This is a genomic window from Geodermatophilus saharensis, from assembly GCF_900188205.1.
Classification (GTDB): Bacteria; Actinomycetota; Actinomycetes; order Mycobacteriales; family Geodermatophilaceae; genus Geodermatophilus; species Geodermatophilus saharensis.
Window position 1 is genome coordinate 1 of sequence record NZ_FZOH01000011.1, and the last position, 111,547, is coordinate 111,547.

113 protein-coding genes, 1 tRNA gene, 1 other RNA gene, 1 pseudogene and 1 riboswitch (1 of these 117 cut by a window edge) are annotated in these 111,547 nt (G+C 76.1%); of the genes and pseudogenes, 60 read left to right on the forward strand and 56 right to left on the reverse strand.

Features of this window, described 5'->3' with window-relative positions; all coding sequences use genetic code 11:
* The 4 genes from CHC04_RS23740 to CHC04_RS21210 form a co-directional block, all read right to left on the reverse strand.
* Positions 1-274, reverse strand: a 274-nt coding sequence (locus CHC04_RS23740; RefSeq protein ID WP_176450133.1) for a transposase, incomplete at its 3' end; no start/stop codon positions are given.
* A 436-nt stretch (positions 275-710) separates the two neighbouring features.
* On the reverse strand, positions 711-4,325 hold the full coding sequence (cobN, locus tag CHC04_RS21200) for a cobaltochelatase subunit CobN (RefSeq protein WP_089405956.1): 3,615 nt from the start codon (positions 4,323-4,325) through the stop codon (positions 711-713).
* Positions 4,326-4,336: 11 nt separating this feature from the next.
* Positions 4,337-4,735 carry a YunG family protein gene (locus CHC04_RS21205; protein WP_217897497.1) on the reverse strand — a complete coding sequence of 133 codons (399 nt, stop codon included), beginning with the start codon at positions 4,733-4,735 and terminating at the stop codon, positions 4,337-4,339.
* A gap of 29 nt (positions 4,736-4,764) precedes the next feature.
* The gene (locus CHC04_RS21210; RefSeq protein WP_176450138.1) at positions 4,765-5,394 is read right to left on the reverse strand and encodes a TetR/AcrR family transcriptional regulator; all 630 of its coding nucleotides are present in this window, start codon (positions 5,392-5,394) and stop codon (positions 4,765-4,767) included.
* A gap of 61 nt (positions 5,395-5,455) precedes the next feature.
* Here CHC04_RS21210 and CHC04_RS21215 point away from each other — a divergent pair, with 61 nt between their 5' ends.
* Together CHC04_RS21215 and CHC04_RS21220 are read left to right on the forward strand one after the other, a co-directional pair.
* Positions 5,456-6,163 (forward strand): hemerythrin domain-containing protein, encoded by a 708-nt coding sequence (locus CHC04_RS21215; protein WP_089405959.1) that lies wholly within the window; start codon positions 5,456-5,458, stop codon positions 6,161-6,163.
* The gene (locus CHC04_RS21220) at positions 6,160-6,603 is read left to right on the forward strand and encodes a nitroreductase/quinone reductase family protein (RefSeq protein ID WP_176450139.1); all 444 of its coding nucleotides are present in this window, start codon (positions 6,160-6,162) and stop codon (positions 6,601-6,603) included. The genes CHC04_RS21215 and CHC04_RS21220 overlap by 4 nt, the downstream gene beginning before the upstream one ends.
* A 47-nt stretch (positions 6,604-6,650) precedes the next feature.
* Here the strand turns inward: CHC04_RS21220 and CHC04_RS21225 are convergent, their stop codons facing one another.
* Complete coding sequence (locus tag CHC04_RS21225; RefSeq protein WP_245817602.1) at positions 6,651-6,980, reverse strand: tetratricopeptide repeat protein; 330 nt, start codon at positions 6,978-6,980, stop codon at positions 6,651-6,653.
* 152 nt (positions 6,981-7,132) lie between these two features.
* Between CHC04_RS21225 and CHC04_RS21230 the strand changes: the two genes are divergently transcribed.
* Together CHC04_RS21230 and cobG are read left to right on the forward strand one after the other, a co-directional pair.
* On the forward strand, positions 7,133-7,861 hold the full coding sequence (locus tag CHC04_RS21230; protein ID WP_089405961.1) for a DUF4383 domain-containing protein: 729 nt from the start codon (positions 7,133-7,135) through the stop codon (positions 7,859-7,861).
* A gap of 43 nt (positions 7,862-7,904) precedes the next feature.
* Positions 7,905-9,077, forward strand: coding sequence for a precorrin-3B synthase (gene cobG, locus CHC04_RS21235; protein WP_089405962.1), 1,173 nt, complete (start codon positions 7,905-7,907; stop codon positions 9,075-9,077).
* A gap of 4 nt (positions 9,078-9,081) precedes the next feature.
* Here cobG and CHC04_RS21240 read toward each other — a convergent pair whose 3' ends face one another.
* A complete protein-coding gene (locus CHC04_RS21240) occupies positions 9,082-10,254 on the reverse strand; it encodes a glucose-1-phosphate adenylyltransferase family protein (protein WP_089405963.1) in 1,173 nt (390 codons plus the stop codon).
* A 44-nt stretch (positions 10,255-10,298) separates the two neighbouring features.
* Here CHC04_RS21240 and CHC04_RS21245 point away from each other — a divergent pair, with 44 nt between their 5' ends.
* From CHC04_RS21245 to CHC04_RS25390, 4 genes are all read left to right on the forward strand, one after another.
* Positions 10,299-10,919, forward strand: coding sequence for a precorrin-8X methylmutase (locus tag CHC04_RS21245; RefSeq protein WP_089405964.1), 621 nt, complete (start codon positions 10,299-10,301; stop codon positions 10,917-10,919).
* Positions 10,916-12,409: a precorrin-2 C(20)-methyltransferase gene (locus tag CHC04_RS21250; RefSeq protein WP_089405965.1), complete on the forward strand. Its 1,494-nt coding sequence runs from the start codon at positions 10,916-10,918 to the stop codon at positions 12,407-12,409. The genes CHC04_RS21245 and CHC04_RS21250 overlap by 4 nt, the downstream gene beginning before the upstream one ends.
* A 49-nt stretch (positions 12,410-12,458) precedes the next feature.
* Entirely contained in the window at positions 12,459-13,691 is a 1,233-nt protein-coding gene (locus tag CHC04_RS21255; RefSeq protein ID WP_089405966.1) for an MFS transporter, read from the forward strand.
* A 131-nt stretch (positions 13,692-13,822) separates the two neighbouring features.
* The gene (locus CHC04_RS25390) at positions 13,823-13,951 is read left to right on the forward strand and encodes a hypothetical protein (protein ID WP_281252263.1); all 129 of its coding nucleotides are present in this window, start codon (positions 13,823-13,825) and stop codon (positions 13,949-13,951) included.
* 25 nt (positions 13,952-13,976) lie between these two features.
* On the opposite strand, the gene CHC04_RS21260 is transcribed toward CHC04_RS25390, so the two are convergent.
* The 3 genes from CHC04_RS21260 to CHC04_RS21270 all read right to left on the reverse strand — a co-directional run bounded on the left by CHC04_RS21260 (position 13,977) and on the right by CHC04_RS21270 (position 17,568).
* Positions 13,977-14,186 (reverse strand): DUF4177 domain-containing protein, encoded by a 210-nt coding sequence (locus tag CHC04_RS21260; RefSeq protein ID WP_089405967.1) that lies wholly within the window; start codon positions 14,184-14,186, stop codon positions 13,977-13,979.
* An 89-nt stretch (positions 14,187-14,275) separates the two neighbouring features.
* Entirely contained in the window at positions 14,276-15,859 is a 1,584-nt protein-coding gene (locus tag CHC04_RS21265) for a YfjP family GTPase (protein ID WP_089405968.1), read from the reverse strand.
* On the reverse strand, positions 15,856-17,568 hold the full coding sequence (locus tag CHC04_RS21270; RefSeq protein ID WP_089405969.1) for a GTPase family protein: 1,713 nt from the start codon (positions 17,566-17,568) through the stop codon (positions 15,856-15,858). Before CHC04_RS21270 ends, CHC04_RS21265 begins: the two co-directional genes overlap by 4 nt.
* Positions 17,569-17,777: 209 nt before the next feature.
* Here CHC04_RS21270 and CHC04_RS21275 point away from each other — a divergent pair.
* A pseudogene (locus CHC04_RS21275) lies at positions 17,778-18,227 on the forward strand (EAL domain-containing protein); the annotation flags it as partial.
* 125 nt (positions 18,228-18,352) lie between these two features.
* Positions 18,353-18,526, forward strand: a complete 174-nt coding sequence (locus CHC04_RS21280) for a DUF1059 domain-containing protein (protein ID WP_089405970.1) — start codon at positions 18,353-18,355, stop codon at positions 18,524-18,526.
* 31 nt (positions 18,527-18,557) lie between these two features.
* Here CHC04_RS21280 and CHC04_RS21285 read toward each other — a convergent pair whose 3' ends face one another.
* Both CHC04_RS21285 and CHC04_RS21290 read right to left on the reverse strand, forming a co-directional pair.
* Complete coding sequence (locus CHC04_RS21285) at positions 18,558-19,040, reverse strand: FBP domain-containing protein (protein ID WP_245817633.1); 483 nt, start codon at positions 19,038-19,040, stop codon at positions 18,558-18,560.
* Between the two features lie 43 nt (positions 19,041-19,083).
* Positions 19,084-19,818 carry a cobalt-precorrin-6A reductase gene (locus CHC04_RS21290; RefSeq protein WP_089405972.1) on the reverse strand — a complete coding sequence of 245 codons (735 nt, stop codon included), beginning with the start codon at positions 19,816-19,818 and terminating at the stop codon, positions 19,084-19,086.
* Positions 19,819-19,925: 107 nt separating this feature from the next.
* On the opposite strand from CHC04_RS21290, the gene CHC04_RS21295 reads away from it, so the two are divergent.
* Entirely contained in the window at positions 19,926-21,008 is a 1,083-nt protein-coding gene (locus CHC04_RS21295) for a cobalt-precorrin-5B (C(1))-methyltransferase (protein WP_089405973.1), read from the forward strand.
* Here CHC04_RS21295 and cobM read toward each other — a convergent pair.
* From cobM to def, 3 genes are all read right to left on the reverse strand, one after another.
* Positions 20,999-21,745: a precorrin-4 C(11)-methyltransferase gene (cobM, locus tag CHC04_RS21300; RefSeq protein WP_089405974.1), complete on the reverse strand. Its 747-nt coding sequence runs from the start codon at positions 21,743-21,745 to the stop codon at positions 20,999-21,001. The genes CHC04_RS21295 and cobM overlap by 10 nt on opposite strands.
* Positions 21,746-21,839: 94 nt before the next feature.
* Complete coding sequence (gene cbiE, locus CHC04_RS21305; protein WP_089405975.1) at positions 21,840-23,069, reverse strand: precorrin-6y C5,15-methyltransferase (decarboxylating) subunit CbiE; 1,230 nt, start codon at positions 23,067-23,069, stop codon at positions 21,840-21,842.
* Complete coding sequence (gene def, locus CHC04_RS21310) at positions 23,066-23,623, reverse strand: peptide deformylase (RefSeq protein ID WP_089405976.1); 558 nt, start codon at positions 23,621-23,623, stop codon at positions 23,066-23,068. The genes cbiE and def overlap by 4 nt, the downstream gene beginning before the upstream one ends.
* 31 nt (positions 23,624-23,654) lie before the next feature.
* On the opposite strand from def, the gene CHC04_RS21315 reads away from it, so the two are divergent.
* The 5 genes from CHC04_RS21315 to CHC04_RS21335 all read left to right on the forward strand — a co-directional run bounded on the left by CHC04_RS21315 (position 23,655) and on the right by CHC04_RS21335 (position 29,496).
* Entirely contained in the window at positions 23,655-24,611 is a 957-nt protein-coding gene (locus CHC04_RS21315; RefSeq protein ID WP_089405977.1) for a cobalamin biosynthesis protein, read from the forward strand.
* A 262-nt stretch (positions 24,612-24,873) separates the two neighbouring features.
* Entirely contained in the window at positions 24,874-26,322 is a 1,449-nt protein-coding gene (locus CHC04_RS21320) for an aminotransferase-like domain-containing protein (protein ID WP_089406059.1), read from the forward strand.
* Between the two features lie 163 nt (positions 26,323-26,485).
* Positions 26,486-27,214, forward strand: a complete 729-nt coding sequence (locus CHC04_RS21325) for a PAS and ANTAR domain-containing protein (protein ID WP_089405978.1) — start codon at positions 26,486-26,488, stop codon at positions 27,212-27,214.
* A gap of 96 nt (positions 27,215-27,310) precedes the next feature.
* On the forward strand, positions 27,311-27,994 hold the full coding sequence (locus CHC04_RS21330; RefSeq protein WP_089405979.1) for a lysophospholipid acyltransferase family protein: 684 nt from the start codon (positions 27,311-27,313) through the stop codon (positions 27,992-27,994).
* Complete coding sequence (locus CHC04_RS21335; RefSeq protein ID WP_245817604.1) at positions 27,949-29,496, forward strand: cobyric acid synthase; 1,548 nt, start codon at positions 27,949-27,951, stop codon at positions 29,494-29,496. Before CHC04_RS21330 ends, CHC04_RS21335 begins: the two co-directional genes overlap by 46 nt.
* Here CHC04_RS21335 and CHC04_RS21340 read toward each other — a convergent pair.
* Positions 29,483-29,869: an acyl-CoA thioesterase gene (locus CHC04_RS21340; protein ID WP_089405980.1), complete on the reverse strand. Its 387-nt coding sequence runs from the start codon at positions 29,867-29,869 to the stop codon at positions 29,483-29,485. The genes CHC04_RS21335 and CHC04_RS21340 overlap by 14 nt on opposite strands.
* Before the next feature lie 34 nt (positions 29,870-29,903).
* Between CHC04_RS21340 and CHC04_RS21345 the strand changes: the two genes are divergently transcribed.
* The gene (locus tag CHC04_RS21345) at positions 29,904-30,509 is read left to right on the forward strand and encodes an MSMEG_1061 family FMN-dependent PPOX-type flavoprotein (protein WP_089406061.1); all 606 of its coding nucleotides are present in this window, start codon (positions 29,904-29,906) and stop codon (positions 30,507-30,509) included.
* Between the two features lie 39 nt (positions 30,510-30,548).
* Complete coding sequence (locus CHC04_RS21350) at positions 30,549-30,974, forward strand: VOC family protein (protein ID WP_089405981.1); 426 nt, start codon at positions 30,549-30,551, stop codon at positions 30,972-30,974.
* A 20-nt stretch (positions 30,975-30,994) separates the two neighbouring features.
* Here CHC04_RS21350 and CHC04_RS21355 read toward each other — a convergent pair whose 3' ends face one another.
* On the reverse strand, positions 30,995-31,192 hold the full coding sequence (locus CHC04_RS21355; RefSeq protein WP_089405982.1) for a hypothetical protein: 198 nt from the start codon (positions 31,190-31,192) through the stop codon (positions 30,995-30,997).
* Positions 31,193-31,353: 161 nt separating this feature from the next.
* Here CHC04_RS21355 and CHC04_RS21360 point away from each other — a divergent pair, with 161 nt between their 5' ends.
* Complete coding sequence (locus tag CHC04_RS21360) at positions 31,354-31,869, forward strand: type II toxin-antitoxin system PemK/MazF family toxin (RefSeq protein WP_089406062.1); 516 nt, start codon at positions 31,354-31,356, stop codon at positions 31,867-31,869.
* A 4-nt stretch (positions 31,870-31,873) separates the two neighbouring features.
* Here CHC04_RS21360 and CHC04_RS21365 read toward each other — a convergent pair whose 3' ends face one another.
* From CHC04_RS21365 to CHC04_RS21380, 4 genes are read right to left on the reverse strand one after another with little or no spacing between them, the layout of a single operon-like run.
* Positions 31,874-32,176, reverse strand: coding sequence for a hypothetical protein (locus CHC04_RS21365; RefSeq protein WP_141233880.1), 303 nt, complete (start codon positions 32,174-32,176; stop codon positions 31,874-31,876).
* Between the two features lie 31 nt (positions 32,177-32,207).
* Complete coding sequence (locus CHC04_RS21370; RefSeq protein ID WP_089405983.1) at positions 32,208-33,269, reverse strand: AbrB family transcriptional regulator; 1,062 nt, start codon at positions 33,267-33,269, stop codon at positions 32,208-32,210.
* 7 nt (positions 33,270-33,276) lie between these two features.
* Complete coding sequence (locus CHC04_RS21375; protein ID WP_089405984.1) at positions 33,277-33,570, reverse strand: transcriptional regulator; 294 nt, start codon at positions 33,568-33,570, stop codon at positions 33,277-33,279.
* Positions 33,567-34,013, reverse strand: coding sequence for a hypothetical protein (locus tag CHC04_RS21380; RefSeq protein ID WP_089405985.1), 447 nt, complete (start codon positions 34,011-34,013; stop codon positions 33,567-33,569). The genes CHC04_RS21375 and CHC04_RS21380 overlap by 4 nt, the downstream gene beginning before the upstream one ends.
* 104 nt (positions 34,014-34,117) lie before the next feature.
* Positions 34,118-34,200: riboswitch (cobalamin riboswitch) on the forward strand.
* Positions 34,201-34,258: 58 nt separating this feature from the next.
* Between CHC04_RS21380 and CHC04_RS21385 the strand changes: the two genes are divergently transcribed.
* The 13 genes from CHC04_RS21385 to CHC04_RS21445 all read left to right on the forward strand — a co-directional run bounded on the left by CHC04_RS21385 (position 34,259) and on the right by CHC04_RS21445 (position 45,814).
* A complete protein-coding gene (locus CHC04_RS21385; protein ID WP_089405986.1) occupies positions 34,259-36,316 on the forward strand; it encodes a putative cobaltochelatase in 2,058 nt (685 codons plus the stop codon).
* Positions 36,316-36,930, forward strand: coding sequence for a cob(I)yrinic acid a,c-diamide adenosyltransferase (gene cobO / locus CHC04_RS21390; RefSeq protein WP_089405987.1), 615 nt, complete (start codon positions 36,316-36,318; stop codon positions 36,928-36,930). The genes CHC04_RS21385 and cobO overlap by 1 nt, the downstream gene beginning before the upstream one ends.
* Before the next feature lie 52 nt (positions 36,931-36,982).
* Positions 36,983-38,365 carry a cobyrinic acid a,c-diamide synthase CobB gene (locus CHC04_RS21395; RefSeq protein WP_217897498.1) on the forward strand — a complete coding sequence of 461 codons (1,383 nt, stop codon included), beginning with the start codon at positions 36,983-36,985 and terminating at the stop codon, positions 38,363-38,365.
* Positions 38,352-39,047 (forward strand): energy-coupling factor ABC transporter permease, encoded by a 696-nt coding sequence (locus CHC04_RS21400; protein WP_089405988.1) that lies wholly within the window; start codon positions 38,352-38,354, stop codon positions 39,045-39,047. The genes CHC04_RS21395 and CHC04_RS21400 overlap by 14 nt, the downstream gene beginning before the upstream one ends.
* Positions 39,044-39,352 (forward strand): energy-coupling factor ABC transporter substrate-binding protein, encoded by a 309-nt coding sequence (locus CHC04_RS21405; RefSeq protein ID WP_089405989.1) that lies wholly within the window; start codon positions 39,044-39,046, stop codon positions 39,350-39,352. Before CHC04_RS21400 ends, CHC04_RS21405 begins: the two co-directional genes overlap by 4 nt.
* Positions 39,349-40,083: a cobalt ECF transporter T component CbiQ gene (cbiQ, locus tag CHC04_RS21410; protein WP_089405990.1), complete on the forward strand. Its 735-nt coding sequence runs from the start codon at positions 39,349-39,351 to the stop codon at positions 40,081-40,083. Before CHC04_RS21405 ends, cbiQ begins: the two co-directional genes overlap by 4 nt.
* Positions 40,084-40,156: 73 nt before the next feature.
* Positions 40,157-41,011, forward strand: coding sequence for an energy-coupling factor ABC transporter ATP-binding protein (locus CHC04_RS21415; RefSeq protein ID WP_089405991.1), 855 nt, complete (start codon positions 40,157-40,159; stop codon positions 41,009-41,011).
* Entirely contained in the window at positions 41,002-41,349 is a 348-nt protein-coding gene (locus tag CHC04_RS21420) for a cobalamin biosynthesis protein (protein WP_245817607.1), read from the forward strand. Before CHC04_RS21415 ends, CHC04_RS21420 begins: the two co-directional genes overlap by 10 nt.
* Positions 41,346-42,425: an Rv2231c family histidinol phosphate aminotransferase CobC gene (gene cobC, locus CHC04_RS21425; protein ID WP_089405992.1), complete on the forward strand. Its 1,080-nt coding sequence runs from the start codon at positions 41,346-41,348 to the stop codon at positions 42,423-42,425. The genes CHC04_RS21420 and cobC overlap by 4 nt, the downstream gene beginning before the upstream one ends.
* A gap of 47 nt (positions 42,426-42,472) precedes the next feature.
* A complete protein-coding gene (cobA, locus tag CHC04_RS21430; RefSeq protein ID WP_281252267.1) occupies positions 42,473-43,678 on the forward strand; it encodes a uroporphyrinogen-III C-methyltransferase in 1,206 nt (401 codons plus the stop codon).
* An 80-nt stretch (positions 43,679-43,758) separates the two neighbouring features.
* Positions 43,759-44,691, forward strand: coding sequence for an ABC transporter ATP-binding protein (locus tag CHC04_RS21435; protein WP_245817609.1), 933 nt, complete (start codon positions 43,759-43,761; stop codon positions 44,689-44,691).
* Positions 44,688-45,542 carry an ABC transporter permease gene (locus tag CHC04_RS21440; protein WP_089405994.1) on the forward strand — a complete coding sequence of 285 codons (855 nt, stop codon included), beginning with the start codon at positions 44,688-44,690 and terminating at the stop codon, positions 45,540-45,542. The genes CHC04_RS21435 and CHC04_RS21440 overlap by 4 nt, the downstream gene beginning before the upstream one ends.
* The gene (locus CHC04_RS21445) at positions 45,539-45,814 is read left to right on the forward strand and encodes a helix-turn-helix transcriptional regulator (protein ID WP_089406067.1); all 276 of its coding nucleotides are present in this window, start codon (positions 45,539-45,541) and stop codon (positions 45,812-45,814) included. The genes CHC04_RS21440 and CHC04_RS21445 overlap by 4 nt, the downstream gene beginning before the upstream one ends.
* 114 nt (positions 45,815-45,928) lie before the next feature.
* Here the strand turns inward: CHC04_RS21445 and ygiD are convergent, their stop codons facing one another.
* Both ygiD and soxR read right to left on the reverse strand, forming a co-directional pair.
* Complete coding sequence (gene ygiD / locus CHC04_RS21450; protein WP_217897499.1) at positions 45,929-46,780, reverse strand: 4,5-DOPA-extradiol-dioxygenase; 852 nt, start codon at positions 46,778-46,780, stop codon at positions 45,929-45,931.
* Positions 46,781-46,815: 35 nt separating this feature from the next.
* On the reverse strand, positions 46,816-47,322 hold the full coding sequence (gene soxR / locus CHC04_RS21455) for a redox-sensitive transcriptional activator SoxR (protein WP_089405995.1): 507 nt from the start codon (positions 47,320-47,322) through the stop codon (positions 46,816-46,818).
* Between the two features lie 47 nt (positions 47,323-47,369).
* Between soxR and CHC04_RS21460 the strand changes: the two genes are divergently transcribed.
* From CHC04_RS21460 to hflX, 3 genes are all read left to right on the forward strand, one after another.
* Positions 47,370-48,065, forward strand: coding sequence for an SDR family NAD(P)-dependent oxidoreductase (locus CHC04_RS21460; RefSeq protein WP_089405996.1), 696 nt, complete (start codon positions 47,370-47,372; stop codon positions 48,063-48,065).
* Complete coding sequence (locus CHC04_RS21465; protein ID WP_089405997.1) at positions 48,062-49,114, forward strand: S-adenosylmethionine:tRNA ribosyltransferase-isomerase; 1,053 nt, start codon at positions 48,062-48,064, stop codon at positions 49,112-49,114. Before CHC04_RS21460 ends, CHC04_RS21465 begins: the two co-directional genes overlap by 4 nt.
* 63 nt (positions 49,115-49,177) lie before the next feature.
* Positions 49,178-50,353 (forward strand): GTPase HflX, encoded by a 1,176-nt coding sequence (hflX, locus tag CHC04_RS21470; protein ID WP_089405998.1) that lies wholly within the window; start codon positions 49,178-49,180, stop codon positions 50,351-50,353.
* 7 nt (positions 50,354-50,360) lie between these two features.
* Here the strand turns inward: hflX and CHC04_RS21475 are convergent, their stop codons facing one another.
* Positions 50,361-51,065 (reverse strand): (2Fe-2S)-binding protein, encoded by a 705-nt coding sequence (locus CHC04_RS21475; protein ID WP_245817611.1) that lies wholly within the window; start codon positions 51,063-51,065, stop codon positions 50,361-50,363.
* 120 nt (positions 51,066-51,185) lie between these two features.
* On the opposite strand from CHC04_RS21475, the gene acs reads away from it, so the two are divergent.
* From acs to CHC04_RS21490, 3 genes are all read left to right on the forward strand, one after another.
* Positions 51,186-53,138, forward strand: a complete 1,953-nt coding sequence (gene acs, locus CHC04_RS21480; RefSeq protein ID WP_089406000.1) for an acetate--CoA ligase — start codon at positions 51,186-51,188, stop codon at positions 53,136-53,138.
* A 193-nt stretch (positions 53,139-53,331) separates the two neighbouring features.
* Positions 53,332-53,835 carry a phage holin family protein gene (locus CHC04_RS21485; protein WP_089406001.1) on the forward strand — a complete coding sequence of 168 codons (504 nt, stop codon included), beginning with the start codon at positions 53,332-53,334 and terminating at the stop codon, positions 53,833-53,835.
* Positions 53,836-53,987: 152 nt separating this feature from the next.
* Complete coding sequence (locus tag CHC04_RS21490; protein ID WP_281252268.1) at positions 53,988-54,785, forward strand: alpha/beta fold hydrolase; 798 nt, start codon at positions 53,988-53,990, stop codon at positions 54,783-54,785.
* An 88-nt stretch (positions 54,786-54,873) separates the two neighbouring features.
* Here the strand turns inward: CHC04_RS21490 and CHC04_RS21495 are convergent, their stop codons facing one another.
* The 5 genes from CHC04_RS21495 to nth all read right to left on the reverse strand — a co-directional run bounded on the left by CHC04_RS21495 (position 54,874) and on the right by nth (position 58,698).
* Complete coding sequence (locus tag CHC04_RS21495) at positions 54,874-56,055, reverse strand: MarP family serine protease (protein WP_089406002.1); 1,182 nt, start codon at positions 56,053-56,055, stop codon at positions 54,874-54,876.
* A gap of 3 nt (positions 56,056-56,058) precedes the next feature.
* On the reverse strand, positions 56,059-56,469 hold the full coding sequence (locus tag CHC04_RS21500) for a plastocyanin/azurin family copper-binding protein (RefSeq protein ID WP_245817613.1): 411 nt from the start codon (positions 56,467-56,469) through the stop codon (positions 56,059-56,061).
* Positions 56,470-56,537: 68 nt separating this feature from the next.
* Positions 56,538-57,323 (reverse strand): NUDIX hydrolase, encoded by a 786-nt coding sequence (locus tag CHC04_RS21505; RefSeq protein WP_245817615.1) that lies wholly within the window; start codon positions 57,321-57,323, stop codon positions 56,538-56,540.
* Positions 57,320-57,925: a TlpA family protein disulfide reductase gene (locus CHC04_RS21510; RefSeq protein ID WP_245817616.1), complete on the reverse strand. Its 606-nt coding sequence runs from the start codon at positions 57,923-57,925 to the stop codon at positions 57,320-57,322. The genes CHC04_RS21505 and CHC04_RS21510 overlap by 4 nt, the downstream gene beginning before the upstream one ends.
* The gene (gene nth, locus CHC04_RS21515) at positions 57,922-58,698 is read right to left on the reverse strand and encodes an endonuclease III (protein ID WP_245817618.1); all 777 of its coding nucleotides are present in this window, start codon (positions 58,696-58,698) and stop codon (positions 57,922-57,924) included. The genes CHC04_RS21510 and nth overlap by 4 nt, the downstream gene beginning before the upstream one ends.
* A 94-nt stretch (positions 58,699-58,792) precedes the next feature.
* On the opposite strand from nth, the gene CHC04_RS21520 reads away from it, so the two are divergent.
* Positions 58,793-59,032 (forward strand): hypothetical protein, encoded by a 240-nt coding sequence (locus tag CHC04_RS21520; RefSeq protein WP_089406004.1) that lies wholly within the window; start codon positions 58,793-58,795, stop codon positions 59,030-59,032.
* 197 nt (positions 59,033-59,229) lie between these two features.
* Positions 59,230-59,904, forward strand: a complete 675-nt coding sequence (locus tag CHC04_RS21525) for a Crp/Fnr family transcriptional regulator (protein WP_089406073.1) — start codon at positions 59,230-59,232, stop codon at positions 59,902-59,904.
* Between the two features lie 57 nt (positions 59,905-59,961).
* Here the strand turns inward: CHC04_RS21525 and CHC04_RS21530 are convergent, their stop codons facing one another.
* From CHC04_RS21530 to sp36, 3 genes are read right to left on the reverse strand one after another with little or no spacing between them, the layout of a single operon-like run.
* Positions 59,962-60,756 carry an NUDIX hydrolase gene (locus CHC04_RS21530; protein WP_089406005.1) on the reverse strand — a complete coding sequence of 265 codons (795 nt, stop codon included), beginning with the start codon at positions 60,754-60,756 and terminating at the stop codon, positions 59,962-59,964.
* Positions 60,753-61,247, reverse strand: a complete 495-nt coding sequence (locus tag CHC04_RS21535) for a RidA family protein (RefSeq protein WP_089406006.1) — start codon at positions 61,245-61,247, stop codon at positions 60,753-60,755. The genes CHC04_RS21530 and CHC04_RS21535 overlap by 4 nt, the downstream gene beginning before the upstream one ends.
* 10 nt (positions 61,248-61,257) lie before the next feature.
* On the reverse strand, positions 61,258-61,431 hold the full coding sequence (gene sp36, locus CHC04_RS21540) for a Sp36 family protein (RefSeq protein WP_089406007.1): 174 nt from the start codon (positions 61,429-61,431) through the stop codon (positions 61,258-61,260).
* Positions 61,432-61,537: 106 nt separating this feature from the next.
* Here sp36 and bagA point away from each other — a divergent pair, with 106 nt between their 5' ends.
* Genes bagA through CHC04_RS21555 form a run of 3 tightly spaced genes read left to right on the forward strand, consistent with a single transcriptional unit; the run spans position 61,538 to position 65,953 of the window.
* A complete protein-coding gene (gene bagA / locus CHC04_RS21545; RefSeq protein ID WP_217897500.1) occupies positions 61,538-62,527 on the forward strand; it encodes an ATPase BagA in 990 nt (329 codons plus the stop codon).
* On the forward strand, positions 62,524-63,768 hold the full coding sequence (gene bagB, locus CHC04_RS21550) for an ATPase BagB (RefSeq protein ID WP_089406009.1): 1,245 nt from the start codon (positions 62,524-62,526) through the stop codon (positions 63,766-63,768). Before bagA ends, bagB begins: the two co-directional genes overlap by 4 nt.
* A 40-nt stretch (positions 63,769-63,808) precedes the next feature.
* Positions 63,809-65,953, forward strand: coding sequence for a transglycosylase domain-containing protein (locus CHC04_RS21555; protein ID WP_089406010.1), 2,145 nt, complete (start codon positions 63,809-63,811; stop codon positions 65,951-65,953).
* An 18-nt stretch (positions 65,954-65,971) separates the two neighbouring features.
* On the opposite strand, the gene CHC04_RS21560 is transcribed toward CHC04_RS21555, so the two are convergent.
* On the reverse strand, positions 65,972-66,424 hold the full coding sequence (locus CHC04_RS21560) for a GatB/YqeY domain-containing protein (RefSeq protein WP_089406011.1): 453 nt from the start codon (positions 66,422-66,424) through the stop codon (positions 65,972-65,974).
* Between the two features lie 71 nt (positions 66,425-66,495).
* On the opposite strand from CHC04_RS21560, the gene CHC04_RS21565 reads away from it, so the two are divergent.
* From CHC04_RS21565 to CHC04_RS21590, 6 genes are all read left to right on the forward strand, one after another.
* Positions 66,496-67,407, forward strand: coding sequence for a metallophosphoesterase (locus CHC04_RS21565; RefSeq protein ID WP_089406012.1), 912 nt, complete (start codon positions 66,496-66,498; stop codon positions 67,405-67,407).
* Between the two features lie 50 nt (positions 67,408-67,457).
* Positions 67,458-67,531, forward strand: a tRNA-Pro gene (locus CHC04_RS21570).
* Positions 67,532-67,624: 93 nt separating this feature from the next.
* Positions 67,625-68,977, forward strand: coding sequence for a hemolysin family protein (locus tag CHC04_RS21575; protein ID WP_089406013.1), 1,353 nt, complete (start codon positions 67,625-67,627; stop codon positions 68,975-68,977).
* Positions 68,974-70,104, forward strand: a complete 1,131-nt coding sequence (locus CHC04_RS21580) for a hemolysin family protein (protein WP_089406014.1) — start codon at positions 68,974-68,976, stop codon at positions 70,102-70,104. The genes CHC04_RS21575 and CHC04_RS21580 overlap by 4 nt, the downstream gene beginning before the upstream one ends.
* A 70-nt stretch (positions 70,105-70,174) precedes the next feature.
* A complete protein-coding gene (locus tag CHC04_RS21585) occupies positions 70,175-71,029 on the forward strand; it encodes a phytanoyl-CoA dioxygenase family protein (protein WP_089406015.1) in 855 nt (284 codons plus the stop codon).
* 48 nt (positions 71,030-71,077) lie between these two features.
* Positions 71,078-72,871, forward strand: a complete 1,794-nt coding sequence (locus CHC04_RS21590; RefSeq protein WP_089406016.1) for a S9 family peptidase — start codon at positions 71,078-71,080, stop codon at positions 72,869-72,871.
* Here CHC04_RS21590 and CHC04_RS21595 read toward each other — a convergent pair.
* Genes CHC04_RS21595 through CHC04_RS21605 form a run of 3 tightly spaced genes read right to left on the reverse strand, consistent with a single transcriptional unit; the run spans position 72,804 to position 76,382 of the window.
* The gene (locus CHC04_RS21595) at positions 72,804-74,048 is read right to left on the reverse strand and encodes a glycosyltransferase 87 family protein (protein ID WP_089406017.1); all 1,245 of its coding nucleotides are present in this window, start codon (positions 74,046-74,048) and stop codon (positions 72,804-72,806) included. The genes CHC04_RS21590 and CHC04_RS21595 overlap by 68 nt on opposite strands.
* Before the next feature lie 13 nt (positions 74,049-74,061).
* Positions 74,062-75,117, reverse strand: a complete 1,056-nt coding sequence (locus CHC04_RS21600) for an aspartate-semialdehyde dehydrogenase (RefSeq protein ID WP_089406018.1) — start codon at positions 75,115-75,117, stop codon at positions 74,062-74,064.
* On the reverse strand, positions 75,114-76,382 hold the full coding sequence (locus CHC04_RS21605; RefSeq protein ID WP_089406019.1) for an aspartate kinase: 1,269 nt from the start codon (positions 76,380-76,382) through the stop codon (positions 75,114-75,116). The genes CHC04_RS21600 and CHC04_RS21605 overlap by 4 nt, the downstream gene beginning before the upstream one ends.
* A gap of 92 nt (positions 76,383-76,474) precedes the next feature.
* Here CHC04_RS21605 and CHC04_RS21610 point away from each other — a divergent pair, with 92 nt between their 5' ends.
* The 3 genes from CHC04_RS21610 (at position 76,475) to leuA (ending at position 80,835) form a co-directional block, all read left to right on the forward strand.
* A complete protein-coding gene (locus CHC04_RS21610) occupies positions 76,475-78,067 on the forward strand; it encodes a phospholipase D family protein (protein ID WP_245817620.1) in 1,593 nt (530 codons plus the stop codon).
* 201 nt (positions 78,068-78,268) lie between these two features.
* Positions 78,269-78,919 (forward strand): helix-turn-helix domain-containing protein, encoded by a 651-nt coding sequence (locus tag CHC04_RS21615; protein ID WP_176450140.1) that lies wholly within the window; start codon positions 78,269-78,271, stop codon positions 78,917-78,919.
* 179 nt (positions 78,920-79,098) lie between these two features.
* Positions 79,099-80,835: a 2-isopropylmalate synthase gene (leuA, locus tag CHC04_RS21620; RefSeq protein WP_176450141.1), complete on the forward strand. Its 1,737-nt coding sequence runs from the start codon at positions 79,099-79,101 to the stop codon at positions 80,833-80,835.
* Positions 80,836-80,860: 25 nt separating this feature from the next.
* Here leuA and mnhG read toward each other — a convergent pair whose 3' ends face one another.
* The 8 genes from mnhG to CHC04_RS21660 all read right to left on the reverse strand — a co-directional run bounded on the left by mnhG (position 80,861) and on the right by CHC04_RS21660 (position 89,212).
* A complete protein-coding gene (gene mnhG / locus CHC04_RS21625) occupies positions 80,861-81,274 on the reverse strand; it encodes a monovalent cation/H(+) antiporter subunit G (protein WP_089406021.1) in 414 nt (137 codons plus the stop codon).
* Positions 81,271-81,597: an MrpF/PhaF family protein gene (locus CHC04_RS21630; RefSeq protein ID WP_089406022.1), complete on the reverse strand. Its 327-nt coding sequence runs from the start codon at positions 81,595-81,597 to the stop codon at positions 81,271-81,273. Before CHC04_RS21630 ends, mnhG begins: the two co-directional genes overlap by 4 nt.
* On the reverse strand, positions 81,594-82,157 hold the full coding sequence (locus CHC04_RS21635; RefSeq protein WP_089406023.1) for a Na+/H+ antiporter subunit E: 564 nt from the start codon (positions 82,155-82,157) through the stop codon (positions 81,594-81,596). Before CHC04_RS21635 ends, CHC04_RS21630 begins: the two co-directional genes overlap by 4 nt.
* Positions 82,154-83,863, reverse strand: coding sequence for a Na+/H+ antiporter subunit D (locus CHC04_RS21640; RefSeq protein WP_089406024.1), 1,710 nt, complete (start codon positions 83,861-83,863; stop codon positions 82,154-82,156). The genes CHC04_RS21635 and CHC04_RS21640 overlap by 4 nt, the downstream gene beginning before the upstream one ends.
* Positions 83,860-84,351, reverse strand: coding sequence for a Na(+)/H(+) antiporter subunit C (locus tag CHC04_RS21645; protein WP_089406025.1), 492 nt, complete (start codon positions 84,349-84,351; stop codon positions 83,860-83,862). Before CHC04_RS21645 ends, CHC04_RS21640 begins: the two co-directional genes overlap by 4 nt.
* Positions 84,348-87,221, reverse strand: coding sequence for a Na+/H+ antiporter subunit A (locus CHC04_RS21650; RefSeq protein WP_089406026.1), 2,874 nt, complete (start codon positions 87,219-87,221; stop codon positions 84,348-84,350). Before CHC04_RS21650 ends, CHC04_RS21645 begins: the two co-directional genes overlap by 4 nt.
* Positions 87,222-87,380: 159 nt before the next feature.
* On the reverse strand, positions 87,381-88,040 hold the full coding sequence (locus CHC04_RS21655; RefSeq protein WP_089406027.1) for a response regulator: 660 nt from the start codon (positions 88,038-88,040) through the stop codon (positions 87,381-87,383).
* The gene (locus CHC04_RS21660) at positions 88,037-89,212 is read right to left on the reverse strand and encodes a sensor histidine kinase (protein WP_141233881.1); all 1,176 of its coding nucleotides are present in this window, start codon (positions 89,210-89,212) and stop codon (positions 88,037-88,039) included. The genes CHC04_RS21655 and CHC04_RS21660 overlap by 4 nt, the downstream gene beginning before the upstream one ends.
* 184 nt (positions 89,213-89,396) lie before the next feature.
* Here CHC04_RS21660 and CHC04_RS21665 point away from each other — a divergent pair, with 184 nt between their 5' ends.
* Entirely contained in the window at positions 89,397-90,098 is a 702-nt protein-coding gene (locus tag CHC04_RS21665; protein ID WP_089406029.1) for a hypothetical protein, read from the forward strand.
* An 89-nt stretch (positions 90,099-90,187) separates the two neighbouring features.
* Here the strand turns inward: CHC04_RS21665 and CHC04_RS21670 are convergent, their stop codons facing one another.
* On the reverse strand, positions 90,188-91,996 hold the full coding sequence (locus tag CHC04_RS21670; protein ID WP_217897501.1) for an ABC-F family ATP-binding cassette domain-containing protein: 1,809 nt from the start codon (positions 91,994-91,996) through the stop codon (positions 90,188-90,190).
* A gap of 154 nt (positions 91,997-92,150) precedes the next feature.
* Between CHC04_RS21670 and CHC04_RS21675 the strand changes: the two genes are divergently transcribed.
* The 5 genes from CHC04_RS21675 (at position 92,151) to CHC04_RS21695 (ending at position 97,000) form a co-directional block, all read left to right on the forward strand.
* Positions 92,151-92,912, forward strand: coding sequence for a hypothetical protein (locus CHC04_RS21675; RefSeq protein ID WP_141233882.1), 762 nt, complete (start codon positions 92,151-92,153; stop codon positions 92,910-92,912).
* A 60-nt stretch (positions 92,913-92,972) separates the two neighbouring features.
* Positions 92,973-94,511 carry a Mur ligase family protein gene (locus CHC04_RS21680; RefSeq protein WP_089406031.1) on the forward strand — a complete coding sequence of 513 codons (1,539 nt, stop codon included), beginning with the start codon at positions 92,973-92,975 and terminating at the stop codon, positions 94,509-94,511.
* 76 nt (positions 94,512-94,587) lie between these two features.
* Positions 94,588-95,607: a pirin family protein gene (locus CHC04_RS21685; RefSeq protein ID WP_089406032.1), complete on the forward strand. Its 1,020-nt coding sequence runs from the start codon at positions 94,588-94,590 to the stop codon at positions 95,605-95,607.
* Entirely contained in the window at positions 95,604-96,575 is a 972-nt protein-coding gene (locus CHC04_RS21690) for a pirin family protein (RefSeq protein WP_089406033.1), read from the forward strand. The genes CHC04_RS21685 and CHC04_RS21690 overlap by 4 nt, the downstream gene beginning before the upstream one ends.
* Positions 96,572-97,000 carry a PPOX class F420-dependent oxidoreductase gene (locus CHC04_RS21695; protein ID WP_245817622.1) on the forward strand — a complete coding sequence of 143 codons (429 nt, stop codon included), beginning with the start codon at positions 96,572-96,574 and terminating at the stop codon, positions 96,998-97,000. Before CHC04_RS21690 ends, CHC04_RS21695 begins: the two co-directional genes overlap by 4 nt.
* 121 nt (positions 97,001-97,121) lie before the next feature.
* Here the strand turns inward: CHC04_RS21695 and CHC04_RS21700 are convergent, their stop codons facing one another.
* Positions 97,122-97,868, reverse strand: coding sequence for a VOC family protein (locus CHC04_RS21700; RefSeq protein WP_089406034.1), 747 nt, complete (start codon positions 97,866-97,868; stop codon positions 97,122-97,124).
* A 99-nt stretch (positions 97,869-97,967) separates the two neighbouring features.
* Positions 97,968-100,043 carry a TPM domain-containing protein gene (locus CHC04_RS21705; RefSeq protein ID WP_141233885.1) on the reverse strand — a complete coding sequence of 692 codons (2,076 nt, stop codon included), beginning with the start codon at positions 100,041-100,043 and terminating at the stop codon, positions 97,968-97,970.
* A 123-nt stretch (positions 100,044-100,166) separates the two neighbouring features.
* Between CHC04_RS21705 and CHC04_RS21710 the strand changes: the two genes are divergently transcribed.
* A complete protein-coding gene (locus CHC04_RS21710; protein WP_089406036.1) occupies positions 100,167-100,523 on the forward strand; it encodes a Rieske (2Fe-2S) protein in 357 nt (118 codons plus the stop codon).
* Positions 100,524-100,586: 63 nt separating this feature from the next.
* Here CHC04_RS21710 and CHC04_RS21715 read toward each other — a convergent pair whose 3' ends face one another.
* The 10 genes from CHC04_RS21715 to ffs form a co-directional block, all read right to left on the reverse strand.
* A complete protein-coding gene (locus tag CHC04_RS21715) occupies positions 100,587-101,756 on the reverse strand; it encodes an ABC transporter ATP-binding protein (RefSeq protein ID WP_089406037.1) in 1,170 nt (389 codons plus the stop codon).
* Positions 101,753-102,823, reverse strand: coding sequence for an ABC transporter ATP-binding protein (locus tag CHC04_RS21720; RefSeq protein ID WP_217897502.1), 1,071 nt, complete (start codon positions 102,821-102,823; stop codon positions 101,753-101,755). The genes CHC04_RS21715 and CHC04_RS21720 overlap by 4 nt, the downstream gene beginning before the upstream one ends.
* 4 nt (positions 102,824-102,827) lie before the next feature.
* A complete protein-coding gene (locus CHC04_RS21725) occupies positions 102,828-103,769 on the reverse strand; it encodes an ABC transporter permease (RefSeq protein WP_089406038.1) in 942 nt (313 codons plus the stop codon).
* Positions 103,770-103,797: 28 nt separating this feature from the next.
* Positions 103,798-104,802: an ABC transporter permease gene (locus CHC04_RS21730; RefSeq protein ID WP_089406039.1), complete on the reverse strand. Its 1,005-nt coding sequence runs from the start codon at positions 104,800-104,802 to the stop codon at positions 103,798-103,800.
* Positions 104,803-104,902: 100 nt separating this feature from the next.
* A complete protein-coding gene (locus CHC04_RS21735) occupies positions 104,903-106,615 on the reverse strand; it encodes an ABC transporter substrate-binding protein (protein ID WP_089406040.1) in 1,713 nt (570 codons plus the stop codon).
* 234 nt (positions 106,616-106,849) lie between these two features.
* Positions 106,850-107,449 (reverse strand): recombination mediator RecR, encoded by a 600-nt coding sequence (recR, locus tag CHC04_RS21740; RefSeq protein WP_089406041.1) that lies wholly within the window; start codon positions 107,447-107,449, stop codon positions 106,850-106,852.
* A 34-nt stretch (positions 107,450-107,483) separates the two neighbouring features.
* Positions 107,484-107,825 carry a YbaB/EbfC family nucleoid-associated protein gene (locus CHC04_RS21745; RefSeq protein ID WP_089406042.1) on the reverse strand — a complete coding sequence of 114 codons (342 nt, stop codon included), beginning with the start codon at positions 107,823-107,825 and terminating at the stop codon, positions 107,484-107,486.
* An 80-nt stretch (positions 107,826-107,905) separates the two neighbouring features.
* On the reverse strand, positions 107,906-110,212 hold the full coding sequence (locus CHC04_RS21750) for a DNA polymerase III subunit gamma and tau (protein ID WP_089406043.1): 2,307 nt from the start codon (positions 110,210-110,212) through the stop codon (positions 107,906-107,908).
* Between the two features lie 80 nt (positions 110,213-110,292).
* On the reverse strand, positions 110,293-110,970 hold the full coding sequence (locus CHC04_RS21755; protein WP_089406044.1) for a YceI family protein: 678 nt from the start codon (positions 110,968-110,970) through the stop codon (positions 110,293-110,295).
* A gap of 71 nt (positions 110,971-111,041) precedes the next feature.
* An RNA gene (gene ffs / locus CHC04_RS21760) (signal recognition particle sRNA small type) lies at positions 111,042-111,137 on the reverse strand.
* Positions 111,138-111,323: 186 nt separating this feature from the next.
* On the opposite strand from ffs, the gene CHC04_RS21765 reads away from it, so the two are divergent.
* A protein-coding gene (locus CHC04_RS21765; RefSeq protein WP_089406045.1) for a DMT family transporter crosses the window boundary here: on the forward strand, positions 111,324-111,547 show its beginning. The gene runs 733 nt beyond the window's last position; only the first 224 of its 957 coding nucleotides appear in the window; the start codon lies at positions 111,324-111,326; its stop codon lies beyond the right edge, outside the window.

Consider the following 111,547-nt stretch of genomic DNA (forward strand, 5'->3'; position numbering starts at 1 on the left):
CCAGCCAGTCCAACTCACCCGCGGCATCGGCATCGGATTGGGCGCGGGCAAGCAACTTGGCCCAGGTGCCATCGGAGCTCCACCGGGTCAACCGCTCATAGGCGGTCTGCCACGGCCCGAACTGCTCGGGCACCTCCCGCCACGGTGAGCCGGTGCGGTACTTCCAGGCGATCGCCTCGATCACCTGCCGGTGATCACGCCACCGCCCTCCACGCCGACCGGCCGAGGACGGCAGCAACGGCTCCATCCACGCCCACGCCTCATCGGAGACCACCGCTCGATGCTGTCGCATCGCCCGGAGCCTGCCGATCCAAACCGCCAAGATCCGTCAGACACGCCCTAGCGGCGGCCGGTCAGCGAGCCGAGCAGGCGGCCCAGCCCGCCGGAGGCCGCGGTGGTCGGTGCGCCGCGGCCGAAGCGGCGGGTCGGGGTGCCGGTCGCCATGCGGGTACGGCCCATGCCCCGGCCGGTCGACATGCCTCGGCCGGTCGACATGCCCCGGCCGGCCATCCCGCGTCCGGTGGTGCGGCCCGCGGCGGCGCGGCCACCGGCGGCCCCGCGACGAGCCGTGGTCTCAGCAGTTCCCAGGAGTCGGTTCAGGATGCCCATGCGTCAGGGGATACCCCTTGATCCACCGCGTGAACCTGGACCTCGGCCCTCCTGCAGGCGCCCGCCGCGTGCGCGGGGGCGGGGGGCAGGAGGGCCCTTCCTCAGGCGGTCGCTCCCGACTGCGCGGGGGTCTCCCCGCCCTCGAGGTCGCCCTCGGTGTCGAGGTAGGCCTGCCGCAGCTCGGCGAGCAGCGCCGGGTCCGGCTCGGCCCACATGCCGCGGTCGACCGCCTCGAGCAGCCGCTCGGCGATGCCGTGCAGCGCCCAGGGATTGGACCGCTCCATGAACTCGCGGTTCTCCGGGTCGAGCACGTAGGTCTCGGTGAGCTTTTCGTACATCCAGTCGGCGACCACGCCGGTGGTGGCGTCGTAGCCGAACAGGTAGTCGACCGTGGCGGCCAGCTCGAAGGCGCCCTTGTAGCCGTGCCGGCGCATCGCCTGCAGCCACTTCGGGTTGACCACCCGCGCCCGGAACACCCGCGAGGTCTCCTCGGTCAGCGACCGGGTCCGCACCTGCTCAGGCCGGGTGGAGTCCCCGATGTAGGCGCGCGGCGCGGCGCCGGTCAGCGCGCGGACGGTCGCCACCATCCCGCCGTGGTACTGGAAGTAGTCGTCGGAGTCGGCGATGTCGTGCTCCCGGGTGTCGACGTTCTTCGCCGCCACCGCGATCCGCCGGTAGGCCGTCTCCATGTCCGGGCGGGCCTGCACGCCGTCGAGGTCGCGGCCGTAGGCGTAGCCGCCCCACACCGCGTACACCTCGGCGAGGTCGGCGTCGCCCCGCCAGTCCCGCGAGTCGATCAGCGACAGCAGCCCCGCCCCGTAGGCGCCGGGCTTGGAGCCGAACACCCGGGTGGTGGCCCGCCGCCGGTCGCCGTGGCCGGCGACGTCGGCCTCGACGTGGGCCTTCACGAAGTTGTGCTCGGGGGACTCCGTGTCCAGCCCCGCGACCAGCGTCACCGCGTCGTCGAGCATGGTCACCACGTGCGGGAACGCGTCCCGGAAGAAGCCGGAGATGCGCACCGTGACGTCGATGCGCGGCCGGCCGAGCTCCTCCAGCGGCACCGCCTCCAGCGAGGTCACCCGCCGGGAGGCGTCGTCCCACACCGGGCGGACGCCGAGGAGCGCGAGCACCTCGGCGACGTCGTCGCCGGAGGTCCGCATCGCCGAGGTCCCCCACACCGACAGACCCACCGACCGCGGCCACTCACCGGTGTCGGCGCGGTAGCGCTCCAGCAGCGAGTCGGCCATCGCCTGACCGGTCTCCCACGCCAGCCGCGACGGGACCGCCCGCGGGTCGACGGAGTAGAAGTTGCGCCCGGTCGGCAGCACGTTGACCAGCCCGCGCAGCGGCGAGCCCGACGGCCCGGCCGGCACGTAGCCGCCGTCGAGGGCGTGCAGGGTGGCGTCGAGCTCGTCGGTGGTGCGCTCCAGCCGGGGCACGACCTCGTCGACGGCGAACCGCAGCACCTCGGCGACCCGGGAGTCCTCGCGCCCGAGCACCTCCCGGACGACGTCGCCGACGGCCGCGGCCGTCCAGCCGCGCTCCTCCATCCCCGACACCAGCGCCTCCGCCTGCGCCTCGACCGCGTCGGTCGCGCGCAGCCCCGCCGACCCGTCCTCGGCCAGGCCCAGCGCCTCCCGCAGCCCGGGCAGCGCCACCGAGCCGCCCCAGATCTGCCGGGCCCGCAGCACCGCCAGCACCAGGTCCACGCGGTCCTGACCCGACGGCGGGACGCCGAGGACGTGCAGCCCGTCGCGGATCTGGGAGTCCTTGATCTCGCAGAGCCACCCGTCGACGTGCAGGATCATCTCGTCGAAGTGGTCGTCCTCCGGCCGCTCGGCCAGCCCCAGGTCGTGATCGAGCTTGGCCGCCTGCAGCAGCGTCCAGATCTGCGCCCGCACCGCCGGCAGCTTCGCCGGGTCCATCGCCGCGACGTTGGCGTGCTCGTCGAGCAGCTGCTCCAGCCGCGCGATGTCGCCGTAGGAGTCCGCGCGCGCCATCGGCGGCACCATGTGGTCGACCAGCGTGGCGTGCGCCCGCCGCTTGGCCTGCGAGCCCTCACCCGGGTCATTGACCAGGAACGGGTAGACCAGCGGCAGGTCGCCGATCGCGGCGTCGGGCCCGCAGGAGGCCGACAGCCCCACCGTCTTGCCCGGCAGCCACTCCAGGTTGCCGTGCTTGCCCACGTGCACCAGCGCGTGCGCGCCGAACACCGACCGCAGCCACCAGTAGGCGGCCAGGTAGTGGTGCGACGGCGGCAGGTCGGGGTCGTGGTAGATCGCGATCGGGTTCTCGCCGAAGCCGCGCGGCGGCTGCACCATCACGACGACGTTGCCGGCCCGCAGCGCGGCGAACACGATGTCGCCCCCGTCCACGAACAGCGACCCCGGCGGCTCGCCCCAGTGCGCCACCATCGCCTCGCGCAGGTCCGCGGGCAGGGTGTCGAAGAAGCGCCGGTAGTCGGCGGCCGGGATGCGCACCGGGTTGCCCGACAGCTGTTCCTCGGTCAGCCAGTCGGCGTCCTGCCCGCCGGCGGCGATGAGCGCGTGCACCAGCGCGTCGCCGTCGAGGTCGGCCACGCCGGGCAGCGCGCCGGGGCCGTCGAACGGGCCGACGTCGTAGCCCTGGCCGTGCATGGCGGCCAGCAGCCGCACCACCGACGCCGGGGTGTCCAGGCCGACGGCGTTGCCGATCCGCGCGTGCTTGGTCGGGTAGGCGCTGAGCATCACCACGATCCGGCGGTCCCGGGGCGCCACCGACCGCAGCCGCGCGTGCGCCACCGCCGTCCCCGCCACCCGGGCCGCCCGCTCGGGGTCGGCGACGTAGCGGGTCAGGCCGTCGGCGTCGGTCTCCTTGAAGGAGAACGGCACGCTGATCAGCCGGCCGTCGAACTCCGGGATCGCGACCTGGTTGCCCACGTCGAGCGGGGACAGGCCGTCGTCGTCGGCCAGCCAGTCCGCGCGCGAGCGGGTCAGGCACAGCCCCTGGACCACCGGCACGTCGAGCGCGGCGAGCCGGCCGACGTCCCAGGCGCCGTCGTCCTCGCCGGCCGAGGCGGTGGCCGGCCGCGAGCCGCCGGCGGCGAGCACCGTGACGACGAGCGCGTCGGCGGTGCGCAGCACGTCGAGCAGGTCGTCGGGGACGCTGCGCAGCGAGCTCACGAACACCGGCAGCGCCTGCCCGCCGGCGTCCTCGACGGCGCGGCAGAGGTCCTCGACGAACGCGGTGTTCCCCGCCAGGTGGTGCGCCCGGTAGTACAGGACGGCGACCCGGGGGCCGCTGCCGGTGGACTCCCGCTCCGGCACACCCCAGTCCGGCGCCACCGACGGCGGCTCGAAGCCCTCGCCGGTGAGCAGCACCGTGTCCGAGAGGAACCGGTGCAGCTGCACGAGGTTGTCCGGCCCGCCCTGCGCGAGGTAGCCGTGCGCCTCGGTGGCCACGCCCATCGGGACGGTGGACAGCTCCATCAGCTCGGCGTCGGGCACCTGCTCCCCGCCGAGGACGACGACCGGCGCGGGGCCGGCCAGCAGGGGGCTGAGCATCTCCTCGTACTGCCGGCGCACGCCGAGGATGCGGACGACGACGAGGTCGGCGCCCTCGGTCAGCGCCGCGATGCCCTCGGCGCCGAGCCGGACCGGGTTGCCCGGGCGCCAGTCGGCACCGCTGGCGCGGGCGGAGAGCAGGTCGGTGTCGCTCGTGGAGAGCAGGACGAACACGCGGCCAGACGCTACCCGGGCGCCCCCGGCCGGTCGCCGAGCGCGCGGAGCACCGCCGCGCGCAGTCGCAGGTACTGCTCGCGGTTGCGGCGGGGGAGCCCGGGCGGGCGGACCACGACCCGCGGCTCCTGCACCGCCTCGTACGGCGCGAACTGCCCGCGGGTGAGGTCGGCCTCGGAGCCGTCGGGCAGCCGGTTCCACCAGTGCACCCCCTGGCGCGACCCGTCGGGCAGCAGCACCTCGGCCAGCAGCAGGTCCCCGCCGAGGAGGTCGTGCAGGACCAGCGCCGTGGCGCCGCACTGGCCGCGGGCGGGGTTCGCCGGCGACCAGTCGGCGAGGTCGCTGTCGTCGCAGGTCTCGCGGCACCAGGCGGCGCGCACGGCGGCGGTGAGCTGCTCGGGGACGGGCACGTCCGGCACCCTGCCCGACGGGGGTGACCTCAGCGCAGCAGCAGCCGGTCGATCGCGTCGGCGAGCCAGTCGGCGTACTGCTCCACCGTCCAGCCGCGGCGGGTGAGGAGCGCGTCCGCGGTGGACTCGCTCAGCACCGCCCAGGCCACGTCCGCCGCGCGGTCGACGTCGAGGTCCTCGCGCAGCCACGGGCGGAACGACTCGACCATCGCGTGCACGTCCTGGTGCCGGCGGGCCTCGTACGCGGTCCACGCCGCCCCGAGCTCGGGATCGACCGCCGCGGCCGCGTCGAAGGCCCGGTGGATCGGCGCGAGCGCCGGGTAGGTGGACACGGCCAGCTCCCGCACGGCCTCCAGCTTCGCGGCCTTCGTCGGCGCGGTCATCATCCGGACCACCGGCTCCCGCCCGATCAGCGGCCGGCTCTCGTCGTCCCCGACGACCGCCCGGTCGACGCAGGCGAGCATCAGCGCCGCCTTGCCGCCCTGGCCGAACACCGTCTGCACCGAGACGCCGGCCGCGGCGGCCACGTCCTTCATGGTCGTCGCCGTGTAGCCCCGCTCGACGAAGCAGCGGGCCGCGGCGTCGAGGACGGCCGCCCGGGTGCGCCGCGCCTGCTCCGCGCGCAGCTCCGAGCGATAGACCCTCTTGCCCCCGGTCACCAGTTGACCTTAGCATCCCACTATTCGTTAGACCGTTACTACATCGAATAGGAGGGAATCCGTGACGACCCTCGACGCCCCCGTCGGGCAGCTGCTCCTCCCCGGCCAGGCCGCCGCCCCGGACGGACCGGTCGACCTGGCGCCCATGTACCTGATGCACCGCGGCTTCCGGCGCGACCTGCACCTCTTCGCCGCCGCGACCGCCGCGACCCCGGCGGGCGACCGGCGGCGGTGGCGGCGGCTCGCCCGCCGGTTCGCCCTCTTCGCCGGGATCCTGCACAAGCACCACCACGGGGAGGACGTCGGGCTGTGGCCGCTGCTGCACGAACGCGGCGCCGACCCCGCCGTCCTGGACGCGCTCGAGGCGGAGCACGAGGGCATCGACCCGCTGCTGCGGACCTGCACCGAGGACCTGACCGCCCTGGCCGCGGGCACGGGCGACGAGTCGACGCGCGAGCGGCTGGCCGGCTGCACGGCGCGGCTGCGCGACGCCCTCTGCGCGCACCTCGCCCACGAGGAGCGCGACGGCATGGCCGAGGTGCAGAGGTACCTCACCCAGGAGGACTGGCACCGGCTCGACGTCGAGGTCTTCGCGGCCGAGTACGGGCCGCGCGACATGCCGGGCGTGATGGGCTGGGTGGCCTCCGGCCTCACCCGTGAGGAGCTGCTGCGGATGCCCACCGCCACACCGGCCCTCGTGCCGATCGCCCGGTTCTTCGCGTGGCGCTTCGACCGCAGCGACGCCCGCACGTTCGGGCCGCGGTCGTGACCACCACCCGGGACCGGCTGCTCACCACCACGCAGCGGCACGCGGCACGGGTGCACACCGCCCTGCTGCGCCGCTCCGGGGGGCGTCTCGGCAACCGCTTCCGCGGCGGCGACGTCGTCCTGCTGACCCACCGCGGCCGCAGGTCGGGGCGCACGCTGACCACGCCGCTGCTGCACGTCCGGGACGGCGAGGACCTGGTCGTCGCCGCCTCGAACGGCGGGGTGGACGCCGAGCCGCAGTGGTGGCTGAACCTGCAGGCCGATCCGCACGGCGAGGTCGAGGTGCGCGGACGGCGGTGGCCGGTGGTGGCGACGCAGGTCGACGAGGCCGACCGCGGCCGGCTGTGGCGGGCGCTGATGGACCGCTGCCCGACCTACGACGACTACCAGGCGAGGGTCAGCCGGCGGATCGCGCTGGTCCGCCTGTCCCCCGCCCGGTAGGGGCGGCTCACCCGGCGCCGAGCGCCGTCACCCCGCGCCCAGGGCCGTCACTCCGCGCCGAGCGCGTCGGCCATGCGGTGGTGCGGCACGGCCTCCTCGCCCCGGCTCTGCCGCTCCAGGGTCCGGGCCAGGGCGCGGCGGGCCCACCCGTTGGCGGGGGCCAGCTCGACCAGCCGGCGCAGGGCGTCCTCGGCGCGCTGCAGCTGGGCCGAGCCGAAGTAGCTGCGCGCCAGGAGCTCCAGCGCGGCCTCGTTGCCCGGCTCGGCCGCCACGAGCGGCTCCAGGACGCGCGCGGCCTCGACCGGCTGCCCCATGGAGAAGAACAGGTCGGCGCGCAGGTAGTCGGAGTGCAGGTCGGACTCGTAGGGCTGCGTCACGCCCGCTCAACAGCCGGAGGGGGTCGGCTCTTCCCGGGACCACGACACGCCCGGAGACCCCCGGCACGAGGAAGTCCGGAACGAGGTGCATCCGTGTGCCATCGAGTTGGGAACAACCGTTACCAGCAGTCCTCCGGCTCGAGGAGCACACCATGGCCCTGTCGCTGCACCGCCACCGGACGGCCGACCGCTCGCCGGCCCCGCCCCGTCAGCAGCAGCCCGATGCGCCGCCCGCGGCGGAGCGCAACCGCGTCTACACCGTCCAGCGGATCGGCGCCTTCGTCGTCGCCGGTGTCATCGCCGTCTTCGGCGTGCTCGGGTTCGCCAACGGGCTGGACTACTTCTCCACCGACGGCGAGCGCGTCCTCGGCCTGTCGTCGAACGGCCTGCTGTCGACCATCTCGATCGTGACGGCGGTCGTGCTGGTGTTCTCCGCGCTGCGCAGCCCGCGGACCGCCTCGACGGTCATGATCGTCATCGGCGTGCTGTTCCTGGTGTCGGCGCTGGCCAACCTGGCCGTCCTCAACACCGACCTCAACGTCCTGGCGTTCGGCATCAGCAACGTCGTCTTCTCCGTGGTCGCCGGCCTGGTGCTCCTGCTGCTCGGCGCCTACGGCCGGGTGAGCGGCAACCTGCCGCCCGACAGCCCCTACGCCCGGGACCGCGACGACGAGGTGTCCCCGGTCTCGCCCGACGAGTACCCGTCGACGCCGGCCGAGTTCGCCGCCGAGCGCGCCATGCGGGACGCCGAGGTCGCCGTCGTCCAGCACGTCGCCTCGTTCGAGCAGCGCCGCCGCGTCGCCGCGATGGCGCAGGTGACCACCCGCAAGGAGCGCCGCGAGGTGTGGATGTCGTTCGACCGGGCCCGCCGGGACGGCTGACGCCGGCCGGTCGTGGCGCCCGCGCCGTACCGTCGCGGGCGCCATGACCACTGCCCGGACCACCGCCCGATCCCGCGCCGACGCCTGCCCGGGCGCGCTGCAGACCCACCCGGCCGCCGACGGCGAGCTGGCCCGCGTCCGTGTCCCCGGGGGGCTGCTGGGCGCGACGCAGGTGCGCGTGCTCGCCGCGGCGGCCCGCGACCTCGGCGACGGCGCCCTGGAGATGACCAGCCGCGGCAACCTGCAGCTGCGCGGGCTGGCCCCGGGCGCCGCCCGGGAGCTCGGTGACCGGCTGGCCGCGGCCGGCCTGCTGCCCAGCGAGACCCACGAGCGGGTGCGCAACGTGCTGGCCAGTGCGCTCACCGGCCGCGCCGGCGGCCTCCTCGACGCCGGCCCGTGGGTGGCCGCGCTCGACGCCGGCCTGTGCGCCGACCCCGGTCTCGCGGAGCTGCCCGGCCGTTTCCTCGCCACCCTCGACGACGGCCGCGGCGACGTGTCCGGTCTCGGCGGCGACGTCGGCCTGCTCGCGCTGTCCCCGTCCTCGGTGGCGCTGCTCCTGGCGGGGGCCGACAGCGGGCTGCGCGCCCCGGTGTCGTCGGCGGTCGACCTGCTGCTGGCCGCCACCCGGGCCTTCCTCGCCGAGCGCGCGGCCCAGGGCGGCACCGCCTGGCGGCTGGCCGAGCTGGACGGCGGCCCGGCGCGGGTGCGCGACCGGCTCCCCGGCTCCCCGGTGCCCCCGGTCGCCGTCCCGGCGGCGCTCGCGGCCGGCCCGGTGGGGGCTCGATCGCAGCCCGACGGGCGGACGGCGCTGGTCGGCGTCGTCCCGCTGGGGCGCCTGTCCGCCGGGCAGGCCGACCTCCTCGCCGGGCTGGCGGGCGGGGTCCAGCTGACCCCGTGGCGCAGCGTGGTCGTGCCCGACCTGCCCGAGGACCGGGTGGACGACGCCGCCGTCGACCTGCACCGCACCGGGATCGTGTTCGACGCCGCGAGCCCGTGGACGCGGGTCACCGCCTGCGCCGGCCGGCCGGGCTGCGCGCGGTCGCTGGCCGACGTCCGGGCCGACGCCGCGGCCGCCGTCGCGGGCGGCACCGTGCCGGAGGGGATCCGCGTGCACTGGGCCGGGTGCGGGCGCCGGTGCGGCCGCCCCCGCGGGGAGGTGCTCGACGTCGTCGCGACCCCCGAGGGCTACCGCACCCAGGTGCCGATGTCGCGATGATGGCTCACTCGGGGTCGGGGTAGCGCGCGCCGGCGGGGATCTCGGTGCCCTCGTCGAGCCGCGCCCGCAGCCCGACCAGGGTGACGTCGCCCTCGCCGCCCACCGAGCTGCCCGGGCCGACGTCGACGCCGTCGTCGACCACCGAGCGGGTCACGGTCGCGCCCGCGCGCACCCGCACCCCGGGCAGCAGCACCGAGTCCAGGACCGTCGCGCCGGCCTCGACCACCACGCCCGGGGACAGCACCGAGCCGCGCACGTTGCCCGAGATGCGGGTGCCGCCGGAGAGCAGGCTGTTCTCGATCTGGCCGTCGTCGAGCACCCGGGCCGCGCTGTGCCGGCCGCCGCGGGTGTGGATCGGCCACCGCGGGTCGTCGAGGTCGATCGGCGGCTCGGGCGAGAGGAAGTCCCGGTGCGCCTCCCAGTAGGACTCCACCGTGCCCACGTCGCGCCAGTAGCCCTTGAGCGGGTACGCCCGCGCCAGGCCGTCGCGGGTCTGCGCCGGCAGCAGGTGGGTGCCGAGGTCCTCCAGCCCCTCCTCGCCCACCTCCGACCGCAGCTGCTCGAGCCGGTCGAGCGTCGGCCCGGGGTCGAAGACGAACACCTCGTTGGTGGCGGTGGTGGTGGCCGGCTCGTCGGGCTTGTACGCGTAGCCGGTGACCCGGTCGCCGTCGACCTCGACGATGCCGTAGCGGGCGGCGTCGCCGGCGTCGACCTCCGTGGTCACCATGGTCACCTCCGCCCCCGACTGCAGGTGCGCCTCGGCGACCTCCCGGTAGTCGAGCTCGTAGACGGCGTCGGAGCTGACCACCACCAGCGCGTCGGCGCCGAACCCGCGGATGAGCTCGGCCTGGCGCCACAGCGAGTTCGCCGTCCCGGTGTTCCACCCGCCCCGCTCGGTCCCCTGGAACGGCGGCAGCGTCATCAGCCCGCCGCTGGTGCGGTCGAGGTCCCACGGCCGCCCGTTGGCCAGGTGGTCGGCCAGCGAGGTCGGGTGCTGCTGGATCGACACCCACACGTCGGGGATCTGGGAGTGCTGGCAGTTGCTCAGCGGGAAGTCGACGAGCCGGTAGACCCCGGCGAAGGGGACGGCGGGCTTGGCGCGGTTCGCGGTGAGCAGCTGCAGGCGGCCGCCCGCACCACCGGCCAGGACGAGGACGAGCAGACGGGGAAGGGCCATGGCCCCCCGCTACCCCGCCGGGCCGGGCCGTAGCCTCGCGGGCGATGTACGAGTACGAGAAGGACGGCGCCGAGATCTACCGGCGGTCGTTCGCGACCATCCGGGCCGAGGCCGACCTCAGCGGCCTGCCCGACGACGTCGCCCGCGCCGTCGTGCGCATGATCCACGCCTGCGGCCAGGTCGACCTGGCCGCCGACGTCGCCTTCAGCCCCGACGTCGTCCGCCGCGCCCGCGAGGCCCTCGACGCCGGCGCGCCCGTGCTGTGCGACGCGCAGATGGTCGCCTCGGGCGTCACCCGCCGCCGCCTGCCGAAGGACAACGACGTCGTCTGCACCCTCGGCGACCCGCGCGTCCCCGCCCTGGCCGCGGAGCTCGGCACCACCCGCACCGCCGCCGCGCTGGAGCTGTGGCGCGACCGCCTCGACGGCGCCGTCGTGGCCGTCGGCAACGCCCCCACCGCGCTGTTCCACCTGCTGGAGATGGTCGCCGCCGGCGCCCCGCGCCCGGCCGCGGTCCTCGGCATCCCGGTCGGCTTCATCGGCGCCGCCGAGTCCAAGGAGGCGCTGGCCGCCTCCGACCTGGAGTTCCTCGTCGTCCGCGGACGGCGGGGCGGCAGCGCCATGACCGCCGCGGCCGTGAACGCGATCGCGAGCGACGTCGAGTGACCGGCCGCCTCTACGGCGTCGGGCTGGGGCCCGGCGACCCCGAGCTGGTCACCGTCAAGGCCGCGCGGCTGATCGCCGCCGCCGACGTCGTCGCCTTCCACGCCGCGCAGCACGGCCGCTCGGTGGCCCGCGCGCTGGCCGCCCCCTACCTGCGGGAGGGGCAGGTCGAGGAGCTGCTGGTCTACCCGGTGACCACGGAGGCCACCGACCACCCCGGCGGCTACCAGGGCGCGATCGACGAGTTCTACGAGGCCGCCGCGGCGCGGCTGGCCGCGCACCTCGACGCCGGCCGCGACGTGGTCGTGCTCGCCGAGGGCGATCCGTTCTTCTACGGCTCCTACATGCACATGCACAAGCGGCTCGCGCACCGCTACCCCACCGAGGTCGTGCCCGGGGTGACCAGCGTGAGCGGCGCCGCGGCGGTGGTGGGGCGGCCGCTGGTGGAGCGCGACGAGGTGCTCACCGTGCTGCCCGGCACCCTCCCGGCCGACGAGCTCGCCGAGTGGCTGGCCACCACCGACTCCGCGGCGGTGCTGAAGCTGGGCCGCACGTTCGGGCAGGTGCGCGAGGCGTTCGAGGCCGCCGGTGTCCTCGACCGCGCGCTCTACGTCGAGCGGGCCACCACCGACCGGCAGCGCACCCTCCCGCTGGCCGACGTCGACCCCGCGACCGTCCCCTACTTCTCCCTCGCGCTGCTGCCCAGCCCGCTGACCGGACCGGGCAACGCGCCCGTGCCCCCGGACGACGGGGCGCGCACCGGGGAGGTCGTCGTCGTGGGCCTGGGCCCCGGCGCCCGCGGCTGGACGACGCCCGAGGCCGCCGACGCACTCGCCTGCGCCGACGACCTGGTCGGCTACGGCCCCTACCTCGACCGCGTGCCGGCCAACCCGCGCCAGACCCGCCACCCCAGTGACAACCGGGTGGAGGCCGAGCGCGCCGCGCACGCCCTGGAGCTGGCCCGGTCCGGACGGCGGGTCGCGGTCGTCTCCAGCGGCGACCCCGGCGTGTTCGCGATGGCCGCGGCGGTGCTCGAGGTCGCCGGCCGCCCGGAGCACACCGGCGTGCGGGTGCGGGTGCTGCCCGGCCTGACCGCCGCGCAGGCCGTGGCCGCGCGGGTCGGCGCCCCGCTGGGCCACGACTTCGCCGTCATCAGCCTCTCCGACGTGCTCAAGCCGCTCGACGTCGTCCTCGACCGGCTGCGCGCCGCCGCCGCGGCCGACCTGGTCCTCGCCCTCTACAACCCGCGCTCGAGGGCGCGCCCGCACCAGCTCGGCGAGGCGCTGACCGCGCTGCTCGAGGTGCGCAAGCCCGGGACCGTGGTCGTCGTCGGCCGCGACGTCGGCGGGCCGGAGGAGGAGGTCCGGGTGACCACGCTCGGCGAGCTGGACCCCGAGACCGTGGACATGCGCTGCCTGGTGCTGGTCGGCTCGTCGCAGACGCGGGTGACGCCGTCGGGACAGGTCTACACACCGCGCCGCTACCCGGCGTGACGCGCCGGGGCGGGGAACAACGCCGTCCCCGCGCCGCTTGGCTCGTGTCGTGCCCGCCCTGCGTCTCTCCCGGCCCGCCGCGTTCTGGTCGGTGGCCGGACTCCTCGTGCTGGTGCTGGCCGCCTCCGGTGTCCCGTCGCCGCTCTACCGCGTCTACCAGGAGCAGTTCGGCTTCGGCGCCGGCGTCCTGACCCTCGTCTTCGGCATCTACGCGTTCGCGCTGCTGGCCGCGCTGCTGGTGGTCGGCAGCCTGTCCGACCACGTCGGGCGGCGGCCGGTGCTGGCCGGCGGGCTGCTGCTGCAGGCGGTCGCCATGGTGGTCTTCCTCGCCGCCGACGGCGTGGGCTGGCTGCTGGCCGCCCGCGTGCTGCAGGGGCTGTCCACCGGCGCGCTCACCGGGTCGCTGGGTGCCACCCTGCTCGACCTGCAGCGCCCCGGGCGGCGGCCGCTCGGCGCGCTGCTCAACAGCGTCTCCCCCGGCCTGGGCCTGTCCCTCGGCGCGGTCGGCGCCGGCGTGGCCATCGAGAGCACCGCCAGCCCGACGCCGTGGGTGTTCGGCGTGCTGACCGTCGTCTTCGTGCTGGGGACGGCGCTGGTGCTGCTCCTGCCGGAGTCCTCGCCGCGGCTGCCCGGGACGCTGGCCTCGCTGCGCCCGCGGGTCGAGGTGCCGCGGCCGCAGCGCCGGGCGTTCGCCGTCGCCGTCCCCGCGCTGGTCGCGCTGTGGGCGATGGGCGGGCTGGTGCTCTCCCTGGGCCCGTCGCTGGTGGCCGGGGTCTTCGGCATCACCGACCACCTCGTGGGCAGCCTGCTCATCCTCTGCATGCAGGGCGCCGGCGTCGTCGGGAGCCTGCTGGCCCGCGACCTGCCCCCGCGCCGGTCGATGGGCGGCGGCTGCCTCGTGTTCGCCGTCGCCGTGGCCGCCCTGCTGGTCGCGCTGGCCACCGGCTCGGCCTGGCTGTTCTTCGTGTCGGCCGCGGTGGCGGGCACCGGCTTCGGCGCGGCGTTCCTCGGCGCGGTGGCGCTGGTGACCGCCGGTGTCGCGCCGGGTCACCGCGCGGGGCTGCTGTCGAGCGTCTTCGTCGTCGGGTATCTGGCCTTCAGCGTCCCGGCCATCGTCGCCGGCATCACCTCGAACGCGGTGGGCCTGCAGCTCGTCGCGGAGGTCTACGGCGCCGTCGTCATCGTGCTCGCCGTCGGCGCGGCCGCCGGTCTGCGGCTGGCCGACCGCCGCCGTCCGGCCGCCGACCGCACGGAGGAGCCGGCGGAGCCGCTGGCCGCTTGACCGCCTGTCTCCTGGCAGGTGACCACGACCGGGCCGCCGACCTCTCCACCTCGTGCCGCAGCTGGTGTCCGCAGACGGTCGCCGGCCCAGGCTCGCTCCGCGTGACCGGGTGGTGGGTACCGACAGTCGCCGTGACCGACGACCCGTCCCGCGAGGACCACGAGCGACTGCGCGAGCAGCTGGCCGCCTCCCGGGAGGACCGCCTCGCCGACGTCCGCCTCCGGTTGCTGGGGAGGACCGAGGACCTGAACCCGGACTGACACCCTCCGACCGCTGGTCGGCGGCTCAGACGAGGGGCCGCTCGAAGGTCACCAGGACGCCCTCCACGCCGCCGGGCCCGATGCGGCCCTTCACCTCGACGGCGGTGATCGCCTTGAGCTGCCAGCCCTCGCGGGCGTGCGCGTTGAGGACCTTCTCCAGCTTGTCGCCGGACATCTTGCCGCCGATCACGCCCTCGCGGATCTCCTCGACCTTGTACTCGTAGCGCGCAGCCATCGACCGCTCCCCTCGCCGGTACGGACGGCCAGCCTGGCCGGTCGGGCACCCGGTGTCCACGCCTCCGACGTCGTCCGGGCCGCCTCCGGTCAGGACGCCGCCCGGCCCACCGCGGCGCAGTAGCGGTCGTGCTCGGCGCGCACCTCCGCCACCGGGGCCAGCACCTCCTCGTCGGCCACCTCCGCGACCCGCGCGGTGAGCCGGCGTCGGGCCGTGCGCGCCCGGCGTCTGGCGCCGGCGGCCACCAGCGGCCGGGACAGCACCGCCAGCAGCAACCCGGCGAGCAGGCCCAGCACGAGCAGCACCGTGGGCAGCGGGATGCCCTGCACGCGGGGCAGCGGGACGACGTCGTCGAGCTGCAGCAGCCCGAGGGCGACCAGGCCGATGAGCCACAGCGCCCCGGCCAGCGCCACCAGCGCGAGCAGCCACTGCAGCCCGCCGACGGCGCGCTGCCACAGCGGCGTGCGGTCCGGGCCCAGGTCGGTGCCGGCGACGGCGCGGTCGAGCCGGTCGGGCAGCCGCTCGCCGACGTCCTCGGTGGTGCGGCGCAGCTCGTCGCGCCAGGCCGGGGGCAGGCCACGGCCGGCGTCGTCGCGGGCCCGGCGCAGCGCGGCGTCCATGCCGGCCAGCTGCACCGCCCCGGCCTCAGGCAGCGAGGTGCGCGACCGCTCGTCGCCCAGGTGCAGCCGCGACAGCGGGTCGGCGCGCAGCTTGCGCGTCCACCGCAGCAGCGGCCAGCCGGTGTGCGCGGTGCCGTTGCGGCGGGCCGAGCGCTCGACGGCGGCGACGACGGCGGGCACCCCGGCGGCGTCGGCCAGCGCCCCGGTGAGCTCGTCGCGCGCGGCCCGGCCGGGTCCGCGGTCGCGGCCGAGGCCGGGCGCGCAGTGGGCGGCGAGTGCCCCGGCCGCGGCGCGGGCGTCGGCGGTGAGCCGGTCGGTGGCGGCCTTGCGCGCACCCACCCGGCGGGCCAGCTCGGCGCGCAGCTCCGGCAGCCCCAGGCCGGTGCGGGCCGCGGTGGGCAGCACCGGCGTGCCGGCCAGGCCCTCCTCGTCGAGCAGCCGGCGCAGGTCGGCCAGGCACGCCACCACCGCGGCCTCGTCGAGCCGGTCGACCTGGTTGAGCACCACCAGCAGCACGCCCGCGTGCCCGGCCAGCGGCGCGAGGTAGCGGGTGTGCACGGCGTCGTCGGCGTACTTCTGCGGGTCTAGCACCCACACCAGGACGTCGACCAGCTGCACCAGCCGGTCCACCTCCAGCCGGTTCTCCAGCCGCACGCTGTCGTGGTCGGGCAGGTCCAGCAGCACCAGCCCGTCGAGGGCCGGGTCGCCGTCGTCCACCCGGTGCCGCCGCGGGACCTCCAGCCAGTCGAGCAGCCGGTCGGCGCCGTGCTCGCCCCACACGCTGGCGTGCGCGACGCCGGTCGTCGGCCGCCGCACCCCCGGCGTGCTCACCTCGGCCCCGGACAGCGCGTTGAACAGCGTGGACTTGCCGCTGCCGGTGGCCCCGGCCAGCGCGACGACGGTCGCGTCGCCGAGCGCCTCCCGGGCGCCGGCCTTGGCCAGCAGCTGCCGGGCCGCGCCCACCTCGGGCACCTCCAGCCGCCCCTCGGCCACGCCGACCGCCTCGCGCAGCGCGGCCAGCCGGTCGGCCAGCGGCGTCTCCCGACCCCTCACGCGGCCACGCCCCGGGCCGCGGCGAGCGTGGCGACGGCGGCGCGCAGCCGGGCGGCCGCGTCCGGGGCGCCGCCGACGACGCCGAGCAGCTCGTCGAAGCGGTCCTGCTCGGCGCCCAGCAGCCGGGTGGCGCGGGCGTCGAGGTCGGCGCGGGCGCGGGCGGCCAGCGCGCGCACCGCGGCGTCGCCGAACACCGCCTCCAGCACCCGCTGGCCCACCGCGGTCGTCCCGCCGGCGATCGCCAGCTCCGCACCCGACAGCCCCGCCGTCGAGGCGAAGACGGCGACCATCACCACCGCCCCGGCACCGTTCACCCCCCAGGACAGCAGCCGCGCCCGCGACCGCCGGCTCGCGCCCTCCTCGCGGACCAGGTCCAGCACGTACCCCTGCCAGTCGCGGACCTCCTCGGCGGCGGCCGGGGCGAAGTCCGGCGAGGCCGCGCCCAGGTCCTCCTCCCGTCCGGCCACCAGCGCCCCGCCGCCGGGCAGCGAGCGCCACGCGGTGACCGTGCGCTCGGCGGCGCGGTCGGCCTCGGACCGCAGCAGCGTCTCCACGCCGGACTCCAGCGCCCCGGACAGCGAGTCCGCCGTCGACGGCCGGCCGGTGAGCGCGGCACCGATCCGGTCGCGCAGCCGCCCCACCTGGCTCTGCAGGGAGCGCATCCACTCGCCGGTGCCGACGAAGTCCTGCCAGCGGGCGAGCACCTCCCCGCGCAGCAGGCTGCCGTTGCCCACGCCCTCGGCGACGGCGGCGCGCGCGCCGCCGTAGGCGGCGTCGGCGGCGTCGGCCAGGCCGTGCGCGGCCGCGGCCTGCTCGTCGACCCCGTCGGCCACCGCGGCGACCCGCCCGTCGAGGCTCTCCAGCGCCCCGGCCAGCGTCTGGCGCACCACGGCGGCGCGCTGCTCCTGGTCGGCCGCCAGACCCCGCAGCCAGTCGCGCAGCGGCGCGACCTGGTCCTCGGGCAGGAAGCCGTCGGCCAGCGGCCGCTCCTCGACGACGAACAGCCGCGCGCCGCCCAGCCCGCCGCGCTGCAGCATCGAGGCGAGGTCGGCGGCGACCTCCGTCACCGCCTCCGGCGGCGTCCGGTCCAGCACGACGGCCAGCGCGGTGCCCCGCTCCTGCGCCGTCCGCAGCAGGTCCCACGGGACCGCGTCGGCGTAGCGCGCCGCCGTCGTCACGAACACCCACAGGTCGGCGGCCGACAGCAGCTGCCCGGCGAGGTCGCGGTTGGCCTCCACCACCGAGTCGACGTCGGGGGCGTCGATGAGCGCCAGCCCCGGCGGCAGCGCCTCGCTGGGCACCAGCCGCAGCCCGCCGGTGACGTCGCGGGCGCTCTCGCCGCCGCCGGTGGTGCGCGGCAGGCCGGGGAGCACGCGGTCGCCGGAGAACGCGGCGAGGTCGACCGGCGAGCAGACCAGCACCGGCGCGCGGGTGGTCGGCCGCAGCACACCGGGCGCGGTCACCCGGGCACCCAGCACGCTGTTGACCAGCGTGGACTTGCCGGCGCCGGTCGAGCCGCCGACCACCGCCAGCAGCGGGGCGTCGAGGTCGCGCAGCCGCGGCAGCAGGTAGTCGTCGACCTGGTCGACGACGGCCCGCGCGGTGCGGGCGGTCGCCTCGCGGCCGGGGGTGGCCAGGCCGAGCGGGGCGTGCGCGACCGCGTCGCGGAGCTCCTGCAGCGCGTCGGTCAGCGGAACGGGTCCGGTCACCCCCGGTAGGTAGCCCGCGGCGGCCCCCGCTACCCGTTGTCCCCGGTGGGCGGCCCGTCCGGGTGAGGCGGACCGGCCGCCCTCGGGAACCGGTCGTGCACGACCTATGCACCGGCGTGCGCACCGTGAGCCCACCGGCGACGACCGGCCCGACGTCCTGGGCCGCGGAGCTCGACCGCCTCCTCGCGCGTCCCGAGACGCTGCGGCTGGTGTTCCAGCCGATCGTCGACGTCGCCCGCGGGGTGGTCGCCGGCTACGAGACCCTCGCCCGCTTCACCGACGCCGACGGCGGCCCGAGCGCGGCCACCCCCGACCGCTGGTTCGCCGCCGCCGACGCCGCCGGGATCGGCGCCCGCGTCGAGGCGCTGGTCATCGAGCGCTGCCTGCGGCTGCGCGAGAGCCTGCCGCCCGACTGCTTCCTGACCGTCAACGTCAGCCCCCACCTGCTCCCCGAGCCCGAGCTCGCCGAGCTGCTGCTGGGTGCCGGCGACCTCGCCCCCCTCGTGCTGGAGCTCACCGAGCACCAGGACGTCGCCGACGTGCGCCCGCTGCTGGACCTGCGCGACCGGCTGCTCGACCGTGGCGCCCTGGTCGCCGTCGACGACGCGGGGTCGGGCTACTCCGGCCTGCAGCAGCTGACCGCCGTCCGGCCGCAGATGATCAAGCTCGACCGCGCGCTGGTCGCGGGCGCCGACACCGACGAGGTCAAGCTCGCCCTCGCCAGCTGCTCGGCGAGTTCGGCGGCGACTGACCGACCCCCCACGCACACCCCGGAGGTCCCCCGATGCAGAGCTTCTCCTGCGGCGACGTCGTCCCCGGCTGCGGCCGCACGTTCACCGCCCCCGACGAGGGCGGCATCCTCGCCCAGGTGGCGGCCCACGCCGCGGCCGACCACGGCCTGACCGAGGTCCCGCCCGCCCTGGTGGCGCAGGTCCGCTCCCGGATCACCGCCGCCTGACCGGCGGGGTCACCCCGGGACGGCGTCGGGGTCACCCCAGGACGGCGTCGAGGAACTCCCCGACCCGGCCGCGCAGCTCCGCGACCCGCTCCTCGCCCACGAGGAGCGGGTCGCGGTCGTGCAGCCACGGCGGGATCTCGGTGCGGGCGCGGGCGGCGCAGCCGAGGTCGGCGCACACGTAGGTCCCCACCGTGTTGCCGTTGCGCCCGGCCTCACCGGCCCGCCGCGCGGTGAACAGCGAGACCGCGTCGCCGGACTGCGTGGACCGGCACAGCAGGCACATCACGCTGCGGCGGGCCGACATCCGCGACTCCGCGGCGCGCAGCGCGATGCCGACCGGCCGCCCCTCCCGCTGCACCACGAGGTAGCCGCGCAGCGGCGCCTTCGCGTCGCGCCAGCCGAGCACCTCCAGCTCGTCCCACGGCAGGTCGGCCAGGTCGCGCGGCAGGGTGGCGGCGTTCGCCTCGCCCTTCGAGCAGTTGACGAAGGAGCGCCGCACCTGGGTCTCGGTCATCGGTTCCACGAGGCGCCATCCTGCGATCCGGCACCGGTGGGTCTCAACCGGTTTCCCGCACCCAGCGCAGCGCCTCCTCGACGGTGCCCACCACGGCGACGCCCGCCGGCAGCGGCGGCCGGCGCACCAGGACGACGGGCAGCCCGAGCTGCCGGGCAGCGGTGAGCTTGGCCTCGGTCAGGTGCCCGCCGGAGTCCTTGGCGACGACGACGTCGACGCCGTGCTCCCGCATCAGCGCCACCTCCTCCGCCACCGTGAACGGGCCCCGGGCCAGCAGCAGCGTCGCCCCGGCCGGCAGCGGCTCGTCGGGCGGGTCGACCGCGCGCACCAGCACCCGCCCGGGCAGCGCGGCGAAGGCGCCGACGCCCTGCCGGCCGGTGGTGAGGAAGACCGTGCCCCGCCCGTGCACCGCCCCGGCCGCCGCGGCCAGCGAGTCCACGTACCGCCAGTCGTCCCCGGGTCCCGGGGTCCAGCCGGGACGCTGCACCCGCAGCAGCGGCGTGCCGTGCCGGGCGGCGGCCGCGGCCGCGTTGGCGGTGATCCGGGCGGCGAAGGGGTGGGTGGCGTCGACCACGGCGGCCGGCCGGTGGGTGGCCAGCCAGTCGGCCAGCCCGTCGGCGCCGCCGAAGCCGCCGACCCGCACCCGGCCCTCGGGCAGCAGCGGGTCGGCCACCCGCCCGGCGAGGCTGGAGAGCACGTCGACGCCCTCGGCCACCAGCGCCGCGGCCAGCCGACGCGCCTCGCCGGTGCCGCCGAGCACCAGGACCTGCCCGCTCACGGCGCCTCCCCTCCGCTCCCGCCGGGCGCTGCGCTCCTCGCTCGTTCCTCGCTGCGGTGCTCACGCCCCTGTCCGCTCAGGACCCGCCCCCCGGGGATCATGGGCCCGTGGGCAGGGACGGCGCCTCCGGGCTGCGGCACGGCTGGACCACCGGCGCGTGCGCGACGGCGGCGGCCACCGCGGCCTACACCGCGCTGCTCACCGGCGAGTTCCCCGACCCGGTGACCATCCACCTGCCGAACGACCGGCACCCGTCCTTCGCCCTGGCCACGGAGTCGCTCGAGCCCGGCGCGGCCCGGGCGGCGGTGGTCAAGGACGCCGGCGACGACCCCGACGTCACCCATGGCGCCCTGGTGGGTGTGCGGGTGACCCACGGCGAGCCGGGCAGCGGCGTCGTCTTCCGGGCGGGTGAGGGCGTGGGCACGGTGACCAAGCCGGGCCTGCCCCTGGCGGTGGGCGAGCCGGCGATCAACCCGATGCCGCGGCAGTTCGTGCGCGAGCACGTGGCCATGGTGGCGCACCGGCACGGCGGCAGCGGCGACGTCGTCGTCGAGGTGTCCATCGGGAACGGGGCGGAGCTGGCGCGCCGGACGTGGAACCCGCGGCTGGGCATCGTCGGCGGGCTGTCGGTGCTGGGCACCACCGGCGTCGTCGTGCCCTACTCCTGCTCGTCGTGGATCGACTCGATCCGCCGCGGCATCGACGTCGCCCGCGCGGCCGGGCGCACCCACGTCGCCGGGTGCACCGGCTCGACCAGCGAGCGCACGGTGCAGGAGCTGCACGGGCTGCCCGAGGACGCGCTGCTGGACATGGGCGACTTCGCCGGCGCGGTGCTCAAGTACCTGCGCCGTCACCCGGTGCCGCGGCTGACCGTCGCCGGGGGCATCGGCAAGCTGGCCAAGCTCGCCGACGGCCACCTCGACCTGCACTCGGGCCGCTCGCAGGTGTCCTTCGACTCCCTCGCCGCCCGGGTGGCCTCCGCGGGCGGCTCGCGCGAGCTGGTCGAGGGCGTGCGCGGCGCGAACACCGCGCTCGACGCGCTGCGGCAGTGCCAGGCGGCCGGGCTGCCGCTGGGCGACCTGGTGGCCGCCGGCGCGCGCGAGACGGCGCTGGGCGTGCTCCGCGGCGCCCCGGTGGCCGTCGACGTCGTGGTGGTCGACCGCGCCGGCGCGATCGTGGGTCAGGCCTGACGGCACCTCGTCGTCGAGTAGAGGTGGCTGTCGGGGAACTGCTCCGCGGTGAGCACCGGGCCCACGACCACGACCGCCGTCCGCGACACGCCGGCGGCCTGGACCTGCCCGGCGATGTCGGCGAGCGTGCCGCGCAGCACCAGCTCGTCGTCGCGGCTGGCCCGGGCGACGACGGCGACCGGGCCGTCGTCGCCGTAGTGCGCGGCCAGCTGGGGCGCGAGCTCGGCGATCCGCTGCACGGCCAGGTGCAGCACCAGCGTGGCGCCGGTGGCGGCGTAGGCGGTCAGCTCCTCCCCCGGCGGCATCGGCGTGGACCGCGCGCTGGTGCGGGTGAGCACCACGGTCTGGCCGACGCCGGGCACGGTGAGCTCCCGCTTGAGTGACGCGGCCGCGGCGGCGAACGCGGGCACCCCCGGGACGACGTCGTAGGGCACGCCGGCGGCGTCGAGCCGGCGCATCTGCTCGGCCATCGCGCTGTACACCGACGGGTCGCCGGAGTGCAGCCGGGCGACGTCGAGGCCGGCCGCGTGCGCGGTGACGAGCTCGGCGGTGATGGCGTCGAGGTCGAGGTCGGCGGTGTCGACCAGCCGCGCGCCGGGCGGGGCGGTGGCGAGCAGTTCGCGGGGCACCAGCGCGCCGGCGTAGAGGCAGACCGGGGCGGTGGCGATGATCCGCGCCGCGCGCAGCGTGACCAGGTCGGCGGCGCCCGGGCCGGCGCCGATGAAGTGCACGGTCACGGGCGGACCTCCCCGTGCACGTCCGCGGAGGTGCCCCGTGCACGTCCGCGGACGTGCACGCCACTCGACCGGGCACTTCCGCGGACGTGCACGCTCACCACCGGGTCACCGACCAGATGGTCACGGGCATCGCGGGCTTCCAGCCGGTGAACGACCCGACCGGCTCGGCGCGCTGCACCTCCACCCGCACCAGGTCACCGCCCACCTGCGCGTGCCACCGGGCCAGCACCGCCTCGCTCTCCACCGTGACGGCGTTGGCCACCATGCGGCCACCGGGGGGCAGCGCGTCCCAGCACGACTCCACCAGCAGCGGCGTGGTCAGCCCGCCGCCGATGAACACCGCGTCGGGCGCGCCCAGGCGCGCGAGCACCTCCGGCGCGTGGCCGTGCACCACCCGCAGGTAGGGCACCCCGAGCCGGGCGGCGTTGCGGGCGATCCGCCCGGCGCGCTCGGCGGAGGCCTCGACGGCGACCGCGCGGCAGGTGGGGTGGGCGCGCATCCACTCGATCCCGATCGACCCCGACCCGGCGCCGACGTCCCACAGCAGCTGCCCGGGGACCGCCGCGAGCCGGGAGAGGGTGACCGCGCGGACCTCCGACCTCGTCAGCTGCCCGTCGGACTCGTAGGCGCCGTCGGGCAGGCCGGGGGTGGTGGGCAGGGGCATCGTGCCGCGGTCGGCGCGGCACTCGACGGCGGTGACCACCAGCGCCGGCGCCGGCTGCGACCACGTGGCCGCGGTGCCGGTGCGCACCTCCTCGTCCGGGCCGCCCAGCCCGCCGAGCACCGTGACGAGGCTCTGCCCGTAGCCGCGGGCGGACAGCAGCGCCGCGACCTGGGCCGGGGTCTCACCGTCCGAGCCGAGCACCAGCAGCCGCCGGCCGGGCTGCACGTGCGGGTGCAGCAGCTCGATCGGCCGGCCGACCAGGGTGACCACCTCGGTCTCCTCCACCGCCCAGCCCAGCCGGGCGCAGGCCAGCGACACCGACGACGGCGCCGGCAGCACCCGCACCCGCTCGGCGCCCAGCAGCCGGGTGAGCGTGGTGCCGATGCCCGACAGCATCGGGTCACCGCTGGCCAGCACCACCACCGCCCGGCCGGCGTGCTCGTCGACCAGGCCGGGCAGCGCCTCGGTGAGCGGCGAGGGCCAGGGGACGCGCTCGGCGGTCACCTCCGGCGGCACCAGGTCCAGCTGGCGGGCGCTGCCGAGCAGCACGTCGGCGCGCTCGACCTCGGCGCGGGAGGTGGGCGCCAGCCCGTCCCACCCGTCGGCGCCGATGCCGACGACGACCACCGGTGCGACGGGGGCCGCGACCGTCTCGCTCACGCCGGCAGCTCCCCCTCGGGGCCGGCGGCCTCGGCCAGCAGCCGCTCCCGCAGGTCCTCGGGCAGCCGGTCGACGTAGACGACGCCGTCGAGGTGGTCGACCTCGTGCTGCAGGCACCGGGCCGCCATGCCGGTCGCCTCGATCGTCACCGGCCTGCCCGCGACGTCCACGCCGTCGACCCGGGCGCGGAAGGCGCGGGCGAGGTCGGCGTAGGGGCCGGGCACCGACAGGCAGCCCTCCTCGGTGACCTCCTCCGCGGGCTCGCCGTCGGCCGGCCCGGGGAGGGTCAGCGACGGGTTGACGACGTAGCCGACGACGTCCTCGCCGTCGGCGTCGGGGCAGTCGATGACGAACACCCGCGCGTCGACGCCGATCTGGTTGGCCGCCAGGCCCACGCCGTCGGCCTCGCGCATCGAGGCGAACATGTCGAGCACGAGCCGGCGCAGCCGCTCGTCGAACTCGGTGACCGGGGCGGTCGGTCGGTGCAGCACCTCGTTGCTGCCGTAGGTGACGATCGGCCGGGCGACGCCGTCGTAACGGCCGGGCAGGCGCATGGCCGCGATCCTAGGAACCGTCCTCGGCAGGATGGCCGGCGTGCTGCTCCGCCGGGATGCCCCCGCCGCCCTCGGCCTGGCCCTCGGCGCGGCCGCCGACCTGCTGCTCGCCGACCCCGCGCGCCGGCACCCGGTGGCCGGCTTCGGCACCCTCGCCGCCGCGCTGGAGCGGCGGGCCTGGCGGGACTCCCGCGCGGCGGGTGCCGGGTACGCGACGGTCCTGGTCGCCGGCGCCGCGGGGCTGGGGACGGCGGTGGACCGGGTCACCCGCCGGCGGCCCGCGGCGCGCACGGCCGCGGTCGCCGTCGCCACGTGGGCGGTGCTCGGCGGCACCTCGCTGGGCCGCGCGGCGACGGCGATGTCCGGGGTGCTGGCGGCCGGGGACCTGCCCGCCGCCCGCGCGCTGCTGCCCACGCTGGCCGGGCGCGACCCCTCGGCCCTCGACGGCGGGGAGCTGGCCCGGGCCACGGTCGAGTCGGTGGCCGAGAACACCTCCGACGCCGCCGTGGCACCGCTGGTGTGGGGTGCGCTGGCCGGCCTGCCGGGGTTGCTCGGGTACCGCGCGGTCAACACCCTCGACGCGATGGTGGGCCACCGCTCGCCGCGGTACGCCCGCTTCGGCTGGGCCGCCGCCCGCGCCGACGACGTCGCGAACTGGCTGCCCGCCCGGCTCACCGCCGCGCTCACCGTCGCCCTGGCCCCGCTGGCCGGCGGCTCCCCGCGCGGCGCGCTGCGGGTCTGGCGGCGCGACGGGGCCGCCCACCCCAGCCCCAACGCCGGCCGCTGCGAGGCCGCGGCGGCCGGCGCGCTGGGGCTGCGGCTGGGCGGCCGCAACGTCTACGGCAGCAGGGTGGAGGACCGGCCGGTGCTCGGCGACGGCCGGGCACCCGACGGCAGCGACGTCGCCCGGGCGGTGCGCCTGTCGCGGGCGGTGTGGCTGGCCGCGGCGCTCCTCGCCGCCGCCAGCCGGGCACCCCGGCGCGGCTGAGGACGGGTCAGCGGCCCGCGGCCGTGGAGGGCACCGCGCGGCGCCGGGTGGACGGGGAAGCCGGCGGGGTCGGCGTGCGGGCGGCTGGCCGGCGGGTCGGCCGGACCGCGGCCCCCGCGGACGGCGACGACCAGGGTGGCCACCGCCAGGCCGCCGAGGCCGAGCAGGAAGAGCAGGACGAGGACTGCACCAGTGGTCATGGCGGAGACAGTGGCACCATCGACCCTGGACGGAAGCAGTCCAATCCGGCATGGTGGCCCGCATGCCACCGGGAGTCGATCGGTCCACCGCGGCGGAACTGGCGGCCCTGGTCGGGCCACCGGGTGAGTCGCCCGGTCCCCGGTACGCCACCCTGGCCCGCCGGATCGGTGAGCTGGTCGCGCTCGGGCAGCTCGCGCCGGGCACCCGGCTGCCCGCCGAGCGGGACCTCGCCGCGGCGCTGGCGGTCAGCCGGGTCACCGTCGCCTCCGCCTACCGGCTGCTGCGGGAGGAGGGCCGCGCCAGCACCCGGCACGGCGCCGGCACCGTGCTCGAGGCGCCGCCGGCCGAGGCGGTGTGGACCGCACCCACCGCCGACCCCGGGGTCCTCGACCTCGCCCACGCCTCGCCGGAGGCCGCCCCCCAGCTGCTGCCGGCCTACCAGCAGGCTCTGGCGCGGCTGCCGGCGCTGGCCGGCGGCCACGGCTACGCGCCCGGCGGGCTGCCGGAGCTGCGCGCCGCGATCGCCGACCGCTACACCGCACGCGGCCTGCCCACCGACCCCGAGCAGGTGGTGGTCTCCGCCGGCACCGGCGACGCGACGGCGACGGTGGTCGAGACGCTGCTGCAGCCCGGCGACCGGGTGCTGGTCGAGCACCCCACCTACCCCGGCGCCCTCGGCATGGTGACCGCGGCCGGCGGGCGGTGCGTGCCGGTGACCGTCGACCCCGCGGACCCGGACGCGGTCGTGGGCGCCGCGCACCTCGCCGTCCGGCAGAGCAGCCCGCGGCTGGCCTTCCTCATGCCCGACTTCTCCAACCCCTCCGGGGCGCGGCTGTCGGCGGCCGGCCGGCGGCGGCTGGCCGCGACGCTGTGGCAGCAGGGCGTGCTGACGATCGTCGACGAGGTGACCGCGGAGCTGTGGCTCGACGGCCAGGGGCCGCTGCCCCCTTACGCCGCCGGCCTGCCCGACGCCGCCACGGTCACCGTCGGCGGGCTGTCCAAGGCGGTGTGGGGCGGCCTGCGGATCGGCTGGCTGCGCACCGACGCGGCGCTGGCCGCCTCCCTGGGCGCCGTCCTGGGCCGCCGGCAGCTGTCGGTCGGGCCGCTCGACCAGCTCGCCGCCGCCACGCTGGTCCGCGACCTCGACACCGTGCTCGCCGGCCGCCGCACGCTGCTGCGGGAACGCCGGGAGGTGCTGGCCGCCGAGGTGGCCGCGCGGCTGCCCCACTGGCACGTGCCCCGGCCCGGCGGCGGGCTGTCGTCGTGGTGCGCGCTGCCCACCGGGACGAGTTCCGCGGCCCTGGTCGCCGCCGCCGCCCCGCTGGGCCTGCTGCTGGCCGAGGGTCGCGTCTTCGGCACCGGCACGGTCTTCGACGACCACCTCCGGCTGCCCTTCACCCTGCCGCCGGACCGGCTGCGGTCGGCGGTGACCACGCTGGCCTCGGTGGACGCCGCACTGCGCAGCGGACCGGTTGCGCGCCATCCGGCGCGCTCCGTCACGGTGGTGTGACACGAACCGGACCCGACCGTCCGCGGGGCGTGCGCGCGCCCGTGCGGGCGGCTACCGTCAGGTCCATCTCGAGCGGCCGGCCCCGCCGGCTCCCGCGAAAGGTCGAAAAACCGGCTGAGCGGCGCTCTCCCGGGCACTGCCCGGTGCGCTCCCGGAGCACGCGATGACCTCCACCCAGTCCCCCCTCCGGTCCCGACACCACGGCGCCGCCGGGCACGCGGTCACCGCACCGCCCCCGCGTCCTCCGGCGCCCACGCCGCTGTCGGCCCGGCGCACCCGCGTGGCCGGCCGCTGGCGGTACGACCGCTCCACCGGTGAGTGGTGGTGGTCGGAGGAGATGAGCGCCCTGCTCGGTCCGGCCACCGACGGCGCCGGCCCCTGCACCGAGGCGCTGGTCGCCGCCCAGCACCCCGACGACCGGCCGCGGACCATCGAGGCGCTGTCGGCAGCGCTCACCGTGGCGCAGGCGTTCTGCCTGGAGGTCCGGGTCCGCGCCGACGCCGGCGGGCACCGCGCCGTGGTGCTGGTCGGCGAGCCCCGGCTCGACGAGGAGGGCCGGGTGGCCGCCGTCGAGGGCCTGGCGCTGGAGAGCCCGCAGCCGGCCGCGGTCGAGGACCGGGTGCGGGCCCTGGAGGCCGAGGTCGCGCAGATGCGGACCGCCATGGCCAGCCGGGCCCCGATCGAGCAGGCCAAGGGCGTGCTCATGCTGCTGACCGGGTGCGGTGACCAGGTGGCCTTCGACCTGCTGGCGCACATCTCCAGCCACACCCACCGCAAGGTCCGCGAGGTCGCCCTCGACCTGGTGGCCTCGGCCTCGGGCCAGCGGCCGCTGTCGGCGGAGGTGCGGGAGATCCTGCGCGACGCCTGCCCGCCCGGCGGCGCCGGGCACTGAGCCGGCCCCTCCCCTGCCGCCGTCCTCCTCCCGGCGGCAGGGGAGGATGCCCCGGGGGATCCGGCCGGCGGTGCCGGGACCGAGGGAGGAGGGCGGGTGTTCTACCTCGTCGCACGGTTCCTGCTGCGGCCGCTGCTGGTCCTGGTGTTCCGGGCGCGGGTGCGCGGACGGGAGAACGTGCCGGCCACCGGCGCCTTCATCATCGCGAGCAACCACCTGTCGTTCGTCGACAGCATCGTGATCCCGCTGGCCGCCCCGCGCCGGGTGCACTACCTGGCCAAGGCCGAGTACTTCACCGGCTCCGGCGTCGGCGGGTGGCTCACCCGCACGCTGTTCACCGCGCTGGGCGCGATGCCGGTGGAGCGGGAGACCTCCCGGGCCGCGCAGGGAGCCCTCGACACCGCGCTGGGCGTGCTGCGGCGGGGGGAGGGCTTCGGCATCTACCCCGAGGGCACCCGCTCCCGCGACGGCCGGCTGGCCCGGGGCAAGACCGGCGTCGCCTGGCTGGCGCTCACCGCCGACTGCCCGGTGGTGCCGGTCGCCGTCGCCGGGACCGACCGGGTGCAGCCGGTCGACTCCCGCTGGCCGCGCCCCCACCGGGTGTCGGTCACCTTCGGGGCGCCGCTGACCTTCCCCGAGTACCGCGGCCAGGCCGCGAAGGGCCGCCCGCGCCGCGACGTCACCGACCGGATCATGGAGGCGATTGCCGAGCTGTCGGGGCAGGAGAAGGCCGGGTGGGGGCAGCAGCCCGCGCCCAGCGCGCCACCCGCCGCCCCGTGAGCGGCGCCCTCCTCGTCGCCGGCACCACCTCCGACGCCGGCAAGTCCGTCGTCACCGCCGGCATCTGCCGCTGGCTGGCCCGCCAGGGCGTGCGGGTGGCGCCGTTCAAGGCACAGAACATGAGCAACAACTCGATGGTCACCGCCGACGGCGCCGAGATCGGCCGGGCGCAGGTCATGCAGGCCGCGGCCGCCGGCGTGGAGCCCGAGGCGGCGATGAACCCGGTGCTGCTCAAGCCCGGCGGCGACGACGCCAGCCAGGTCGTCGTCCTCGGCCGGCCGGTGGCCGAGGTGACGGCGCTGTCCTACCGGCCGATGAAGGCCGCGCTGCTGGAGCAGGTCCTGGCCAGCCTGGCCGAGCTGCGGTCGCGGTTCGACGTCGTCGTCTGCGAGGGCGCCGGCTCCCCCACCGAGATCAACCTGCGCGCCGACGACATCGCCAACATGGGCCTGGCCACCGCGGCGCGGCTGCCGGTGGTCGTCGTCGGCGACATCGACCGCGGCGGGGTGTTCCCCGCGCTCTACGGCACGGTCGCGCTCATGCCGCCGGCCGACCAGCGGCTGGTGGCCGGGTTCGTGGTCAACAAGTTCCGCGGCGACGTCCGGCTGCTGCGGCCCGGCCTCGACCGGCTCACCGCGCTCACCGGCCGGCCCACGCTCGGCGTGCTGCCCTGGCTGCCCGGTGCCGCGGTCGACGTCGAGGACTCCCTCGGCATCCCCACCGGCGCCTCCTCGGCCGGGCCGCCGCACGGCGAGGACGTGCTGCGGGTGGCCGTGGCCCGGCTGCCCCGGCTGTCCAACGCCACCGACCTCGACGCGCTGGCCGCCGAGCCCGGCGTGCTCGTCCGGTTCGTCACCCGCCCCGAGGAGGCCGCCGACGCCGACCTCGTGGTGCTGCCGGGCACCCGCTCGACCGTGGCCGACCTGGCGTGGCTGCGCTCGAGCGGCCTGGCCGACGCGGTGCTCCGACGCGCGGCCGAGGGCCGGCCGGTGCTCGGCATCTGCGGCGGGCACCAGATGCTCGCCGGCACCATCACCGACGACGTCGAGTCGCGGGCCGGCGCCGTCGCCGGGCTGGGGCTGCTGCCGGCCGAGGTGCGGTTCGCGCGGGAGAAGACGCTCGGCCGACCGTCCGGGCGGGCCCTGGGCCACCCGGTGCGCGGCTACGAGATCCACCACGGCGTGGTCACCTACACCGGCGGGGCCGAGCCGTTCCTCGACGGCGGCCGGGTCGGGTCGGTGTGGGGCACCACCTGGCACGGGGCGCTGGAGAACGACGGCTTCCGGCGGGCGTTCCTCACCGAGGTGGCGCGCGCGACCGGCCGGCGGTTCACCCCGGCGCCCGGCACCTCCTTCGCCGCCGTCCGGGAGCGGCGCCTGGACGCCCTCGGCGACCTCGTGGCCGACCACGCCGACACCGACGCGCTGTGGCGGCTGGTCGAGGAGGGCCCGCCGGCGGACCTGCCGCTGCTGCCGCCCGGGGACGCGCTCAGCCCGCGGTGAGCCGCTCCCGGACGTCGTCGGGCCAGGGCACCGGGGCGCCGCCGGCCGTGCCGACGTAGGTGGTGTGCACCACGCAGCACACCCGCTCGCCCACCCGGACGGTGAAGCGCACGGTCACGCTGGTGCGGCCCACCCGCTCGGTCTCGGCCTCGACGGCGACCGTGTCCCCGTAGCGGGCCGGCGACGACCACTCCAGCGTGCTGGCCTTGACCACCGGGTCGGCGCGGGCGGCGATCTCCTGCCACGGCAGGCCGAGCGAGGCCCACCACAGGGCGCTGGCCTCGTCGGCCCACACCAGGTAGTGCGCGTTGAAGACCACGCCCTGCTGGTCGCACTCGACGAAGCGGACCGGGGCGCTCCACGTCACGGACACGGCCGGCCACGCTAGCGGGGTTACGGTGCTGCGCATGCACGACGACGGCACCGACCCGGTCCTCGCGGGGTACCGCCCGCCCTCGCAGCTGGTGCTGGACAAGGAGATCGACCACCTCGACGTCCACTGCCGCGCGTTCATCGGGCTCTCGCCGTTCCTCACGATGTCGACCGCGGACGCCGACGGCTGGCCGGAGGTCTCCCCGCGCGGCGGGGACCCGGGCTTCGTGCGGGTCCTCGACGAGCACCGGCTGGTGCTGCCCGACCGGCAGGGCAACAACCGGCTCGACAGCCTGCGCCGGATCGCGGCCAACCCGCGGCTGGCGCTGCTGTTCTTCGTGCCGGGCGTGGAGGAGACGCTCAAGGTCTTCGGCACCGGGGAGCTGGCCCCCGCCGACGCCCTCGACGTCGACCTCACCGAGTTCGGCAGGCCGCCGCGCTCGCTGCTGGTCGTCACCGTGCAGCGCGCCTACCTGCAGTGCGCCAAGGCGGTCATGCGCTCGGGACTGTGGGACCCGGCGGCGCGGGTCGACCGCGGCGCGTTGCCGCCCTTCGGCGTCATGATCCGCGACCACTGCAAGCTGGAGACGCCGCTGCCCGACGACGCCACGATCCGCGCGGAGCTCGCCCTGGAGCTCTGAGCTGCGATCGCTGTCGGTGCCTCCTGCCACCCTGCGCCCATGGCGAGCGAGCTGCAGGTGACGATCGACGCGACCGACCCGCACGTGCAGGCCGACTGGTGGGCCGAGGCGCTGGGCTGGCAGGTGGAACCGCAGGACGAGGCGCTCATCCGGCGCATGGTGGCGGCCGGGCACGCCACCGAGGCCGACACCACCACGCACCGCGGCCGGCTGGTGTGGGCCGTGGGCGCGGCCATCACCTCCCCCGACCCCGGCCGCCCGCGGGTGCTGTTCCAGCGGGTCCCCGAGGCCAAGACGGTCAAGAACCGCGTGCACCTCGACGTGCACGTGGGCGCCGAGCGGCGGGAGGCGGAGGTGGCCCGGCTGCTCGGCATGGGCGCCACCGAGCTCTGGCGGGAGTCGCAGGGGCCCTACGTGTGGGCCACGCTCGCCGACCGGGAGGGCAACGAGTTCTGCGTCGCCTGAGCTGCGGTCGCCGGGGACCCCTACGAGACCGGCAGGTCGCGGGCGAGCCGCCGGGAGACGACCGTCCGCTCGGCGATGCGGCGGGTGCGCCGGCGGCGGGGCCCGCGGCCGGCGCCGAGGTACCTCGCGTCCTCGACCAGCTGGAAGGCGGCGAGCACGCTGGCACGGGGTTCGCGCGCCAGCGGGACGGTGGCCACGACGGGCTGGGCCGAGGTCATGGGGAGCCCCCCTCTCCCGGGGAGCGGTCTGCTGCGCGCCCCGTGACGCAATGGTGCCCAGCTACGACGCTCCGGAACCAGAACCGGGGCGAATTGGTACCGGTGTGACGAACGAGACGGCTGTGACGGCGCCCCGCCCGGTGCATCCGTACGGTGCGGCCATGAGCCGACCGCGCCGTCTGGTGGACGCCGTCCTCTCCCTCGTGCGGGCCGCCGCGGCACCGGCCGGCCCGCGGCGCGCCCCCCGCCGGGCGCCCGGCGCCGCACGGCGGGGAGCGGCCGGCGCGGGCCCGGACGTCGACACGGAGTACCGCCCCCGGGCCGACGGCCGGCCCGATCCCGGCGAGGTGGTGTGGGCCTGGGTGCCCTACGACGAGGGCGACGGCCGGGGCAAGGACCGCCCGGTCCTGGTCGTCGGCCGGCGCGGGCCCGACCTGGTCGGGCTCGTGCTGACCAGCAAGGACCACGACCGCGACGCCGCCGACGAGGCCCGGCAGGGCCGCACCTGGATGGACGTCGGCAGCGGCGGGTGGGACCGGCAGGGCCGGCCCAGCGAGGTGCGGCTGGACCGGCTGCTCGTGCTCGACCCCGGGGAGGTGCGGCGCGAGGGCGCGGCGCTGGACCGGGCGGTGTTCGACCGGGTGGTGGCCGCCGCCCGCCGGCTGCAGGGCTGGTGACGGGTCAGGCGCCCGCGGTGCGGTCGCGGCGCGGCTGGGGGCCGGCCGGGCGGAGGTGGTAGACGCCGGCCTGGCCGGGCAGCGGGTGCAGGTCGTAGCGGGAGACGACCTTCGGCCCGTCGTGCAGGTGCACGTGCGTGACCGTGGGCAGCGGGTCCCCGTGGCGTGCGGCCCGGATCTCCACCCGCCCGTCGAGCGGCCCGCCCACGAACAGCAGCACGGCGTCCTCCGCCGTCGCCGCGGCGTCGCCGGGCAGCTCGGTGGTGTCGACGTCGGACAGGTCGGTCTCCCCCCTCGGCGCGGTCACCCGGTCGAGGGTAGGCGCCTCCTGCCCGGCGTCATCCCGGGCGGCGGCGCAGCCGCCGGGCCACCAGCGGCGCGGCGAGCAGCATCACGAACAGCCGCAGCACCTGGACGGCGAGGACGAACGTGGTGTCGGCTCCGCTGCCGGTGGCCGTGGCCAGGACGGCGTAGAGGCCACCGGGCGTCGTCGCGAGGTAGCCGTCGAGGCGGCTGACGCCGGTGGCCGCGGACAGCACCAGGCCCAGGCCCGCGCAGGCGGCGACCAACCCGACGATGATCGCCAGGGCCAGCGGCAGCGCCCGGCCGACGGTGCGCAGGCTCGCCACGGTGAACCGCACGCCGACCGCCAGGCCGATGAGCAGGAAGGCCGCCGCCTCGACCGCCGCCGGCACCTCCGCGCCGCGGGAGGCGCCGGAGAGGTCGGCCGCGGCGGACACCAGCAGCGGGCCGAGCAGGGCCGGCACCGGCAGCCGCACCAGCCGGGCGAGCAGGACGCCGGCCAGCGCGCAGGCCACCGTGAACAGCAGGCCGGCCGGTGCCCCGGGCCCCGGCGGCCCCGCCGGGACGACGGCGGCGCCCGGGTCGGCGCCGTAGACCGCCGTCGCCACCACCGGCAGCGACACCACGATCAGCACCACGCGCAGGTACTGCAGGACGGCGACCATCCGGTCGTCGGCGCCCAGGTCGCGGGCCATCGCGGTGATCCCGGACGCGCCGCCGGCGATCATCGCGAAGGCGCCGGTCACCGGGCTGATGCCCGGCCGCAGCCGCAGCAGCAGCCCGGCGGCGACGGTGAGCAGCAGCGTGGCGAGGGTGACCAGCAGGACCGGCGCCCACTCCTCCCCGATCGCGGCCAGGGTGCCCGGGTCGACCAGCGTGCCGATCGAGATGCCGACGACGGCCTGCGCGGCCGCCTGACCCGCCCGGGGCACGTCGGCGGGAGTGCGCCCGGCCAGCCCGCGGACCAGCCCGGCCAGCAGCCCGCCGAACAGCGCCGACGACGGGACGCCGGCCCGGTCGAGGACGACGGCGGCCAGGGCGCCGCCCGCGACCACCAGGGCGCCGTCGGCCAGCCGGCGCGGATCGGGCCGGGCCACGCGCGGGTCAGACGCCGGCGATGCGGCGCAGCTCGGCGACGTGGGCGTCGAAAGCCCGCCGTCCCGCCCCGGTCAGCGACAGGCTGGTCCGCTGCCGCGAGGCCACCGTCGCCTTGCTGACCCGCACGTAGCCGGCCTCCTCGAGCTGCCTGACGTGCTTGGACAGCACCGAGTCGCTCACGCCGACCCGGTCGCGCACGGTGGCGAACTCCATCGTGTCGACGGCGGCGAGCAGCCCGCAGACCTGCAGCCGCGGCGGGGGGTGGATGACGGCGTCGAAGTGGGGGGCGACCGCGGTCACAGCCCCCTCCGCAGCCCGGCCACCCACCGGCGGCCCCACACCCGGCTGAGCACGGCGACGGCTACGCCCAGGACGGCGCCGGCCACCACCATGGCCCAGCGCTCGCCGAAGACCTCGGACAGGACCAGCGCCGGCACCAGGACGAGCAGCACCATCGCCCCCCAGACCGCGAGCGCGGGGCCGCCGGTGGTGACCCACACCCCGGTCCTCCGCCGGTAGGCCGAGACCAGCGCCCCCAGCCCGGCGCCGAACAGGACGAGCGCGGGGAACGTCACCCACAGCGAGTCCAGCGCGTAGGAGGACAGGAAGCCGAACAGCAGCAGGCCGAGCGCGACGTCGTACCACCACGGCTGCAGCACGCCGTCGGCGAGGGCCGCCCGGTCGGCCCGCAGCGTGTCCAGCTGCGCGGCGGCGGCGGCCCGGTCGAGCTCGTGGCTTTCCATGCCGGAAAGTCTGGCGCGTCACTTTCCGTTCCGTCAAGTCACGGCCCGGCCTGTCTCCCCCGCCCGGCGCGTGGTTGCATGACCGGGCCACAGCGACGGCAGTGGAGGAAGCCCGGTGCGACTCCGGCGCGGTCCCGCCACTGTGACCCGGCACCTCGACCAGGAGGCACCGGGGAGTCAGGAACTCCCGCCGTCGCCTCCTGCCACCTCCGGGCGTGGACACCCGGGGAGAGGACCCGTGCCGCGTGACGTACCCCTTCGGCGCCGTCGTCGGCATGGACGACATGCGCCTGGCGCTGCTGCTCAACGCCGTCTCCCCCGCCATCGGCGGGGTGCTGGTGCGCGGTGAGAAGGGGACGGCGAAGTCGACGACGGTGCGCGCGCTGGCCGCCGTGCTGCCGCCGGTCGCCGTCGTGCCCGGCTGCCGGTTCGCCTGTGACCCCGCCGCTCCCGACCCGGCCTGCCCCGACGGCCCGCACGACGCCGTGCCGGGGCACACCCGCCCCGCGCGGCTGGTGGAGCTGCCGGTGGGGGCCTCGGAGGACCGCGTCGTCGGGTCGCTGGACCTCGAGCGGGCGCTGACCGAGGGCGTGAAGGCCTTCGAGCCGGGCCTGCTGGCCGCGGCGCACCGGGGCGTGCTGTACGTCGACGAGGTCAACCTGCTGCACGACCACCTCGTCGACCTGCTGCTCGACGCCGCCGCGCTCGGCACCGCCTACGTCGAGCGCGAGGGCGTCTCGGTGCGGCACGCGGCCCGGTTCCTGCTGGTCGGCACGATGAACCCCGAGGAGGGCGAGCTGCGCCCGCAGCTGCTCGACCGGTTCGGGCTCACCGTGGAAGTGGCCGCGCCGCGCGACCCGGTCCAGCGCGCCGAGGTGGTGCGCCGCCGGTTCGCGTACGACGCCGACCCGGCCGGGTTCGCGGCCTCCTGGGCCGGCGAGGAGGCGGAGCTGGCGCGCCGCATCGCCGACGCCCGCGCCCGGCTGCCGCAGGTGGTCCTCTCCGACGACGCGCTGCGCCAGGTCACCGCCGTCTGCGCCGCCTTCGACGTCGACGGGCTGCGCGCCGACCTGGTCACCGCGCGCACCGCGATCGCGCACGCCGCCTGGTGCGGCCGCGACACGGTGACCGAGGACGACGTGCGCGTCGCGGCCCGGCTCGCGCTGCCCCACCGCCGGCGGCGCGACCCGTTCGACGCGCCGGGCCTCGACGACGGCACCCTCGAGCAGGCGCTCGAGGACGCCCGCCCCGACGACGGCCCCGGCGACGGCCCCGGCGACGGCCCGGAGGGCGACCCGCCCCCGGACGGTCCCGGCGGCGGCGCTCCCCCGCCCGGCGGCGGTCCTGCGGACGACGCGTCGAGATCCCGTGATCTCGACGGCGGCGCGCCCTCGGAACCGCCGAGATCACGGGATCTCGACCAGCAGGGGCAGGGCCAGGAAGGTCACGGTGGCGGGTGCGCGCCCGTGCGGGAGCGGGCCGCGGTCGCGCCGTCGGACCCCTTCCGCGCGCGGAGGCTGGAGGTGCCCGGCATCGGCGCCGGCGCGGCCGGGCGGCGGTCGAAGGCGCGCGCCGAGCGCGGCCGCGTCGTCGGGTCGGTGCGTCCCGGCGGGCCGGTGACGCGGCTGCACCTGGTCGACACCGTGCTGGCCGCCGCGCCGCACCAGACGGCGCGCGGCCGCACCGGCCCCGGGCTGCGGATCGCTCGCGAGGACCTGCGCCAGGCCACGCTGGAGGGTCGCGAGGGCAACCTCGTGCTCTTCGTCGTCGACGCGAGCGGCTCGATGGGGTCGCGCTCGCGGATGACGGCGGTCAAGGGGGCGGTGCTGTCGCTGCTGCTCGACGCCTACCAGCGGCGCGACAAGGTCGGCCTGGTCACCTTCCGCGGCGCCGACGCCGAGCTCGCGCTGCCGCCCACCTGGTCGGTGGAGGCCGCCGCGGCCCGGTTGCGCGAGCTGCCCACCGGCGGGCGGACCCCGCTGGCCGCGGGCCTGCTGCGCGCCGCCGACGTGCTGCGCGTGGAGCGGGTGCGCGACCCGCGCCGGCGGCCACTGCTCGTCGTCGTCACCGACGGCCGCGCCACCGGCGCCCGCGGCTCCGACGCCCTGGGGACGGCGCACGCCGCGGCGCAGCGGCTGGCCGCCGGCGACACCGCGGCCGTCGTCGTCGACTGCGAGTCCGGGCCGGTGCGGCTCGGGCTGGCCGGGGTCCTGGGCGCGCACCTGGGCGCGCGGACGCTGCGGCTGGAGGAGCTCGCCGCGGAGTCGCTGGCCCAGACGGTGCGCAGCGCGAGGGCCGCCTGATGCCGCAGGGGCAGGTCGCGGTCACGCCGCAGGACGGGCTGACGACGCGCCAGCGGCGCAACCGGCCGCTGCTCGCCGTGCACACCGGCGAGATGAAGGGCAAGTCCACCGCCGCCTTCGGCATGGCCATGCGCGCGTGGAACCAGGGCTGGCCGATCGCGGTCTACCAGTTCGTCAAGAGCGCCAAGTGGCGGGTGGGCGAGGAGAACGCGCTGACCGCGCTCGGCCGGCTGCACGAGCAGACCGGCGAGGGCGGGCCGGTGGTCTGGCACAAGATGGGCTCGGGCTGGAGCTGGTCGCGCCGGCAGGGCACCGAGGTCGACCACGCCGCCGACGCCGCCGAGGGCTGGGCGCAGATCAAGCGCGACCTCGCCGCCGAGGCGCACCGCTTCTACGTCCTCGACGAGTTCACCTACCCCATGACGTGGGGCTGGGTGGACGTCGACGACGTCGTCGAGACGCTGGTGCACCGGCCCGGCACGCAGCACGTCGTCGTCACCGGGCGGAACGCGCCGCAGGCGCTGGTCGACGCCGCCGACCTGGTCGTGGAGATGACCAAGGTCAAGCACCCGATGGACGCCGGCCAGAAGGGCCAGCGGGGGATCGAGTGGTGAGCCGGCCCGTCGTGCACGTCCGCGGAAGTGCCCGGGAGGGAGGACGGCGGTGGTGAACGTGCCGCGCGTGGTGGTCGCCGCGCCGAGCAGCAACGCGGGCAAGACGTCGGTGACCACCGGCCTGGTCGCGGCGCTGACCGCCCGCGGGCACACCGTCTCCCCGCACAAGGTCGGCCCGGACTACATCGACCCCGGCTACGCGGGCCTGGCCGCCGGCCGCCCGGGCCGCAACCTCGACCCGTGGCTGGTCGGCGAGGAGCGGATCGCGCCGCTGTTCCTGCACGGCGCGCGCGGGGCCGACGTCGCCGTCGTCGAGGGCGTGATGGGCCTGTTCGACGGCGCCACCCACCCCACCGTCGAGCCCGGCTTCGCCTCGACCGCGCACGTGGCGGGCCTGCTGCGGGCACCGGTCGTGCTCGTCGTCGACGCCTCGTCGCAGGCGCGCAGCATCGCCGCGCTGGTGCACGGGTTCGCCACCTTCGACCCCGCCGTCCGCATCGGCGGGGTGGTGCTCAACCGGGTCGGCAGCGACCGGCACGAGGCGATCCTGCGCGAGGCGCTCGGCGCCGCCGGGGTGCCGGTGCTGGGTGCGCTGCGGCGGGTGGAGGCGCTGGCCACGCCGTCGCGGCACCTGGGCCTGGTGCCGGCGGCCGAGCGGTCGGCCGAGGCGCTGGCCACCGTCCGGCGGCTGGGCGAGGCGGTCGCCGCCGGGGTCGACCTCGACGCCGTGGTGCGGCTGGCCCGCACCGCCCCTCCCCTGCCCGGCGCCCCCTGGGAGCCCGCCGCCGAGGTGACGCCGGTGCCCGGGCGGCCGCGGATCGCCGTCGCCGGCGGCCCGGCGTTCACCTTCGGCTACGCCGAGGACACCGAGCTGCTCGAGGCCGCCGGCGCCGAGGTGGTGACCGTCGACCCGCTGCGCGACGAGGCCCTGCCCGAGCGCACCGCCGGCCTGGTCGTGGGCGGCGGCTTCCCCGAGGTCCACGCCGACGCCCTGTCGGCCAACGAGACGCTGCGCGCCGACGTCGCCGCGCTGGCCGCCCGCGGCGGGCCGGTCGCGGCCGAGTGCGCCGGGCTGCTCTACCTCTCCCGCGAGCTCGACGGCGCCCCGATGTGCGGCGTCCTCGACGTCGCCACGCGCATGACGCCGCGGCTGACGCTGGGCTACCGCGCCGCCGTCGCGCTCACCGACAGCGTGCTGGCCCCGGCCGGCACCCGGGTGCGCGGGCACGAGTTCCACCGCACCGCCGCCGACCCGCCCGCCGGCGCCACCCCGGCCTGGCAGTGGTCGGCGGGCGGCCCCGAGGGCTTCGTCGCGGGCTCCGTGCACGCCTCCTACCTGCACCTCAACCGCGCGGGCAGCCCCGCGCTGGCCGAACGGTTCGTGGCCGCCTGCGCGGCGGCCGTGCCGGAAGGGGTACGGCATGCACATCGCTGAGGGGTTCCTCCCGGCACCGCACGCCGTCGGCTGGACCGTCGCGGCCGCGCCGTTCGTGGTGCACGGCGCCCGCGCGGTGGTGCGGGAGGTGCGCGAGCACCCCGAGTCCACGCTGCTGCTCGGCGCGGCCGGCGCGTTCACCTTCGTGCTCAGCGCGATCAAGCTGCCCTCGGTCACGGGCAGCTCCAGCCACCCGACCGGCACCGGCGCCGGCGCGGTGCTGTTCCGGCCCCCGGTGATGGCGCTGCTGGGCACCGTGGTGCTGCTCTTCCAGGCGCTGCTGCTCGCCCACGGCGGACTCACCACCCTCGGCGCCAACGCCTTCGCCTTCGCCGTCGTCGGCCCGTGGGCCGGCTACGGCGCCTACCGGCTGACCCGGGCGCTGGGCGCCGGGCTGCTGCCCGGCGTGTTCGTCGCCCTCGCGCTGGCCGACCTCGCCACCTACGTCACGACGTCGCTGCAGCTGGCGCTGGCCTTCCCCGACGCCGCCAGCGGCGTGCTCGGCGCGGCCGGCAAGTTCCTCGGGGTCTTCGCGCTCACCCAGGTGCCGCTGGCGGTCGGCGAGGGCCTGCTCGGCGTGCTGCTGTTCCGCGTGCTCACGGTCAACGCCCGGCCCGAGCTCGAGCGCCTCGGCGTGCTGCGCCCGGCCGCCGCGGCGGAGCCGGCGGAGGAGGCCCGGTGAGCCGCGGGCGCCTGGTCACCGCGCTGCTGGTGCTCGCGGTGGTGGCGCTGTTCGCCCTCCCGCTGGCGCTCGACGGCGGCGCCTCGGAGTACGCCGGCACCGACAGCGCGGCCACCGCGGCCATCGAGGAGTCGGGCTACACGCCGTGGTTCGAGTCGGTGTTCAGCCCGTCGTCGGCCGAGGTGGAGTCGGGGCTGTTCGCGCTGCAGGCGGCGCTGGGCGGCGGCGTGCTCGGGTACGTCCTCGGCCGGCTCCGCGGCCGGCGGGCCGCGCGCGAGCAGGCCGCGCCCCCCGATGCGCCGTGACGGGGCTGGCGGTCGACGACGCCGCCTGGGCCAGCGCGTGGCGCACCCGGTCGCCGGTCGACAAGCTGCTGCTGTGCGCCGGCCTGGTGGTCTGCGCTCTGGTGCTGCCCGCGTGGCCGGGCAGCGTGCTGGTCGCGCTGGCCGCCGTCGTGCTGGCGCTGGGCCCGGCGCGGGTGCCGGCCCGCACGTTCGTCCGCGCGGTGCGATGGCCGCTGGCCTTCGTGCTCACCGGCGCGCTGACCGCCGTCGTCTCCGTCGACGGGGGCGGGGTCGGCTGGGCGCCGGACGCGGCCGCCCGGGCGGGGGAGCTGGTCGGGCACTCCGTCGCCGGGGGCGCGGCGGTGCTGCTGCTGGCCACCACCACGCCGATGACCGACCTGCTCGCCGCGCTGCGGCGGCTGCGCGTGCCGGCCGCGGTGGTCGAGGTGGCCGGGGTGACCTACCGGATGCTGTTCGTGCTGCTGGAGAGCGTGCGCACCATCCGCGAGGCGCAGACCGCGCGGATGGGGCACTCGACGTGGCGGCGCTCCTACCGGTCCTCGGGCGCACTCGCCGCCGCGGTGCTCACCCGCTCGTGGCAGCGCGCCCGCCGGCTGCAGGAGGGCCTGGCCGGCCGCGGCCTGGAGACCGGCCTGCGGGTGCTGCCGGAGTCCCGGCCCTCGTCGCGGGGCTTCCTCGCGGCGACCGCGGCCGGCCTGGCCGCGCTGGTGGCCGTGGGCGTGCTGCTGTGAGCGAGCGTGCGAGCTCACCCAGGAGCGGAGCAGCCCGGCTCGTGCGGGCGACGAGCGCCGGCGAGGAGGCCGCGTGAGCCACCGGACCCTGGCCGCCGAGGGGCTGGTCGTCGGCTACGAGCGGGCCCGGCGGGTCCTCGACGGCGCCTCGGTCACCGTCCCGGCCGGGCGCCGGCTGGCGCTGCTCGGCGCCAACGGCTCGGGCAAGACGACGCTGCTGCGCTGCCTGTCCGGCGCACTGCGCCCCGACGCCGGCGCGGTCGCCGTCGACGGGCAGTTGCTGCGGCACACCCGCGGCGGGCTGCGGGCCCACCGGCAGGAGGTCCAGCTCGTGCTGCAGGACCCCGACGACCAGCTGTTCAGCGCCTCGGTGGCCCAGGACGTCTCCTTCGGCCCGCTCAACCTGGGCCTGCCCGAGGACGCCGTCCGCGCGCGGGTGGCCGAGGCGCTCGCGCTGCTCGCCGTCGACGGGCTGGCCGCCCGGCCCACCCACCAGCTCTCCTACGGCGAGCGCAAGCGGGTCGCGATCGCCGGGGCGGTGGCCATGCGCCCGTGCGTGCTGCTGCTCGACGAGCCCACCGCCGGTCTCGACCCCTCCGCCGTCGCCGAGGCGCTGGCCGCGCTGGAACGGCTGCAGGCGTCGGGGTCGACGGTGGTGATGAGCACCCACGACGTCGACCTCGCGCTGCGCTGGGCCGACGAGGTCGCCGTCGTCGTCGACCGGCGGGTGGTCCAGGGGTACCCCGCCGACCTGCTCGCCGACGACGACCTGCTCGCCCGCGCCCGCCTCGACCGGCCCTGGGCGCTCACCGTCGGCACCCGGCTGCGGGCGCTGGGCCTGCTGCCCGACGACGGCCCGCTCCCCCGCGACGCCGCCGCGCTGCTCGCCGCCCTCCCCGACCGCCCGGGCGTCGTCCCGTGGACGTGACCGTCGGCGTCGGCGCGGTCTGCGGGGTCTCGGCGGAGGAGGTGCTCGCCGCCGTCGACGCCGTGCTGCCCGCCGGTGCCCGGGTGGCCCGGCTGGCCACCCTCGACGTCCGCGCCGCCGAGCCGGGTCTGGCGGGTGCGGCGGCCGCCCGCGGCTGGCCGCTGACCGGTCACCCCGCGGCGGTCCTCGCCGGGATCGCGGTCCCGTCGCCGTCGGCGCGGGTGGCCGCGGCGGTGGGCACGCCGTCGGTGGCCGAGGCCGCGGCGCTGCTCGGCGGCACGCGGCTGGTGGTGGCGCGGACCGTGCACGGCCGGGTGACGGTCGCGGTGGCGACGTGAGCGAGGGCGTCGACCTCGACCACCACGGCGACCTCGAGCTCGCCCCCGGGCTGGCCGACCTCGCCGTCAACGTCCGCGCCGGCACCCCGCCGCCGTGGCTGCGGGCGGTGCTCGCCGCCGCCCTCGACGACATCGCCGCCTATCCCGACGCCCGCCCGGCCCGCGCCGCGGTGGCCGCCGCGCACGGCCGCGACCCCGCCGAGGTGCTGCCCACCGCCGGCGCCGCCGAGGCGTTCGTGCTCCTCGCGCGGGCGCTCACGCCCCGCCGCGCCGTGGTGGTGCACCCCTCCTTCACCGAGCCGGAGGCGGCGCTGCGGGCGGCCGGGCACCGGGTCGAGCGGCTGCTGCTCGACCCGCCCGGGCACCGGTTGCGGGCGGTCCCGGACGACGCCGACCTGGTCGTCCTCGGCAACCCCACCAACCCGACGTCGGTGCTGCACCCCGCGGCCGACGTCGCGGCGCTGGCCCGGCCCGGCCGGGTCCTGGTCGTCGACGAGGCCTTCGCCGACACCGTCCCCGGCGAGCCGGAGTCGCTGGCCGGGCGCACCGACCTGCCCGGCCTGGTCGTCGTCCGCAGCCTGACCAAGACCTGGGGGCTGGCGGGCCTCCGGGTCGGCTACCTGCTCGGGCCGGCCGGCCTCGTCCGGGACCTGGCCGCCGCGCAGCCGCACTGGCCGGTGTCCACGCCGGCCCTCGCCGCGCTGGCCGCCTGCACCACCCCCGCCGCCCGCGCGGAGGCCGACGCGGCGGCCCGCGAGCTGGCCGCGCACCGCGCCGCCCTGCTCGCCGCCCTGCCGCCCGGCGTCGTCGTCGGGGAGCCGCGGTCGTCGTTCGTGCTGCTGCGCGTCCCCGCAGGTGAGCGGGCGCGCGCGGCGCTGCGCGAGCGCGGCTGGGCGGTGCGCCGCGGGGACACCTTCCCCGGCCTGTCGCCCGACCACCTGCGGGTGGCGGTGCGCGACCCGGCGACCTCGCGTGCGTTCGCCGCCGACCTCGCTGGGATCCTGGGGACCGAGATCCCTGGTCCGCTGCCGACGACGACGTCGCTGCCGGCCGCCGTCCCGGAGGAGCACCGCTGAACGCCACGCCCGTCGACCCCGCGTCCGGCGTCGTCTACCCCGTCGGACTGCGGCTGCTCGACCGCCGCGTCGTCGTCGTCGGCGGCGGGTCGGTCGCCCACCGCCGCGTCGCCGGCCTGCTCGAGGCCCGCGCGCGGGTCACCGTGGTCAGCCCGGAGGTCACCCCGGCCCTCGAGGCGCTGGTCGAGCCCGGCTCGATGACCTGGGTGCGCCGCCGCTACGCGCCCGGCGACCTCGACGGCGCCTGGTACGCGGTGGCCGCCACCGACGACCCCGCCGTCAACGCCGCGGTGGCCGAGGAGGCCGAGCGGCTGCGGGTCTTCTGCGCCCGCGCCGACGACCGCTCGGCCTCCAGCGTGTGGACGCCCGCCGTCGGCCGGCAGGGCGACCTCGTCGTCGGCGTGCACGGGGGCGGCGACCCGCAGCGGGCGGTCGGGGTGCGCGACGCCGTCGTCGCCGGGCTCACCGACGGCAGCATCCGCGACCGCGCCGCCCGCTCCCCCCAGGGTCCCCGGGTCGGCAGCGTGGTCCTGGTCGGCGGCGGCCCCGGCGACCCCGGCCTGGTCACCGTGCGCGGGCAGCAGGCCGTGGCGCAGGCCGACGTCGTCCTGGCCGACCACCTGGCGCCGCAGTCGCTGCTGGCCTCGCTGCCGCCGGAGGTCGAGGTCATCGACGCCTCGAAGCTGCCGCGCGGGCGGTCGATGGCGCAGGAGCAGATCAACGCGCTGCTGGTGGAGCACGCGCTGGCCGGCAAGCGGGTGGTACGGCTCAAGGGCGGCGACCCGTTCGTCTTCGGCCGCGGCATGGAGGAGCTCGAGGCGTGCGTGGCCGCGGGCGTGCCGGTCGAGGTCGTGCCCGGCGTGACCAGCGCGATCGGCGTCCCCGGCCTGGCCGGCATCCCGGTCACCCACCGCGGGCTGACCCACGAGTTCGTCGTCGTCTCCGGGCACGTACCACCCGGCCACCCGCAGTCGCTGGTCGACTGGGCGGCGCTGGGCCGGCTGCGCGGCACGGTCGTGGTGCTCATGGGCGTCGACACCGCCGGGGCGATCGCGGCGGCGCTGGTCGAGCACGGCCGCGCGCCGCACACCCCGGTCGCGGTGGTGGCCGACGGGTCCACCCCGACCCAGCGGGTGGTGCGCACCACGCTCGCCGGCCTGGCGGCGGCCATCGCCGAGGAGGGCGTCCGCCCGCCGGCGGTGTGGGTGGTCGGCGACGTCGTCGGCCTGGCGCCCCGCCTGGGACCTGCATAGTCACGACATCGGCAGCACTGGCGCTGAGGATGTAGCAGTCCTACTGTCTGCTGCACCGCCCAGCGTCCTTGGAGGCGACGATGCCGCGTCCCGCTCCCCCGTCCGACGACCGGGTCATCGAGGTCCGCGGCCTGCGGATGAGCTACGGCAGCACCGAGGTCCTCACCGGTGTCGACCTGACGGTCTCCGCGGGCGAGGTCGTCTGCCTGCTCGGCCCCAACGGTGCGGGCAAGACCACCACCATCGAGGTCCTCGAGGGCTTCCGGCTGCCCTCGGCCGGGCACGTGCGGGTGCTCGGCGCCGACCCGGCCCGGGCCGACGACGCCTGGCGGGCCCGCGTCGGGGTGGTGCTGCAGTCCTGGCGCGACCACGCGCGCTGGACCCCGCGCCGGCTGCTCGAGCAGCTGGGCGGCTACTACGCCCCCTACGCCACGGCGGAGCGGCCGCGGCCCTACGACGTCGACTGGCTGCTCGACGTCGTCGGCATGACGGAGTTCGCCGACCGCAGGATCGGCACCCTCTCCGGCGGCCAGCGGCGGCGCCTCGACGTCGCCGTCGGCATCATCGGCCGCCCCGAGCTGCTCTTCCTCGACGAGCCGACCGCGGGCTTCGACCCGCAGGCGCGCCGCGACTTCCACGACCTGGTGCACCGGCTGTCGGACCTGGAGGGCACCAGCATCCTGCTCACCACCCACGACCTGGCCGAGGCCGAGCGGCTGGCCGACCGCATCCTCGTCCTGGCCGACGGCCGGATCGTCGCCGACGGCAGCCCCGACGCGCTGACCCGCCAGGTGGCCGGCACCTCGGAGGTCCGCTGGGCGTGCGGCCGGGAGCGGTTCGTGCACGGCACCGACGACGTCGTCGCGTTCGTCCGGGGGCTGTTCGAGCAGCACGGCGACGCGCTCACCGACCTCGAGGTCCGCCACGCCAGCCTCGAGGACACCTACCTGGCGATGGTGCAGCGGTTCGAGGCCGGCGCCCGCAGCGCGCCGGCGCTGGAGGTGACCCGGTGAGCGCCACCCGCACCGCCGTGGGCCTGGGGGTCCGCCGCGGCTGGACGGAGTTCCTGCTCAGCCTCCGCAGCCCGCAGGACCAGGGCTTCTACCTGTTCGTGGGCGGCGGCACGCTGCTCTACCTGTGGTTCAACCGGGACGAGCAGCTCGAGGGCACCGGCATCTCGCTGGTCGCCTACAGCCTGCCCAGCGTCCTCGCCGCCCTGCTCGCCTTCGGCGTGGTGGTCGGCCCGGCGTTCTCCCTGGCGATGGAGCGCGAGGACGGCACGCTGCTGCGGCACAAGGCGCTGCCGCACGGCATGCAGGGGTACGTGACCGGGCAGCTGGTCTACCACTCGCTGGGGCTGCTGCCGATGCTGCTGGTGATCCTGGTGCCGAGCTTCCTGCTCTTCGACGGGGTCATGGAGCGCGGCGCGGAGGGCTGGCTCACCGTCGCCTGGGTGGTCGCGCTCGGGCTGCTCGCCACCCTGCCGCTGGGCATGGTCATCGGCTCGCTGGTGCCGAGCACCCAGAAGGTGACCACCTGGGGGATGCTGCCGGTCATCGTGGTCACCGCGATCTCGGGGATCTTCTTCCCGGTCCAGGCGCTGTGGGGTTGGGTGCAGGGCCTCGCGCAGGTCTTCCCGACCTACTGGATCGGCCTGGGCATGCGCTCGGCGTTCCTCCCCGACGCAGCGGCCGCCGTCGAGCTCGGCGACTCCTGGCGCACGGGGACGACCGTGCTCGTCCTCGCCGCGTGGGCGGTGGCCGGGCTGCTGGTCACCCCCCGGGTGCTGCGGCGGATGGCCCGCCGCCAGTCCGGCTCCCAGGTGGCCGCGGCCCGGGACGCGGCGGCGCAGTGGGTCCGGTGAGCGGCGACCGCGACGCGGTCTACAACCGGATCGCGCTGCTGCGCGCCGAGCAGGGCGTGACCCGGCGGGAGCTGGCCGACGCCCTCGGTGTCCACTACCAGACGGTCGGCTACCTCGAGCGCGGCGAGTACAACCCGAGTCTGCACCTGGCGCTGCGCATCGCGGAGTTCTTCGGGCTGCCGGTGGAGGTGGTCTTCTCCACCCGGCCGTTCCCGCGGATCAGCGACACCGCGCGCCCCGCACCCGGCGAGCCGCCCGCCGCCGCGGGGTGAGGTGATGGAACGGCCCCCCTGCAGGGTCCCGCCGCGAGCCCGGTGACGTGCGGAACGGCCCCCTTCCAGGGACCCGCCCTGAGCCTGCGGAGGGTGGGCAGGAAGGGAGTCCTTCTAGATGTTCGCGCCGTCCGGCGGCGGACCGTCGGGCAGCGGCGCGGCGAAGCCGTTGCCGTCGGTCGCGGGCGCCGGCATGCCCACGGTGTAGGAGGTCATCGACAGCGACCCGTAGGCGTAGCCGTCCACCAGCACCTCCGCCGTCGTCCCCGTCGCGCCGGCCATGCCGGCCACGTACAGCAGCGGCAGGAAGTGGTCGGGCGTGGGGACGGCGAGGTCGAAGTCGCGGTGTCCGTCGAGGCGGGCGATCGCGGCGGGGTCGTCGAGCATCAGCTCCCGGGCGGCCTCGTCGAAGCGCCGCGCCCAGTCGAAGCCGGCGTCGGGCATCGCCCGGCTGACCCCGCCGAGGTTGTGCACCACGTTGCCGCTGCCGACCACGAGGACGCCGTCCTCCCGCAGCGGGGCCAGCGCCGCACCCATCTGCAGGTGGTAGTCGGGGCCCTTGAGCGCGTTGATCGACAGCTGCGCCACCGGTACGTCGGCGTCGGGGAAGGCGTGCGCGAGGACCGACCAGGCGCCGTGGTCGAGGCCCCAGCTGTCGAGGTCGGCGCCGACCCAGGTCGGGGAGACCACGTCGGCCACCTGCTCGGCCAGCTCCGGCAGGCCGGGGGCGGCGTACTCCACGTCGAACAGCTCCGGCGGGAAGCCGAAGAAGTCGTGGATGGTGCGCGGCCGGGGCATCGCGGTGACCGCGGTGGCGTGCACGTACCAGTGCGCCGAGACGACGAGGACGGCCCGTGGGCGGGGCACCGCGCGGCCGAGCGCCCGCCAGGCCTCGGTGTAGCGGTTGCGCTCGAGCGCGTTCATCGGGTTGCCGTGGCCGATGAAGGCGGCAGGCATCAGGGTCATCCGGCTCTCCCTCCTCCGGTGCGGTCCCCTCGCGATCATCGCCTCCCGGGCGCGGGTCCGCGAGGCGCGGCGGGTGACCCGGCACGGCCGGCCGGGGGCAGCCGGCGCAGCACGGGGGACAGCCGGCGGGCACCGGGGCCCTCCGCGGCGGCGGCGTCACCGGGGTTGGACAGCCCGCACGAGGTCAGCGACAGGCAGCCGCAGCCGATGCAGGACGACAGCCCGTCGCGCAGCTGCACCAGGGCGGCGATCTGCTCGTCGAGCCGGTCCCGCCAGCCGCGGGACAGCCGTTCCCAGTCGCGGGCCGACGGCGTGCGGCCCTCCGGGAGGGAGGCCAGCGCCTCGCGGATCTCCGGCAGCGACAGGCCGACGTTCTGCGCGGCGCGGACGAAGGCCAGCCGCCGCAGGACCGAGCGCGGGTAGCGCCGCGCGCCGCCGGCGGTGCGCTCGGCCGTCACCAGCCCCTCGGCCTCGTAGTAGCGCAGCGCCGACGGCGCCAGGCCCGAGCGCGCGGCCACCTCCCCGATCGTCAGCAGCTCCACGCCCGCCCCCTTGACCTCAAGTCGACTTCACATCGCAGCGTAGCGCCATGACACCCACCGCCCTGGTGACCGGCGCCTCCCGTGGCCTCGGTCTCGCCCTCGCCACCGAGCTGTCCCACCGCGGCTGGCGGCTCGTCGTCGACGCCCGCGACGCCGCCCGGCTCGCCGCCGCCGTCGCGGCCCTCCCCCGCCCCGACCTGGTCACCGCCGTCCCCGGCGACGTCGCCGACCCCGCCCACCGCACCGCGCTGGCCACCGCCACCGGCGACTCCCTCGACCTCCTCGTGGCCAACGCCTCCGCGCTCGGGCCGACGCCGCTGCCCCGGCTGGCCGACCTCGACCCGGCGGCGCTGGAGGACCTGCTGCGGGTCAACACCGTCGCCCCGCTCGCGCTGGTCCAGGCGGTGCTGCCGGCGCTGGAGCGGGCGGGCGGCACCGTCGTCACGGTCACCAGCGACGCCGCCGTCGAGGCCTACGAGGGCTGGGGCGGCTACGGCGCGAGCAAGGCGGCGCTGGACCTGCTCACCGCCGTCCTCGCCGTCGAGCACCCGCGGCTGCGCGTGCTCGCCGTCGACCCCGGCGACATGGCCACCGACATGCACGCGGCCGCCGACCCCGGTGCCGACCCGGCGGACCTCGCCGCGCCGGAGGACGTCGCCCCGGCGCTGCTGCGGGTGCTCGACGGCGACGTCACCGGCCCCCGCGTCCGCGTCGCCGAGGTCGCCGCGGCGGTGCGGGCATGACCGCGCTCCTGCCCATGGGGACGCCGGCCACCGTCCCGCCGGAGCGCCGCGGGCTGGCCCGCGACGGCGTCCGGCTGCTGGCGGTCGCGCCCGGCCGCACCACGTCGGCGCACTTCTCCGACCTGCCCGACCTGCTCGACCCCGGCGACCTGCTGGTGGTCAACACCTCCGCGACGCTCCCCGCCCGGCTGACCGCCCGGCGGGCCGACGGCGCCACCACCCCGCTGCACGTCTCGACCACCCTCGACGACGGCTCCTGGGTGGTGGAGGTGCGCCGCCGGACCGACGACGGCCCCGAGACCGGGCTCGAGCCCGGCGCCGCACTCGACCTGCCCGGCGGCGTGCGCCTGGTGCTGCGCGACGGGTTCCCGGACCCGGCGGCGCCCCGGCGGCTGTGGCGGGCACACGCCACCCCGGCGGTCGGGGTGCCCGCCTACCTGGCCCGGTACGGCCGGCCGGTGCACTACGCCCACCTCACCGCGCCGGTGTCCCTGGCCGACGTGCGCAACGTCTACGCCACCGAGCCGGGCAGCGCGGAGAACGCCAGCGCCGGGCGGCCGTTCACCGACCGGCTGCTCGTGCGGCTCGTGGCCCGCGGCGTCCCGGTCGTGCCGCTCGTCCTGCACGCCGGGGTCTCCAGCCCCGAGCTGCACGAGCCGCCGGCGCCGGAGCGCTACCGGGTCCCCGAGGTCACCGCCCGGCTGGTCACCGCGACCCGGGCGGCCGGGCGGCGGGTGGTCGCCGTCGGCACCACCGTCACCCGGGCGCTGGAGACGGTGACCGGCGACGACGGCGTCACCCGGCCCGGCGAGGGCTGGACCGACCTCGTCCTCGGCCCCGACCGCCCGGCCCGGGCGGTGAGCGGCCTGCTCACCGGCCTGCACGAGCCCGAGGCCAGCCACGTGCTGCTGCTCGAGGCGGTCGCCGGACCCGAGCTCGTCGCCCGCGGCTACCGGGCCGCGGTCGACGGCGGCTACCTGTGGCACGAGTTCGGCGACTCGATGCTGTTCCTGCCCGGTGGCGGTCCGGCAACCGACCGGCGAGGCTGACGGGGCCGGGACGACCGGGCCAGGACGGCCCTCCTCCCCGGCGACGACGGCCGGGAGGCCGGGATGCCAGGCGCGTGGCTGCTCGGAACGGCACGGAAGGGCACGGGGAGCGGGGGCGGCGACGGGAGGGCTCCCGACGGGGAGCCGCCGCGGGCGGTGCTGCTGGGCCTGCGAGCGCAGGACGGCGGCGACGGGGACCCGGCGGACCCGCTCGACGAGCTCGAGCGGCTGGCCGACACCGACGGCGTGGCCGTGGTGGGACGGATGGTGCAGGCCCGGGAGCGGCCCGACCCGGCCACCTACCTCGGCTCCGGCAAGGTCACCGAGCTGGCCGGGCTGGTGGCGGAGAAGGACGCCGGGCTGGTCATCGCCGACGGCGACCTCTCGCCGGGACAGGTGCGCAACCTCGAGGACCGGGTGGGCGCCCGGGTGGTCGACCGGACCGCGCTGATCCTCGACGTCTTCGCCCAGCACGCCCGCAGCAGCGAGGGTCGCGCACAGGTGGAGCTCGCCCAGCTGGCCTACCAGCTGCCGCGGTTGCGCGGACAGGGGACGGAGCTGTCCCGGATCGGCGGCGGCCGCACCGCCGGCGGCGCCGGGACGGGCGTGCGCGGGCCGGGCGAGCAGCGCCTGGAGAGCGAGCGCCGCCACCTGCGCCGCCGCATCACCCTGTTGCGGCGCCAGGTGCAGCAGACCGCCGCCCGGCGGCAGCGCACCCGCAGCCGCCGCCGGGTCAACCGGGTCCCGTCGGTGGCGCTCACCGGCTACACCAACGCGGGGAAGTCGGCGCTGCTCAACCGGCTGACCGGCGCCGACGTCCTGGTGCAGGACGCGCTGTTCGCCACCCTGGACCCCACGGTCCGCCAGGCCCGCACCCCCGAGGGCCGGCCCTACACGCTCACCGACACGGTCGGCTTCGTCCGCCACCTGCCCCACCAGCTGGTCGACGCCTTCGGGGCCACGCTGGAGGAGGTGGTCGAGGCCGACCTCGTCCTGCACGTCGTCGACGCCTCCGCTCCCGACGCCATGGCCCAGGTGACGGCGGTGCGCGGCGTGCTCTACGAGATCGGCGCGCGAGAGCACCCGGAGCTGCTGGCGCTCAACAAGGTCGACGTCGCACCGGCCGGGTGGCTCGCCGGGCTGCGCACCGCCTACCCCGACGCGGTGCCGGTCTCGGCGGCGACGGGCGAGGGGATCGAGGACCTGCGGGCCGCGATCGCCCGCGCGCTGGCTCGCTGAGCCCGCCTCACAACGGGCCGGCGGCGTCCTCCAGGAGCACCCGGCGCTGCTCCGGCGGGCGGGCCGGGCAGGCGGTGCACGTCGGCTGCCCGGGCAGCCGCAGCAGCAGGCAGCAGGAGACCCGGCGGACGAAGCGGGTGCCGCCGACGTCGGTGTAGCGCGGCGCCGGCATCGGCGCCCCGACCGCGGCGGCCACCGGCGCGGCCAGTGCGGTCACCGACGCGACGTCGCCCAGCGCCCGGCCGAGGGCCAGCAGCCTGCCGGCCAGCGAGTCGGCGGCCACCGCCCACAGCGGCCGCTCGCGCACCCCACCGGCCGCGGCGACGGCGGCGACCACGGCGGCGAGCGCGTCGCGCAGGTCCCCCGCCGGGTCGGGTCCCGACGGCGCCGCCGAGACCCCGGCCAGCAGGGTGCCTCCGACCTCGTACACCGTGGTGTCGGCCAGCCGCGCCGACAGCGGGCGCCCGGTCGCCAGCCCCGCGGCCACCGGGGTCAGCAGCACCGCCGACGCCGAGTACCACCAGACCGTGGCGAGGGCCCGGCGGTCGCCGCTGCGGTACCGGTGGCCCAGCGCGGCGACCCGGTCGGCCGTCCAGCCGGGGTCGGCCAGGAGCTCCGCCGGCAGCGGGCGGGACGAGGGCGGCGCGAGCAGGCCCAGACCGGCGGCACCGGGCACCCGGGCCGCCACGGCCGCCTGCGGTCCGCCGTCCACCGGGCCAGTCTGGTGCAGCCCGTCCCACGGCCTGACCCCGACGTCGTCCGGGCCCTACGGTGTGTGCCAGGACACGCCGCCCGCCGGCGGTGCGCCGGCCACGACACGGGAGGAGCACACGTGAGCGAGTCGAACGGGTCGGAGGGTCGCCGCTTCCCGGCCCCGCAGGAGCTGGCCGCGTCGGCGAACGTGGGCCCGGACGTCTACGAGCGCGCCGAGGCCGACCGCCTGGCGTTCTGGGAGGAGGCCGCCCGCCGGCTCACCTGGACGCAGGACTGGGACCAGGTCCTCGACTGGAGCAACCCGCCGTTCGCGAAGTGGTTCGTGGGCGGCAAGCTCAACGTCGCCTACAACTGCCTCGACCGGCACGTCGAGGCCGGCCACGGCGACCAGGTCGCCTACCACTGGGAGGGCGAGCCCGGCGACACCCGGACCCTCACCTACGCCCAGCTCACCGAGGAGGTCTGCAAGGCGGCCAACGCGCTGATCGAGCTCGGCGTGCAGGCCGGCGACCGGGTCGCCATCTACATGCCGATGATCCCCGAGACGATCGTGGCGATGCTGGCCTGCGCCCGCATCGGCGCCGTCCACATGGTCGTGTTCGGTGGCTTCTCCGCCGACGCGCTGGCCAGCCGGATCACCGACGCCGGCGCCGTGGTGGTCGTCACCGCCGACGGCGGCTACCGCCGCGGCGCACCCAGCGCCCTCAAGCCCGCCGTCGACGACGCGCTGACCCGCACCGAGGGCGTGCGCAACGTGCTGGTGGTCAAGCGGACCGAGCAGGACGTCGAGTGGACCGAGGGCCGCGACCTGTGGTGGCACGACGTCGTCGACCGGCAGTCGCCGCAGCACACGGCCGAGTCCTTCGACGCCGAGCACCCGCTCTACATCATGTACACGTCGGGGACGACGGCGAAGCCGAAGGGCATCCTGCACACCTCGGGCGGCTACCTGACGCAGGTCGCCTACACGCACTGGGCGACCTTCGACCTCAAGCCCGACAGCGACGTCTACTGGACCGCGGCCGACGTCGGCTGGGTCACCGGCCACAGCTACATCGTCTACGGCCCGCTGGCCAACCGGGCGACGTCGGTGGTGTACGAGGGAACGCCGGAGACGCCGCACCGCGGCCGCTGGTTCGAGCTGATCGAGAAGTACCGCGTCTCGATCCTCTACACCGCGCCCACGGTGATCCGGACGTTCATGAAGTGGGGCGAGGACATCCCGGCCGGCTTCGACCTCACCTCGCTGCGCGTGCTGGGCTCGGTCGGCGAGCCGATCAACCCCGAGGCGTGGCTCTGGTACCACCAGAACATCGGGGGCGGCCGCTGCCCGGTGGTCGACACCTGGTGGCAGACCGAGACCGGCGCGCACATGATCACCCCGCTGCCGGGCGTGACCGACCTCAAGCCGGGCTCGGCGCAGACCCCGTTCCCCGGCATCTCGGCCAAGGTCGTCGACGACGAGGGCAACGAGCTCGGCGACGACTCCACCGGGCTGCTCGTGCTCACCGCGCCGTGGCCGTCGATGCTGCGCACCATCTGGGGCGACGACGACCGCTACGTCGACACCTACTGGTCGCGCTTCGGCAAGGAGGTCTACTTCGCCGGCGACGGGGCCAAGAAGGACGCCGACGGCGACGTCTGGCTGCTCGGCCGCGTCGACGACGTCATGAACGTCTCGGGGCACCGCATCTCCACCACCGAGGTCGAGTCCTCGCTGGTGGCGCACCCGGCGGTGGCCGAGGCCGCGGTCGTCGGCGCGTCGGACCCGACCACCGGGCAGGGCATCGTCGCGTTCGTCATCCTCCGCGGCAGCGCGCAGGACTCCGGCGAGGACCTCGTCCAGCAGCTGCGCACGCACGTGTCCAAGGACATCGGCCCGATCGCCAAGCCGCGCCAGATCATGGTCGTGCAGGAGCTGCCCAAGACCCGCTCGGGCAAGATCATGCGGCGGCTGCTGCGCGACGTCGCGGAGAACCGCGAGCTCGGCGACGTCACCACGCTGACCGACGACTCGGTGATGAACCTGATCAAGGAGAAGCTGCCCGCGTCCTCGTCGTCCGAGGGCTGAACCGAACCGGGCACAGGAAGCTCTCCCCACGTCCTGGGCGCCAGGACGTGGGGGGAGCTTCCTGTGCCCGGCAGCTGCCTGCGGGTGCACCTGCGGGGGACGCCGGGGCGCGGGCGCGGCGATCATGGGGGACGATCTCCGTCAGGCCGCCTCCGGCGGCCGGCCCGACCAGCCCGACCAGGGAGGAGCCCCCGTGGCCCACAGCGCGTCGTCCACCCAGTCCGCCGGGCGGCATGCCGTCAGCGACGAGCCCTCGGTGGGGTCGCTGGTGCAGAGCGCCATGGCCGACGTCTCCACGCTGATCCGCGGCGAGATCGAGCTGGCCAAGACCGAGGTCACCCGCTCGGCGAAGAAGGCCGGCGTCAGCGCCGGGCTGTTCGGCGCCGCGGGCGCGCTGCTCGCCTTCGCCGGCTTCTTCCTGTTCGTCATGCTCGCCGAGCTGTTCACCTGGCTGGGCCTGCCCCGCTGGGTGTCCTACCTGATCGTCACGGTCGCCCTGCTGGCGGTCGCCGCCGTGGCCGGGCTGATCGGGCTGCGGATGCTCAAGAAGATCGACAAGCCCGAGCGGACCATGGAGTCGCTGCGCGAGCTGCCCGAGGTCATGCGCCGCGAGACCCCCGGCACCCGGCGCCGCGCGCTGCCGACGGTCAGCAACGGGCGCGTCGAGCGGCGCTCCCCCGACTCCTACCTGGTCTGAGCGGCGCGAGCGGGCGGCCCGGCGGCGTCCCCGCCGACGAGCGGCCCGACGCGACCAGCGTCCTGCTGCCCGGTCCCTGGCTGCACCGGGACGCCTCGGCCAACGGCGTCCGGCTGCACCTGGCCGAGGCCGGCGAGGGGCCGCTGGTCCTGCTGCTGCACGGGTTCCCGCAGTACTGGTGGACGTGGCGGGCGCAGCTGCCGGTCCTCGCCGCCGCGGGCTTCCGCGCCGTCGCCCCCGACCTGCGCGGCTACGGCGCCAGCGACAAGCCGCCGCGCGGCTACGACCTGCCGACGGCGGCCAGCGACGTCGCGGCGCTGGTGCGCGCGCTCGGCGAGAAGGACGCCGTCGTCGTCGGCCACGACTGGGGTGGGCTGGTCGCCTGGACCATGGCCGCGCTGCACCCGCGCAGCGTCCGCCGGCTCGTCGTCGTCTCGATGGCCCACCCGCGGCTGCTGCGGGCCGGGCTGCGCGACCCCGCCCAGCGGCGGGCGCTGCGCCACGTCCTGCGCTTCCAGCTGCCCCGGCTGCCCGAGCGGCGGCTGACCCGCACCGACGACGACCCGGTCGCGGACTTCCTGCGCCGCTGGGCCGGTCCGGACTGGACGCACACCGCCGACTTCGCCGAGGCCGTCGAGCGCTACCGGTCCGCGGCGCGGATCCCGCAGGCGGCCTACGGGTCGATGGAGTACTTCCGCTGGGCCGGCCGCTCCCAGGTGCGGCCCGACGGGCTGCGCTACGCCCGCCGCATGGCCGCCCCGGTCACCGCGCCCACCCTGCAGCTGCACGGCACGCGGGACCCGCTGGTGCTGCCGCGGACCGCGCGCGGGTCGGGCCGGTACGTGGCCGGTGCCTACGAGTGGCGGGAGCTGCCCGGCATCGGCCACTTCCCGCAGGAGGAGGCCGCCGCCGACGTCGCCACCGCCATCACCGGATGGGCCGCCGGATAGCGAGCTGCCGGAACGGGTGACGTGCTGGCACGGCCCCGCTGCAGGATCCCGGCCTGAGCGTGCGAAGGCCGGGGGCAGCGGGGTCCTTCTATTCGCACGGGCCGGTGTCGACCGGCGCGGTGGCGGCCGCGCCCGCCCGTGCGGCCGGGTCCACCTGCTGGGCGGTCAGCGCGTACCCGGTGGTCGGGTCGTCGATCGCCGAGGCGAACACGACGCCGAGCACCTGACCGGTGGGGTCGAACAGCGGCCCGCCGGAGTTGCCGGCCCGCACGTCGCCGCGCAGGGCGTACACGTCGCGCTGCACGGTCTGCGTGTTGCGGAAGTCCGGGCCGCTGATCGGGCCCTGGTCACGGATGCGGGCGGGGCCGACGAACAGCGGCCCGCCGCCGGGGTAGCCCATGATGATCGCGTCGTCGCCGGTGTCGGACACCTGCCCGGCGAAGGCGAGGGGCACCTGCGGCAGGTCCGGCACGGCGAGCACCGCGACGTCGACCTCCTGGTCGACGTACACCGGCGTCGCCCCGTACTCCTCGCCCTCGGCCACGACCACCGGGTCGGTCACACCGGCCAGGACGTGGGCGTTGGTCATCACGCGGCCGGGCGCGTAGACGAAACCGGATCCGTCGATCTGCCGCGAGCACGACGACGCGATGCCGCTGATCTTCACCACCGAACCGCTCACCTGGCCGACGACGGGGCTGCCGGCCAGGGCCTGGTCCGGCGTGTCGACCTCCCGGGCCCGGGTGGGGGTCAGCGGGTCGAGGACGTCGGGCAGCCCGCGCCGGTCGATCGCCTCCCGCAGCGAGTCGTAGACCGCGCGCACGCCGCCGGGCACCACCTCGTCCACCGCCTGCACGAGCGCGGACTTGCGCACCTGCCCGGCCACCTGCGGGAAGGGCGCGAGGGCCAGCGGCGTGGCGACCATCCAGGCGACGAGCAGGACGGCGACCGCGGACACGATCGCCCCGGCGACGGAGTCGAGCACCTCGGCCGGCTCCCAGGTGACCCGGCGGCGCACCGCCCGCCCGACCGCCCCCGCGACGAGCTGTCCGAGCAGCGCACCGGCCAGGACGACGACGAGGGCGGCGAACACCCGGGTGACCGGCGTGCTGTCGAGCCGGTCGGCGACGGGGCCGGACAGCTGGGCGCCGAGCACCGCGCCGCCGAGGAAGCCGAGGAAGGACGTCGCCGACACCAGCAGGCCCTGGCGGAAGCCGGAGAAGGCGAAGACCACCGCGAGCCCGATGAGGACGACGTCGACCAGCGACATGGCTCAGCCGCGCACCGTCATGACGCCGGACTGGCCGAGCTGGACGTGGAAGGTGCAGTCGAAGGGGTGCTCGCCGGGCGCGGTGACCTCGAACTCGATGGTCCGGCTCTCGCCGGGCGCGAGCAGCGGGATCTCCTCGGTGATCTCCTCCGGGCCGGCGTCGGGGCGGAACCGCAGGTTGTGCGTCATCTGCTCGGCGGTGCTGGTCACGGTCAGCCGCACCCGGCCGGGGTCGACGGCGAAGGCGTCGGGGACGAACACGTAGTCGTCGGGGGTCTCGATGGTGACCTCCTGGACGCCGTCCTCGGCGAGGGTGACCGTGCCCAGCGACGGGTCGGCCGACGACGTCGCCGCGGGGGCCCCGCCGTTCCCGGAGCCGCAGCCGGCGAGCAGGACCACCGCGGCAGCGACCACGACGGCCCTCTCGCAGGGGCCCGCCGCGAGCCTGCGAGTGGTGGGGGGCGAGGAGGTCCTTCTACCGCTCATCGCCGCGGAACCGTACGCGCCGCGGGGGCGCCGGGTGCGTCGTCGGCGACCGTCGGCGCGGCGGCGTCCTCGGCGCCGCCCTCGCCCAGCGCGCCGGGGACGGCGGCCGGCCGCACCCCGGCGGAGGCCAGCGGGCGCACGTCACGCGCGTTCCACGGCCGGCCCAGGCCCGCGGACTCCAGCAGCGCGTCGAGCAGCCCCGCGGTGAAGCCCCAGACGACCATGCCGGCGACCCCGAACGCCGGGCCGACGTAGCCCGAGGGGTGGCGCACGCGGAACCGGTTGGCCGGGTCGGTCAGGTCGGCCAGCGGCACCCGGGCGACCCGCGCCACCTCCGTCGGGTCGCCGACGGCGACGTCGGCCGGGTCGTCCCACCAGCCCACCACCGGGACGACGAGGTTGTCCGAGGGACCGAGGAACAGCTCGGGCAGCGTGGCCAGCACGCGCACGCCGTCGGGGTCGACGCCGGCCTCCTCGTGCGCCTCCCGCAGCGCCGTGCCGACCGGGTAGTCCTCGCCGGGGTCGGCGCCACCGCCGGGGAAGGCGGGCTGGCCGGCGTGGGTACGCAGCCGGGCGGACTTCTCGATGAGCAGGACGTCGGCGCCCTGCGGCCCCTCCCCGAAGAGCACCAGCACCGCCGAGCGGCGCGCGGTGTCGCTGGGGGCGCCCAGGCGGTGGCGCAGTGGCAGGTCGGTCGCCGTGGCGAGCAGCCGCCGCAGCCAGCCGGGCAGGTCGGAGGTGTCGACGCCGGGCAGCGCGCCCGGGTCGGTCCCGCCGGTCACAGCTGCACCCCGAGGTGCTCGGCGACCAGCGCGCGCAGCTCGTCGAGCGAGGCCACCGGGCCGACCTTCGTGTGCACGAGCGCGCCGTCGGCGTCGAGGAGGTAGGTGAAGGGAAGGACGTTGACGCCCAGCCCGTCCATCAGGGCGCCGTCGCGGTCGTAGGCGCTGGGGAAGGTGACCCCGGAGTCGGTGGCGAAGGCGTCGGCCTGCGGGACGCCGTCCTTGCTGACGACGCCGACGACCGACACCCGGCCGCCGGCGAGGTCGGCGAGCTCCTGGACCAGCGGGAGCTCCTCCCGGCACGGGGCGCACCAGCTCGCCCACAGGTTGACGACGGTGGGCACGCCAGGGGCGCGGCCCAGGTCGAGCGTGCCGCCCCCGGGGCAGGGCAGGGACACCGCCGGCAGGGTCTCGGCGCCGCGCGCCGGCGTGTCGGGCTGCTCCCGACAGGCCTGCAGCGGCGCGCTCCAGGTGGCCGGGGCGGGCGGGGGCTCCTCCGCGTCGGCGTCCCGTGACGCCGTGCAGGCCGACAGGAGTGCGGCCAGCCCGAGCAGCGTGGCGGCGACCCGCCGTCCGCCGCTCCCCCGGATCCCGGTGCTCACTCGGTGTCCGACGCCGCCGGCGTCCTGACCAGCTTCAGCGCCGCCTCGGGGTCGGTGGGGCCGATGCCGTAGGACGGGCACCAGCGGGCCAGCCCGCACGCGCCGCAGGCGGCCTTCTTGGCGTGGCAGACGCGGCGGCCGTGGAAGATCACCCGGTGGCTGAACATGGTCCAGTCACGCTTGGGGACCAGCTCGGCGACCTGGGCCTCGACCTTGACCGGGTCCTCGTCGGCGGTCCAGCCGAAGCGGCGGACCAGCCGGCCGAAGTGCGTGTCGACGGTCAGCCCGGGGACACCGAAGGCGTTGCCGAGGACGACGTTGGCCGTCTTGCGGCCGACACCGGGCAGCGTGACGAGGTCGGCCATCCGGCCGGGGACCTCGCCGTCGAAGCGCTCGACCAGCGCCTGGGCCAGCCCGAGCACGGAGTTGGCCTTGGCGCGGAAGAAGCCGGTGGGCTTGAGGATCTCCTCCAGGTCGGCCCGGTCGGCGCCGGCGAGGGCCACCGGGTCGGGGTACTTCGCGAAGAGCGCCGGGGTGACCTTGTTCACCGTCTTGTCGGTGGTCTGGGCCGAGAGCACGGTGGCCACCAGCAGCTCGAAGGCGTTGGTGAAGTCGAGCTCGCAGTGCGCGTCGGGGTGGAGGACGGCCAGCTCACGGGCCATGCGGCGGGCCCGGCGGGTGCGGGCCCGCGGCGTCTCGTCCGGGTCGAGCGGCGAGGCCGGGTGGGCGGGCGGGCGGCGCCGTGTGGGACGTGCGTAGGCCGGCGTGGACACGCGGTCGAGGGTAGGCGTCACCGGCGACACCGCCGGGGCCGTGCCACCATGGCGGTGCAGGCCCGCTCAGCAGCGACCGGACCCGGGAGGTGGCGTGGTCGCGCTCATCGTCATCCTCTTCCCGCCGATGGTCATCGCGTTCCTGCTCGTCATGGAGCGCGTCGAGGAACCGCTCCGCCGGCCGACGTCGCCGCGCGAGGTGGCCGAGTTCCTCTCGTCGGCCACCCCGGGCGAGGTCGACACGCTGGCCGCCTCCGGGATCCGCCGGGCCATGGCGCGGTGGCGCCGCCGGCGCCGCTCGCGCGTGCAGCGCAGCGCCGAACCGCTGGTCTGACGAAGGACCACCCTTCCCCCCACGCCTCGCACGCTCGGCGCGGGGCCCTGGAGGGCGGCCGTTCCAGTCCCTCACCAGTCCGGGGGTGCCCTCCCTGCACCGATCGGGTGACGACGGGCACAGCCGCCTAGACTCCTCACGGATGCGGGCGGCCACGTCCGCAGGTGGACGTTGACGATGGGGTGGAGAGACACGTGGTGGACGAGGTGCTGGCTCAGTCGGGGCTCTTCCAGGGGCTCTCGGAGGAGGCCGTCGACCCGGTCGCCAGCCGTCTGGAGACGATCACCCTCCCGCGGGGCCGGGTGGTGTTCAACGAGGGTGAGCCCGGCGACAGCCTGTACATCGTGCTGACCGGCAAGATCAAGTTGTCCCGCCGCTCCCCCGACGGCCGCGAGAACGTGCTCGCCGTCATGGGCCCCTCCGACCAGTTCGGCGAGCTGTCGGTGTTCGACCCCGGCCCGCGCACCGCGACGGCGACCGCGGTCACCGACGTGAAGCTGGCGAAGATGCCGCAGTCGGTGCTGCGCCCGTGGATCGAGGCGCACCCGGAGGTGGGCGAGCGGCTGCTGCACGTGCTGGCCCGCCGGCTGCGCCGCACGAACGACTCCGTGGCCGACCTGATCTTCACCGACGTGCCCGGCCGGGTGGCCAAGGCGCTGCTGCAGATGGCCGACCGCTTCGGCAGCCGCGAGGCCGACGGGCTGCGCGTCAAGCACGACCTCACCCAGGAGGAGCTCGCCCAGCTCGTCGGGGCCTCCCGGGAGACGGTGAACAAGGCGCTGGCCGACTTCGTGCACCGCGGTTGGATCCAGCTGCAGGGCAAGTCGGTCGTCGTCCTCGACGAGGACCGACTTCGCCGCCGCGCGCGCTGATCGACTCGACGGGAGAGGCCCAGGACCCGTCGGGTCCTGGGCCTCTCCCGTTCGACGTCAGCTCGGGAGCGGGACGACCAGGCCGATGCGGGTGCCGTCGGGGAGCTCGGCGTAGCGGCCCTCGGGGGTCGTCCGCAGCTCCGGCATGATCGGGACCAGCGGCTCCGGTGGGCTGCCGGCCAGCGCCGCGGCGACGTCCGGGAAGGCCGCGAGCTGGCCGAGGGTGTGGATGGTCGGTGGCAGCATCGGCCGGGTGCCGGCGCGCAGCTCCGCCAACGCCGCCTGCGGCGTGAGCCAGCTGGCCTCGTCGGCCTCGCCGGAGACGTCGCGCGCCTCCTGCCCGGCCGGCAGCGCCGCGGCGAAGAACCGGGTGTCGTAGCGCCGGCTCTCCTGCGGCGGGGTGATCCAGTGCGCGAAGGGCCGCAGCAGGTCCGCCCGCAACGCCAGTCCGCGCTCGGCGAGCAGCCCGGCCAGCGACAGCTCCCGGGTCAGCAGCGCCTGCCGCTGGGCCTCCCAGTCCTCACCGGAGACGTCCGGGACGACGTCGGCGCCCTCCGGCGAGCCGGCCAGCAGGACGCCGGCCTCCTCGAAGGTCTCCCGGACCGCGGCACACACCAGCTCGCGGGCGAGCCGCTCGTCGCAGCCCAGCGCCGCCGCCCACTGCGCCGGTGGCGGCCCGGCCCAGGCGACGTCGGTGTCGCCGTCGCGCGGGTCGACCCCGCCGCCGGGGTAGGCGGTCATCCCCCCGGCGAAGGGCATCCCCCGCGTGCGCCGCAGCAGGTGGACCTCCAGTCCCGCCCCGCCGTCGCGCAGCAGCAGGACCGTGGCGGCCGGGCGGACGGCCGCCGTCATCCCCTCAGCTCGACCGTGAGCTCGACCTCGACCGGGGCGCCGAGGGGCAGCTCCGCGACGCCGACCGCGCTGCGCGCGTGGTGGCCAGCGTCGCCGAAGACCTTGCCGAGCAGCTCGCTCGCGCCGTTGACCACGCGCGGCTGGCCGCTGAAGCCCTCGGCGCTGGCCACGTAGCCGACCACGCGCACCACGCGGGCGACCTGGTCGAGGCCCACGAGGTCGTCGACGGCGGCCAGGGCGTTGAGTGCGCACATCTTGGCGTCGGCGGCGGCGTCCTCGGGGTCGACCGACCCGCCGACCTTCCCGGTGCGTCGCAGCCCGCCGTCGACGAACGGCAGCTGGCCGCTGGTGAACACCAGGTTGCCGGAGCGCACGGCCGGCACGTAGGAGGCGACCGGGGCGGCCACGGGGGGCAGCCGGATGCCGAGCTGGGCGAGCCGGGCGTGCCAGCTCGGGGCCTGGGTGCCCTCGCCGGAGGTGCCGGAGGTCATCGTGGCCGCCTCAGCCGATCGGGCGCTTGAGGTAGGCGACCGGCTGCTCGGACCCCGCCGGGCCGGGGAGCACCGTCACGAGCTCCCACCCGTCGGTGCCCCACGAGTCGAGGATCGCCTTGGTGTTGTGAATCAGCAGCGGGATGGTGGCGTACTCCCACCTGCGGCGGGCCGGTTCGCTCATGGGCACCGACGCTAGCGCAGGACCCCGGCCCCGTCCCCGGCCCCGTCCCCGGGCCGCCCCGGGCTGCGACGGGTGGGCGTGGCGGCGGCCTCCTAGGCTTGACCGGGTGAGCCCCGACTTCCCCGTCCGCTGCCACGTCGTGACCGGGAAGGGCGGCACCGGGAAGACCACCGTGGCCGCCGCCCTGGCCCTGGCCCTGGCGGCCGGCGGGCACACCGTGCTGCTCGTCGAGTGCGAGGGCCGCCAGGGCATCGCCCAGCTGTTCGACACCCCGCCGCTGCCCTACGAGGAGCGACGGGTGGCCGTCACCCGGGGCGGTGGGGAGGTGCGGGCCCTCGCGATCGACGTCGAGGAGGCCCTGCTCGAGTACCTCGAGATGTTCTACAACCTCCGCCGTGCCGGCCGGGCGCTGCGCAAGATGGGCGCCGTCGACTTCGCCACCACCATCGCGCCGGGCCTGCGCGACGTGCTGATCACCGGGAAGATCAAGGAGGCGGTCACCCGCCGCGAGGACGGGCGCCGCGTGTACGACGCCGTCGTCGTCGACGCCCCGCCCACCGGCCGCATCACCCGCTTCCTCAACGTCACCAGCGAGATGGCCGGCCTCGCCCGCTCCGGCCCGATCAAGACCCAGAGCGACGGCGTCATGGCCGTGCTGCGCTCCCCGCAGACGGCGGTGCACCTGGTCACCCTGCTGGAGGACATGCCGGTGCAGGAGACCGCCGACGCGATCGCCGAGCTGACCGAGGCCGGCCTGCCGGTCGGGTCGGTGATCGTCAACATGGCCACCGAGCCGGCCCTGCCGGCCGAGGACCTCGTCCGCGCCGCCGCGGGCCGGCTCACCGGCGCCGACCTCGCGCCCGGCCTGACCGCGGCCGGCCTGCCCGAGGACACCGACCTGGCCGAGGCGCTGGCCGCCGAGGTCGTCGAGCACGCCCAGCGGTGGGCCGCCCAGGACGCGCTGCGCGCCCGCGTGGAGTCCCTCGGCCGACCGACGGTGGAGCTGCCGCTGCTGCCCGGGCCGATGGACCTCGGCTGCCTGTTCGAGCTGGCCGGCCGGCTCGAGGAGCACCTCGGCGCGGAGGTGGCGGCGTGACCGCGGCCGCCTCCGGGGACGCGCACCGCCCGGCCCGCGCGGCCGGCACGCCGCGCTACGCGCCGCCGGTCGACCTCGCCGAGCTGATCGCCGACCCCGACACCCGCATCGTCGTCTGCTGCGGCTCCGGCGGGGTGGGCAAGACGACGACGTCGGCGGCGCTGGCGCTGGCCGCCGCGGAGGCCGGCCGCCGGGTCGTCGTCCTCACCATCGACCCCGCGCGCCGGCTGGCGCAGTCGCTGGGCCTGGGAGAGCTCGACAACGAGCCGCGGCGGGTCGACGTCCCGGGGGTCGACGGCGAGCTGCACGCGATGATGCTGGACATGAAGCGCACGTTCGACGACATCGTCGTGGCGCACTCGACGCCCGAACGTGCCGAGGTGATCCTGGCCAACCCCTTCTACCAGACGCTGTCGTCGTCCTTCGCCGGGACGCAGGAGTACATGGCGATGGAGAAGCTGGGGCAGCTGCGCGCGGCCGACACGTGGGACCTCATCGTCGTCGACACGCCCCCGTCCCGGTCGGCGCTGGACTTCCTCGACGCGCCCAACCGGATGAGCCGCTTCCTCGACGGCACGATGATCCGGCTGCTCACCGCGCCCGCGCGGGCCGGTGGCCGGGCCGGGTTCAAGTTCGCCAGCGCCGGGCTGCTGTTCTTCAGCCGGATCATCAGCAAGGTCCTCGGCGGCCAGCTGCTGCGCGACATCTCCGCGTTCGTCTCGGCCCTCGACACGATGTTCGGCGGGTTCCGCGAGCGGGCCACCGCCACCTACGAGCTGCTGCGCCGGCCCGGGACGTGGTTCGTCGTCGTCGCCACGCCCGAGCCCGACGCCCTGCGCGAGGCCTCCTACTTCGTCGACCGGCTCTCCGCCGAGGGCATGCCGCTGGCCGGGCTGGTGCTCAACCGGACCCACCCGCCGGCCAGCACCCGGCTGTCGGCCACCCGCGCCGAGGTCGCCGCCGAGTCCGTCGACGACGGCGACGGCGCCCCCGCCGCCCTGGTCGCCGGGGCGCTGCGGGTGCACGCCGAGCGGATGACGCTGGCGATGCGCGAGCAGCGGCTGGCCGACCGGTTCACCAGCGCCCACCCCGAGGTGGGCATCCGGGCGGTCCCGGCCGCGGCCGGCGACGTCCACGACCTCGAGGGTCTGCGGGTGATGGCCGAGGCGCTGACCGGCCCCGACGACGACACGCCGACCGGCGTGCCGCGCACCCGCGTGCTGCCCGCGCGCCGCGGCTGAGACCGGGCTGCGGGCCCGGTCACGCCGTACATTGGCGGCGATGTCTGCTGCCTCCCGCGCCAGGGCCCTGGCCAAGCTCGTCGCGCTGATCGTCGTCGCCGGCGCACTCGTCGCCGGCATGCTGCTGCCCGTCGTCGGCGGCTCGGGCGTGGTGGCGCGCAACTCCGCGTCCCTGCTCGACGCACTCCCGGTGGAGCTGACCGACGCCACCCCGGCGGGCAACTCCCGGGTGCTGGCGGCCGACGGGTCGCTGATCACGAACTTCTACACCAACAACCGCACGGTCGTGACCGCCGACCAGATCGCCGAGGTCATGAAGCAGGCGCTGGTCGCGATCGAGGACTCCCGCTTCTACGAGCACAACGGCCTGGACGTGCAGGGCACGCTGCGCGCGGCGGTGACCAACCTGACGGCCGGGTCGGTGCAGGAGGGCGGCTCGACGATCACCCAGCAGCTGGTCAAGCAGACCCTGCTGGAGACCGCCGACACCCCCGAGGAGCGGACGGCGGCCACCGAGCAGGACGGTGTCGAGGGCCTGTCCCGCAAGCTGCGCGAGGCCCGGCTGGCCCTCGCCCTGGAGGACACCTACTCCAAGGACGAGATCCTCACCCGCTACCTCAACATCGTGTACTTCGGCCGCGGCGCCTACGGCATCCAGGCCGCCGCCCAGCGCTACTTCAGCGTCAACGCCATCGACCTGACCCTGCCCCAGGCCGCCATGCTGGCCGGGCTGGTGCAGAGCCCGTCCAACGACGACCCGATCGCCAACCCGGAGAACGGCCAGACGCGGCGCAACCAGGTGCTGCAGCGGATGTTCGACCTCGGCTACATCTCCGAGGCCGAGCTGACCGAGATCTCCGCCCAGCCGGTGCAGGTGGCCGAGGGCCTCAGCCCGGCCAACGGCTGCATCGACGCCGTCATCGGCGGCTTCTTCTGCGCCTACACGCAGGGCTACCTCACCGGAGTCCTGGGGCTGACCCAGGAGCAGCTCGACAACGGCGGGCTGACCATCCAGACGACGCTGGACACGCAGCTGCAGACCCTCGCCGACCAGTCGGTGCTCAACACCCTGCCGATGGGCGACCCGCTGGCGGCGGTGTTCACGGCCCTCAAGCCGGGCTCCGGCGACGTGATGGCGATGGCCGTCAACCGCCGCTACGGCTGCGACGACCCCGACTGCGAGTCCGTCGTCCTGCACACCGCGGCCAGCAAGGGCGCCGGCTCCACGTACAAGACCTTCACCGCCGCGGCGGCGCTCGAGGCCGGCATCGGCGCCGGCACCGTGATCACGACGCCGGGTGACCAGTACACCTCCCGCGTGTTCCGCGGCCCCTCCTGCGGCGGTGACCGGGAGCAGTCCAACGGGATGTACTGCGTCCAGAACGTCGGCGACTACCCCGACACCCTCGACATGGTCGACGCGCTGGTCCGCTCCTCGAACACCTACTTCCTGGCGCTGGAGGACCGCCTCGGCAGCGTCGAGGGCCCGGTGCGGATGGCCGAGCGGATGGGCATGACCTTCGACCAGCCCACCCAGAACTCCGCCGACGAGATCATCGACGGGAACTTCGGCTCCTTCACCCTCGGCGCCGAGGCCACCAGCCCGATGGACCTGGCCAACGCCTACGCCACGCTGGCCGCCCAGGGGACCCGGTGCACCCCGACCCCGGTGCTGCAGGTCCTCGACCGCAACGGCCAGCCCCTCACCGGCGAGGACGGCCAGCCGCTGGTCAAGGACGACAACTGCACGCCGGAGTCCATCCCGCCGAACATCGCCAACACGCTGGCCACCATCCTCATCGGCGACACCTCCAGCCCGGTGGGCACCGGCCAGCGGGCCGGGATCCCCGGGCGCGGGGTCGCCGGCAAGACCGGCACCGCCCAGGGCCGCGACTCGGTGGCCTTCGTCGGGGTCCTGCCCGAGTACGCAGGCAGCGTCATGGTGTTCAACCCCAAGGAGAAGCAGGACGTCGGCGGCTACGGCGGCAACATGCCGGCCGCGATCTGGCGGGACGCGTTCGAGCCCTACCTGGCCGACAAGCCCACCTCGTTCTTCCCGCCGGTCGACCCGGCCCTCATGGGCGGCGGCCCGGCTCCCGCCGCGCCCGGCGGCAACCGCGGCAACGGTGGCAACGGAGGCCGCAACGGCGGGAACGGCGGCACCGGATGGTGGAACGGCGGATAGCCGGTCACGCGCCGCGGCTCACCCCAGCTGGCGGCGGACCTCCGCGGCGACCCGGCCGCCCTCGGCGCGGCCGGCGACGGCCGCGGTGGCCGCACCCATCACCCGGCCCATGTCCTTCATCCCGGTCGCGCCGATGCGGGTGACGACGTCGGCGACCAGCGCCGCGAGGTCGGCGTCGTCGAGCTGCGCGGGCAGGTAGCCGGCCACGACCTCGCCCTCGGCGCGCTCGCGGCCGGCCTGCTCGGCGCGGCCGGCCGCGTCGAAGGCCTCCGCCGCCTCCCGGCGCCGCTTGGCCTCGCGCCGCAGCACCCCCGTCACCTCGTCGTCGGACAGCTCGCGGGCCTCCTTGCCGGCGACCTCCTCGGCGCTCACCGCCGCGAGCACCATCCGCAGCGTGGCGGTGCGCAGCTCGTCACGGGACTTCATGGCACTGGTGAGGTCGGCGCGCAGCCGGCCCTTGAGGTCGGACACGCCCCCAGCCTGGCACGACGTCACCGGCACGCCCACGCCGGTGGCGCGGGCGGCCCGTAGGCTCGGGCACCGTGCGCTGGTACACCGCCCTGCCCACGGCCGCCGTCGCCACCGGCACCGCCACCGTGGCCTACGCCTCGCTGTACGAGCGCACCCGCTGGACGCTGCGCCGCTTCGAGGTGCCCGTGCTGGCCCCGGGCTCCGCGCCGCTGACCGTGCTGCACCTGTCGGACCTGCACATGACCGCCGGGCAGCGCTCCAAGCAGGAGTGGGTGGCCGCGCTCGACGGCCTGGAGCCCGACCTGGTCGTCGACACCGGGGACAACCTCGCCGGGACCGACGCCGTCCCGGCGGTGCTGGGCTCGCTGGACCCGCTGCTCGACCGCCCGGGTGTGTTCGTGACCTCGTCCAACGACTACTACGCCCCGCGCCCGAAGAACCCGGTCGGCTACCTCACCCGCAGCCAGAAGCGGGTGCACGGCGAGGAGCTGCCGTGGCGGGACATGCGCGACGGGTTCACCGCCCGCGGCTGGCTGGACCTCACCAACGCCCGGGGCGAGCTCACCGTGGCGGGGAGGCGGATCTCCTTCGCCGGCCTCGACGACCCGCACCTGCGGCGGGACCGCTACGACGACGTCGCCGGGCCCGTCGACCCCACCGCGGACCTGCGCGTGGGCGTCGTCCACTCCCCCGAGCCCCGGGTGCTGGACCGGTTCGTCGCCGACGGCTACGACCTGCTGCTGTGCGGCCACACCCACGGCGGCCAGCTGCGGGTGCCCTTATACGGCGCCCTGGTCACCAACTGCGGCATCGACCGCGCCCACGCCCGCTGGCTGCACCGGTGGGCCGGGCCCTCACCCGAGCGGCCGGCCGGCACCTGGCTGCACGTGTCCGCGGGCCTGGGCACCAGTCCCTTCGCCCCGGCCCGGTTCGCCTGCCCGCCGGAGGCGACGCTGCTCACGCTGACCGCGCGCACCCCGTGACCCGGCGCCGGGTCCGCTGCGCGGCTCGGCTACAGTGGTCGAGGCACGCCCGGGGTGTGGCGCAGCTTGGTAGCGCGCGTCGTTCGGGACGACGAGGCCGCAGGTTCAAATCCTGTCACCCCGACCCACCGCTCAGGGGCCGCCGGAAGGCGGCCCCTGAGCGCGTTCCGGCCCCGTTCCGGTTGGACTCCCTCCGTGGCGGGCACCGAGGAGCCCGATGACCGAGTGGCTGCTCCTCCTCGCCGCCGTGGTGCTCACGGCGCTCACCGGCTTCTTCGTCGCGGCCGAGTTCTCCCTGACGACGGTCGACCGGGGCCGCGTCGAGGAGGCCGCCCGGGCCGGCGACGCGGGCGCGGGCGGCGTGGCGACCGCACTGCGCTCGCTGTCGACCCAGCTGTCGGCGGCCCAGCTCGGCATCACGCTGACCACCCTCATCGTCGGCTACCTCGCCGAGCCCGCGATCGGCCGCCTGCTGCACGGCCCGCTGGAGTCCCTGGGCCTGTCCGCGGGGGCGGCCACCGGCGTCTCCTACGGCCTGGCGCTGGCCCTGGCGACGACGCTGCAGATGCTGCTGGGGGAGCTGGGGCCCAAGAACCTCGCCATCGCCAACCCGCTGGGGGTCGCCCGCTGGGTGGCGCCGGGGATGCGGGCCTTCACCGCCGTCTTCGGCGTCGTCGTCCGGTCCCTGCAGCGGCTGGCCAACGCCATCGTGCGGCGGCTGGGCTTCGAGCCGCGGGAGGAGCTGGACTCCGCCCGCGGAGCCGACGAGCTCGCCGCCGTCGCCCGCCGCTCGGCCGAGGAGGGCGACCTCTCCCCCGTCGCCGCGCGGCTGCTGGAGCGCTCGCTGGGGCTGCGCGCGAAGTACGCCACCGACGTCATGACCCCGCGCACCCGGCTGTGGACGCTGCGGGCCAGCGCCAGCGCGGCCGACGTCATCGCCGCGGCCACCGAGTCGGGGAACTCGCGGTTCCCCGTGTACGGCTCCGACCTCGACGAGGTCACCGGCGTCGTGCACGTCAAGCGGGCGGTCGCGGTGCCGGAGGCCGAGCGCTCCCGCCGCACCGCCGGGGAACTGGCCGACCCGGTGCTCGCGGTGCCGTCGTCGCTGCGGCTGGAGCGGCTGCTGGACCTGCTGCGCGAGCAGGGCCTGCAGATCGCCCTCGTCGTCGACGAGTGGGGCGCCACGCACGGGGTGGTGACGCTGGAGGACATCGTCGAGGAGCTCGTCGGCGAGATCACCGACGAGACCGACCGCCCGCTGCGCACGCTGCGCCGGCTCGACGACGGCCAGTGGCTGCTGTCGGGGCTGCTGCGGCCCGACGAGGTGCTCGAGCGCACCCGGATCGCGGTGCCCGAGGGTCGCTACGAGACGCTGTCGGGCTTCCTCGCCGAGCGGCTGCAGCGGCTCCCCGAGGTGGGCGACACCGTGGAACTCGAGGGGGCCCGGCTGACCGTGGAGAGCCTCGACGGCCGCCGGGTCGCCCGGGTGCGCGCCGAGCAGACCGTGCACCTCCCGGCGGGGGCGACGGCGTCGGCCCGGCAGCGCGCCGAGCGGGCGGTGGCGGCGTGAGCGACGTCGTCAGCCTGCTGGTCCTGGTCGCCCTGCTGCTGGGCAACGCCTTCTTCGTGGCCGCGGAGTTCGCCCTGGTGTCGGCCCGGGTCGACCAGATCGAGCCGCGCGCCGCGACCGGCTCGCCCCGCGCGGTCAAGACGCTGGCCGCGATGCGCGACGTCTCGCGGAACATGGCCGGCGCGCAGCTGGGCATCACGCTGTGCTCGCTGGGCCTCGGCGCCGTCGGCGAGCCCGCCGTCGCCCACCTCATCGAGGCGCCGCTGCACGCCGCGCACGTCCCCGACGCGCTGCTGCACCCCATCGCGCTGGTCGTCGCGCTGTCGCTGGTGACCGTGCTGCACATGGTGCTCGGCGAGATGGTCCCCAAGAACATCACCATCGCCGGGCCCGACCGCGCGGCGCTGGTGCTCGGCCCGGCGCTGGCCGCCTTCACGCGCCTGCTGCGGCCGGTGATCTGGTTCTTCAACACCACGGCCAACCTCTTCGTGCGGCTGTTCGGCGCCACCCCCACCGACGAGGTGGCGGCCAGCTTCGACGAGGGCGAGATCCGGTCGATGATCACCCAGTCCCGGCGGGAGGGGCTGCTGGGCACCGAGGTGAGCACGCTGGCCGCCGGGGCGCTGACCTTCGGGCAGCACACGGTCGAGGACGTGCTGCTGCCGATGGACGCCGTGGTCACCGTTCCGCGCTCGACCACGCCGCGGCAGCTCGAGGCCGTCGTCGCCGAGCACGGCTTCAGCCGGTACCCGGTGGCCGGCGACGACGGCGCGCTGCTCGGCTTCGTGCACGTCAAGGACGCGCTGCGCACCACCGGCGCGGACCGCGACCGGCCGCTGCCCGAGGAGTTCCTGACCCCGCTGGTGCCGATCGCGCCGGGGACGAAGCTGCCCGAGGTGCTGTCGGAGATGCGCGCGCAGGGCGCCCACCTCGGTGGCGTGGTGGGCACCGACGGCGGGCAGCGGCGGACCGTGGGCCTGGTGGCGCTCGAGGACGTGCTCGAGCTGCTCATCGGCGACGTCCGCGACGCCGCCGCCGAGCACACGCGGGCGATGGCCGACCGGGCCACCCGCGGCGGCCGCGGCCGGGCCGGGTACCCGACCGGGGCCGGCGCCGGAGGCCGCTGACGACGGGCCCGGGCACCGGCGACGGTGCACCATCGAGGGCACGGGTCGCACACCGACGAGGGGAACGGCGATGAGCACCGACACACCCACCGGCACGCGGGGCGAGGCCCCCACCGACGACGGCATCGACCGGGCCGCCATCCGGGAGGCGCTGTACACCGACGGCATCACCGCGCGGAAGGGCGCCTTCTCCCGCGACTGGGTCGCCCGGCTGCGCGAGGACGTCGACGCCGCCTTCGAGGAGGCCCGCGGCCGCGAGGGCGGCGCCGTCGGGCGGGGTCCCAACCGCTGGTACGTGGAGGTCCACCCGCAGGCGCTGCGCGGGTTCGTCGACCTGGTCGACCACCCGTGGGTGCGGGCCACGTGCGAGACGGTCCTCGGGCCCGACTACACGATCGTCGAGGTGGGCTTCGACACGCCCTTCCCCGGCGCGAAGGACCAGCCGTGGCACCGGGACTTCCCCAGCCCGCGGGAGACGCGGGAGGAGCGGCGGCTGACCTCCCTCGCCTTCAACGTCACCACGGTCGACACCGTCGACGAGATGGGGCCCTTCGAGGTAGCGCCGGGGACGCAGTGGGAGACCGGCGAGGACTTCGACCACGGGATGTTCCCGCCGAAGAGCGAGTACCCGCGCTACGAGGCGCTGGCCGTGCGCAAGTACCCGCAGATGGGCGACGTCTCGGTGCGCTCCGCCCTGACGCTGCACCGCGGGACGGAGAACCGCTCGCAGCTCTCCCGCCCCGTCCTGGTCCTGGGCGTCGACGCGCCCGGCGCCGGCAACGACGAGCACCACGACCTCGCGGTGACCTCCGACTACTGGGAGCAGCTGCCCCAGCGGGTGCGCGACCACCTGCGCTGCCCCGTCGTCGACGAGCTGCGGCCGATCGTGCAGAAGCACGACATCGAGGGCCTGGTGATGGGCTGAGCCCGACACCCCGGCGGCGGGCCGGAGGGGTGCGGGCACGATGGGCCGGTGACCGCCGAGCAGACCGCCCCCCTCCTCCCGCCCGACGTCACCGCCCGGTGGCAGGCCCGCTTCCGCGCGCCACGGGTGAGCCTGCCCGACTGGGCGCTGCACGCGCCGCAGCGCAGCCTCTACGCCTCCGACGTCAGCGGCGTCGTCGAGCAGTACGCCTGGGACCGCGACACCGACGTCCACCGGCAGGTGACCGACCGGCCCAACGGCACGCTGATCGGCACGCTGTCCCCCGACGGCGAGCAGATCTGGTGGTTCGCCGACACCGACGGCGACGAGTTCGGCGTGTGGATGGTGCAGCCCTTCGCCGGCGGCGAGGACCGGGTCGCCGTCCCCGAGGTCGGGCCGGCCTACCCCGCGGGCCTGGAGATCGGCTCCTCGCTGGTGGCCGTCGGCCGGTCCACCGACGACGGCAGCGAGCTGTGGCTGGCCCCCGCCGGCGGGACGCCGCGGGTGGTCTACCGCCACGAGGACCCCGCCTCGGTCGACGCGCTCACCCTCGACGACGAGCTGCTGGTGATCTCGCACTCGGAGCACGGCGACCCGCGCTACCCGGCGCTGCGCGTCCTGCGCACGGACGACGACGCGGTCGTCGCCGAGAAGTGGGACGGCGAGGGCCGCGGCCTGCACGCGCTGGAGTTCGCCCCGCTGCCCGGCGACCGGCGGCTGCTGGTCGGCCACGAGCGGCGCGGCCGCGAGGAGCTGCTGGTCTGGGACGTCGCCGCCGAGACCGAGACCGAGATCGTGCTCGACCTGCCCGGCGACGTGACCGCCGGCTGGTACCCCGACGGCTCGGCGCTGCTGGTGGGTCACGACCACGCCGCCCGCAGCGAGCTGTACCGCTACGACCTCGCCAGCGGGGCGCTGGAGCGGCTGGACACCCCGCGCGGCGTCGTCCGCGGCGCCACCGCCCGGCCCGACGGCACGGTCGAGCTGGCCTGGTCGAACTCCGAGCGCCCGCCGGTGATCCGCCGCGCCGACGGGCCGGTGGTGCTCGCCGCGCCCGGCGGGGAGCCGCCGGCCGCCCACCCGGTCGAGGACCGCTGGGTACCCGGCCCCGGGGGCGACGTCCACGCGCTGCTGGTGCGCCCGGCCGGCGAGCCCCCGTACGCCACGGCGTTCCTCGTCCACGGCGGGCCGGAGTCGGCCGACGACGACAGCTACCGCGCCCGCCGGGCGGCCTACGTCGACGCCGGCTACGCGGTCGTGCACGTCAACTACCGCGGGTCCACCGGCTACGGCAGCGCCTGGCGCGACGCCCTCACCGGCCGGCCCGGACCCACCGAGCTCGAGGACGTCGCCGCCGTCTACGACGCGCTGGCCGCCGAGGGGTTCCTGGACCCGGCACGGGCGCTGGTCACCGGCGGGTCGTGGGGCGGCTTCCTGACCCTGCTGGCGCTGGGCACGCAGCCCGAGCGCTGGGCGGCAGGCATCGCCGAGGTGCCGGTGGCCGACTACCTGGCCGCCTACGAGGACGAGATGGAGGGCCTGCGGGCCTACGACCGCGCGCTGTTCGGTGGCTCACCGGAGGAGGTGCGCGACCGGTACGTGCGCTCCTCGCCGATCACCCACGTCGAGGCCGTGCGGGCGCCGGTGCTGGTGGTGGCCGGGGCGAACGACCCGCGCTGCCCGATCCGGCAGATCGAGAACTACCTCGCCCGTCTCGAGGAGCTCGGCAAGCCGCACGAGGTGTACCGGTTCGACGCCGGGCACGGCTCGCTGGTCATCGAGGAGACGATCCGGCAGGTCGAGACGGCGCTGTCGTTCGCGCTGCGCCACGTGCGGCCGTGACCCGGGCCGGCAGCAGCGCGACGACGGCGAGGGTCACCAGCAGGTAGAGGTCCTCGACGACGATCCCGACGACGCCGCGGTCGTGGTGGTGGCCGGAGGTGGCGGAGGCGAACCAGATCGCCGACGAGGCGAGCACCAGCGTGGTGACGGCGGCCAGCGCCCCGGCCAGCAGCCGCGAGCGCTCCCGCCACCACCGCGGCGTCCCCGGGGCCGGCGGCCTCCCGGCGGCGAGGTCGACCAGCACGACCAGCGCCGGCACCAGCCAGACGAGGTGGTGCGACCAGGACACGGGGCTGACCAGGCAGGCGGCCAGCCCGGTGAGCGCGACGCCGGCCAGGTCGTCGCCGGCCCGCGTCGCGCGCACCGCGCGGGTCAGCACGACCGCCAGCGCGACGGCCGCCAGCACCGCCCAGACCGGGCGCGGGGGCTCGGCGGGGTCGGCCAGGCGCGCCAGCGCGCCCAGCAGCGACTGGTTGGACGTCTTGTCCAGCGCGCCGACCCGCTCGGTCTGCCACAGCGTGTGCGTCCAGAACCGCCACGACGTCGCCGGGGCCACCGCGAGGGCCAGCAGCGTGGCCCCGGCGGCGGTGGCGACGGCGACCCCGGCCGCGCGCCAGCGGCGGGCCAGCAGCAGCCAGACGACGAACAGCGCCGGCGTCAGCTTCACCGCCGCGGCCAGCCCGATCCCCACGCCGGCCCACCGCGACCCGCGCCGCAGCGCCGCCACGTCGGCCAGCACCAGCGCCATCAGCAGCAGGTTGACCTGGCCGAAGCCGATGGTCTCCCGCACCGGCTCGACGACGAACACCAGCGGCAGCGCGAACAGCCACGCCCACGGCAGCGGCCACCCGTGCCGGCGGGCCAGCGGGGTGACCAGCCACCAGGTGAGCCCGACGAGGGCGGCCGCGTTGAGCAGCACGTGGCCGGCGGCCACCACCGGGTAGGGCAGCAGCGCCATCGGCAGGACCAGCAGCGCGGCGAACGTCGGGTAGGTGAAGCCGTAGGGGCTGCGGCCGTAGGTGTAGTCGTAGAGCGGCTGCCCCTCGAGCCACGAGGCGACGGCGCCGCGGTACACCCGCAGGTCGAAGAAGTCGTGCCACGGGTCGTTGGGCACGACCACCGACACGACCGCGACCAGCGCGACCAGCGCGAGGAACCCCCCGACCCGGAGGAGCACCCGCGCCGTCCGGCTAGCGGCCGCGGCGGGCGAGCAGCAGCTCGGCGATCTGCACGGTGTTGAGCGCCGCGCCCTTGCGGAGGTTGTCGTTGCTGACGAACAGCGCCAGGCCGTGGTCGCCGTCGACGCTGCGGTCCTGCCGGATGCGGCCGACGTAGCTGGGGTCCTGACCGGCCGCCTGCAGCGGGGTCGGGACGTCGGTGAGCTGCACGCCGGGCGCCCCGGCGAGCAGCTCGGTGGCCCGGGCGGCGGTCAGCGGGCGGGCGAACTCGACGTTGAGCGACAGCGAGTGCCCGGTGAAGACCGGCACCCGCACGCAGGTGCCGGACACCCGCAGGTCGGGGATGCCGAGGATCTTGCGGCTCTCGTTGCGGAGCTTCTGCTCCTCGTCGGTCTCGGCCGAGCCGTCGTCGACGACGCTGCCGGCCATCGGCAGCACGTTGAAGGCGATGGGGCGGACGTACTTCCGCGGCTCCGGGAAGGCCACGGCCGACCCGTCGTGCGTCAACTCGGCGGCCTTGTCGACCACGGCCTTGACCTGCGAGTCGAGCTCCTCCACGCCGGCCAGCCCGCTGCCGGAGACCGCCTGGTAGGTGCTGGCCACCACCCGGACCAGCTGCGCCTCGTCGTGCAGCGGCTTGAGCACCGGCATCGCGGCCATGGTGGTGCAGTTCGGGTTGGCGATGATCCCGCGCGAGACCTCGTCGAGCGCCTGCGGGTTGACCTCGGCGACGACGAGCGGCACGTCGGCGTCGCGCCGGAACGCCGAGCTGTTGTCGACGACGGTCACGCCCGCCTCGGCGAACCGCGGCGCCTGGACCCGGGAGGTGCCCGCACCGGCGGAGAACAGCGCGACGTCGAGGCCCGTGGGGTCGGCGGTGGCCGCGTCCTCGACGGTGATCTCGCCGTTCCCCCACGGGAGGGTGCTGCCGGCGCTGCGGGCGGAGGCGAAGAAGCGCAGCTCGGCGAGCGGGAAGCGGCGCTCGGCGAGGACCTGGCGCATGACGGCGCCGACCTGGCCGGTGGCGCCGACGATCCCGACGCGGAGCCCGTCACTGGTTGAGGTCATCGTCCGGTCCCTCCGTAGACCACGGCCTGCTCCTCGTCGGTGCCCAGGTCGAAGGCGTCGTGCACCGCGCGGACGGCGACGTCGACGTCGGTGTCGCGGCAGACCACGGAGATGCGGATCTCCGAGGTGCTGATGAGCTCGAGGTTGACGCCGGCGTCGGCCAGGGCGCCGAAGAAGCGGGCCGAGACGCCGGGGTGGCTGCGCATGCCCGCGCCGACCAGGCTGACCTTGCCGATGTGCTGGTCGAACCGGACGTCGCTGTAGCCGACGGTGTGCTTGACCTTCTCCAGCGCGGCCAGCGCCGTCGGGCCGTCGCTCTTGGGCAGCGTGAAGGAGATGTCGGCGAGCTTGCTGGCCTCGGCCGAGACGTTCTGCACGATCATGTCGATGTTGATCTCGGCGTCGGCGAGGACGCGGAAGATCTGCGCCGCCTCACCTGGCCGGTCGGGCACGCCGTAGACGGTGATCTTGCCCTCGCTGCGGTCGTGCGCGACGCCGGTGATGATCGCCTGTTCCACGCTGAGGTCCTCCATCGAGCCGGTCACGACGGTGCCGGGGAGCTGTGAGTAGGAGCTGCGGACGTGCACCGGGATGCCGTAGCGGCGGGCGTACTCGACGCAGCGGAGCATGAGCACCTTCGCGCCGGAGGCGGCCAGCTCGAGCATCTCCTCGTAGGTGATGGTGTCCAGCCGCCGGGCGTTGGGGACGATCCGCGGGTCGGCGGTGAAGACGCCGTCGACGTCGGTGTAGATCTCGCAGACGTCGGCGCGCAGGGCCGCGGCGACGGCGACGGCGGTGGTGTCGGAGCCGCCGCGGCCGAGCGTGGTGACGTCCTTGGTGTCCTGGCTGACGCCCTGGAACCCGGCGACGATGACGATCGAGCCCTCGTCGAGCGCCGAGCGCAGCCGGCCGGGCGTGACGTCGATGATGCGCGCCTTGCCGTGGCTGGAGGTCGTGATCACCCCGGCCTGCGAGCCGGTGAAGGACCGCGCCTCGTAGCCGTGGGTGTTGATGGCGATGGCCAGCAGCGCCATGGAGATGCGCTCGCCGGCGGTCAGCAGCATGTCCAGCTCGCGGCCGGGCGGGTCGTCGGTGATCTGCGCGGCCTGGTCGAGCAGCTCGTCGGTCGTGTCGCCCATCGCCGAGACGACCACGACGACGTCGTTGCCCGCCTTCTTCTCCGCGACGATGCGCTCGGCCACGCGCTTGATGTGGGCGGCGGAGGCCACGGAGGAGCCACCGTACTTCTGCACGACGAGGGCCACGGGTCCACAGGCTACCGATGTGCCGGACCGGCACCGGGATGCAGGCGGGCCCGTCCCTTGCGTGCCCCTCCCCGGCGCGATGTGATCACGAGGTGACCGATCCCGCGGAGTGGCTGCTCGGCCCCGAGGAGCGGGGCAACACGGCCACCGACCTGCCGGCCTGGACCGAGGGCAACCTCGCCGTGCCGCTGGTGCACGGGACCGCCTACTTCGACGCGCTGGTCTCGGCCGTCGAGGTCCTCGACGAGAACGACCACCTGTTCTTCACCGACTGGCGCGGCGACCCGGACGAGGAGCTGCGCCCGGGCGGTCCGACGGTCGCCGAGCTGTTCACCGCGGCGGTGCGCCGCGGGGTGACCGTCCGCGGGCTGGTGTGGCGCTCGCACGTGGACTGGCTGTCGTTCAGCAGCCGGGAGAACCGGGCGCTGGACCGCGAGGTCGAGGACGGCGGCGGGCTGGTCGTGCTCGACCAGCGGGTGCGCCGGATGGGCAGCCACCACCAGAAGCTCGTCGTCTGCCGGCACGACCAGGACGCCACGAAGGACGTCGCCTTCATCGGCGGCATCGACCTGTGCCACAGCCGCCGCGACGACGCCGAGCACCGCGGCGACCCGCAGGCGGTCCCGATGGCCTCCGCGTACGGGCCCACGCCGCCGTGGCACGACGTGCAGCTCATGATCCGCGGTCCGGCCGTCGCGGCGCTGGACACGGTCTTCCGGGAGCGCTGGGACGACCCCACCGACCCCGACGAGGGCAACCCGATCGCGCACGTGATCGACCGGCTGCGGCAGAGCCGGATGTACGCCGACCGGCTGCCCCCACAGCTGCCCCCGCCCCCGCCGGCCGGGCCGCACCTGGTGCAGAACCTGCGGACCTATCCCGCCGTCCGCCCGCGCTACGACTTCGCCCCCGACGGCGAGCGCTCGATCGCCCGCGGCTACTCGAAGGCGATCAAGCGGGCGCGGCGGCTGATCTACCTCGAGGACCAGTACATGTGGTCGGGCGAGGTCGCGCAGCTGTTCGCCGACGCGCTGGCCGAGCACCCCGACCTGCACCTGGTCGTCGTCGTGCCCCGCGTCCCCGACCAGGACGGGGCGCTGGCGTCGCGGCCGCAGTTCGTCGGCCGGTGGCAGGCGCTGGAGATGTGCCGCCGGGCCGGGCGCGACCGGGTGCACGTGTTCGACGTGGAGAACCACGAGAGCACGCCCGTCTACGTGCACGCGAAGGTCTGCGTGGTCGACGACGTGTGGGCCAGCGTCGGCAGCGACAACTTCAACCGGCGGTCCTGGACCCACGACAGCGAGCTCTCCAGCGCCGTGCTCGACACCACGCTCGACCCCCGGGAGCCGCGCGACCCGGCCGGCACCGGCGACGGCGCGCGCACCTTCGCCCGCGACCTGCGGCTGGTCCTGGCGCGCGAGCACACCGACCGGGCCGAGGACGGCAGCGAGGACGACGACCTGATCGACCCCGAGGCGTTCGTCGCCACCCTCGAGGCCCAGGCCACCGAGCTCGACGCCTGGCACGAGGGCGGCCGCCGCGGCCCGCGCCCGCGCGGCCGGCTGCGCCACCACGCGCCAGAGCAGCTCTCCCTCGCGACCCGGCTCTGGGCCACGCCGGTGTACCGGCTCGTCGACGACCCCGACGGCCGCCCCCTCCGCCTCCGCCGCCGCGGCGAGTTCTGAGCGCGGTCCCACCTCCGGACCCGCGCACCTCCTCTGAGCACAGTCGTGCTCTGCACACACCTGTGTGCAGAGCACGAGCGGACGGGAGCCCTGTACCACCGCTCGTCTTCGAGCTCTGACTACACCTGTGTGCAGAGCACGACCGTCCCCAGGAACACCTACCCAGTGCCGAGCGACGCCGGCGCCCACGAGGCTGGCGGCGTGTCCGACCTCGACCTGCCCGGCCTGCTGCGCCGCATCCGGCGCACCGCGGACCTGTCCCAGCGCGAGATGGCCCGGTCCACGGGCACGTCGAGGGCGACGATCGCCGCGGCGGAGGCCGGCACGCGCGGGCTCGATGCCAGGACGCTGGCCCGCCTGGCGGCCGTGGCCGGGTTGCGGCTCGCGCTGGTGGACGCCGACGGCGCGGAGGTGGCGCCCATGGACGGCGCGGCCGTGCGGGACGGCGGCGGACGGCGCTTCCCCGCACACCTCGACACCCGGCACGGTGACGAGGGCTGGTGGCACGGCCCGCACCGGTACGACCGCGACCCGGTCACCTACACGTTCACCCGCGTCCGGGAGCACCGCGACGAGCAGCGCGCACGCCGTGGCACCCCGGAGGACCACCAGCTGCCGCAGCCGGGTGACGCGCTCGCCGACCGGGCCGCGGACCGCCGGGCGGCCGCGCGACGGGCCCGGGAGGAGGACCTCGAGCGCCGGCGCGCCGCCGGGCTGCTGCGATCGCCCGTGGATCTCCTCTGCGAGTGCCCGCCGGCCTGCGACGACCTGCTCCTCGAGGACCTCCCACCGGTCCCCGGCCGGCCCGGTCCGCACACCGACGACTGCGCGTGTTCCTGTGACGTCAGCTGACCCGCTGCTACCGTGGGCCCGTGCGCGGCGACCTCCTGCTTACCCGCCGCGGCGAGGCCCTCTCCTAGGTCGGCCCCCTCGCCGCGGAGATCCCGCCGTGACGTGAGCGCGTCCCCCGGCGCCTGCTGACCGCCCCACAGGAGCGACAGTCCAGCCCGCGCCAGAGGAGTCAGACCACCGTGAGCAGCCCCCAGCACCCGCACGCCCGCAACCCGCAGCGTCCCTCGCAGATGCCGGTCCACCGGTACGCCCCGTTCCAGCCGGTCGACCTGCCCGACCGCACCTGGCCGGACCGGGTCACCACCGTCGCCCCGCGCTGGTGCGCCGTGGACCTGCGCGACGGCAACCAGGCCCTCATCGACCCCATGTCGCCGGACCGCAAGCGGCGGATGTTCGACCTGCTGGTCGGCATGGGCTACAAGGAGATCGAGGTCGGCTTCCCGGCCGCCAGCCAGACCGACTACGACTTCGTCCGCCAGCTGGTCGAGGACGACCTGGTACCCGACGACGTCACCATCCAGGTCCTCACGCAGGCCCGCGACGAGCTCATCGAGCGCACCTTCGACTCACTGCGCGGCGCCCGGCAGGCGATCGTGCACCTCTACAACTCGACGAGCACGCTGCAGCGCCGAGTGGTCTTCGGCAGCGACCGCGCCGGCATCGTCGACATCGCCGTCCACGGCGCCCAGCTGGTGCGCAAGCTGGCCGAGCAGCTGCGCGACACCGAGGTCCGTTTCGAGTACAGCCCCGAGTCCTTCACCGGCACCGAGCTGGACTTCGCCGTCGAGATCTGCAACGCGGTCACCGACGTGTGGGAGCCCACGCCCGACCGGCCCACGATCCTCAACCTGCCGGCCACCGTGGAGATGGCCGAGCCCACCGTCTACGCCGACCAGGTCGAGTGGATGCACCGCAACCTGGGCCGGCGCGACGCGGTCGTGCTCAGCCTGCACCCGCACAACGACCGCGGCACCGCCGTCGCCGCCGCCGAGCTCGGGTACCGCGCCGGCGCCGACCGCATCGAGGGCTGCCTGTTCGGCAACGGCGAGCGCACCGGCAACGTCGACCTGGTCACCCTGGGCCTGAACCTGTTCAGCCAGGGCATCGACCCGCAGATCGACTTCTCCGACATCGACGAGATCCGCCGCACCGTCGAGTACTGCAACCAGCTCGGCGTGCACGAGCGGCACCCCTACGGCGGCGACCTGGTCTACACCGCCTTCTCCGGCTCCCACCAGGACGCCATCAACAAGGGCTTCCGGGCCCTGGAGGTCGACGCCGCCGCCGCGGGCCTGCCGGTCGACCGGATGCCGTGGGCGGTCCCCTACCTGCCGATCGACCCCAAGGACGTCGGCCGCAGCTACGAGGCGGTCATCCGGGTCAACAGCCAGTCCGGCAAGGGCGGCGTCGCCTACATCATGAAGACCGAGCACCACCTGGACCTGCCGCGGCGGCTGCAGATCGAGTTCAGCGGCGTCATCCAGCGGCACACCGACGACGAGGGCGGCGAGGTCACCGCCCAGCAGATGTGGGCCGCCTTCAGCAGCGAGTACCTGCCCGACCCCGGCGCCTCGTGGGGCCGGTTCGCCCTCGCCGGGCACCGGCACCAGGCGCACGGCGAGCAGCTCGACGAGATGGTCGTCGAGCTGACCGACGGCGGCGTGCCGGTCACCGTCCAGGGGCGCGGCAACGGCCCCATCGCGGCGTTCGTCGACGCGCTGAGCGCCCTCGACGTCGACGTCCGCGTCCTCGACTACGCCGAGCACGCGCTCAGCGCCGGCGGCGACGCCCGCGCCGCGGCCTACGTGGAGTGCGCCGTCGGCGAGCGGGTGCTGTGGGGCGTGGGCGTCGACCCGAACATCGTCAGCGCGTCGCTGCGCGCCGTCGTCTCGGCGGTCAACCGGGCCCTGCGCTAGCCACCGCGCGCGGCCGGCCCGGCGCTCAGCCGGGCCGGCCGGCCGCCGGGCGGGGGTCCTCGGGCGGTGCGTCGCCGGGCTCGTCCCCGCGGTACCGCTCGTCCTGGTGGCCGGTGCCGGCGTACTCGTCGACCAGCAGCAGGTCGCGGCGCACGTGCCGGCGGCGGTAGGCCACCCGGCTGATCAGGTGCGCGCTCACCGGCGCGGTCAGCAGCTGGAAGGCCGCCACGAGCAGCAGCATCCAGGCGTTGGCCCACCCGTCGAGCCGGATGGCCGCGCCCACCATGACCAGCAGGACGCCGAGCACCTGCGGCTTGGTGCCGGCGTGCATCCGCGACAGCACGTCGGGGAAGCGCACCAGGCCCAGCCCGGCGGTGAGGCACAGCGCCGCGCCGCTCAGCAGGCAGGCGAAGGCGACGACGTCGGCGAGGGCGGTCACCGCGCCTCCCGTTCCTCGGCGGCCAGGGGCAGGCCGACGTCGCGGCCGTCACCGGTGCGCGAGCGCAGCAGCATCCCGCCGATGTAGCGGGCGACCGACACCGAGCCGACGAAGGCCAGCAGGGAGACCACGACCAGCACCGGGACCAGCGTCGGGTCGCGGACCAGCGCGGCGTGCACCGCCAGACCGGCCGAGATGATCACCAGCAGGGTGTCGGTGGCGACCACCCGGTCCAGCAGCGAGGGACCGCGGGCCAGCCGGTACAGCGCCAGCACCGCTCCCCCGGCCATCATCGCGTACAGCGCGCCGCTGACGACGGTCACGAGGTGAGCACCTGCCCCTCCTCCCGCTCGAGGGCCGCGAGGTCCTCGGCCGAGCCGAGCGCGCGCACGAGCCGGGTCTCCACGACCAGGACGTGGGTCTTCTTGCGCTCGACGTCGTCGCGGTCGCGCACGGGCAGCAGGTGCAGGGTCATCACCCGGCGCTCCCGGTCGAGGTCGAGCACCAGGGAACCGGGGACGAGCGAGGTGGCCTCGGCGACCATCGTCAGGAGCAGGTCGGAGTCGGCGCGCAGCTGCACCTGCACGATCGCCGTGCTGCGCACCCCTCCGGGCCGCAGCGCCTGCCAGGCCACCTCGGCGCCGGACACGACGAGATCCGCGACGAAGTGCCCGAGGAAGACGAGCAGCGCCAGCGGGCGCACCCGCGTGCCGCCGACCACGTGCGGCAGCGGCAGCAGCACGAGCAGGACCAGGGCGACGACCAGGCCGGAGAGCAGGTTGGCCCAGGACCAGGTGCCCCACAGCAGCATCCAGACCAGGACCAGCCAGGCGACCAGCGGGACCTGGTGTCGCAGCCGGGTGGCGGCCGGCTCGACGGTCACGGCACCTCCTCCGTCCCGAACACCGAGGTGATGTACGGGGTGCGGTCGATCAGGTCGACCGAGGCCCGGTCGGCGAGGCCGTAGAGCGGCCCGGCCAGCCCGGTCAGGGCCACGGTCAGCGCGACCAGCGCCGTCGTCGCCCCCACCATGGTCCTCGGCAGCGGGCGCAGCGCCCGGACCGCCCCCGCCGCGGGCGGCAGGCCCGGCTCGGCCGCGAGCGCGACCGCCGTGTGCCGCCGCCACGCGTCCTGCAGCGCCGTCCGCGGCCGTCCGTCGGCGAGCCCGTCGCCCTCCTCGCCCGTCGCGTCACCGGTCTCGTCGTCGGGCCGGCGGCGCGCGGTGGCGTCGGCGGCCGCGGCGGCCGCGGTCTCCTCGGCGGGCGGCTGGCTCGCCGGGCGCCAGAAGGCGCGGGTCCAGACGCGGGCGACGGCCAGCAGCGTCAGCAGGCTGGTCACCACCCCGCCGGCGACGAGGGTGAACGCGAGCACGCTGCCCTCGGCGACGCCGGCCTGCAGCAGTCCCAGCTTGCCGATGAACCCCGACAGCGGCGGGATGCCGGCCAGGTTCATCGCCGGCACGAAGAACAGCACCGCCAGCATCGGGGACCGCCGCGCCAGGCCACCGAGCCGGTGCACCGACGTCGACCCGCCCTGCCGCTCGACGAGCCCGGCGACCAGGAACAGCGTCGTCTGGATGGCGATGTGGTGGGCGACGTAGAAGACCGCACCGGCGAGCCCGGCCGCCGTCCCGAGGGCGATGCCGAACACCATGTAGCCGATGTGGCTGACCAGGGTGAACGACAGCATCCGGCGCAGGTCGCTCTGCGCGACCGCACCGAGGATGCCGACCAGCATCGTGGCCAGCGCCGCCCACATGAGCAGCTCGTCGAGCGCCCCGCCCGGGAACAGCAGCGTCTGGGTGCGGATGATCGCGTAGACGCCGACCTTGGTGAGCAGGCCGGCGAACACGGCGGTGACCGGCGCCGGCGCGGTCGGGTAGCTGTCGGGCAGCCACGCCGAGAGCGGGAAGACGGCGGCCTTGATGCCGAACGCGATGAGCAGCATCGACTGCAGCAGCAGCTGGGTGCCCTCGGGCAGCTCGCCCAGCCGCACCGCCAGCTGCGCCATGTTCACCGTGCCGGTGGCCGCGTAGACGAGCGCGATCGCGGCGAGGAACACCAGCGAGCTGGTGAGGCTGACGACCACGTAGGTGATGCCGCCGCGGATGCGCGCCGCGGTGCCGCCGAGGGTCAGCAGCACGTAGGAGGCCATCAGCAGGATCTCGAAGCCGACGTAGAGATTGAACAGGTCGCCGGCCAGGAAGGCGTTGCTCACACCTGCGACCAGCACCAGGAACGTCGGGTGGAAGATCGACAGCGGGGTCTCCTCCGACCCGTCGGCCGCGCCCTGGCCGACGGCGAAGACGAGGACGCCGAGGGCCACGGTGGAGGCGACCACCAGCATCAGCGCCGAGAGCCGGTCGACGACGAGCACGATGCCGAGCGGGACCGGCCAGCCCCCGACCGAGACCGCGCCGGCACCCTCGGCGTCGGCGACGAGCAGCAGGACCACCGACACCGCGAGCACCGCGGTCAGCACCACCAGGCTGAGCGTGCGCTGGAACGTCGGGTGCCCGCTGGCCAGCAGCGCGCCGGCGGCCCCGAGGAGCGGGAGCAGCACCGGCAGCGGGGCGAGGACCTCGATCACCGCCGTCCGCTCCCCGCGGGCAGGTCGACGTCGTCGGCGAGCTCCTCGACGTCCTCGGAGAGGCTGTCGGCGTGCCCGGCGATGCGGTCCTCGGGGGCCAGCTCGTCCGGGTCGAGCTCGTCGGCGTCGGTCCCCCGGCGGGCGGCGACCCGGCGGTCCTCCTCGTCGGTGCCCACGACCTCCTCGCGCACCAGCCGCCAGGACCGGTGGATGATCGCCAGCACGAACGCCGAGACACCGAAGGTGATCACGATCGCGGTGAGGATCAGCGCCTGCGGCAGCGGGTCGTTGATCTCGTCGGCGTCGGAGTAGCCGAGGATCGGCGCCAGCCCCGCCACGCCACCGGCCGACAGCAGCAGCAGGTTGGTCGCGTTGCCCAGCAGCACGAACCCGAGCAGCACGCGGGTGAGGCTGCGGTCGAGCAGCAGGTAGACACCCGCCGCGTAGAGCCCGCCGATCATGAGCGGGAACACGATCGTGGGAGTCACCGCAGCACCACCTCACCGGGGTCGAGTTCGACGGGGTCCTCCTCGTCGTCCTGCCGGTCGAGCTCCGCGCCGAGGCTGCGCAGCACGTCGAGCACCAGGCCCACGACGATCAGGTAGACGCCGATGTCGAAGAACAGCGAGGTCACCAGCTTCACGTCGCCGAGCACCGGCAGCGTGCTCTCCAAGATCGCCGTCTGCAGGACGCCGGCCCCCAGCGCCAGGCCGACGACGCCGGTGCCGCCGGCGAACAGCAGCCCGCCGCCCAGCAGCAGGCCGGGGGCGACCGGCGCGGCCTCGCCCAGCTCGTAGCGCCCGCCGGCCAGGTAGCGCAGCACGAGGGCCAGGCCCGCGACGAGGCCGCCGGCGAACCCCCCGCCGGGCTCGTTGTGCCCGGAGAAGAGCAGGTAGAGCGAGAACACCATGATCGTGTGGAACAGCAGCCGGGTGACCACCTCGAGCACGACCGAGCGCCGGGCGGGGTCCAGGGTCGCGGTGGCGGCCAGCCAGCGGTCCCGCGGCGCGCGGCGTCCCCGCTCCGCCTGCGCGAGCCGCGTGCGGGGTGCGCGCTCGACCCCGCCGGTGCGCCGGCGCAGGAAGACCAGGCTCGCGACGCCGGTCGCGGCGACGACCAGCAGCGAGACCTCGCCGAGGGTGTCCCACGCGCGGATGTCGACCAGGGTGACGTTGACGACGTTCTTGCCGCCGCCGTAGTCGTAGGCCGGCCCGGGATAGCCCTCCGACACCGGCGTCCCGGTGCGGGCCGCCAGCGCGACGGCCCCGGCCGCGGCCATGAACGCCCCGACCGCCACCGCGATCACCCCGCGCACGGCCCGCTCGCGCGGGCGGTGCCGCTCGGTGATGTCCTTGGGCAGCTTGCGCAGCACGAGCACGAAGACGACGAGGGTGAGCGTCTCCACCAGGAACTGGGTGAGCGCGAGGTCGGGGGCGCCCTGCAGCGCGAAGACGACGGCGATCCCGTAGCCGGTGACGCCGACGACCAGCACCGCGGACAGGCGCTGCCGGATGCGCAGCGCCAGCACCCCGGCGGTGACCACGACGATCCCGACGACGGCCTGCACCGGGGTGTCCCACGCCCGCCACTGCCCCGGCCACGGTGCCCGGGTGAGCAGCAGGACCCCCGGCAGGGCGAGCACCGCGACGAGGATGGTGCCGAGGTAGGCCGGCAGCGACCCGCGCTGGGTGGTGCCGGTGACCGCCACCGAGAGCCGGTCGACGCCCTGCAGGACGTTCCAGTAGCCCTCGTCGGCCGACGCACCGACCGCCATCCGCCGCTGCAGGCGGCCCACCGGCCCGCGGACAGCGAACAGCGCGGCGCCGCCGGCGACGGTGAGCGCCGAGAGGGCGAGGGCCGGCTGCCAGCCGTGCCACAGCGCCAGGTGCTCCACCTCGGGGGCCAGCAGCGGCAGCGTGTCGGCGTAGCGGGCGACCAGCCCGTCGAGCAGCGGGCTGGCCGGGCCGAGGACCAGCCCGGTGAGCGACAGCAGCACCGGTGCGGCAAGGAACAGCGGCTCGGGGGCGTGCCCGACCTCGGTGTCGGCGACCCCCGGCTTGCGGGCGAAGGCACCCCAGAGGAAGCGGGCGGTGTAGGCGGCGGTGAGCACCGAGCCGGCCACCAGGCCCACCAGGACGGCGAGCGCGGCGGTGCGGTCGGCCAGCCCGCCGTCGAGCAGCGCGGTGAACGCCGCCTCCTTGCCGACGAAGCCCAGCAGCGGGGGCAGGCCGGCCATCGACGCCGCGGCGAGGGTGCCGGTGACGGCGAGCAGCGGCAGCCGCCGGCCCAGCCCCGACAGCCGGGACAGGTCACGGGTGCCGGTGGCGTGGTCGACGACGCCGACGGTCAGGAACAGCGTGGACTTGAACAGCGCGTGGGCCAGCGTCATGACCAGCCCGGCGGCGGCCAGCTCCCGGCTGCCCGCGCCGACCAGCGTGACGAGAAAGCCCAGCTGGCTGACCGTGCCGAAGGCCAGCAGCAGCTTCAGGTCCTTCTGCCGCAGCGCCCGGTACCCGCCGACGAGCATGGTGGCCACGCCCATCCCCAGCACCAGCGGCCGCCAGCCGGGGACGTCGGCCATCGCGGGGGCCAGCCGGGCGACCAGGTAGACGCCGGCCTTCACCATGGCCGCGGCGTGCAGGTAGGCACTGACCGGCGTGGGCGCCTCCATGGCCGCGGGCAGCCAGAAGTGGAAGGGCACCAGCGCGGACTTGGTGACCGCCCCGGCCAGCACGAGCACCGCGCCCCAGACCATGGCCGGGCCGCTGCCGGGGTCGGCGAGGATCTCCGAGAGCAGGAACGAGCCGCTGGCCTGGCCGATCACGATGAGCCCGACCAGCATCGCCAGCCCACCGGCCGTGGTGAGGACGAGCGCCTGCGACGCGGCCCGCCGGGCGGCCAGCCGCCGTCCCGACCCGCCGATCAGGAGGAACGAGAAGACGGTCGTGAGCTCCCAGAAGACGTAGAGGAGCAGCACGTCGTCGGCGAGGACCAGGCCCAGCATGGAGCCGGCGAAGGCGGTGAGGGAGCCGGCGAAGCGGCCGGTGCCCTCGTCCTCCGGGGAGAAGTAGCGGGCGCAGTAGACCAGCACCAGCGCCCCGACGCCGGTGACCAGCGCGGCGAAGGTGAGCGCCAGCGCGTCCAGCCGCAGCGCGACGTCGAGGTCGAGCGCGGGGACCCACGGCACCGTCTCGCGCACGTCGTCCCCCGCCAGGACCGTGCGCAGCTGCAGCAGCGTCCAGACGAAGGACGCGGCGGGCACCAGCGCCAGCGCGAGGAAGGCCTGCCGCCCCCACCACCGCACGAGGACGGGCGCCAGCACGCCGGCGATCAGGTGGAGGAGCAGCAGAGCGGTCACGTGTCTCCGGGAGTCGATGGCGGCTCGGGGACACCAGGTACGTCGGTCGGGCGACGGCCGGCGGTGCCACCAGTCTATCCGCAGGTCCGGTCGGCCCGGCCCCGCTGCAGGGGCCCGCCCCGAGCGGAGCGAGGGGTGGGGGGCAGCGGGGCCCTTCCACTAGCTGCCCGGCCTGACCAGCCCCGACTCGTAGGCGAAGGCCACCGCCTGCACCCGGTCGCGCAGGCCCAGCTTGAGCAGGACCCGGCTCACGTGCGTCTTCACCGTCGCCTCACCCAGGTAGAGCCGGGCGGCGATCTCGGCGTTGCTCAGCCCGGCCGCCACGAGCGCGAGGACGTCGGTCTCCCGCTCGGTGAGCGTCGCCAGCGCGGCCGCCCGGGCCGGGTCCGGCGCCGGGGCCGCGGCGAAGGAGCCGATCACCCGCAGCGTCACCGCCGGGTCGAGCAGGCCCTGCCCGGAGGCGACGGTGCGCACCGCGGCCACCAGGTCCTCCGGCGGGGCGACCTTGAGCAGGAAACCGCTGACCCCGGCGCGCAGCGCGGCGGTGACGTACTCGTCCTCGTCGAAGGTGGTGAGGACGACGACCCGCGTGGGCAGGCCCGCGGCCAGGATCTGCCGCGCCGCCTCCAGCCCGTCCGTGCCGGGCATGCGGACGTCGAGCAACACCACGTCGGGCACCAGCTCGGTGACCACCCGCACCCCCGCGGCGCCGTCGGAGGCCTCCCCGACCACCTCGATGTCGGGTTCGGCGGCGAGCACCATGCGCAGGCCGGTGCGGATCATCGACTGGTCGTCGACCAGCACCACCCGGATCGTCACGCGCCCACCGCCGCGGGCGGCACGGTCACCGGCGCGGGAACCGGGAAGCCGGCCCGGACCCGGTAGCCCCCGCCGCGCACCGGGCCCACGTGCAGGTCGCCGCCGGCGACGGCGACCCGCTCGCGCATGTGCAGCTGCCCGTGCCCGCCGGGAGCGTGCGGGGTGGGCTCGACCCGCGGCCGCCCGTCGTCGGTCACCGTGACCGTCACCCGCCCCGGCGTCCAGGCCACCTCCACCCGGGTGGCCGCGGCACCGGCGTGCCGGACGACGTTGGACAGCGCCTCCTGCACCACCCGCACCGCCGAGACGTCGACCAGCGGCGGCAGCTCGGCCGGCTCGCCGGTGACGACCAGCTCGACCGGCATCCCGCCGGCCCGCAGCTCGGCCAGGACGGCGTCGATCCGGGCCAGCGAGGGCTGCGGGGCGGAGTCCCCGGTGGAGCCCTCCCGCAGGATGCCGACGACGCGGCGCATCTCGTCGACCGACTCCCGGCCCAGCCGCTCCAGGCCCAGCAGCACGTCCTGCGCCCCGGGGTGGTCGGGCAGCAGCCGGCGCAGGCCGCCCATCTGCAGCACCATGACGCTCACCGCGTGGGCGACGGAGTCGTGCACCTCCCGGGCGATGCGGGCACGCTCGGCGGTGGTGGCGGCCGCGGCGACCGCCTCCTGCTGCTCGGCCAGCCGGGCGGCGAGCACCTGCAGCTCCCGCGAGCGCTGCTGCAGCCGGCGGACCAGCACGCCCACCGCCCAGGCACCGGCACTGACCAGCAGGTAGAACAGCCCCTCCCACGGGGAGGGCGAGAACGCGAAGCCGGCCCCGAGCACCGCCGCGCTGGCCAGGGCGCCGGCGCGGCCCCCCTGCCGCAGGGGCAGCACCGCCGAGGCGTGCCCGACCAGCAGCGCCATGCCGATCAGCTGGGTGCCGCCCGGGCCGGGGGTGCCGAGCGCGAAGTTGCCCACCACGGTGGCCCCACCCAGGACGGCGGCGGCCTCGGGCAGCCGCGGGCAGAGCAGGACCAGCAGGCCGGTGACGACCCCGGGCAGCGCCGTGGCCAGCGGGTAGCCGAACACCTCGTCGGTCGCGGTCTCGACGACGGACAGGGTCGCGACGAGCAGGCCGAGGACCGGCCACACGAGCCGGCGGGCGGTGGCGGAGGAGGACCAGCGGGGCACGGCGAGCACGCTAGGGGCCGCGGAGGCCACCCGGGATCACCCACGCGGCCGATGGACGCGGCCGCCGCCTCCCCCTCGCGACGGACGGCGGTCGGTCCGCCTCGACGGACGTGCGGGAGGCGCCCCCGCCAGCAGAGTCCTCGCCGACGCACCGACCGATGCGGTGCCCGACCGACGAGGACCGATGACCACCTCCCTCTCCCCCGCCCCCACCACCACCGACGAGCGGCCGGCCCGCAGCACCGGCGCGCTGATGCTCACGATCGCCGGCGGCGCCATGGTCGCGGGCTCGCTGCTCTACGCCTCCGGCATGCTGACCTCCCCGCCGCAGGACTCCCCGGCAGCGGCCGACTACATCGCCGCGCTGGGCCGCGACGAGGGCCAGACCACGCTGTCGGCGGTGCTGCTGCACTACGGCAACATGGCGCTGGCCCTGGCCTGGCTGGCCGCCCCGGTGCTGGTCCGCGGCCGCCGCGGCCGGATCCCCACCGTGGTCGGGGCGCTGATGTCGGCGATCGGGCTGGTGACCGTGGCCGGCTTCGTGCTCTACGACTACTGGACCGGCGCCATCGGCCGCGAGCTGGACCCGGCCACCGCGCTGGGCCTGTACGAGACCGTGGGCGCCAACGCCGGCGTCGGCGTGGTCGGCCTGCTGACCCTGTTCGGGCTCCTCGGCCCGGTCGTGGCCTACGTCGGCCTCGCCCGCGCCGGGGTCACCGGCTGGTGGCTGCTGCTCCCCGTCGTCGGCGCCACCGTGGCCTCGGCGGTGATCCCCTTCTCCCCGCTGGTCCACGGCGCCCTCGCGCTGGTCGGCGCCGTGGCCCCGGTGGTGCTCGGCCTGCGGATGATCGCCCGCTCGCGGGCCGAGGCCGCCGTCGCCGCCTGAGCACGATCAGGTGACCTGATCCCGCTGCGTCCTGGCCCACCGTGGGAGGTGAGCCAGGACGCACGGCGGTGAGCCCGGACGGCCGGGGGTCAGCCCTCCGCGAGCTCCGCGGCTGCCAGCCAGTCGGTCTCCACCCGCTCCTTCTCGGCGAGCAGGTCGCGCAGCCGGGCATCGAGCTCCATCACCTTGGCGTGGTCGGTGGCCGCGGCCGCGAGGTCGGCGTGCAGCCGCTCCTCGTCGCTGCTCAGCCGCTCCAGCCGCCGCTCGAGCCGGGCGGCCTCCTTGCGGGCGGCCCGCACCTCGGCCGCCGAGGGACCTGCCGGTACCGGCGCGGCGGCCGGCGCCGGCCCGGCCGCCGCCGAGGGAAGCGCGGCCTCGCCGGCGGCCCGGCGGGCCAGGTACTCCTCCACGCCGCCGGGCAGCGCGGCCAGCGAGCCGTCGCCCATGAGCGCCACGACCGAGTCGCACACCCGGTCGACGAAGTACCGGTCGTGGCTGACCACCAGCACGGTGCCGGGGAAGGAGTCGAGCAGGTCCTCGAGCTGGGTGAGCGTGTCGATGTCCAGGTCGTTCGTCGGCTCGTCGAGGAGCAGCACGTTGGGCTCGGCCATGAGCAGCCGCAGCAGCTGCAGCCGGCGCCGCTCGCCGCCGGAGAGGTCGCCGACCGGCGTCCACTGCCGCGACGCCGGGAACCCGAACCGCTCGGCCAGCGACGACGCCGAGATCTCCTGCCCCCCGATGCGGGCGACGCGGGCGATCTCCTGCACCGCCTCGAGCACCCGCAGCCGCCCGGGCAGCTCGGTGACGTGCTGGGAGAGGTAGGCCGGGGCCACCGTCTGCCCGCGCACCACCCGGCCCCGGTCGGGCTCGACCTCGCCGACCAGCAGCCGCAGCAGCGACGTCTTCCCCGCGCCGTTCACCCCGACGACGCCGATCCGGTCCCCGGGCCCGACGTGCCAGGTGAGGTCGTCGAACAGGACCCGCGGGCCGGTGTCGGTGGGCACCGCATAGTCGACGTCCTCGACGTCGTAGACCGCCCGCCCGAGCCGGCGGGCGGCGAACCCCTTCAGCGCCATGGCCTCCCGTGGCGGCGGCTCGTCGGCGATGAGCGCCTCGGCGGCCTCGATGCGGAACCGCGGCTTGCTGGTGCGCGCCGGCGGCCCGCGGCGCAGCCAGGCCAGCTCCTTGCGCACGAGGTTGAGCCGCTTCTCCTCGGTGGCCGCGGCGACCCGGGCCCGCTCCGCGCGCGCCAGCGTGTAGGCCGCGTAGCCGCCCTCGTAGGAGTGCACCGCGCCGTCGGCGACCTCCCAGGTCTGCGTGCAGACCTCGTCGAGGAACCACCGGTCGTGGGTGACGACGACCAGCGCCCCGACCCGCCGCCGGACGAAGTCGGCCAGCCACGCGACGCCCTCGACGTCGAGGTGGTTGGTCGGCTCGTCGAGGACCAGCAGGTCCAGCGGCCGGATGAGCTGCGCGGCCAGCGCGACGCGCCGCCGCTCACCGCCGGACATGGGCGCCACCGGGCTGTCGAGGCCGAGCCGGTCGAGCTCGAGGCCGGTCAGCACGCTGCGGACGGCCGGGTCGGCGGCCCACTCGTGCTCGGCGGCGAACAGGCTGGCCGGCAGGACGACGTCGCGGACGGTCTCCCCCGTCGGCAGCGACCCGGACTGGTCCAGGACGCCGACGGCGAGGTCGCCGCGCCGGGTGACCCGCCCGCTGTCGGGCTCCTCGCGGCCGGTGAGGACCCCGAGCAGCGTGGACTTGCCGCTGCCGTTGCGCCCGACGACGCCGATCCGCTCCCCGGCCGCGACACCGAGGGAGACGTCGTCGAGCAGCACGGTGGTGCCGTGGGCCTTGGAGACCCGCTCGAGCGCGAGCAGGTTCAGCGGGGCGCTCACCGGCGGGTCCAGGTCATCAGGGACCCAGTATCCCCGGGCCGGGGGACCGCCCGACGCGTGCCCGCTAGTGGACCCCAAGGCCGTCGCAAGTGGGGTCCGGAGAGTCGTTCCCAGCACACCCCGGGACACCCGGGGCGGACGAGCGGAGGACGACATGAGCATGACGGCAGCGGCCACCCACGCGGCGATCCCGGCGCCGGCGACCCCCCGCCTGCGGGCGGTGCCGCCGCTCCCCGTGCCCGCCGCCGAGACGACGGCGCTGTGGTGGGCGCGGCTGCTGCGCCGCGGCCCCGGCCCGCTGGAGTACTCGCTCGTCGCCGTCAACTCCGACCGCTTCCCCGACGGCACGCCGGTCGACATGACCGCCGTCGACGCCCGCGGCCGCCGTCCCGCCGGCTGGCAGGTCGACGTGCGGCACCGCGCCGCCGACGGCCGCGTGGTCCGCATCGACGTCGCCGAGGAGATCGCCGACCGCTGCCCCCCGATGTGGTTCGCCGAGGTGCACCACGCGTCCTCCCCGGTGCCCTGCACGTCGCTGCTGGCCTTCCGCGGCACCGCCTTCCGGCCCGGCGCCCTGGTCGGCCTGCATGAGGTGGCCGCCGCCGGCGTCGCCCCCACCGACCGCATCGCCGAGGTCCGCTGGTGGACCCGCTCGGGCCTGGTCGACACCGTGACCGTCGAGCCGGTGTACCGCCGCCGCGGCGTGGCCCGGACCCTGGTCACCGCCGCCGAGGGGCTGCGGTTCCTGCGCGGCTGGGCGCCGCTGCGCTCCGACGGCCGGCTGACCGACGCCGGCGCCGACTGGCTGGAGCAGGCTCACCCCGCCTGGCGACTCCGCCTGGCCGAGCGCAGCGAGGTGCTGCCCGACGCCGACGCCGAGGAGGAGCTGACCGGGGTCGCGCGCCTGCTGCGCTGACCCCCTCGGGCCCGATCGTCCGACCTGCAAGAAGATGGCGCCCCGCCTATCGTCCGGGGAGTGCGTCTCCCCGCGGTGACCTGGTCGGCCGTCGAGCGCCGGGCGCGCACCGTCCCCGACGGGCCGGTCACCCGGTCCGGCGGGGACGACGGCCTGCTCCTGCGCGGTCTGGTCACCGACTCCCGGCGGGTCGTCCCCGGGTGCCTGTTCGCCTGCGTGCGCGGTGCGGCCAGCGACGGGCACCGCTGGGCCGGCGCGGCCGCCCGGGCCGGCGCGGCGGCGCTGCTGGCCGACCGGCCGGTCGACCTCGCCCTGCCCACGCTGTCGGTCCCCTCGGTGCGCGCCCGGCTCGGGCCGCTGGGCGCGCTGCTGGCCGGTGACCCCGCCGACGCGCTCGACCTGGTCGGCGTGACCGGCAGCAACGGCAAGACCACGACCAGCACGCTGGTCGGCGGGGTCCTCGAGGCCGGCGGAACCTGCACGGGCGTCGTCGGCACGCTGGGCGCGCGGGTGGGCATCCGCACGCGCCGCACCCCCCTGACCACCCCCGAGGCCCCCGAGCTGCACGAGCTGCTGCGCTGGATGGTCGACGCCGGCGCCCGGCGGGCGGTGGTGGAGGCCTCCTCCATCGCGCTGGACATGGGCCGCATCGACGGCCTGCGCTTCGGCGTCGCCGTCTTCACCGGCTTCGAGGAGGACCACCTCGACCACCACGGCACCATCGAGCACTACTGGGCCAGCAAGGCCCGGCTGTTCGAGCGGGACCGGTCGGCCGCCGCGGTGGTCGTCGTCGACGACCCCTGGGGACGCCGGCTGGCCGAGCAGGCGCCGGTGCCGGTGACGCGCGTGGGGACGTCCGAGGACGCCGACGTCCGGGTGCTCGGCTGGCGCACCGGAGCCGCCGGCACCGAGGTCCTGCTCGGCGACGACACCGGCGGGCACCGGGTGTCCAGCCCGCTGGTCGGCCGGGTGCACGTGACCAACCTGGCCGCGGCCTGGGCCACCGGCCGGGCGCTGGGCGTCCCGGCCGACGCCATCGCCGCGGGCCTGGCCGCCACCACACCCCCGCGCGGGCGCAACACGGTGCTCGGCGGGTCCGGGCGCCCGGTCGTGGTCGTGGACTACGCGCACACCCCCCGCGCCCTGGCCGCGGCCGTCGCCACCGCGCGGGACCTGTGCGGCCCCGGTGGTCGGCTGCACCTGGTGCTCGGCGCCCGCGGCCGCCGCGACCGCTACAAGCGGCAGGGGCTGGGCGAGTCGGCCCGGGCCGCCGACGTCGTCTGGCTGACCAACGAGGGCAGCCACGGCGAGGACCCCGCGGCGATCATCGGCGAGCTGCGGATCGGCCTGCTCGGCGGCGGCGCCGCCGTCCGGACGGTGCCCGACCGGCGGGCGGCGATCCACGCGGCGGTCCGCGCGGCCGGCCCGGCCGACGTCGTCCTCGTCGTCGGCCGCGGGCACGAGACGCGGCTGCTCGACACCACCGACCCGCGCGACGCCGTCCACCTCGACGACGCCGAGGTCGCCACCACCGCGCTCATCGTCGAGCACGGCCCGCCGACGAGGGCTCCGGCGGGCGAGGACGAGCTCGCCTCCTGACCCGCGGCGTGGGAACAGACCGGGCCCGTCCGGTGCTACGGTCGCCACAGTTGAACTTTCAACGAGGAGGCCGGCCATGCCCGCCGTCACCGTCGAGGACACCACCACCCTCCCCCGCGTCCCGCTGCCGGCTCCGCGCACCGTCCGCCGCCGGACCCGCACGGTGACCACGGCCCCGTCGGGCTTGGAAGGCGAGGGCTTCCCCGTGCGCCGCGCGTTCGCCGGGGTGGACCTGCGCGACCTCGACCCGTTCGTCCACATGGACCAGATGGGCGAGGTCGAGTACGCCCCCGGCGAGCCCAAGGGGACCTCCTGGCACCCGCACCGCGGCTTCGAGACCGTCACCTACATCATCGACGGCACCTTCGAGCACGCCGACTCCCACGGCGGCGGCGGGACGATCAGCAACGGCGACACCCAGTGGATGACCGCCGGCGGCGGCGTCCTGCACATCGAGCGGCCGCCGGAGGCGCTGGTCGCCAGCGGCGGGCTGTTCCACGGCCTGCAGCTGTGGGTGAACCTGCCGCGGGCGCAGAAGTGGGTCGAGCCGCGCTACCAGGACCTGCGCGCGCGGGAGTCGGTGCTGCTGGCCAGCCCCGACGCCGGCGCCCTGGTGCGGGTCATCGCCGGCGACGTCGGCGGGCACACCGGACCGGGCTCCACCTACACGCCGATGGCGATGGTGCACGCGACGGTCGCGCCGGGCGCCGTCCTCGACCTGCCGTGGCGGCCGGACTTCAACGCGCTGGTCTACGTGCTCTCGGGAGCGGGCTCGGTGGGCATCGACGGGGCGCCGGTGCGCACCGGGCAGCTGGCCGTCCTCGGTCCCGGCGACACCGTGACCGTCCGCGGCGCGGTGCGGCAGGAGTCGCGGACCCCGGCGCTCGACGTCGTCGTGCTGGGCGGCCGGCCGATCCGCGAGCCGATGGCGGTGTACGGGCCGTTCGTCATGAACACCCGCCAGGAGCTGGTCGAGGCCTTCGACGACTTCCGCGCCGGGCGGCTGGGCTCCGTCCCGGCGGCGCTCCGCCTCCCCCGCCGTCCCGCACGCCGGGGTCCACGGCGAGGCCGGACAGGAGTAGGAAGCCGGTCATGAGCGACACCGAACCGCGCCCGACCCCGCGGGAGGTGGGTGGGCTCGACGCGACCGCCGCGGGCCCGGCCCTCGACCTGCTGCCCGGGCGGGAGGTGATGCTGGGCCCCGGCACCCCGGTGCGGCGGCTGCTGCCCACCCTCGGCCGGCGGATGGTCGGCGCCTGGGCGTTCGTCGACCACTACGGGCCCGACGACGTGTCCGGCAGCGCCGGCATGCAGGTCACCCCGCACCCGCACACCGGGCTGCAGACGGTGTCCTGGCTGATCGAGGGCCGCGTGCACCACCGTGACTCCCTCGGCAGCGACGTCGTCTTCGGCCCGCGCGAGCTGGCGCTCATGACCGCCGGGCACGGCATCGCGCACGCCGAGCAGTCGCCGGTGCCGCACCCGCGCTTCCTGCACGGCGCGCAGCTGTGGGTGGCGCTGCCCGAGGCCGCCCGCGACACCGCACCGGCGTTCGAGCACCACGCCACCCTGCCCGGGTTCACCTCCGACGGGCTGACCGCCACGGTGCTCCTGGGCGGCTTCGGCGGGGCGACCTCCCCGGGCACGGCGCACACCCCGATCGTCGGCGTCGACCTCGACCTCGCCGCCGGGGCCGACGTCGAGGTGCCGCTCGAGCCGGACTTCGAGCACGTCCTGCTCGGCGCCGCGGGCGGGGCCGAGGTCGAGGGCGCGCCGCTGGCCCACGGGGCGATGGTCTACCTCGGCACCGGCCGCCGGTCGGTGCGGATCCGCACCGGTGCCCCCGCCCGGCTGCTGCTGCTCGGCGGCGAGCCGTTCGGGGAGCGGCTGGTCATGTGGTGGAACTTCGTCGGCCGGACGGGCGAGGAGATCGTGGAGTTCGCCGAGCGGTGGAACGCCGAGGACGAGCGGTTCGGCGCCGTCCCGGGGTTCGGCGGGGACGAGCGCCAGCTCGCCCCGGCGCTGCCGCCGGTGCCGCTCAAGGCCCGCGGGAGGGTCCGGTGACCGTCGACGACCGCATGCTCGAGTTCCTCGCCGGGCGCCGCTGGGGCGTGCTGGCCACCGTCAAGCGCGACGGCCGGCCGCAGCTGTCCAACGTCGGGTACGCCTACGACCCGGCCGAGCGGCTGTTCCGGGTGTCGGTGACCGCCGACCGCGCGAAGACCCGCAACCTGCAGGCCGACCCGCGGGTGACCCTGCACGTCTCCTCCGACGACTTCTGGTCCTGGGTTGCCGTGGATGGCACCGCGGAGCTCACCCCGGTGGCCGCCGACCCGCACGACGCGACCGTCGACGAGCTGGTCGCCTACTACCGCGGGGTCTCCGGCGAGCACGAGGACTGGGACGACTACCGCCGGGCGATGGTGGCCGACCGGCGGCTGGTGGTCCGCTTCCGACCCGAGCACACCTACGGTCTGGTCCGCGGCTGAGCGACCGGCCGGTGCGTCCCGTCCGCACCGGCCGGCCGCTGCGCTCGTGACGTGCTGGAACGGCCCCGTCGCAGGGACCCGCGCCGAGACTGCGAGGCGCGGGTCCCTGCGACGGGGTCCTTCACTCCATGACCGAGAAGCCGGCACCCCACGGGTCCTGCACCACGGCGAAGCGGCCGAACTCGGTGTCCTGCGCGGCCATGGTGACCTTCCCACCGGCGGCCTCGACCGCCGCGACAGTCTCGTCGGTGGACGCGACCGAGAAGCACGTGGACCAGCCCTTCGGCGCCCCCGGCGTCACGCCGCCGAGCCCGCCCAGCGGGCGCTCGTCGGTGGCGAACGTCGCGTAGCCGCCCATGCCCTCGAGCTCGTCGAAGCGGAAGCCGAACACGGCGGCGTAGAAGGCCTGCGCCGCGGCCGGGTCGTCGACGGCGGCCTCGTTCCACGCCAGCGACCCCGGCTCGTTGTGCACCTCGACGCCGGTGTGCGTGCCGGCCTGCCACAGCCCGAACTGGTTGCCCTGCGGGTCGCGCGCGATGACCATCGTGCCCATCGGCCCGACCTCCATCGGCTCGACGACCACGGTGCCGCCCGCCTCGCGGATGCGGTCGCAGGTGGCGGCGGCGTCGCTGGCGGCGAAGTACGTCGTCCAGGAGGGGGAGGCGCCCGGCTCCATCAGCGGGCCGAGGCCGGCTGCCTGGTGGCCGTCCTTGAGCGCGTTGACGTAGCCGCCGAACTCGGGTGAGTCCGCCGTCCACTCCCAGCCCAGCAGCGAGCCGTAGAAGGACGTCGCGGCCGCGACGTCGGCGGCGCCGTAGTCGACCCAGCAGGGCGTGCCGTCGGGCCAGGGGGTGTTCCGGGTGGGCATGGCTCCTCCTCGGGGGTGTGGGGAGGGCACCGTCCCACCGGGCACCGACAGTCCGGGAGGGGATGTGTGCACTTCCGCGGAAGTGCACACGAACGGGCGCTAGAAGCGGCCGCCGCCGGAGCGCCCGCCGCCCCCGCCGAACCCGCCGCCGCCCGACCGGCCGCCCGAGCCCCCGAAGCTGCCGCCCCGCGGCCGGCCACCCCCGAGGCCACCGCCGAACCCACCGCCGAACCCGCCCCCGCGCATGCCACCGGCGAGGATGCCACCGAGCACGAGGCTGCCGAGGTCCACGCCGCCGCGGCGGCCGTAGCCGGGCGCGTACCCCGGCCCGTAGCCACCGCCGTACCCGGGCCCGTGGCCACCGCCGAACCCGCCGCCGTAGCCGGACGACCACGCCGCCACGTCGGACTGGGCCTGATCGAGCGCCTGCCGGGCCAGCTGGTCGGCGAGCTGGGCCTCCCGCAGCGCGCCCTCCGGGTCGGTGCGGCCGCTGCCGACGGCGGCGTCGAGGTGGCGCTGCGCCTCGGCCAGCCGGGTGCGGGCCTCCGGCCCGACCGCGCCGCGCCGGGTGGCGACGAAGTCGGCGGCCGCGGCCACGGTGGAGCGAGCCCGCAGCAGGGTCTGGTCCAGCGCGGCCGCCGCCCGGCGGGCACGGGTCTGCGCGTCGCGGGCCGCGGCCAGCCCCTGCTCCAGCGCCAGGCCGGCCTCCTCCAGCCGGCGCAGCGCGGCCAGCGGGTCGGGCAGCCCACCGCCGCCGGGACGCGCCGCCTCGTCGGCGGCGGTCAGCCCGGCCTCGGCGCGCGCGACCTGCGGCCGCAGCCCGCCGGCGTCACCGGAGGCCACCACCGCACGGGCCTCGGCGAGGTCCTCCTCCACCTCGGCGCGGGCGGCGGGCAGCCGCGCGGCGGCGTCCTCGAGGTCGCGCTCGAGCCGGCCGACGGCGTCGAGCAGGGTGCCCACCTGGGCGACGGCGTCCTCGGCGGCCCGCAGGTCACCCACCGCCTCACCCGACCGCCCGGCCTGCAGCGCCTCGCGGGCCTCCGCCGCCTCGTGCTCGGCGGCGGTCAGCCGCGCGCGGGCCTGCTCGACGTTGTCCGCGACCGGCGCCAGCGCGGACTCGGCGTAGCGCCGTCGCAGCCGGGCCATCCGCTCCTCGTCCTGCGGCAGCCGGCCGTGCAGGGCGGTGATCCGCGCGGCGAGGCCCTCGAGCACCTGGGGAGCGGTGCGCTCGAGGTCGCGCAGCTGATCGAAGGCCTCCGCCTGCTCGTCGAGGCGCGCGTCGGCGGCCGAGGTCAGCGAGAGGATCTCGGCCAGCATCGCCCGCTGGGTCGGCTCGTCCTCGGGCACCTCGTCGTCGAGCTGCTGACGCAGCGTGAAGGCGCGGGTGAGCTCCTGCCGCGACTGCGCCAGGGCCTCGGAGAACCCGGCCACGGCCGCCTCGCCGTACTGCAGCCGGGCGAAGTCCAGGTCGAGCTGGGAGGTCTTCACCGCCTCGTCGAGGTCGAGCAGCGCCGCGCTCGCCCGGCCCTGCAGCTCCGGGGTGGGGACGCCGGCGTGCGGGTCGGGCCGCTCCAGCCGGGTGGTCGGCGGCGGCTGCGCCTCCCGCCGGCGCCGTCGGGAGCGGGTCACCAGGTAGGCGCCGCCGCCGAGGACGGCGATCCCCCCGACCACCGCCAGGGTCGTCGCTCCCGACCCGTCGCCGCCGGTGTCGCCGGACCCACCCGCGCCGGAGGAGGCGCCGATGCCCTCGGCGAAGGCCACCCCCGCCGCGCTCCAGTCAGCGGCCGCGAGCTCGGGCTCGACGTCCCGGGCGAGGAAGTCGTCGATCTCGGTGTTGCTCTGCGGGAAGGAGTCGTCGACCCAGTAGCCGTACTGCCGGTCGTCCACCGCGACGGCGAGCAGCACGTCGGTGCCGCCCAGCCCGGAGAACTGGGCGGTCCGCGCGGCCCACTCACCGGAGTCCAGGCCGTCGAAGGAGGACACGTAGACGACGAAGGCCTGGGTGCCGTCCTCGGCCTGCCGCCGGTCGACCGCCTGCTGCACGCGGGACACCCCGCCGTCCAGCGCGCCGACGAGGTCGGTGACCTCGCCGGGCACCTCGAACGGCTGCTCGGCCAGCGCCGGACCGCCGCCGGCGAGCACCAGGACCGCCGCGACCCCGAGGACTCCCACCATCCGGCGCACGGCCCGACCCTAGGTCGGGCGCCCGGGAGCCGCCGCCGGAACGACGGCGCGGGGTAGGACGGGCACGACCGGGTAGTGGGCTCCTGACCTGTGCCCCGGCCCCAGGAGGACCCCGTGAGCGAGACCGACCGCATCCCCGCCGACCGGCTGCCCCCGGGGAGGGTGGGCCGGGCCGGGAACTGGGCCGTCGGCAACCGCGACGGGAAGTACTTCGCCGTCTCCCGCCGCTGCCGCCACCAGCTCGCCGACCTCTCCGAGGGCAGCCTGGACGCCGACGGCTGCCTGGTCTGCCCGTGGCACCAGGCGCGCTACGACGTGCGCACCGGCGACATGGTCGAGGGCCCGCGCGGCTTCCTCGGCTACCACGGGCCGACCCCGGGCTACACCCAGCTCGTCCGCGGCTACGCGCACTTCCTGCGGCTGCGGGTCAGGAAGGCGCTGCGCCGCGGCGACGACGTCGTGGTGACGTGAGGTCGGCCCCCGCGCAGGGACCCGCCGCGGGCCTGCGCGTGGCGGGGGCGAGGGGGTCCTCCGTCAGCGCCACTCGATGGGCTCGTCGACCCCCTGGACCAGCGCGTCGGACTCGGGGTCGGCCGCACCGGTCGGGCGCACGCTGACGCCCTGGGTGGCGGCGACCTCCTCGGCCGACCGCGGGCGCAGCACGCCGTCGCGGATCTCCTCCGCCCAGTGGCAGCTGACCAGGTGTCCCGTCCCGAGCTCGCGCAGCACCGGGACCTCGTCGTCGCACCGGGTCTCCTGCCGCCACGGGCACCGGGTGTGGAACCGGCACCCGCTGGGCGGGTTGGCCGGCGACGGGAGGTCACCGGCGAGCAGGATGCGCTCGCGGCTCTCCTCGACCACCGGGTCGGGCACCGGGACGGCGCTCATCAGCGCGCGGCTGTAGGGGTGCAGCGGCTCGGAGTACAGGACGTCGGAGGGCGCCTGCTCCACCAGCGAGCCCAGGTACATGACGCCGACGACGTCGCTGATGTGCCGGACCACCGCGAGGTCGTGCGCGATGACCAGGTAGGTCAGCCCGAGGCGCTCCTGCAGCTCCTCGAGCAGGTTGACCACCTGCGCCTGGACGCTGACGTCGAGCGCGGAGACCGGCTCGTCGGCGATGAGCAGGTCGGGCTCCAGGGCGATCGCGCGGGCGATGCCGATGCGCTGCCGCTGGCCGCCGGAGAACTCGTGCGGGTAGCGGCGCAGCGCCGCCGACGGCAGCCCGACGGCGTCGAGCAGCGTGCGGATCCGCTCGGCGATGCCGCGCTTGCCGCCGCCGAGGCCGTGCGCGCGCAGCGGCTCGGACAGCAGCGACTCGACGTTCTGCCGGGGGTCGAGGCTGCCGAGCGGGTCCTGGAAGACCATCTGCATCCGGCGGCGCATCGTGCGCAGCGGCTCGCCCTGCAGCGAGGCGACGTCGGTGCCGTCGAAGACGACCCGGCCGGCGGTGGGCTCGACCAGCCGCAGGACGGCGCGGCCGAGCGTGGACTTCCCGCAGCCGGACTCCCCCACCAGCCCGTAGGTGCTGCCGCGGGCGATGCTGAGGTCCACCCCGTCGACGGCGCGGACGTGCCCCACCGTGCGGTCGACGATCACGCCGCGCTTGATCGGGAAGTGCACCTGCAGGCCCTCGACCCGCAGCAGCGGGTCGGCGGCGGTGCTGTCGGCGGCGGTGCTGTCGGCGGAGGGGACGGCGGTCATCGGGCGGCTCCGGACGCGGTGGCCCCGGCCGGGGACCTCGGGTGCTGGAGGGGATGACGGCAGCGCAGCTCGCGGCCGGGGCCGTCGTACTCCAGCGGCACGGTGCTGCCGGCGACCTCGGTGAGGCAGTCGTCCTGGGCGTTGTCGCACCGCGGGGCGAACGCGCACCCCTCGGCCCACGGGATGGCGTCGCGGGCGGAGCCGCGGATGGGGTGCAGCGGCGCGCCCCGGGCGGCGTCGAGCCGGGGCACGGAGGCGAGCAGCCCGCCGGTGTAGGGGTGGCGGGGCTGCGCGAACAGCTCGTGGCGGTCGGCGGACTCGATGATCCGGCCGGAGTACATGACGTGCACCCGGTCGCACAGCCCGGCCACCACGCCGAGGTCGTGGGTGATCATCACCAGCGCGGTGCCGGAGTCGACCACCAGCTCGCGCAGCAGCTCGAGGATCTGCGCCTGGATGGTGACGTCGAGGGCGGTGGTCGGCTCGTCGGCGATGAGCAGGCGCGGGGCGCAGGCCAGCGCCATCGCGATGAGCGCCCGCTGGCGCATGCCGCCGGAGAGCTGGTGCGGGTACTCCTTGAGCCGGCGGGAGGGGTCGGGGATGCCGACGCGGTCGAGCAGGCGGGTGGCCTCGTCGCCCGCCTCCTTCCTCGACATGTCCCGGTGCTCGAGCAGCACCTCGGTGACCTGGGTGCCGATGGGCACCGTGGGGTTCAGCGACGACAGCGGGTCCTGGAACACCATGGCCATGTCCGCGCCGCGCAGCCGGCGCAGGGCCCGGTCGCCGGCCCCGAGGAGCTCGCGGCCGTCGAGCCGCACCGAGCCGCCGACCTGCACGCCGCGGCTCGGGAGCAGCCCCATGACCGCCAGCGAGGTCACCGACTTCCCGCAGCCGGACTCCCCGACCAGTCCCACCGTCTCCCCCGGGCCGACGGAGAAGCTGACCCCGTCGACGGCGCGGGTGGGCTGCTCGCCCCGGCGCGTGAAGGTGACGGTGAGCTCCTCGACGTCGAGGACGGAGGCACCGACGGTGCCCGCCTCGCCGGCCGGCAGCGACTCGATGGTCACCGGGTCACCTCCGGAACTTCGGGTCGAGCGCCTCGCGCAGCGACTCGCCCAGCAGCGTGAAGCCGAGCGCGACGACGATGATGCACAGGGCCGGGTAGATGGCCAGCTCCGGCCGGATGGACAGGAACGCCTGGGCGTTGGACAGCATGGCCCCCCACTCGGGACGGGCGAGGTCGGGGTCGCCGAGACCCAGGAAGGACAGCGCCGCCGCCTCGATGATCGCCGTCGCCAGCGACAGCGTCGCCTGGACGATGACCGGTGACAGCGAGTTGGGCAGCACGTGCCCGAAGACGATGCGGCTGCGCCGGATGCCCAGCGCCCGGGCGGCGAGGGCGTAGTCGCTGCCGCGCTGGGCCAGCATCGACCCGCGCAGCAGCCGGGCGAAGACCGGCACCTGGGTGACCGCGATCGCGATCATCAGCGCCCACTGGTTCTGGCCCAGCAGCACCGAGATGCTGATCGCCATCAGCAGGCTGGGCAGCGACAGCAGGATGTCGACGAAGCGCATCACCACGCTGTCCACCCAGCCGCCGAACGCACCGGCCAGCACCCCCAGCGCCATGCCGACGGCGGCGCCGAGCAGCGTGGACACCACACCGATGAGCAGCGACTGCCGGGACCCGACGATCAGCCGGGACAGCAGGTCGCGGCCGAGGTTGTCCACGCCCAGCGGGAAGCCCTCGCGGCTGCCGGGGATGGAGCCCGGCCGGATCTCGCTCAGCAGGTACTGCGTGAGGGGGTCCTTGGGGGCCAGCAGCGGGGCGAAGGCCGCGACCAGCAGGAAGACGACGACGATGACCGCGCCGGTGATGGCCACCGGGTTGCGCCGCAGCCGGCGGAAGGCGCTGCGGGTCAGCGAGAGCCCGCCCTCACCCTCGGGCACCTGACCGGCGCGCGCGGCCAGCTCGTCGATCCGCCGCCGCTTGAGGTCCCCCATCGCGGTCATCGCCGCTGCTCCCGTCCGGCCTGCGGGCTCATCGGACCCTCACCCGCGGGTCGAGCAGGCCGTAGGAGATGTCGACCAGCAGGTTCACCAGCACGTACACCACCGCCAGCATGAGGATGAAGCCCTGGAGGACGGCGAAGTCCCGGGCGAAGATCGAGTCGAATATCGCCGACCCGACGCCGCCGAACGCGAAGACGGTCTCGGTGAGCACCGCACCGGACAGCAGCAGGCCGGTCTGCAGGCCGATCGTCGTCGACACCGGCAGCAGCGCGTTGCGCAGGATGTGCCGCCGGCGGACGGTCGACGTCGCCAGGCCCTTGGCGTTCGCCGTGCGCACGTAGTCCTCGTTCACCACGTCGAGCACCGAGGCCCGGGTGATCCGCACGATGATGGCCAGCGGGATGGTCCCCAGCGCGATGCCGGGGAGCACCAGGTGCAGGAAGGCGTCCCACGCGGCGTCCCACTCGCGGGTCAGCAGGCCGTCGAGGACGTAGAAGTTGGTGATGCGGGTGGCGTCGATGCGCACCTCCTGGCGCCCGGAGCCGGGCAGCCAGCCCAGCTCGACGGCGAACAGCAGGCGCAGCAGGTAGGCGAGGAAGAACACCGGGATCGCCACGCCCAGCAGCGAGCCGATGACCGAGGCCGAGTCCAGCCAGCTGCCGTGCCGGCGGGCGGCCAGGTAGCCCAGCGGGATGCCCAGGCCGATCGCGAAGACCATCGCGAAGACGGTGAGCTCGATCGTGCCGGGCATCCGCTCCAGGAACTCCTCGATGACCGGGCGCCCGGTGCGGGAGGAGTTGCCGAAGTCCAGCTGCACGGCCCGGCCGAGGAAGCGCAGGTACTGGACGTAGAGCGGCTGGTCGAGCCCGAAGAGCTCGTTGTAGCGGGCGATCGCCTCGGGGGTGGCGCGCTCACCCAGGGCGGCCTGGGCCGGCCCGCCGGGGAGGGCGCGCAGCCAGGCGAAGAGCAGCACCGACAGGCCCAGCAGGATCGGGATCAGCTGGAGGAGCCGCCGGACGATGAAACGGAGCACGTGCTCGGGTCACCTCTCCACGACGGGTGCACGGACCGGACACGCCGACCGGCCGCGCCGGGGCAGGACGAGCCTGCCCCGGCGCGGCCGGCAGTGGGGGTCAGTCGCTGACGGACACCGTCGAGAAGACCTCGGCGGTCAGCGGGCTGGGCTCCAGACCCTGGACGTTCTCGGCGACCACGAGCGCCGGCGGCGAGTGCGAGATCGGGACACCGGGCAGGTAGTCCATGATCAGCCGGTTCGCCTCCTGGTACAGCTCGGTGCGGCGGCTGGCGTCGGGCTCCTGGTCGGCCTCCGCCAGCGCGGCGAAGATCTCCGGGGCACTGAACGCACCGAACTCCGCGGACGCCTGGTTGTTCGCCTGCTCGGCGAAGAAGGTGCCGATGAAGTTGTAGGCGTCGTTGTAGTCACCGGTCCACCCGAGCAGGTGGATGTCGGCCTGACCGGCCTGCACCGCGTTGAGGTAGTCCGGGTTCCACGGCAGCGCCGTCGGCTCGACGGTGAAGCCCGCGTCGATCAGGTTCTGGTTGATCACCTGGAACAGCGCGGCCGGGTCCGGCAGGTAGGGCCGGCTGACCTCGGTCGGGTAGTAGAACCGCAGGGTCGTCCCCTCGGCGCCGGCCTCCTGGAGCAGCTGGCGGGCCCGGTCGGGGTCGTAGTCGTAGGTGGTGACGTCCTCGGCCCACCCGTCGACCGTCGGCGGCATGAACTCCACGGCCGCCTCGGCGCCCTCCGGGAGGAGGGAGTTGACGATCGTCTCGCGGTCGATGGCGTGCGCGATGGCCTGGCGGACGCGCACGTCCTTCAGTGCGGGGTTGGCCTGGGTGCCGGGCACGTTCCCGCCGTTGATGCCCAGGTAGAGGATGTTGAACGGGTCGCGGACCAGGACCTGGAACCCGTCGTCCTGCAGCGACTGGTAGTCGGCCGGGGCCACGAAGTCGTAGCCGTCGATCGAACCGGCCTGCAGCTCCTGCCGGCGGGTGTTCCCGTCGGGGATCGTCCGGAAGATGATCTCGTCGAGGAGGGCCTGGTCACCCCAGTAGTCCTCGTTGCGGACGATGGTCACCTCGCCGTTGCCGCGGTCCCAGCTCTCGAACTTGAACGGGCCGGTGCCGGTCGGGTGCTCCAGGGCGTACTCGGAGTAGCTGAGCGCGTCCTCGCTGCCGGAGAGGTTGTCGGCGTCGTACTGCTGCAGCGCCTCCGGGCTCTGGATGGAGAAGGCCGGGAGGGCCAGCGCGGCCGGGAACTTCGAGGTGACCTGGGTCAGCCGGATCACCGCGGTGTTCTCGTCGGTGGCCTCGCAGCTCTCGTAGATGCTGGGGGCGTCGGGCGTGCTGGCGAAGCCGCCGAAGACCGCCTGGTAGTAGTACGAGGCGCTGGGGCTCTGCGCCAGGCCCTCGAAGTTGTACCAGCGGTCGAAGTTGAAGCAGACCGCCTCGGCGTTGAAGTCGGTGCCGTCGTGGAACTTCACGCCCTCGCGCAGGGCGAAGGTGTACTCGAGGCCGTCCTCGCTGACCTCCCAGTCCTCGGCGAGCTCGGGCACCGGCTCGGTGCCGCCGATCTCGTTGCCCAGCAGGCCCTCGTAGATCTGGCGGGCGACGCGGAAGGTCTCGCCGTCGCTGCCGAACGCCGGGTCGAGCATGGCCGGGTCGCCGGCCGCGCCGAAGACGAGGGTGCCGCCGGACTGGGCCTCACCGCCCTCCCCGCCGGAGCCGGAGTCGGAGTCCCGGTCACTGGAGGCACAGGCGGCCAGGGTGACGGCGGTCAGTGCGGCCGCGGAGGCGGCCAGCACTCGCTGTGGTCGACGCTGCATCGCGAGAGACCTGCCTTCTCGGCCCGTCCTGGGCCGGATGATCCGTGGTGGACGGCCGTGCCGGCGCGTGACCTCCGGACGGCGTGCACAGGGACCCTAGGTCCGGCTTGTGACCTCGATGACAGGGGGATGCCGTTTCGACACCGATTCGCAACCTGAGCTGGCCCTCAGCGGCTGGAACGGCCCGCCGGCAGGGACCCGCCCCGACCGGAGCGAGGGGCGAGGGGTCCTTCCTCAGGCGTCGATGCGGCGGCGGCCCTCGAACGCCCGGCCCAGCGTGATCTCGTCGGCGTACTCCAGGTCGCCGCCCACGGGCAGGCCGCTGGCCAGCCGGGACACGGCGAGCCCCAGCGGGCCGACCAGCCGCGCGAGGTAGGCCGCGGTGGCCTCGCCCTCGAGGTTGGGGTCGGTGGCGATGATCAGCTCGGTGACGGTGCCGTCCATGAGCCGGGTCATGAGCTCCTTGACCCGCAGGTCGTCGGGGCCGACGCCCTCGATCGGGCTGATCGCCCCGCCGAGGACGTGGTAGCGGCCACGGAACTCACGGGTGCGCTCGATGGCGACGACGTCCTTGGGTTCCTCGACGACGCAGATGACGTCGGTGGAGCGGCGCGGGTCGCGGCAGATGCGGCACTGCTCGCCTTCGGCGACGTTGTAGCAGGTCACGCAGAAGCGGACCTCGGCCTGCACGCGCTGCAGCGCGGCGACCAGCCGGCCGACGTCGGCGGACTCGGCGGCCAGCAGGTGGAAGGCGATGCGCTGGGCGCTCTTCGGCCCGACGCCGGGCAGGCGGCCGAGCTCGTCGATGAGGTCCTGGACGGCCCCCTCGTACACGGTGCTCCTCGGGGAAGTGGGATCGCGGGCCCGGTCAGGCGCCGGGCAGCCCCGGCATGCCGGGCAGCCCACCGGCCAGCGGGCTCATGCGGTCGGCGGTCAGCTGGTCGACCTGGCGGGCGGCGTCGCGGACGGCGGCGACGACGAGGTCCTGGAGGGTCTCGACGTCGTCGGGGTCGACGGCGGAGGGGGCGATGGTCACGGCGGTGAGCTCACCGCTGCCGGACATCGTGGCCGTGACCAGCCCGCCGCCGGCCGAGCCGGTGACCTGCTCGTTCGCCAGCTGCTCCTGTGCGGCGGCCAGGGCCTGCTGCATCTGCTGGGCCTGCGCGAGGATCGCCTGCAGGTCGGGCTGGCCACCACCACCGGGGAACATGCCCCGAGGGTAGGCCGAGGGGACGACATCCGGCGGGACGTGGTGGGTGGCGGGAACGGCGGGGACCGGCCCACCGCCGCTCAGGACTCGACCGGCCGGGCCCCGAGCTCCGCGCGCAGCAGCGCCAGGGCCGCCTGCTCGGGGTCGACCGCGGGGACGTGCTCGCGCTCGCCGCCGTCCTCGGACTGCTCGGCGGCCCGCTGGGCCAGCAGCTCGCGCGCCTCGGCGGCCTCGGCGGCGCGGGCGGCCTCGCGGGCGGCCTCCCGGGCTCCCTCGGGGCCCCCGCCCGACACCGGAGCCCGGCCGGCCGCGCCCTCGACGACCGCCTCGACCCGCCAGCGCACGCCGAGCAGCTCGTTGAGCGCCTCGCGCAGCACGTCCTTGTTGAGGTCGTCGCCGATGCGCCGGGCCAGCGCCGGGGACGTCGTGGACAGCGTCAGGACGCCGCCGGCGAGGTCGTGCACCTGCGCGTTCTTCAGCAGCGCCTCGGTGGTGCGCTTGTGCCGCTTGACCACGGCGAGCAGCTCGGGCCACACCCGGCGGACGTCGCCGGTGGTCAGCTCGCCGTCGCCACCCGTGCCGGCGCCGGGCGGGTTCGCCGACACCACGGGGGTGGGCTCGCTGCCCCGCGGCGCGGGCGCGGACTCGGCCGCGGCGCGCGGCGCGGCCGCCGGCGGGCGCGGCTCGGCCACGCGGGCCGCGGCGTCGCGGGCGGCGTCCGGCCGCGGCGAGTGGGGGTGGTCCTCGTCGTCGGTGGGCTCCGGCGGGAGCGGGACGTCCGGCTCGCCCTGCGCCACGCGCGGGCCGGACCGGGCCGGGGCGGCGCCGGATCCCGGCGGCGTCGTCTCCGGCCAGTCGTCGGCCGCCGGGGCCGACCCGGGCGCCGAGGCGGCCGCCGCACGGGAGCCCGAGCCGGGCGGGGTGGTCTCCGGCCAGTCGTCACCGGCCGCGGGGGCCGGGGCGGCGGGTGCCGGCCGGGACGGGGTGGGGGTGGGCTCGGCCCTGGTGGCCGCCGCCTGGGTGCGCTGGGAGGGCCGGACGTACTCCCGCCGCGACGCCCCGCTCCGCTCGGCGGGCGCCGGCTCGTCGCCGGCCGGCGCCGGGCGCGGCGCCTCCCGCACGGGGACGTCGCGCACCGGGACGTCGCGCACCGGGACGTCGCGCACCGGGGTGTCACGCACGGGGGTGTCGCGCAGCGGGACGTCGGCGGCCGCGCCGTCGCCGGCGATCGACAGCCGCCGCTCGAGCCGCTCGAGCCGCTGCAGCGTGGCCGCCGCGGAGCCGTCGGTGGCCGGCAGCAGCATGCGGGCGCAGACCAGCTCCAGCAGCAGCCGCGGCGCGGTGGTGCCGCGCATCTCGGAGAGCCCGGCGTGCACGGTGTCGGCCAGCCGGGACAGCGTCGCCGACCCCAGCGCCCGCGCCTGCGAGGTCATCAGGTCCAGCCGGTCCGGCGGGCAGTCGAGCAGGCCGTTGCCGCCGGCCTCGGGCACGGCGTCGAGCACGATGAGGTCGCGCAGCCGGTCGAGCAGGTCGGTGGCGAAGCGGCGCGGGTCGTGCCCGGCCTCGACGACGCGGTCGACGGCGCGGAAGACACCCGGCGCGTCGGAGGCGGCGAGCGCGTCGATGGCCTCGTCGAGCAGGGCGTCGTCGGTGACGCCGAGCAGGCCCACCGCGGAGGCGTACGTGACGCCCTCGGGCCCGGCACCGGCCAGGAGCTGGTCGAGGATCGACAGCGAGTCGCGCACCGAGCCGCCGCCGGCGCGGACCACCAGCGGGAAGACCGTGGGCTCGACCTGCACGTCCTCGGCGGCGCAGGTCTTCTCCAGCAGCCCGCGCAGCGTCGTGGGCGGCACCAGCCGGAACGGGTAGTGGTGGGTGCGCGAGCGGATCGTCGGCAGCACCTTGTCCGGCTCGGTCGTGGCGAAGACGAAGACCAGGAACTCCGGCGGCTCCTCGACCACCTTGAGCAGGGCGTTGAAGCCCTGCGTGGTCACCATGTGCGCCTCGTCGACGATGTAGACCTTGTAACGGCTGTTCACCGGGGCGAAGAAGGCGCGCTCGCGCAGGTCGCGGGCGTCGTCGACACCGCCGTGGCTGGCCGCGTCGATCTCGATGACGTCGAGGGAGCCGGGGCCGTCGGGCGCCAGCGCCACGCAGGAGGCGCACACGCCGCACGGCGTCGACGTCGGGCCCTGCTCGCAGTTCAGCGACCGGGCGAGGATGCGCGCCGACGAGGTCTTGCCGCAGCCGCGCGGCCCGCTGAACAGGTAGGCGTGGTTGACCCGGCCGCCGTCGACGGCGTTGACCAGCGGCGTCGTGACGTGCTCCTGGCCGACCACCTCGGCGAAGGTCGCCGGGCGGTACTTCCGGTAGAGCGCCAGAGCCACGCGGCGAGGTTACGTGGCGGGGACGACGTCCCGGGGACACCGGGACGCCGCCCGTGTCCCCGGGTCAGGGCGACACCGGGTCAGGGCGACATCGCCAGCCGCAGCAGGAACTCGACCTGCCCGCGGTCCTCGACGCGGACGAAGCCCAGGTTGGGCGCGGTGATGCCGAAGTCGGCGAAGACCACCGGCACGGCGCCGGAGACCTCCACCCCCTCGGCGGTGCGGACGACGGCGAGATCGGTCTGCACCTGACGGGTCTGCCCGCGCAGCGTGAGGTCGCCGGTCACCGGGACGGTCACCGGCGTGCCGGAGAGCTCGGGCAGGTCGACCGGCCCGCGGACGGTGAACGTCCCCGTCGGGTACGTGTCGACGTCCATGACGTTCCCGCGGAAGTAGGAGTCCCGCTGACCGATGTCGGTGCGGATGCTCGCGACGTCGACCGAGACCTCCGCCGATGCCAGGTCCCCGCCCTGGATGACCACCGAGCCGGTGACCTGGTCGGTGGTGCCGGCGACGGTGACGTTGGCGCCGTTGAGGACCTCGTCGACGCGGTAGCCGGCCGAGGAGCCCGGGACGACGGTCCACGTGCCGTCGGTCTCGGGTGCCAGCTCGACGTCGGAGGGCTGCGCCTGCACGGTCGGCGCCGCGGCGGCGTCCTCCTGCGTCGCGGCGTAGAGCAGCGGGCCGACGCCGATCCCGAGGGCGAGGAGCGCGACGACCCCTCCGACGATCCACCAGGTGCGACGACGACGGGCCATGGCGTCTCCTTCCCTCGACGGACCGCGGATGCTGGCCGGTCGACCTGTGAGCCGGCTGTGAGCCCGGGGGAAGAAGGGACCCCCCGTGCACCCGCCAGAGCCCGCTTATCCTTGCTGCCTTCCGGCCCTGGGGAGGTTCACAGGGTGACGCCACACGAGGGGTCTGCACACCACTGTAGAGGACGGCGGTCGCTAGGCTCCCGGGGCATGACGCCCCGGCGCGCCCTCGTGCTGCCCCCGCCCCGCTCCTGACCCGGAGCACCGCGGGCTGATCCGCGCGGCCGGCACGTCCGGCCGCCACTGCGCCGTGCTCCGGACCGCCGCCCCGTCCGGAACCAGCGCCCAGGAGCGTCATGTCCACCCCCTCCCTCTCCCTCGCCTCCCGGCGCGACTCCTCGTCGTCCCGGCGTGGCTTCGCGTTCGTCGTCCTCGCGGCCCTGTGCTGGGGGACCTCCGGCCTGTCCGGCCGGGTCGTCGCCGACCGCAGCGGCCTGTCCGCGCTCGACATCGCCTGGTACCGCCTGGCGGTCGGCGCGGTCGCCCTGTGCGCGGCCTGGGCGGTGACCGCCCGGCGCCG

Excerpts from the sequence above, each read along its gene's own strand:
- CHC04_RS21665 (WP_089406029.1), top strand. The coding sequence starts at position 89,397 with ATGACCACCTCCCTCTCCCCCGCCCCCACCACCACCGACGAGCGGCCG.
- CHC04_RS21360 (WP_089406062.1), top strand. The coding sequence starts at position 31,354 with ATGAGCCGACCGCGCCGTCTGGTGGACGCCGTCCTCTCCCTCGTGCGG.
- CHC04_RS21715 (WP_089406037.1), bottom strand. The coding sequence starts at position 101,756 with ATGACCGCCGTCCCCTCCGCCGACAGCACCGCCGCCGACAGCACCGCC.
- CHC04_RS21320 (WP_089406059.1), top strand. The coding sequence starts at position 24,874 with ATGCCACCGGGAGTCGATCGGTCCACCGCGGCGGAACTGGCGGCCCTG.
- CHC04_RS21380 (WP_089405985.1), bottom strand. The coding sequence starts at position 34,013 with ATGGAAAGCCACGAGCTCGACCGGGCCGCCGCCGCCGCGCAGCTGGAC.
- CHC04_RS21585 (WP_089406015.1), top strand. The coding sequence starts at position 70,175 with ATGAGCACCGACACACCCACCGGCACGCGGGGCGAGGCCCCCACCGAC.
- def (WP_089405976.1), bottom strand. The coding sequence starts at position 23,623 with ATGCGCCTGCCCGGCCGTTACGACGGCGTCGCCCGGCCGATCGTCACC.
- CHC04_RS21240 (WP_089405963.1), bottom strand. The coding sequence starts at position 10,254 with ATGGCCCTTCCCCGTCTGCTCGTCCTCGTCCTGGCCGGTGGTGCGGGC.
- CHC04_RS21530 (WP_089406005.1), bottom strand. The coding sequence starts at position 60,756 with ATGACGGCGGCCGTCCGCCCGGCCGCCACGGTCCTGCTGCTGCGCGAC.
- CHC04_RS21685 (WP_089406032.1), top strand. The coding sequence starts at position 94,588 with ATGCCCGCCGTCACCGTCGAGGACACCACCACCCTCCCCCGCGTCCCG.
- cobO (WP_089405987.1), top strand. The coding sequence starts at position 36,316 with ATGCCGCAGGGGCAGGTCGCGGTCACGCCGCAGGACGGGCTGACGACG.
- CHC04_RS21555 (WP_089406010.1), top strand. The coding sequence starts at position 63,809 with ATGTCTGCTGCCTCCCGCGCCAGGGCCCTGGCCAAGCTCGTCGCGCTG.
- CHC04_RS21535 (WP_089406006.1), bottom strand. The coding sequence starts at position 61,247 with ATGACCTCCGGCACCTCCGGCGAGGGCACCCAGGCCCCGAGCTGGCAC.
- CHC04_RS21230 (WP_089405961.1), top strand. The coding sequence starts at position 7,133 with ATGGCCCTGTCGCTGCACCGCCACCGGACGGCCGACCGCTCGCCGGCC.
- CHC04_RS21690 (WP_089406033.1), top strand. The coding sequence starts at position 95,604 with ATGAGCGACACCGAACCGCGCCCGACCCCGCGGGAGGTGGGTGGGCTC.
- sp36 (WP_089406007.1), bottom strand. The coding sequence starts at position 61,431 with ATGAGCGAACCGGCCCGCCGCAGGTGGGAGTACGCCACCATCCCGCTG.
- CHC04_RS21460 (WP_089405996.1), top strand. The coding sequence starts at position 47,370 with ATGACACCCACCGCCCTGGTGACCGGCGCCTCCCGTGGCCTCGGTCTC.
- CHC04_RS21465 (WP_089405997.1), top strand. The coding sequence starts at position 48,062 with ATGACCGCGCTCCTGCCCATGGGGACGCCGGCCACCGTCCCGCCGGAG.
- cobG (WP_089405962.1), top strand. The coding sequence starts at position 7,905 with ATGACCACTGCCCGGACCACCGCCCGATCCCGCGCCGACGCCTGCCCG.
- CHC04_RS21315 (WP_089405977.1), top strand. The coding sequence starts at position 23,655 with ATGGCCGGCGTGCTGCTCCGCCGGGATGCCCCCGCCGCCCTCGGCCTG.
- CHC04_RS21755 (WP_089406044.1), bottom strand. The coding sequence starts at position 110,970 with ATGGCCCGTCGTCGTCGCACCTGGTGGATCGTCGGAGGGGTCGTCGCG.
- CHC04_RS21745 (WP_089406042.1), bottom strand. The coding sequence starts at position 107,825 with ATGTTCCCCGGTGGTGGTGGCCAGCCCGACCTGCAGGCGATCCTCGCG.
- CHC04_RS21355 (WP_089405982.1), bottom strand. The coding sequence starts at position 31,192 with ATGACCTCGGCCCAGCCCGTCGTGGCCACCGTCCCGCTGGCGCGCGAA.
- CHC04_RS21725 (WP_089406038.1), bottom strand. The coding sequence starts at position 103,769 with ATGACCGCGATGGGGGACCTCAAGCGGCGGCGGATCGACGAGCTGGCC.
- CHC04_RS21325 (WP_089405978.1), top strand. The coding sequence starts at position 26,486 with ATGACCTCCACCCAGTCCCCCCTCCGGTCCCGACACCACGGCGCCGCC.
- CHC04_RS21495 (WP_089406002.1), bottom strand. The coding sequence starts at position 56,055 with ATGTCGCTGGTCGACGTCGTCCTCATCGGGCTCGCGGTGGTCTTCGCC.
- CHC04_RS21280 (WP_089405970.1), top strand. The coding sequence starts at position 18,353 with ATGCAGAGCTTCTCCTGCGGCGACGTCGTCCCCGGCTGCGGCCGCACG.
- CHC04_RS21350 (WP_089405981.1), top strand. The coding sequence starts at position 30,549 with ATGGCGAGCGAGCTGCAGGTGACGATCGACGCGACCGACCCGCACGTG.
- CHC04_RS21675 (WP_141233882.1), top strand. The coding sequence starts at position 92,151 with ATGAGCATGACGGCAGCGGCCACCCACGCGGCGATCCCGGCGCCGGCG.
- hflX (WP_089405998.1), top strand. The coding sequence starts at position 49,178 with ATGCCAGGCGCGTGGCTGCTCGGAACGGCACGGAAGGGCACGGGGAGC.
- CHC04_RS21705 (WP_141233885.1), bottom strand. The coding sequence starts at position 100,043 with ATGGTGGGAGTCCTCGGGGTCGCGGCGGTCCTGGTGCTCGCCGGCGGC.
- CHC04_RS21285 (WP_245817633.1), bottom strand. The coding sequence starts at position 19,040 with ATGACCGAGACCCAGGTGCGGCGCTCCTTCGTCAACTGCTCGAAGGGC.
- CHC04_RS21345 (WP_089406061.1), top strand. The coding sequence starts at position 29,904 with ATGCACGACGACGGCACCGACCCGGTCCTCGCGGGGTACCGCCCGCCC.
- CHC04_RS21400 (WP_089405988.1), top strand. The coding sequence starts at position 38,352 with ATGCACATCGCTGAGGGGTTCCTCCCGGCACCGCACGCCGTCGGCTGG.
- ygiD (WP_217897499.1), bottom strand. The coding sequence starts at position 46,780 with ATGACCCTGATGCCTGCCGCCTTCATCGGCCACGGCAACCCGATGAAC.
- CHC04_RS21575 (WP_089406013.1), top strand. The coding sequence starts at position 67,625 with ATGACCGAGTGGCTGCTCCTCCTCGCCGCCGTGGTGCTCACGGCGCTC.
- CHC04_RS21600 (WP_089406018.1), bottom strand. The coding sequence starts at position 75,117 with ATGACCTCAACCAGTGACGGGCTCCGCGTCGGGATCGTCGGCGCCACC.
- CHC04_RS21245 (WP_089405964.1), top strand. The coding sequence starts at position 10,299 with ATGTACGAGTACGAGAAGGACGGCGCCGAGATCTACCGGCGGTCGTTC.
- CHC04_RS21260 (WP_089405967.1), bottom strand. The coding sequence starts at position 14,186 with ATGGCTGCGCGCTACGAGTACAAGGTCGAGGAGATCCGCGAGGGCGTG.
- CHC04_RS21700 (WP_089406034.1), bottom strand. The coding sequence starts at position 97,868 with ATGCCCACCCGGAACACCCCCTGGCCCGACGGCACGCCCTGCTGGGTC.
- CHC04_RS21435 (WP_245817609.1), top strand. The coding sequence starts at position 43,759 with ATGCCGCGTCCCGCTCCCCCGTCCGACGACCGGGTCATCGAGGTCCGC.
- CHC04_RS21735 (WP_089406040.1), bottom strand. The coding sequence starts at position 106,615 with ATGCAGCGTCGACCACAGCGAGTGCTGGCCGCCTCCGCGGCCGCACTG.